The sequence below is a fragment of the Streptomyces sp. NBC_00259 genome, from assembly GCF_036181745.1.
Lineage (GTDB): Bacteria > Actinomycetota > Actinomycetes > Streptomycetales > Streptomycetaceae > Streptomyces > Streptomyces pratisoli.
Genome location: NZ_CP108080.1, coordinates 57672 through 169935 on the forward strand (window position 1 = coordinate 57672; position 112264 = coordinate 169935).

The 112264-nt window shown below is 68.9% G+C and carries 108 protein-coding genes and 14 pseudogenes (1 of these 122 running past the window's edge); 55 read left to right on the forward strand and 67 right to left on the reverse strand.

Translation table 11 applies throughout. The features are described from left to right. The first annotated feature begins 518 nt into the window (after positions 1-518). The 4 genes from OG766_RS00285 (at position 519) to OG766_RS00300 (ending at position 8867) form a co-directional block, all read left to right on the forward strand. Positions 519-1325, forward strand: coding sequence for a helicase associated domain-containing protein (locus OG766_RS00285; protein WP_443045434.1), 807 nt, complete (start codon positions 519-521; stop codon positions 1323-1325). 1227 nt (positions 1326-2552) lie between these two features. Then, positions 2553-5138, forward strand: a complete 2586-nt coding sequence (locus tag OG766_RS00290) for a Pls/PosA family non-ribosomal peptide synthetase (RefSeq protein WP_443045435.1) — start codon at positions 2553-2555, stop codon at positions 5136-5138. Between the two features lie 23 nt (positions 5139-5161). Further along, a complete protein-coding gene (locus tag OG766_RS00295) occupies positions 5162-7711 on the forward strand; it encodes a non-ribosomal peptide synthetase (RefSeq protein WP_328724220.1) in 2550 nt (849 codons plus the stop codon). Continuing rightward, complete coding sequence (locus OG766_RS00300; protein ID WP_328724221.1) at positions 7704-8867, forward strand: pyridoxal-phosphate dependent enzyme; 1164 nt, start codon at positions 7704-7706, stop codon at positions 8865-8867. Before OG766_RS00295 ends, OG766_RS00300 begins: the two co-directional genes overlap by 8 nt. 85 nt (positions 8868-8952) lie before the next feature. On the opposite strand, the gene OG766_RS00305 is transcribed toward OG766_RS00300, so the two are convergent. Beyond that, positions 8953-9228 carry a hypothetical protein gene (locus OG766_RS00305; RefSeq protein ID WP_328724222.1) on the reverse strand — a complete coding sequence of 92 codons (276 nt, stop codon included), beginning with the start codon at positions 9226-9228 and terminating at the stop codon, positions 8953-8955. A gap of 48 nt (positions 9229-9276) precedes the next feature. On the opposite strand from OG766_RS00305, the gene OG766_RS00310 reads away from it, so the two are divergent. The 3 genes from OG766_RS00310 (at position 9277) to OG766_RS00320 (ending at position 10601) form a co-directional block, all read left to right on the forward strand. Further along, positions 9277-9636 (forward strand): hypothetical protein, encoded by a 360-nt coding sequence (locus tag OG766_RS00310; protein WP_328724223.1) that lies wholly within the window; start codon positions 9277-9279, stop codon positions 9634-9636. Positions 9637-9818: 182 nt separating this feature from the next. After that, on the forward strand, positions 9819-10382 hold the full coding sequence (locus OG766_RS00315; RefSeq protein WP_266389849.1) for a hypothetical protein: 564 nt from the start codon (positions 9819-9821) through the stop codon (positions 10380-10382). Between the two features lie 63 nt (positions 10383-10445). Continuing rightward, positions 10446-10601 (forward strand): hypothetical protein, encoded by a 156-nt coding sequence (locus tag OG766_RS00320; protein ID WP_266389847.1) that lies wholly within the window; start codon positions 10446-10448, stop codon positions 10599-10601. A 10-nt stretch (positions 10602-10611) separates the two neighbouring features. On the opposite strand, the gene OG766_RS00325 is transcribed toward OG766_RS00320, so the two are convergent. Both OG766_RS00325 and OG766_RS00330 read right to left on the reverse strand, forming a co-directional pair. Further along, on the reverse strand, positions 10612-10749 hold the full coding sequence (locus OG766_RS00325; RefSeq protein ID WP_266389845.1) for a hypothetical protein: 138 nt from the start codon (positions 10747-10749) through the stop codon (positions 10612-10614). Then, the gene (locus tag OG766_RS00330) at positions 10746-11447 is read right to left on the reverse strand and encodes a VOC family protein (protein WP_266389842.1); all 702 of its coding nucleotides are present in this window, start codon (positions 11445-11447) and stop codon (positions 10746-10748) included. The genes OG766_RS00325 and OG766_RS00330 overlap by 4 nt, the downstream gene beginning before the upstream one ends. A gap of 945 nt (positions 11448-12392) precedes the next feature. On the opposite strand from OG766_RS00330, the pseudogene OG766_RS00335 reads away from it, so the two are divergent. Both OG766_RS00335 and OG766_RS00340 read left to right on the forward strand, forming a co-directional pair. Beyond that, a pseudogene (locus OG766_RS00335) lies at positions 12393-12491 on the forward strand (IS3 family transposase); the annotation flags it as partial. 52 nt (positions 12492-12543) lie between these two features. After that, positions 12544-13059, forward strand: coding sequence for a dihydrofolate reductase family protein (locus tag OG766_RS00340; RefSeq protein WP_328727406.1), 516 nt, complete (start codon positions 12544-12546; stop codon positions 13057-13059). Positions 13060-13104: 45 nt separating this feature from the next. Here OG766_RS00340 and OG766_RS00345 read toward each other — a convergent pair whose 3' ends face one another. Both OG766_RS00345 and OG766_RS00350 read right to left on the reverse strand, forming a co-directional pair. After that, positions 13105-14013, reverse strand: a complete 909-nt coding sequence (locus OG766_RS00345) for a hypothetical protein (protein ID WP_266389836.1) — start codon at positions 14011-14013, stop codon at positions 13105-13107. 64 nt (positions 14014-14077) lie between these two features. Next, complete coding sequence (locus OG766_RS00350; protein WP_266389832.1) at positions 14078-14503, reverse strand: hypothetical protein; 426 nt, start codon at positions 14501-14503, stop codon at positions 14078-14080. Positions 14504-15082: 579 nt separating this feature from the next. Here OG766_RS00350 and OG766_RS00355 point away from each other — a divergent pair. The 3 genes and pseudogenes from OG766_RS00355 to OG766_RS00365 form a co-directional block, all read left to right on the forward strand. Further along, a complete protein-coding gene (locus OG766_RS00355; protein WP_328724224.1) occupies positions 15083-19171 on the forward strand; it encodes an nSTAND1 domain-containing NTPase in 4089 nt (1362 codons plus the stop codon). Positions 19172-19705: 534 nt separating this feature from the next. Further along, positions 19706-19966, forward strand: a pseudogene (locus OG766_RS00360) (M23 family metallopeptidase); the annotation flags it as partial. 141 nt (positions 19967-20107) lie between these two features. After that, positions 20108-20575, forward strand: a pseudogene (locus OG766_RS00365) (peptidoglycan-binding domain-containing protein); the annotation flags it as partial. Here the strand turns inward: OG766_RS00365 and OG766_RS00370 are convergent. Continuing rightward, the gene (locus OG766_RS00370) at positions 20497-21141 is read right to left on the reverse strand and encodes a transposase (protein WP_266389826.1); all 645 of its coding nucleotides are present in this window, start codon (positions 21139-21141) and stop codon (positions 20497-20499) included. The pseudogene OG766_RS00365 and the gene OG766_RS00370 overlap by 79 nt on opposite strands. Positions 21142-21817: 676 nt before the next feature. Between OG766_RS00370 and OG766_RS00375 the strand changes: the two are divergent. Together OG766_RS00375 and OG766_RS00380 are read left to right on the forward strand one after the other, a co-directional pair. Further along, positions 21818-22846 (forward strand): annotated as a pseudogene (locus OG766_RS00375) (IS4 family transposase); the annotation flags it as partial. Positions 22847-23217: 371 nt separating this feature from the next. After that, positions 23218-23856, forward strand: a complete 639-nt coding sequence (locus OG766_RS00380) for an IS5 family transposase (RefSeq protein WP_266389823.1) — start codon at positions 23218-23220, stop codon at positions 23854-23856. Here OG766_RS00380 and OG766_RS00385 read toward each other — a convergent pair. From OG766_RS00385 to OG766_RS00415, 7 genes and pseudogenes are all read right to left on the reverse strand, one after another. Continuing rightward, positions 23813-24358, reverse strand: coding sequence for a hypothetical protein (locus OG766_RS00385; RefSeq protein WP_328724225.1), 546 nt, complete (start codon positions 24356-24358; stop codon positions 23813-23815). The two genes, OG766_RS00380 and OG766_RS00385, sit on opposite strands and share 44 nt — an antisense overlap. A gap of 123 nt (positions 24359-24481) precedes the next feature. Continuing rightward, positions 24482-24949: an Lsr2 family DNA-binding protein gene (locus OG766_RS00390; protein ID WP_328727407.1), complete on the reverse strand. Its 468-nt coding sequence runs from the start codon at positions 24947-24949 to the stop codon at positions 24482-24484. After that, positions 24938-25792, reverse strand: a pseudogene (locus OG766_RS00395) (transposase family protein); the annotation flags it as partial. The gene OG766_RS00390 and the pseudogene OG766_RS00395, both read right to left, overlap by 12 nt. A 415-nt stretch (positions 25793-26207) precedes the next feature. Beyond that, on the reverse strand, positions 26208-26657 hold the full coding sequence (locus OG766_RS00400; protein WP_328724226.1) for a hypothetical protein: 450 nt from the start codon (positions 26655-26657) through the stop codon (positions 26208-26210). Further along, complete coding sequence (locus OG766_RS00405) at positions 26654-27733, reverse strand: amidase domain-containing protein (RefSeq protein ID WP_328724227.1); 1080 nt, start codon at positions 27731-27733, stop codon at positions 26654-26656. Before OG766_RS00405 ends, OG766_RS00400 begins: the two co-directional genes overlap by 4 nt. A 104-nt stretch (positions 27734-27837) precedes the next feature. Then, positions 27838-28008: pseudogene (locus OG766_RS36655) on the reverse strand (transcriptional repressor LexA); the annotation flags it as partial. Between the two features lie 23 nt (positions 28009-28031). After that, the gene (locus OG766_RS00415; protein WP_328724228.1) at positions 28032-28490 is read right to left on the reverse strand and encodes a hypothetical protein; all 459 of its coding nucleotides are present in this window, start codon (positions 28488-28490) and stop codon (positions 28032-28034) included. A gap of 528 nt (positions 28491-29018) precedes the next feature. Between OG766_RS00415 and OG766_RS00420 the strand changes: the two genes are divergently transcribed. The 3 genes from OG766_RS00420 to OG766_RS00430 all read left to right on the forward strand — a co-directional run bounded on the left by OG766_RS00420 (position 29019) and on the right by OG766_RS00430 (position 31240). Continuing rightward, positions 29019-30776: a lysyl oxidase family protein gene (locus OG766_RS00420; protein ID WP_328724229.1), complete on the forward strand. Its 1758-nt coding sequence runs from the start codon at positions 29019-29021 to the stop codon at positions 30774-30776. A gap of 132 nt (positions 30777-30908) precedes the next feature. Beyond that, on the forward strand, positions 30909-31046 hold the full coding sequence (locus OG766_RS00425; RefSeq protein ID WP_266389810.1) for a hypothetical protein: 138 nt from the start codon (positions 30909-30911) through the stop codon (positions 31044-31046). Between the two features lie 2 nt (positions 31047-31048). Further along, positions 31049-31240: a GNAT family N-acetyltransferase gene (locus OG766_RS00430; protein ID WP_266389936.1), complete on the forward strand. Its 192-nt coding sequence runs from the start codon at positions 31049-31051 to the stop codon at positions 31238-31240. A gap of 212 nt (positions 31241-31452) precedes the next feature. Here OG766_RS00430 and OG766_RS00435 read toward each other — a convergent pair whose 3' ends face one another. The 4 genes from OG766_RS00435 to OG766_RS00450 form a co-directional block, all read right to left on the reverse strand. Then, the gene (locus OG766_RS00435; protein WP_328724230.1) at positions 31453-31707 is read right to left on the reverse strand and encodes a 2-phosphosulfolactate phosphatase; all 255 of its coding nucleotides are present in this window, start codon (positions 31705-31707) and stop codon (positions 31453-31455) included. Positions 31708-31755: 48 nt separating this feature from the next. Then, positions 31756-32043: a hypothetical protein gene (locus tag OG766_RS00440; RefSeq protein WP_266389805.1), complete on the reverse strand. Its 288-nt coding sequence runs from the start codon at positions 32041-32043 to the stop codon at positions 31756-31758. A gap of 118 nt (positions 32044-32161) precedes the next feature. After that, entirely contained in the window at positions 32162-32338 is a 177-nt protein-coding gene (locus OG766_RS00445) for a hypothetical protein (RefSeq protein ID WP_266389802.1), read from the reverse strand. A 17-nt stretch (positions 32339-32355) separates the two neighbouring features. Continuing rightward, entirely contained in the window at positions 32356-32796 is a 441-nt protein-coding gene (locus OG766_RS00450) for a transposase family protein (RefSeq protein ID WP_266389799.1), read from the reverse strand. A gap of 354 nt (positions 32797-33150) precedes the next feature. Between OG766_RS00450 and OG766_RS00455 the strand changes: the two genes are divergently transcribed. Next, entirely contained in the window at positions 33151-34248 is a 1098-nt protein-coding gene (locus OG766_RS00455) for a MerR family transcriptional regulator (protein WP_266389934.1), read from the forward strand. A 90-nt stretch (positions 34249-34338) separates the two neighbouring features. Here OG766_RS00455 and OG766_RS00460 read toward each other — a convergent pair. Both OG766_RS00460 and OG766_RS00465 read right to left on the reverse strand, forming a co-directional pair. Continuing rightward, a pseudogene (locus tag OG766_RS00460) lies at positions 34339-34446 on the reverse strand (IS21-like element helper ATPase IstB); the annotation flags it as partial. A 106-nt stretch (positions 34447-34552) separates the two neighbouring features. Then, positions 34553-34828, reverse strand: coding sequence for a hypothetical protein (locus OG766_RS00465; RefSeq protein ID WP_328724231.1), 276 nt, complete (start codon positions 34826-34828; stop codon positions 34553-34555). A gap of 701 nt (positions 34829-35529) precedes the next feature. On the opposite strand from OG766_RS00465, the gene OG766_RS00470 reads away from it, so the two are divergent. Continuing rightward, positions 35530-36204 (forward strand): hypothetical protein, encoded by a 675-nt coding sequence (locus OG766_RS00470; RefSeq protein ID WP_328724232.1) that lies wholly within the window; start codon positions 35530-35532, stop codon positions 36202-36204. Between the two features lie 92 nt (positions 36205-36296). Here OG766_RS00470 and OG766_RS00475 read toward each other — a convergent pair whose 3' ends face one another. The 5 genes and pseudogenes from OG766_RS00475 to OG766_RS00495 form a co-directional block, all read right to left on the reverse strand. Then, positions 36297-37034 carry a translation initiation factor IF-2 gene (locus tag OG766_RS00475; RefSeq protein WP_328724233.1) on the reverse strand — a complete coding sequence of 246 codons (738 nt, stop codon included), beginning with the start codon at positions 37032-37034 and terminating at the stop codon, positions 36297-36299. A gap of 400 nt (positions 37035-37434) precedes the next feature. Then, positions 37435-37593: a hypothetical protein gene (locus OG766_RS00480; protein ID WP_266389788.1), complete on the reverse strand. Its 159-nt coding sequence runs from the start codon at positions 37591-37593 to the stop codon at positions 37435-37437. Positions 37594-37780: 187 nt separating this feature from the next. After that, positions 37781-38245 carry a GNAT family N-acetyltransferase gene (locus tag OG766_RS00485; RefSeq protein WP_328724234.1) on the reverse strand — a complete coding sequence of 155 codons (465 nt, stop codon included), beginning with the start codon at positions 38243-38245 and terminating at the stop codon, positions 37781-37783. A gap of 22 nt (positions 38246-38267) precedes the next feature. Further along, positions 38268-39063 (reverse strand): annotated as a pseudogene (locus OG766_RS00490) (IS5 family transposase). Positions 39064-39118: 55 nt separating this feature from the next. Further along, positions 39119-39703, reverse strand: a complete 585-nt coding sequence (locus OG766_RS00495) for a DinB family protein (protein ID WP_328724235.1) — start codon at positions 39701-39703, stop codon at positions 39119-39121. A 5-nt stretch (positions 39704-39708) separates the two neighbouring features. Between OG766_RS00495 and OG766_RS00500 the strand changes: the two genes are divergently transcribed. Together OG766_RS00500 and OG766_RS00505 are read left to right on the forward strand one after the other, a co-directional pair. Then, entirely contained in the window at positions 39709-39837 is a 129-nt protein-coding gene (locus tag OG766_RS00500; protein ID WP_266389783.1) for a hypothetical protein, read from the forward strand. Positions 39838-39887: 50 nt separating this feature from the next. Further along, positions 39888-40704, forward strand: a pseudogene (locus OG766_RS00505) (IS5 family transposase). Between the two features lie 118 nt (positions 40705-40822). Here the strand turns inward: OG766_RS00505 and OG766_RS00510 are convergent. After that, positions 40823-41106, reverse strand: a pseudogene (locus OG766_RS00510) (transposase); the annotation flags it as partial. A gap of 202 nt (positions 41107-41308) precedes the next feature. Between OG766_RS00510 and OG766_RS00515 the strand changes: the two are divergent. Continuing rightward, positions 41309-41800 (forward strand): SRPBCC family protein, encoded by a 492-nt coding sequence (locus OG766_RS00515; protein ID WP_328724236.1) that lies wholly within the window; start codon positions 41309-41311, stop codon positions 41798-41800. Between the two features lie 200 nt (positions 41801-42000). On the opposite strand, the pseudogene OG766_RS00520 reads toward OG766_RS00515, so the two are convergent. From OG766_RS00520 to OG766_RS00540, 5 genes and pseudogenes are all read right to left on the reverse strand, one after another. Further along, positions 42001-42174 (reverse strand): annotated as a pseudogene (locus OG766_RS00520) (helix-turn-helix domain-containing protein); the annotation flags it as partial. Between the two features lie 420 nt (positions 42175-42594). Further along, positions 42595-42723 (reverse strand): annotated as a pseudogene (locus OG766_RS00525) (IS3 family transposase); the annotation flags it as partial. A 103-nt stretch (positions 42724-42826) separates the two neighbouring features. Beyond that, positions 42827-43711 (reverse strand): helix-turn-helix transcriptional regulator, encoded by an 885-nt coding sequence (locus tag OG766_RS00530; protein ID WP_328724237.1) that lies wholly within the window; start codon positions 43709-43711, stop codon positions 42827-42829. Positions 43712-43814: 103 nt separating this feature from the next. After that, positions 43815-44642, reverse strand: coding sequence for a helix-turn-helix transcriptional regulator (locus OG766_RS00535; RefSeq protein WP_328724238.1), 828 nt, complete (start codon positions 44640-44642; stop codon positions 43815-43817). 460 nt (positions 44643-45102) lie between these two features. Beyond that, the gene (locus OG766_RS00540) at positions 45103-45978 is read right to left on the reverse strand and encodes a helix-turn-helix transcriptional regulator (RefSeq protein WP_328724239.1); all 876 of its coding nucleotides are present in this window, start codon (positions 45976-45978) and stop codon (positions 45103-45105) included. A gap of 628 nt (positions 45979-46606) precedes the next feature. On the opposite strand from OG766_RS00540, the gene OG766_RS00545 reads away from it, so the two are divergent. The 4 genes from OG766_RS00545 (at position 46607) to OG766_RS00560 (ending at position 49704) form a co-directional block, all read left to right on the forward strand. Beyond that, a complete protein-coding gene (locus OG766_RS00545; protein ID WP_266377940.1) occupies positions 46607-47446 on the forward strand; it encodes an SDR family NAD(P)-dependent oxidoreductase in 840 nt (279 codons plus the stop codon). A gap of 172 nt (positions 47447-47618) precedes the next feature. Beyond that, complete coding sequence (locus OG766_RS00550; protein ID WP_266377937.1) at positions 47619-48395, forward strand: SDR family oxidoreductase; 777 nt, start codon at positions 47619-47621, stop codon at positions 48393-48395. Between the two features lie 193 nt (positions 48396-48588). Further along, positions 48589-48849 carry an Atu4866 domain-containing protein gene (locus OG766_RS00555; RefSeq protein ID WP_328724240.1) on the forward strand — a complete coding sequence of 87 codons (261 nt, stop codon included), beginning with the start codon at positions 48589-48591 and terminating at the stop codon, positions 48847-48849. A 114-nt stretch (positions 48850-48963) separates the two neighbouring features. Beyond that, entirely contained in the window at positions 48964-49704 is a 741-nt protein-coding gene (locus tag OG766_RS00560; RefSeq protein WP_266377931.1) for an SDR family oxidoreductase, read from the forward strand. Positions 49705-50070: 366 nt separating this feature from the next. On the opposite strand, the gene OG766_RS00565 is transcribed toward OG766_RS00560, so the two are convergent. Further along, positions 50071-50493: a hypothetical protein gene (locus OG766_RS00565; protein WP_266377929.1), complete on the reverse strand. Its 423-nt coding sequence runs from the start codon at positions 50491-50493 to the stop codon at positions 50071-50073. Positions 50494-50815: 322 nt separating this feature from the next. On the opposite strand from OG766_RS00565, the gene OG766_RS00570 reads away from it, so the two are divergent. Then, positions 50816-51553: a calcium-binding protein gene (locus OG766_RS00570; protein ID WP_266377926.1), complete on the forward strand. Its 738-nt coding sequence runs from the start codon at positions 50816-50818 to the stop codon at positions 51551-51553. A gap of 731 nt (positions 51554-52284) precedes the next feature. Here the strand turns inward: OG766_RS00570 and OG766_RS00575 are convergent. Further along, entirely contained in the window at positions 52285-53640 is a 1356-nt protein-coding gene (locus OG766_RS00575; RefSeq protein ID WP_328724241.1) for a cytochrome P450, read from the reverse strand. A 334-nt stretch (positions 53641-53974) separates the two neighbouring features. On the opposite strand from OG766_RS00575, the gene OG766_RS00580 reads away from it, so the two are divergent. Both OG766_RS00580 and OG766_RS00585 read left to right on the forward strand, forming a co-directional pair. Then, positions 53975-55339 carry a cytochrome P450 gene (locus tag OG766_RS00580; RefSeq protein ID WP_328724242.1) on the forward strand — a complete coding sequence of 455 codons (1365 nt, stop codon included), beginning with the start codon at positions 53975-53977 and terminating at the stop codon, positions 55337-55339. A 246-nt stretch (positions 55340-55585) separates the two neighbouring features. Then, positions 55586-56179, forward strand: a complete 594-nt coding sequence (locus OG766_RS00585; protein ID WP_266377918.1) for a hypothetical protein — start codon at positions 55586-55588, stop codon at positions 56177-56179. A 344-nt stretch (positions 56180-56523) separates the two neighbouring features. Here the strand turns inward: OG766_RS00585 and OG766_RS00590 are convergent, their stop codons facing one another. Both OG766_RS00590 and OG766_RS00595 read right to left on the reverse strand, forming a co-directional pair. Continuing rightward, the gene (locus OG766_RS00590; protein ID WP_328724243.1) at positions 56524-57639 is read right to left on the reverse strand and encodes a selina-4(15),7(11)-diene synthase; all 1116 of its coding nucleotides are present in this window, start codon (positions 57637-57639) and stop codon (positions 56524-56526) included. Between the two features lie 633 nt (positions 57640-58272). Next, entirely contained in the window at positions 58273-58941 is a 669-nt protein-coding gene (locus OG766_RS00595) for a class I SAM-dependent methyltransferase (protein ID WP_328724244.1), read from the reverse strand. Between the two features lie 363 nt (positions 58942-59304). Between OG766_RS00595 and OG766_RS00600 the strand changes: the two genes are divergently transcribed. Beyond that, positions 59305-60171: a GNAT family N-acetyltransferase gene (locus OG766_RS00600; RefSeq protein ID WP_328724245.1), complete on the forward strand. Its 867-nt coding sequence runs from the start codon at positions 59305-59307 to the stop codon at positions 60169-60171. 107 nt (positions 60172-60278) lie between these two features. Here the strand turns inward: OG766_RS00600 and OG766_RS00605 are convergent. Next, positions 60279-60869 (reverse strand): annotated as a pseudogene (locus OG766_RS00605) (IS5 family transposase); the annotation flags it as partial. Positions 60870-60963: 94 nt separating this feature from the next. On the opposite strand from OG766_RS00605, the gene OG766_RS00610 reads away from it, so the two are divergent. Continuing rightward, positions 60964-61299: an ankyrin repeat domain-containing protein gene (locus OG766_RS00610; protein WP_328724246.1), complete on the forward strand. Its 336-nt coding sequence runs from the start codon at positions 60964-60966 to the stop codon at positions 61297-61299. Here OG766_RS00610 and OG766_RS00615 read toward each other — a convergent pair. Next, a protein-coding gene (locus OG766_RS00615) for an IS5 family transposase (protein ID WP_328727408.1) occupies positions 61271-62070 on the reverse strand; the annotation gives its coding sequence in 2 pieces (ribosomal slippage) (positions 61271-61731 and positions 61731-62070; 801 coding nt in all). The genes OG766_RS00610 and OG766_RS00615 overlap by 29 nt on opposite strands. 131 nt (positions 62071-62201) lie before the next feature. After that, positions 62202-62777: a CGNR zinc finger domain-containing protein gene (locus tag OG766_RS00620; RefSeq protein WP_328724247.1), complete on the reverse strand. Its 576-nt coding sequence runs from the start codon at positions 62775-62777 to the stop codon at positions 62202-62204. 102 nt (positions 62778-62879) lie between these two features. Between OG766_RS00620 and OG766_RS00625 the strand changes: the two genes are divergently transcribed. Continuing rightward, complete coding sequence (locus OG766_RS00625) at positions 62880-64052, forward strand: epoxide hydrolase family protein (RefSeq protein ID WP_328724248.1); 1173 nt, start codon at positions 62880-62882, stop codon at positions 64050-64052. Positions 64053-64534: 482 nt separating this feature from the next. Here the strand turns inward: OG766_RS00625 and OG766_RS00630 are convergent, their stop codons facing one another. From OG766_RS00630 to OG766_RS00645, 4 genes are read right to left on the reverse strand one after another with little or no spacing between them, the layout of a single operon-like run. Then, entirely contained in the window at positions 64535-65386 is an 852-nt protein-coding gene (locus OG766_RS00630; protein ID WP_328727409.1) for an ABC transporter permease, read from the reverse strand. 11 nt (positions 65387-65397) lie between these two features. Continuing rightward, positions 65398-66321: an ABC transporter ATP-binding protein gene (locus OG766_RS00635; RefSeq protein ID WP_328724249.1), complete on the reverse strand. Its 924-nt coding sequence runs from the start codon at positions 66319-66321 to the stop codon at positions 65398-65400. Beyond that, a complete protein-coding gene (locus tag OG766_RS00640) occupies positions 66318-66671 on the reverse strand; it encodes a transcriptional regulator (protein ID WP_328724250.1) in 354 nt (117 codons plus the stop codon). The genes OG766_RS00635 and OG766_RS00640 overlap by 4 nt, the downstream gene beginning before the upstream one ends. Further along, positions 66668-67183, reverse strand: coding sequence for a hypothetical protein (locus tag OG766_RS00645; protein WP_328724251.1), 516 nt, complete (start codon positions 67181-67183; stop codon positions 66668-66670). Before OG766_RS00645 ends, OG766_RS00640 begins: the two co-directional genes overlap by 4 nt. A gap of 262 nt (positions 67184-67445) precedes the next feature. Between OG766_RS00645 and OG766_RS00650 the strand changes: the two genes are divergently transcribed. Then, positions 67446-67925 carry a GNAT family N-acetyltransferase gene (locus OG766_RS00650; RefSeq protein ID WP_266377899.1) on the forward strand — a complete coding sequence of 160 codons (480 nt, stop codon included), beginning with the start codon at positions 67446-67448 and terminating at the stop codon, positions 67923-67925. A gap of 352 nt (positions 67926-68277) precedes the next feature. Here the strand turns inward: OG766_RS00650 and OG766_RS00655 are convergent, their stop codons facing one another. After that, positions 68278-68994, reverse strand: coding sequence for a 2-phosphosulfolactate phosphatase (locus OG766_RS00655; protein WP_328724252.1), 717 nt, complete (start codon positions 68992-68994; stop codon positions 68278-68280). A 248-nt stretch (positions 68995-69242) separates the two neighbouring features. On the opposite strand from OG766_RS00655, the gene OG766_RS00660 reads away from it, so the two are divergent. After that, positions 69243-69626, forward strand: coding sequence for a VOC family protein (locus OG766_RS00660; RefSeq protein WP_328724253.1), 384 nt, complete (start codon positions 69243-69245; stop codon positions 69624-69626). Positions 69627-69656: 30 nt separating this feature from the next. Here OG766_RS00660 and OG766_RS00665 read toward each other — a convergent pair. Beyond that, a pseudogene (locus OG766_RS00665) lies at positions 69657-70247 on the reverse strand (ABC transporter ATP-binding protein); the annotation flags it as partial. A 108-nt stretch (positions 70248-70355) separates the two neighbouring features. Here OG766_RS00665 and OG766_RS00670 point away from each other — a divergent pair. From OG766_RS00670 to OG766_RS00680, 3 genes are all read left to right on the forward strand, one after another. Then, positions 70356-71576 carry a sensor histidine kinase gene (locus OG766_RS00670; RefSeq protein ID WP_328724254.1) on the forward strand — a complete coding sequence of 407 codons (1221 nt, stop codon included), beginning with the start codon at positions 70356-70358 and terminating at the stop codon, positions 71574-71576. Continuing rightward, positions 71561-72208 carry a response regulator transcription factor gene (locus OG766_RS00675; RefSeq protein ID WP_328724255.1) on the forward strand — a complete coding sequence of 216 codons (648 nt, stop codon included), beginning with the start codon at positions 71561-71563 and terminating at the stop codon, positions 72206-72208. The genes OG766_RS00670 and OG766_RS00675 overlap by 16 nt, the downstream gene beginning before the upstream one ends. A 202-nt stretch (positions 72209-72410) precedes the next feature. After that, entirely contained in the window at positions 72411-72881 is a 471-nt protein-coding gene (locus OG766_RS00680; protein ID WP_328724256.1) for a GNAT family N-acetyltransferase, read from the forward strand. A gap of 151 nt (positions 72882-73032) precedes the next feature. On the opposite strand, the gene OG766_RS00685 is transcribed toward OG766_RS00680, so the two are convergent. Then, on the reverse strand, positions 73033-73725 hold the full coding sequence (locus tag OG766_RS00685; RefSeq protein WP_266377885.1) for an NAD(P)-dependent oxidoreductase: 693 nt from the start codon (positions 73723-73725) through the stop codon (positions 73033-73035). 76 nt (positions 73726-73801) lie between these two features. On the opposite strand from OG766_RS00685, the gene OG766_RS00690 reads away from it, so the two are divergent. After that, a complete protein-coding gene (locus OG766_RS00690) occupies positions 73802-74422 on the forward strand; it encodes a TetR/AcrR family transcriptional regulator (RefSeq protein WP_328724257.1) in 621 nt (206 codons plus the stop codon). A gap of 214 nt (positions 74423-74636) precedes the next feature. Next, positions 74637-75725 (forward strand): hypothetical protein, encoded by a 1089-nt coding sequence (locus OG766_RS00695; RefSeq protein WP_328724258.1) that lies wholly within the window; start codon positions 74637-74639, stop codon positions 75723-75725. A 121-nt stretch (positions 75726-75846) separates the two neighbouring features. Here OG766_RS00695 and OG766_RS00700 read toward each other — a convergent pair whose 3' ends face one another. Beyond that, entirely contained in the window at positions 75847-76674 is an 828-nt protein-coding gene (locus tag OG766_RS00700; RefSeq protein ID WP_328724259.1) for an endonuclease I family protein, read from the reverse strand. A 660-nt stretch (positions 76675-77334) separates the two neighbouring features. On the opposite strand from OG766_RS00700, the gene OG766_RS00705 reads away from it, so the two are divergent. After that, a complete protein-coding gene (locus OG766_RS00705; RefSeq protein ID WP_328724260.1) occupies positions 77335-79434 on the forward strand; it encodes a discoidin domain-containing protein in 2100 nt (699 codons plus the stop codon). A 277-nt stretch (positions 79435-79711) separates the two neighbouring features. Here the strand turns inward: OG766_RS00705 and OG766_RS00710 are convergent, their stop codons facing one another. From OG766_RS00710 to OG766_RS00720, 3 genes are all read right to left on the reverse strand, one after another. Next, positions 79712-80155, reverse strand: a complete 444-nt coding sequence (locus OG766_RS00710) for a VOC family protein (protein ID WP_266377874.1) — start codon at positions 80153-80155, stop codon at positions 79712-79714. Positions 80156-80555: 400 nt separating this feature from the next. After that, positions 80556-80903 (reverse strand): carboxymuconolactone decarboxylase family protein, encoded by a 348-nt coding sequence (locus OG766_RS00715; protein ID WP_328724261.1) that lies wholly within the window; start codon positions 80901-80903, stop codon positions 80556-80558. Between the two features lie 93 nt (positions 80904-80996). Continuing rightward, positions 80997-81785 (reverse strand): SDR family NAD(P)-dependent oxidoreductase, encoded by a 789-nt coding sequence (locus tag OG766_RS00720; protein WP_328724262.1) that lies wholly within the window; start codon positions 81783-81785, stop codon positions 80997-80999. Positions 81786-82271: 486 nt separating this feature from the next. On the opposite strand from OG766_RS00720, the gene OG766_RS00725 reads away from it, so the two are divergent. From OG766_RS00725 to OG766_RS00740, 4 genes are all read left to right on the forward strand, one after another. Next, complete coding sequence (locus OG766_RS00725; RefSeq protein ID WP_328724263.1) at positions 82272-83204, forward strand: LysR family transcriptional regulator; 933 nt, start codon at positions 82272-82274, stop codon at positions 83202-83204. 292 nt (positions 83205-83496) lie between these two features. After that, positions 83497-84450 (forward strand): LysR family transcriptional regulator, encoded by a 954-nt coding sequence (locus tag OG766_RS00730; RefSeq protein ID WP_266377863.1) that lies wholly within the window; start codon positions 83497-83499, stop codon positions 84448-84450. A gap of 178 nt (positions 84451-84628) precedes the next feature. Beyond that, positions 84629-85645 (forward strand): DMT family transporter, encoded by a 1017-nt coding sequence (locus tag OG766_RS00735; RefSeq protein ID WP_266377861.1) that lies wholly within the window; start codon positions 84629-84631, stop codon positions 85643-85645. Positions 85646-85807: 162 nt separating this feature from the next. Then, complete coding sequence (locus tag OG766_RS00740; RefSeq protein ID WP_328724264.1) at positions 85808-86029, forward strand: DUF5999 family protein; 222 nt, start codon at positions 85808-85810, stop codon at positions 86027-86029. Between the two features lie 85 nt (positions 86030-86114). Here OG766_RS00740 and OG766_RS00745 read toward each other — a convergent pair whose 3' ends face one another. From OG766_RS00745 to OG766_RS00755, 3 genes are read right to left on the reverse strand one after another with little or no spacing between them, the layout of a single operon-like run. Continuing rightward, complete coding sequence (locus OG766_RS00745) at positions 86115-86849, reverse strand: NADPH-dependent F420 reductase (protein WP_266377856.1); 735 nt, start codon at positions 86847-86849, stop codon at positions 86115-86117. A gap of 19 nt (positions 86850-86868) precedes the next feature. Continuing rightward, positions 86869-87900 carry an LLM class flavin-dependent oxidoreductase gene (locus OG766_RS00750; protein WP_266377853.1) on the reverse strand — a complete coding sequence of 344 codons (1032 nt, stop codon included), beginning with the start codon at positions 87898-87900 and terminating at the stop codon, positions 86869-86871. Beyond that, complete coding sequence (locus tag OG766_RS00755) at positions 87893-88942, reverse strand: LLM class flavin-dependent oxidoreductase (protein ID WP_328724265.1); 1050 nt, start codon at positions 88940-88942, stop codon at positions 87893-87895. The genes OG766_RS00750 and OG766_RS00755 overlap by 8 nt, the downstream gene beginning before the upstream one ends. Before the next feature lie 229 nt (positions 88943-89171). Here OG766_RS00755 and OG766_RS00760 point away from each other — a divergent pair, with 229 nt between their 5' ends. After that, the gene (locus OG766_RS00760; protein WP_266377845.1) at positions 89172-89315 is read left to right on the forward strand and encodes a hypothetical protein; all 144 of its coding nucleotides are present in this window, start codon (positions 89172-89174) and stop codon (positions 89313-89315) included. 25 nt (positions 89316-89340) lie between these two features. On the opposite strand, the gene OG766_RS00765 is transcribed toward OG766_RS00760, so the two are convergent. The 5 genes from OG766_RS00765 to OG766_RS00785 form a co-directional block, all read right to left on the reverse strand. Then, the gene (locus tag OG766_RS00765; protein WP_266377842.1) at positions 89341-89472 is read right to left on the reverse strand and encodes a hypothetical protein; all 132 of its coding nucleotides are present in this window, start codon (positions 89470-89472) and stop codon (positions 89341-89343) included. After that, a complete protein-coding gene (locus OG766_RS00770; RefSeq protein ID WP_266377840.1) occupies positions 89469-89945 on the reverse strand; it encodes a MarR family winged helix-turn-helix transcriptional regulator in 477 nt (158 codons plus the stop codon). Before OG766_RS00770 ends, OG766_RS00765 begins: the two co-directional genes overlap by 4 nt. Before the next feature lie 243 nt (positions 89946-90188). Continuing rightward, positions 90189-90743 (reverse strand): hypothetical protein, encoded by a 555-nt coding sequence (locus OG766_RS00775; RefSeq protein ID WP_328724266.1) that lies wholly within the window; start codon positions 90741-90743, stop codon positions 90189-90191. A gap of 113 nt (positions 90744-90856) precedes the next feature. Continuing rightward, entirely contained in the window at positions 90857-91408 is a 552-nt protein-coding gene (locus OG766_RS00780) for a hypothetical protein (RefSeq protein ID WP_266377836.1), read from the reverse strand. An 89-nt stretch (positions 91409-91497) separates the two neighbouring features. After that, on the reverse strand, positions 91498-91839 hold the full coding sequence (locus OG766_RS00785; protein ID WP_328724267.1) for a hypothetical protein: 342 nt from the start codon (positions 91837-91839) through the stop codon (positions 91498-91500). Between the two features lie 432 nt (positions 91840-92271). On the opposite strand from OG766_RS00785, the gene OG766_RS00790 reads away from it, so the two are divergent. Together OG766_RS00790 and OG766_RS00795 are read left to right on the forward strand one after the other, a co-directional pair. After that, positions 92272-93699 (forward strand): DEAD/DEAH box helicase, encoded by a 1428-nt coding sequence (locus OG766_RS00790; RefSeq protein WP_266377834.1) that lies wholly within the window; start codon positions 92272-92274, stop codon positions 93697-93699. A 118-nt stretch (positions 93700-93817) separates the two neighbouring features. Further along, positions 93818-94408: a hypothetical protein gene (locus OG766_RS00795; protein WP_328724268.1), complete on the forward strand. Its 591-nt coding sequence runs from the start codon at positions 93818-93820 to the stop codon at positions 94406-94408. 246 nt (positions 94409-94654) lie between these two features. Here the strand turns inward: OG766_RS00795 and OG766_RS00800 are convergent, their stop codons facing one another. The 4 genes from OG766_RS00800 to OG766_RS00815 all read right to left on the reverse strand — a co-directional run bounded on the left by OG766_RS00800 (position 94655) and on the right by OG766_RS00815 (position 98256). Further along, the gene (locus OG766_RS00800; RefSeq protein ID WP_328724269.1) at positions 94655-95266 is read right to left on the reverse strand and encodes a MarR family winged helix-turn-helix transcriptional regulator; all 612 of its coding nucleotides are present in this window, start codon (positions 95264-95266) and stop codon (positions 94655-94657) included. Beyond that, positions 95263-95940: a carboxypeptidase-like regulatory domain-containing protein gene (locus OG766_RS36660; RefSeq protein ID WP_443045634.1), complete on the reverse strand. Its 678-nt coding sequence runs from the start codon at positions 95938-95940 to the stop codon at positions 95263-95265. The genes OG766_RS00800 and OG766_RS36660 overlap by 4 nt, the downstream gene beginning before the upstream one ends. Before the next feature lie 269 nt (positions 95941-96209). Continuing rightward, positions 96210-97727, reverse strand: a complete 1518-nt coding sequence (locus OG766_RS00810; protein ID WP_423246992.1) for an MFS transporter — start codon at positions 97725-97727, stop codon at positions 96210-96212. A 247-nt stretch (positions 97728-97974) separates the two neighbouring features. Next, entirely contained in the window at positions 97975-98256 is a 282-nt protein-coding gene (locus OG766_RS00815) for a hypothetical protein (protein WP_443045436.1), read from the reverse strand. Positions 98257-98697: 441 nt separating this feature from the next. Here OG766_RS00815 and OG766_RS00820 point away from each other — a divergent pair, with 441 nt between their 5' ends. Together OG766_RS00820 and OG766_RS00825 are read left to right on the forward strand one after the other, a co-directional pair. Next, on the forward strand, positions 98698-99123 hold the full coding sequence (locus OG766_RS00820) for an ester cyclase (protein WP_266377822.1): 426 nt from the start codon (positions 98698-98700) through the stop codon (positions 99121-99123). 293 nt (positions 99124-99416) lie between these two features. Continuing rightward, a complete protein-coding gene (locus OG766_RS00825; protein WP_266377820.1) occupies positions 99417-99680 on the forward strand; it encodes a hypothetical protein in 264 nt (87 codons plus the stop codon). A 166-nt stretch (positions 99681-99846) separates the two neighbouring features. Here the strand turns inward: OG766_RS00825 and OG766_RS00830 are convergent, their stop codons facing one another. Further along, the gene (locus OG766_RS00830; RefSeq protein WP_266377817.1) at positions 99847-100197 is read right to left on the reverse strand and encodes a hypothetical protein; all 351 of its coding nucleotides are present in this window, start codon (positions 100195-100197) and stop codon (positions 99847-99849) included. 299 nt (positions 100198-100496) lie between these two features. Continuing rightward, positions 100497-100928: a hypothetical protein gene (locus OG766_RS00835; protein ID WP_266377814.1), complete on the reverse strand. Its 432-nt coding sequence runs from the start codon at positions 100926-100928 to the stop codon at positions 100497-100499. A gap of 345 nt (positions 100929-101273) precedes the next feature. Here OG766_RS00835 and OG766_RS00840 point away from each other — a divergent pair, with 345 nt between their 5' ends. The 4 genes from OG766_RS00840 (at position 101274) to OG766_RS00855 (ending at position 105367) form a co-directional block, all read left to right on the forward strand. Continuing rightward, positions 101274-101666 (forward strand): VOC family protein, encoded by a 393-nt coding sequence (locus OG766_RS00840; RefSeq protein WP_266377811.1) that lies wholly within the window; start codon positions 101274-101276, stop codon positions 101664-101666. Positions 101667-101931: 265 nt separating this feature from the next. Next, positions 101932-103083 carry a tetratricopeptide repeat protein gene (locus tag OG766_RS00845; RefSeq protein ID WP_328724270.1) on the forward strand — a complete coding sequence of 384 codons (1152 nt, stop codon included), beginning with the start codon at positions 101932-101934 and terminating at the stop codon, positions 103081-103083. 59 nt (positions 103084-103142) lie between these two features. Beyond that, positions 103143-104189: a polyprenyl synthetase family protein gene (locus OG766_RS00850; protein WP_266377805.1), complete on the forward strand. Its 1047-nt coding sequence runs from the start codon at positions 103143-103145 to the stop codon at positions 104187-104189. 425 nt (positions 104190-104614) lie between these two features. Further along, complete coding sequence (locus OG766_RS00855) at positions 104615-105367, forward strand: SDR family NAD(P)-dependent oxidoreductase (protein WP_266377802.1); 753 nt, start codon at positions 104615-104617, stop codon at positions 105365-105367. A gap of 30 nt (positions 105368-105397) precedes the next feature. Here the strand turns inward: OG766_RS00855 and OG766_RS00860 are convergent, their stop codons facing one another. From OG766_RS00860 to OG766_RS00870, 3 genes are all read right to left on the reverse strand, one after another. Further along, positions 105398-105802 (reverse strand): nuclear transport factor 2 family protein, encoded by a 405-nt coding sequence (locus OG766_RS00860; protein WP_328724271.1) that lies wholly within the window; start codon positions 105800-105802, stop codon positions 105398-105400. Between the two features lie 79 nt (positions 105803-105881). After that, complete coding sequence (locus OG766_RS00865) at positions 105882-106367, reverse strand: DoxX family protein (RefSeq protein WP_328724272.1); 486 nt, start codon at positions 106365-106367, stop codon at positions 105882-105884. 160 nt (positions 106368-106527) lie between these two features. Next, entirely contained in the window at positions 106528-106917 is a 390-nt protein-coding gene (locus OG766_RS00870) for a VOC family protein (protein ID WP_328724273.1), read from the reverse strand. 104 nt (positions 106918-107021) lie between these two features. Here OG766_RS00870 and OG766_RS00875 point away from each other — a divergent pair, with 104 nt between their 5' ends. After that, a complete protein-coding gene (locus tag OG766_RS00875; RefSeq protein WP_328724274.1) occupies positions 107022-108089 on the forward strand; it encodes an Lrp/AsnC family transcriptional regulator in 1068 nt (355 codons plus the stop codon). Between the two features lie 139 nt (positions 108090-108228). On the opposite strand, the gene OG766_RS00880 is transcribed toward OG766_RS00875, so the two are convergent. Both OG766_RS00880 and OG766_RS00885 read right to left on the reverse strand, forming a co-directional pair. After that, positions 108229-110019, reverse strand: coding sequence for an ATP-binding cassette domain-containing protein (locus tag OG766_RS00880; protein ID WP_423247158.1), 1791 nt, complete (start codon positions 110017-110019; stop codon positions 108229-108231). 170 nt (positions 110020-110189) lie between these two features. Continuing rightward, the gene (locus OG766_RS00885) at positions 110190-111083 is read right to left on the reverse strand and encodes a phosphotransferase enzyme family protein (RefSeq protein WP_328724276.1); all 894 of its coding nucleotides are present in this window, start codon (positions 111081-111083) and stop codon (positions 110190-110192) included. Positions 111084-112000: 917 nt separating this feature from the next. Here OG766_RS00885 and OG766_RS00890 point away from each other — a divergent pair. After that, a protein-coding gene (locus OG766_RS00890; protein ID WP_328724277.1) for an aminoglycoside phosphotransferase family protein crosses the window boundary here: on the forward strand, positions 112001-112264 show its 5' end (the start). It continues 654 nt past the right edge of the window; 264 of the gene's 918 nt are visible here — the first part of the coding sequence; its start codon is at positions 112001-112003; its stop codon lies off the right edge, out of view.

Genomic DNA, 112264 nt, shown 5'->3' on the forward strand with positions numbered 1-112264 from the left:
GGTCGTCGGAGCCCAGAACATCGAACGCCTGCCGGGTGAGCCAGGTGTTGCGGGCGGACATCGTCCCGTCGTGCAATGCCTTGCGCCGACCGGCCGGCCGGGAGGCGTGCGCGTTCTCGATCGGGCCGTTGCGCCACACAGACCGGACGAGCCCATAGGCCGCTGCCCACGGTGTTCCTGCCCATCTGCGCTGCAGCGCCCGCAGGAAGAGTCAGATCGTACGCAGCACCACCGACACCTCCGTACCACCTTCCGCGACGGCCGCGGCACCCGCCAGACCGCTCTGACCAGCACAGACCCATCCACCTGAACCACGCAGCAATAAGGAAATCCCGCGACGATCACTACATTCCGAAACGATCACTGAACGCGCACCTCAGAGCTTCTCCGGCTTCCGGACCTCCGCAGGAAACCCCAGCTCAGGTCCGCACGAAATGACGGCACGAAATCCTGAAACGATCACCAGATCCGGCAGGTCAGAAAATTGCCCATCCAGTGATCTCTGCCGGATTTGTCACATGGACGCCGATCGCATCGCTCAGTTTGAGAAGCTCGGCATGATCTGGTCCCACTACGACATCGCCTGGGAAGAGGGCCTGTCCGCCGCCCGCGGGTGGGCCGCTGAACACGGGCACCTCCTCGCGCCCCTGGACGCCACCCACCAGGGAGCGAAGGTGGGCATCTGGCTCAAGAACGCGCGGGCCGCCGCGCGAAAGGCGGCGGAGAGCGAGCAGCGGCGTACCGAAGGCCTGCCCGTTCAGTCGTCGGCCGGCGCGCTGTCAGAGGAGCGGCGCGAACAGCTGGAGGAGATCGACCCCTCTTGGTGCCCCATCTGGCCCGTGGAGTGGCAGAGGGCCTTCCACCTCACCCGGCAGCACCTGAATGAAGGCGGCGCGCTGCCGACCGAGCCGGGCGGGGCCGTACGCCAGGGCGAAGACCTCGGACGCTGGGTAAAGGCGGTCCGCCTCGGATGGGACCAGCTCACGACCGTGCAGCGGTGGATGTGCCAACACATCCTCGGCATCGAACCCGCGACCGAGGACGAGAAGCCCAGATCGCGGACCAGCCAGGCGCAGAAGTGGGCCATCCACTACGCCGCCGCCCGGCAGTTCCACGAACGCGAGGGACACCTGACAGTCCCCCGCAAGCACATCGAGACAATCACTGTAGATGGGGTTGGCGGAGCCAGCGGGGATAGCGGCGAGAACCAGGAGCAGCGGGAGCTGAAGCTGGGGGCATGGGTCAGCAACCAACGCAGCAGGGCCGCAACACTCACCCCGGAACGGATCGGGCAACTCTCCGCCATCGGCATGCGCTGGACATAGAGAACGTGCGACGAGAGCGAAGGCACCGACGTAGCGGGCCCTGACGCTGGGCGTGCCGTTCCTCGGAGGGCGATGAACCGAGGGTCACGGTGGCGAAGGTGGGGCGGTGGGATACGGGGCGAGTTCGGCTTCAAGATCTGCGATGCGTTTGTTCAGGAAGCGGTTGTTCTGGCGGGCGCTGGCCAAGCGCTCTTGAATCTGCTGGTTCTCCTGGGTCAGCTGTCGTACTTGCTGCTTTCGGGGTGGTGGTGTTCTCGGTGACGATGCGCTGAAGGGAGCTTTCGGGGAGATCGTGTTCGAGGTCGCGGATCTTGCCGAGAGCTCTGCGATGCGGGTGCGCTGGGTGCTGCTCTCACGCTGGGACTGGGCGAGGGCGTCTTCGGCGTTGAGGGCGTGTTCTCTTCAGGCTGGCTGTGTGCGGCTGCGGCCGCTGGCAGAGGTTTCGGGATGAGATCTGCTTGCGCGGGTGGCCTGCTCGACAGGGGTTCTGGCCTGCTGGTTTTGGTAGAGGAAGGTGCGTGGGACGCGGGCGGTCGGGCAAGGGCTGCGACGGTGACAGGCGTATGGTCGCGCGTCATGGCGGCCAGGGCGGTCTGGCGGCGTTCGAGCATCTCTTGGGTGGGTCGGCGGCGCGCTCGGACGGCCGCGTCGGTGCGGGACGTGTTCGGTCGGCCGGCTCGGGCGAGCACCGGCGTGTCAGTGCCCCGGCTCGACGTCCCTGTCATCTGTTCTCAGTGGCATGCCGTCTCGGTGTGCCCGTAGGCGTCTTTGCAGCTCATGCCACGTGCTCCCGCTCCGGAACCTAACGGCGTCCGCGGAAGTCGGGCTCGTAGGCGGTATCCGAGGGGCGTGCGCGATGACACCGAATGCCGGGGCTCGGCGAACGGCAACCACAGCAGGTGGTGGCTGCTTGTGATGCCCGGCTGCGTGCCTGGCGGACGCGCATGGAACGCGTGGTAGCGCTGGGTAGCGTGACGCGTACCGACCGCAACTGGCGGGGGTGGATGGTGAGGCGGAGGACCAACTGGCCACCTCAGATCCTCGCCCGGGATTGCGCTGTGCCGGCGAAACCGCCCGGCCTCCACAGAGGGCCTGACCTGTCAAGTTCCGAGTTCTAGTGGCGTGACGGGGTCTCTCCCACCCGGCGTACTGGAGGAGGCGTAGCCGCTCACCGGGTGCCGGCCGTAGAGGGCCGACGCCGGCCGAAAACGTTCTCAGGGAGTTCGCATGACGGGAAAGTCCGGGGGAGTTCGCACACCAGAGGGATCTGCCGGGGTCGTCACGGCCGATCCGGCGGAAGCCTCCGCCATCCGGGGCGGCGCGTGTGCAGGCCCGGTGGCCGATACCGCCGCGCTGCTGGCTGAGGTGCTGGCCGGCGTCGTGGGGGTGGAGCAGGTCGAGGTCGAGAGCCACTTCTTCCATGACCTGGGTGCCGACTCGATGGTGATGGCGCGGTTCTGCGCCCGGGTGAGGAAGCGGGCGGAGCTGCCGTCGGTGTCCATGAAGGACATCTACCGGAACCCGACGATCGCGAGCCTGGCGGCGGCACTCACGGATGCCGCGCCGGCCGTGGTCGAGCCCTTGGTCCCGGTGCCGTCCGAGCCTGCCGCGCCGGCCCGGGCGGGCGCACTGGAGTACGTCCTGTGCGGGACGCTGCAGCTCCTGTTCTTCCTCGGGTCGTCCTTTGCCGCCGCGTTCGTCGCCGTGCGGGGTCTTGAGTGGATCTCCGCCGGCTCCGGTGTCGTCGAGACCTATCTGAGGTCGGTCCTGTTCGGCGGCGCGGCGTTCCTCGGTGCATGCGTGCTGCCGATCCTGGCGAAGTGGCTGCTGATCGGCCGGTGGAAGCCCCAGCAGATCCGCATCTGGAGCCTGGCCTATGTCCGGTTCTGGGTCGTCAAGACGCTGGTGCGGTCCAGCCCGCTGGCGCTGTTCGCCGGTTCACCTCTGTACGTGCTGTATCTGAGGGCGCTGGGTGCGAAGGTCGGGCGAGGTGTGGTGATCTTCTCCCAGCACGTGCCGGTTGCCACCGACCTGCTCACCATCGGTGACGGCGCGGTCATCCGTAAGGACTCGTACTTCACCTGCTACCGGGCCCACTCCGGGTGGATCCAGACCGGTGCGGTCGTCCTGGGCCGGGATGTGTACGTCGGCGAGCAGACGGTGCTCGACATCGAGACCTCGATGGGTGATGGGTCCCAGCTGGGCCACGTCTCCTCTTTGCACGCGGGGCAGGCTGTGCCCGCCGGCCAGGGCTGGCACGGGTCGGTGGCCCGGCCCACCGACGTGGACTACCGGATGGTTGCGCCTGCCGCCTGCGGCACCCTGCGAAGTGCCGTCTACTCCGTCGTGCAGGTGCTGACGATGCTGGCCCTGTACCTGCCGTTGGTGATCTGCGTTCTCGACATCCTCGTGGGGTCTCGGGTGGAAGCGCTTCTGGGCGCATCCTCTTTGGACTTCACCAACGTGGTGTTCTACCTCGAGGCGCTGGCCATTTCCTTCGTGGTCTTCTTCGGCTCCCTGCTTCTGAGCATTGTCTTCGTGGTCACTGTCCCTCGCGTGCTCAGCCTGGCCGTCAAGCCGGACACGGTCTATCCCTTGTACGGCGTGCGCTACTTGTGCCACCGGGCGATCACGCGCGTGGCGAACTCGAAGTTCCTGATAGGCCTCTTCGGGGACAGCTCCTTCATCGTCCCCTTTCTGCGCGGTCTCGGGTACGACCTTTCCTCCCCGGTTGTGCAGACCGGGTCGAACTTCGGCGACCATCTCAGGCACGACACCCCGTACTTGGTCTCCGTCGGCCCCGGAACGGTGTGTGCCAGTGAGCTGTCGATCGTCAATGCCGACTATTCCAGTACGTCTTTCCGTGTATCGCGGGCGTCGATCGGCGCCCACAGCTTCCTCGGGAACATGATCGTCTATCCCTCGCAGAGCAAGGTCGGCGACAACTGCCTGCTGGCGACGAAGGTCATGGTTCCGGTCGACGGGGAGGTGCGGGAGGGAGTCGGGCTGCTGGGCTCGCCCAGCTTCGAGATCCCGCGCACGGTCGATCGTGACAACAGGTTCAACGACCTGACGAGCGGGGACGAGCTGCGCCGCCGCCTCGCCGCCAAGAACAGGCACAATGCCCTGACCATAGGGTTCTTCCTGCTGGCGCGGTGGTTCTACACCTTCGTGGCCGTCGTGACCGGTCTGTGCGCTGCGAGTCTGTACCCCTCCCTGGGTGTGTCGGCGCTCGCGCTGGCCATGGTCCTCCTCCTTCTGTTCAGCGTCGTCTACGGCGTGCTCGTCGAACGTGCCTCCACGGGATTCCGTCCTTTGCCGCCGAAGTACTGCTCGATCTACGACATCGACTTCTGGCGGACGGAACGCTTCTTCAAGCTGGAGTCCGGGGTGGGCGCGGTGTTCAACGGCACCCCGTTCAAGAGCGCGATCTGGCGGCTGCAGGGCGTCCGGCTCGGCAAGAGGCTCTTCGACGACGGTTGCCAGATGGCCGAGAAGAACCTGGTGACGATCGGGGACGACGTCACCCTCAACGCCGGCGGGTGGATTCAGTGCCACTCGCAGGAGGACTACGTCTTCAAGTGCGACCGGATCACGATCGGTGCCGGCTGCACCCTCGGAGTCGGTTCGTTCGTCCTGTACGGCACGACGATGGGCGACGGCGCAGTACTCGCCCCCGACTCCTTCCTCATGAAGGGCGAGGAAATCCCGCCGCACGCCCGATGGGGCGGAAACCCGGCCAGGGAGCTGCGGACCGGCCACGGAATCCACAACCGCGACGTCGCCCACTTCGGCGCCAAGTGGCATCAGTGATCAGGAAAAGGGATGTGACGACCATGGAACAGACCAAGACCGGGCACGAGTTCTGGCGCGGTGTGCTCACCGCCGGCGGGCTCACGCCGATCCCGCGGTGGACCCTTGATCCGGTGCCGGGCATCGCCGAGCACGACGCGACGATCTCCGACGGCGACGTGGCGGCGCTGCGGCGACTGGCCGGCGAGCTGACGGTGCCGCTCTCTTCGGTGCTCCTCGCCGCGCACGCCAAGGTTCTCGCCGCGCTGTCCGGCGAGCGCGACGTCGTGACCGGTTACGTCGCCGAGAGCGGCTCGCCGCTGCCCTGCCGGCTGACGACCGCGGCCGACTCCTGGCGGGCCCTGCTGCTGGACACACGTCGCTCCGAGGCGGAAATGCTGTCGCACCGGGACTTCCCCCTCGACGGCCTCAGGCGCGAACTGGGCCTGACCGAGCCGTCCTTCGAGACCGTCTTCGACCCCACGGGCGGCGACGGTGAGCTCGCCGAGGACACCGTGCTGCGGGTGGGGATCTTCCAGCACGGCGGCCGGCTCGGCCTGCGGCTGCGGTACCGGACCGATGTGATCGACTCGGCCTGCGCCGCACGGATCGCGGGCTACCACCTCACCGCGCTCGCGCTGATCACCGCCGATCCGGACGCCGGGCACGGGCGGTGCAGCCTGCTCTCGGCCGAGGAGTTCCGGTTCCAGCTCGAAGGGCTGTCCGGGCCACGCCGACAGCTGCCGGACCGCCGGGTCCACGAGCTGTTCGAACAGCGGGTGCGCGAGCACCCGGACGCCGTCGCTGCCGTGTTCGGCGACCGGCAGTGGACCTACCGGGAGCTCAACTCCCGCGCCAACCGGCTGGGCCGGGCCCTGCTGGCGCGAGGGCTGCGTCGCGAAGACGTCGTCGCGGTGGTGACGGAGCGGAACCTGGACTGGATGGCCGCCGTCCTCGCGATCTTCAAGGCCGGTGGCGTGTATCTGCCCATCGAGCCGCATTTCCCCACCGACCGCATCGCGGCCGCACTCTCCCGGGCCGAGTGCGGGTTCGTCCTCACCGAGCGTGGCAGCACCGCCACGCTCGACCAGGCCCTGGGCGCGCTGCCCGGAGTCCGGACGCTCTTCGTCGACACGGCCTGGGAGGAGAACCACGCCGACGGTGATCTCGGCATCCAGGTCGCGCCGGACCAGCTCGCCTACATCCTGTTCACCTCCGGCTCCACCGGGGAACCCAAGGGGGCGATGTGCGAGCACGCGGGCATGCTCAACCACATCTACGCCAAGCTCGACGACCTCGAGGTCGCCGAGGGCGAGGTGATCCCCCAGACCGGACCCCAGTGCTTCGACATCTCGGTGTGGCAACTGCTCGCCGCGCTCCTCGTCGGCGGCCGGACCCTGCTGGTCGACCAGGAGGTGATCCTGGACGTCGAGCGGTTCGTCGACACGATCGTCGACGGCCGGGCCGCCGTGCTCCAGGTCGTGCCGTCCTACCTCGACGTCTTCCTGTCCTTCCTGGAGCAGAACCCCCGTGAACTGCCGGACCTGCACACCGTGTCGCCCACCGGCGACTTCCTGAAGAAGGAACTGGTGCAGCGCTGGTTCGCCACCCAGCCCAAGATCAAGATGGTCAACACCTACGGGCTGACCGAAACCTCGGACGATGCCGTCCACGAGGTCATGGACCGGGTACCGGACCGGGACCGGGTCCCGCTCGGCCGCCCCATCGGCAATGTGCACATCTACGTCGTCGACGAGCACCTGACACCGGTGCCGCTGGGCGCCCCCGGTGTGATCGTCTTCGCCGGTGTCTGCGTCGGCCGCGGGTACGTCAACGACCCCGAGCGGACCCGAGGGGTCTTCATGGCCGATCCGCACCGCAAGGGCGAGCCTCTCCCGCCCCGGACATCCCCCCGGACGGAGCCCGGACAAGGCCGAGAAGAGAGGAAAGCGAGGATCTGCCGCAGCGGCGACTACGGCCGCTGGCAGCCGGAGGGCAAGCTCGAGTTCCTCGGCCGCCGGGACAACCAGGTCAAGATACGCGGCTTCCGGATCGAGATCGGCGAGATCGAGAACGCGCTCCTGCGCATCGACGGCGTCCGCGACGGCGCCGCGGTGGTCGCCGAACGGGACGGCGGGAGCAAACACCTGGTGGCCTTCTACTCCGGCCGGCGCCCGCTGCCGGCCACAGTCCTGCGGGACAAGCTGGGCGAGTCGCTGCCCCAGTACATGGTCCCCTCGGCCTTCCACTGGGACAAGAACCTGCCCCTGACCCCCAACGGAAAGATCGACCGGCGGACGCTCACGGCACTCGCCGGCGAACTCGACACCGAGAAGGACGACCACCACGTGCCCAGCACGCCGACCGAACAGCGCCTGGCGGCCGCCTGGGCGAAGGTGCTCGGCGTCCCGCCGGACCGCATCGGCCCGCGCGACCACTTCTTCGACAGGGGCGGCACGTCACTGTCGGCGGTGAAACTGGCGGTCGCCCTTAACCGCGCGGTGTCCCTCAAGGACGTCACCCACCACCCCGTCCTCGCCGATCTGGCCGCCCTGGTAGACGGCAGGCACACCAGCGAGGTACGCCATGGGTAACGTGACCAGATCGCTCGACCGCTCGGGCTGTGAATGGCTGCAGTACGACTACCGATCCGCGCTGATGACACCGGACCGGCCGGGATCGTTCAGCATGTGGCGATACCGCAAACTCCTGCCGGTCGCCGGTGGCCCGGTGCGGTATCCGCTGCCGATCGGCGGCACGCCGCTGCTGCCGGCCCCGGCACTCAGAAAGACACTGGGAACACCGCGCCTGTGGATCAAAGACGAGACACGCAACCCCACCGCGTCCAACAAGGACCGCGCCACCGCACTCGTGATCGAAGACGGACTGCGACGCGGAATGGACACCATCACGACCGCCTCCACCGGAAACGCCGCCGTGGCCACGGCCTTCGGCGCCGCGGCAGCGGGAATGCGGGCCGTCATCTTCGTGTCCGCCGACTGCCGGCCCGAAAAGCTCGCGCTCATGGCACAGGCCGGCGCAGGGGTCTTCCAGGTACGCGACGGCTACGCGGCCGCAGTCGACCTCTCCCGCGCAGCAGCCCGCTCCTTCGGATGGCTCGACCGCAACACAGGCGCCAACCCCCTCACCATCGAAGCGAAGAAAACCGTCGCGTTCGAGGTATGGGAACAACTCGGCCGCCGCCTCCCCGACCTCATGATCCTGCCCGTCGGCGACGGCCCCACACTCGTGGCACTCGACAAAGGCTTCACCGAACTCGTCAACTGCGGCCTCACCACCCGCAAACCACGCCTCATCGGCATACAGGCCGAGCACTGCCAGCCACTGGTACGGGCCTGGCAGGACACACCCGCCAAACCGGCGGACCTGGACCCCACCGCCACCGTCGCCGACGGCATCGCAGTACTGCGCCCCGCCATCGGCGAAGCCGCACTCACCGTCACGCGCCAAAGCGGCGGAGCAATGATGGCCGTCACCGACACCGCCCTGCTCAGCGCAGTATCCACACTCGCCGACACAGCAGGCGTGAACGCCGAACCCGCCGGAGCAGCAGCCCTGGCAGGACTGAACAGCGCCATCGCACACGGCCTGGCAGACCCATCGGAAAGCGTGGTCCTCCTGGTCACCGGCCGGGAAACCAAAGCGAGCGGAGAACCGGCCGAACAAGGCCGAATCACACTCATCGACACACTCGACCAAGTCGAACACGCCCTGACAGAAAGCCACTGACAAGACCCGCGACCCACACGGCCCACACGGCCCCCATGGCCCCCAAACACCAACAGCCCCACCACACCCCTACCACCCCGCCACGCTACCCGACCACCAGTTCACCCCCGACGCGCACACAGAGGCCCAGGGCCCACTCCCATACCCGTACGCGCTGGACGGTCAGCCAGGCTGCGGCGAGGTCCTCCAAGGGCGCTCTGCCGATCAGGCCGCGCAGGAAGTCACGGGCATCGCCCACAGGACCGAGAGCCAGAGCCGCGAGGCGGAGCCGACAGCAGGGGGTCATCCACGCCCAGTCGGTGAAGGCCACCGCGTCAATGCCCTCCGCCTCACGCGACCACGACGGCGGCAAGTCGATCATCAGCAGGAACCGGCACGTCGTGACCGACTCCTGGGGCTGCTGCCGGTCGTGGCCGTGACCACCGCGAACATGGGCCACCACGAAACGGCCACCAGCCTGCGGACCCGGCTCCGCGAACTGCACCAGGACATCTACCTGGCCCGGACAGACGGCCGCCACACCGGACCCCTCATCAACCAGGCCCGCGAGAAACTCGCCCTGACCGCGGAAGTCGTCAAACGCACCGACGACACCAAGGGGTTCGTGGTGCCGCCGAGACCGGAGGTGGCCGAGCGCACCCTGAGCCGGCTGACGCACCCGAGGCATGTGCGCCGGTACTACGAGACACCGCCCACGACCCGCCAGGCGATGATCCCGTCCTCGATGATCACGCGAACAGGCCACCCCCTCACCACCTGGTGTGACTGAGCGCTGTAATTTGCCCTACCAGCCAAGTACGCGCTCATCGGCTGCCCGAGGCGCACACTCTCGGCGTCCGAAGCTCTTCACGCCGGCGAGCCGGCACCTGGGGCCGGAGCCGATGCGGATCTTCGCCTGCCCTGCCGACCCCGCCCACGGGCACCGGCCGAGGCTTCCGTAGCGTCTGTTCCGTGACCGCCCTCGACGCTCTCGTCCACCTCTGCCCGCCGCCCGTCGATCCGCCGCCCGCGGTGGACTGGGCGCAGGCCGAGCGCGTCCTCGGTACGGCTCTGCCCGCCGACTACAAGCAACTCGTCGAGACATACGGCGACGGCATCTTCGACGAGACGATCTGGCTGCTCGTCCCCGACTCCGCCCACGACGACTGCGACCTGCACGCGCAGACGACGGAACGGGACGAGGTCCTGGCCGACCTGTGGGAGTTCGAGGCGAAGCCCACCGGCCTGCTGGAGGCGGGAGCGCGGGTCCTGCCGTGGGCATTCGAGGAAGGCACGGGAGCATTCCTGTACTGGCTGGCGCGGCCCGGTCAGCACCCCGACGAATGGACCGTCCTCTACAACGAGGGCCGCGGCCCCCTGTGGGAGCACCACGACATGGGGTGCCTCGCCTTCCTGCTGACGGTGCTCGAAGGAACGGCGGAAACAGAGCACTTCGGCCATCTCTACCAAGTGCTGAAGCCAACGGAGCACCACTTCGAGACGGCCGACCAGACCCTCGGAACGTCCCGACGGTGACGCCGTCAACAGCCTGTCCTTGTTGACGCGGACTTCGCGGGGTACGCAGGCAATGAGCTGAAGGTGGTGCTGCGGGAGTTCGACAGCACAAGTTGGGACCTCTGCACCGCGGATGCCTCGGTAGTCCGGGAGATCCGCCAGCACTTCCCGGACGCGGTACCGACTCCTGAGGACGTTCTCCAGGAGATCCCCTGGCCGACCAACCGGCGAGAGATCTGATCCAACGCTCTCACTGATCGTTTCTGGGCGTTGAACTGTGGGTCTTGCGCTCGGCGATCTTGGTTTGCAGGGTGTCCGGGTGCGCACTGATCTTGTTCCGGACCTCGTACTCAACCAGCGACATGGTCTCGTCGGGCAGGGCTTTCACGGGCGACCAGCGTCTGGGGCAATCCAGCCCGCCACGCCGACACACGCCTCGTTCCCCTCGAGGTCGGCCAGCACCCAGTTCGACGGCGCGTCGGCGCCGTTCACCAAGCGGCCCCCAGCAGCGAGTGCCGCAGCTATCCGCGCCTCGGCCTGGTCGTATGGCACCCAGACGTCAACGTGGACCCGGTTGCGCTGCGGGCGCGGTGCGTCCATCTGCTGGAAGTAGAACGGTGCCCCGCGGCGGTGCGGGTCGATCAGGTCCTCGCCGCTGTTCGCACGGTCCTGGTAGCCGAGCAGGGCACGCCAGAAGGGCACCACCCCGGAACCGGCGAGGGCGTCGACAGTGACCTGGACGGTCTGCACGGCGGACGGGTCGGCTGGAATGTCCAGCCTGCGCGCCACTGCCGAGATCTGCCGGGCCAGCTCGATGTGCCGCTCGGTCAACCCGTAGTAGTCGTCCGTGACCGTGATCAGCCGTACGGTCACAGCCTCGTGCCGCAGGTCGACGTCCGGGTGCCCGTCGTCCCCCGCGCCCGGCAACTCGCTGATCGCCTGCACGAGGCGGGCGCCGGCCGTGAACGACTCGGTGCGGAAGTACGCGCACGCCCCTTCGCCCAGGACACGCCAGTCCTCCAGCCCGACGGTCTCGTGGAACTGATGCGGCCTGATGCGCTCGATCTTGCCCTCTACGAAGGTCATGCGGCTCAACGTAGCGTGCAGGTCTGACAACTTCCTTCGACCAATCGGTACTTCGGAACTACTCGTGCTCTCCGGATCGCCTGATCCTGTGCCTCAACTGGCATCCTCGGAGCATGACCGAAGAACCCAAGCGCATCGCCATGCTGCGAGAGAAGCCCCAGGCGTCCCAGGCTCAGGCGAGGGGCGGGGCCGCGCGACGCACGAGCGGTCCGGCGCCTGATGGACGGACTCGCCTCGACGGTCATCCTCCTTGCAACCATGGCCTGGGTCCTGGGCTCCGTGGTGCGCAGGGAGTGGGGCCCCGCTATCGCCAGGTTCTCCGCCGGCATGCTGGCGTCCTTCGTCGTCTCGAACCTTGACGAGCTGAGAGGCTGGCTCGGCGACACGGGCCGCCACTCCTCGGAACCGGCCGACGCCCAGCATCAGGCCAGTAACGAGCCGACCCTCTGGCTTCCCCTCGCCCTGGGGGCCGGCGGGCTCGCCGTGTGCTTCGGGCTCTACCGCCTGCGGAACCTCCTCCAGCGGCGACATGGCCGAACATCCGCCCAGCGCGCGGCCGACGCCGCCTTGCAGACACGCCGACACGCCATCGAAGCCGAACACGACGATGTGCGCGACGCGTACGCCGCCTACCTCTGCGACGTCCTTGCCATCCTCGACCGCCCGGCCCTCGACGACGTCACCGTCCCCCAGACCGCGGCCCTCCTGCACGCCATGGACACCGCCGCTGACGCCCACCGGGGCAGTGACCTCGACGCCTACCGGCAGACCATCACCGCACTGAAGACCGCATGGCGAGCCGCCGACGACCACGCTCGCAGAACCAGCGCCCGGTACCTGCCCGCCCAGGATCGGGGCGCGATCGCCAACGCCCGCAGACTGTTCGCGAAGGCCCTCGACGAACGCGGCAGCCAGCACAAACGGATGGCCGCCGGTGGCACCGCGATCTTCGATTTCATCGAGGGCTGGTACAACTTGCACCGACTGCACAGCAGCCTCGGCTACCTCAGCCCCGCCGAGTACGAGACCGCACTCGCAGCCTGACCACCACACCAATGGTGTCCGTCAAAACGGAACAAGCTCACTGGACGGCTACATCGCCGACGCGGACGGCAATTTCGACTGGGCGGTACCGGACGAGGAGTACTACTCCTTCATCAACGACGTGCTGCGGCCGGTCGGGACCTACCTGTACGGGCGCCAGCTGTACGACATGATGGCTGTCTGGGAGACCGACCCGTCCATCGCGGGCCAGTCGCCCGGGGCGCGGGAGTTCGCGGAGATCTGGCAGGCGGCCGACAAGGTCGTGTACTCCAGGACGCTGGAGTCGGCCTGCACCACCCGGACCCGGATCGAACGGGACTTCGACCTCGAGGCGGTTCGGCGGCTGAAGGCATCTTCCGAACGTGACCTCACCGTCGGCGGGGCCGCCCTCGCCGCCCACGCGATCGCCGCAGGGCTGGTGGACGAGTACCACCTGTTCGTCGGCCCCGCCGTGCTGGGCGGCGGCAAGCCCTTCCTCCCCGACGGGGCCCGGCTCCGCTTCGAGCTCCTGGACGAACGCCGGCTCACCAGCGGCGTGGTCTACCTCCGCTACCACACCCAGCCGTGAGACCCGGTGCCGCCGGGCCGGGGCAGATCGGGTGCGCCGGGGTGCTCAGCCGGTCTGCCCCTGGAGGACCTGGCGGGTGATTCTCAGCTGCCTGTCCCGCAGCGCGGTGCGGTCCTTGAGCACGTCGGGGTGATCGTCGAGCCAGCGCTGCTGCATCACGGCGAGTCTGGCGTAGGCGGTGCGCAGGTATCCGGTGTCCTGCTTGCAGTGGACGTCCGCCTTGGTTGCGGGGTGGGTGCGGATGTCCGCGTCGGGCGGCAAGGCTCTGATCAGGTCGAGGGGGTCTTTGGCCTGGACGCGGTTGGTGAGCATGCACTGCCGCCAGCTCTCGTTCGCCTTGCGGAAGAGGGAGTCGTGCTTGAGCCACTTGAACGCTGTCTGCTCCCCTTCGTTGAGCTGCATCCGCAGTTCCGTCCACCGCACCCGGCCGTCGCCCAGCATGTGCTTCTCCGCCTCGGCCTGGCAGCCGCTCGCCGGCATGGTCACCTTGAGCAGCTTGCCCTTGACGGAGATCTCGTTTCCGGGTTTGCCGTAGAGGGCGCGGTTGAAGGCCTCTCCTTGCGGCTGCTCCGGTGGCGCTTGCGTCTGGCTGTCCGCCCCGATTTCTTCGAGGCTCTCGAGACCGAACGGAGTCGGGCGGGACACCGCCGCGTCACCCGCCTTCGCCACGGGAGCGGGCTTGAGCGTGAATCCGCGCTCGGCCATGCAGGCGACGAGGACCTGTTGCTGGGCGGTCGCGATCTGTTCGCCGCTCTGGGTCCAGGCGTAGAGCTGGGTGTAGATCGGCGGACGCAAGCCTTGTTCGGCCAGTGCGGCCGGGGACAGCGGACGATGGGGCCGGGGTTCGGGGTTTTGGGCCCTCGCGTCGGCCAACGCCCAGATCGTTGCGCCCACAGTGGCGGTCAGGACGCAGGCGGCGATGTGCCGGCGAGTGCCGTGGAAGCTCAGTGCCATGTGAATCCTGTCGAGGTCCGGAACGTGCGGGCCCGGATTGCGCCGGGCCCGCCGTTCACCGAGGTCAGAAGCAGTCGGTCGACGTCCGGCCCGGGAGCGTCAGCCGGCTGGCCCGGTCCCGGAGGCCGGAGGGCAGCGGATCGCCGCTCTGCGTGCCCGCCTGGTCGACGGTGGAGGCGGAGTTGACGTAGTGACCGGGGTTCAGGCAGAACAGGAAGCCCGTTCCGTTGGTGTTGTCCCAGTAGTGGCTCTCGTAGTTCCCGGTGCTTGAATTGCTGGCCGAGTAGACGTTGTTGTTGACCGGGCTGTTGTAACCGGTCCCGCTCACGTTGTATTCGTCGAAGGTGTCGTTGGAGAAGTCCGGATCGGAGTTGAAGAAGGACTGCCGTGCGGAGCTGATGTCGGTGTAGAAGACGCAGTGGTAGCCGGAGGCGCAGTTGGGGCCGGCGGCCGAGGGGGACGCGCCGACCAGTCCGAGCGTGGCGGTCATGGCGGCCACTCCTGCGACTGCCGCGAGCCTTGTACGCATGTGCTGTCCTGCCTTCCCAGTGGTCCGCTGATGGGTGTTCTGATCGCTTCCCGAGCTGAACCCGAGCTTCACGCTGTGTCCTTTCGCGTTCTCTACGACTCCGACGTCATCTCCACGGCGGGGGGTGCCTGTTGGACTGGTCGGCGTCGTTCTGGATGGGCGCACCCGTTCCTTCCTTGATCGGAGGGCCCAGGAGCCGGTGGGCCCGGTACGGGAAGCGATCGTTGTGAGGCGCGGTATAGGACCCGTATAAGTCCTGATGGGGATGCGTGCGGCAGGTGATCGGGCGTGGCTTCGGCCGGCTGCGCATCGCGGATCTTTGGGGCATGCGGCCAGGGGGTGCCGGCCCGGGAGGCCGCACCAGGCGGCAGTCCGCTGATCCACGTCAGTGCGGCGTCATGCGTGGGTCGGGCGGGCCGGCGCGGGTCTGCGTCGGAGGGCTGGTGTACCTTCGGGCCGCCAGCGTTGATCCGTGCAGCCTTGGGGGGCGGCCGAGTGGAGTTGGGGATTCTGGGGGATCTGGCGGTCCGTCGCGGGGGCTTGCCGGTCGACATCGGATCGCCCAAGGTGCGTCTGCTGCTCGCGGTCCTGCTGAGCAGGCCCGACCGGCTCGTGCCTTCGGAGCTCCTGATGACCGCACTGTGGGGCGAGCGACCGCCGCGCTCGGCGCGTAAGAACCTGCAGCTGTACGTCCATCTACTGCGCAAGGCCCTGGGCCCGGAGCGCATCGAACGGCAGGGCGACGGCTATCGCGTGGTGGCGGGTGATGCGCTGGACGCCACGCGGTTCGAACGGCTGGCCCTCCAGGCGGAGGAGGCCCTGCGACAGGGTGAGACAGCGGGCGCGCAGGAGTTGCACGGTGAGGCGCTGCGGTGCTGGAACGGGCCTGCGTTCGCGGAGTTCCTGGATACCGAAGCCGTCGCGACCCGGGCGGCCCGGCTGGAGGAGCTGCGTCTTGCCGTGCATGAGCGGTGGGCCGATTGCGGTCTGGCCCTCGGCAGGCATGCCGAGGTGGTCGTGGAGCTGACGGAGCTGCTGCCCCGGCATCCCTTTCGGGAGTCGCTCCGCGGCCAGCTCATGACGGCCCTGTATCGCTCGGGCAGGCAGGCCGAGGCGTTCGAGCTCTACCGGCAGACCCATGCGCTGTACGGGACCGAACTGGGCGTCGAGCCCGGCCCGGGTCTGCAGCGCCTGCACCAGGCGATGCTCCGCGGCGATGAGGGCCTCATGCCCTCTCCGGTCCCCGTCGCGGCACTGGTGCCGGTCGGGGCCAACCCCTACCGGGGCCTGCCGGCGTTCACCTCCTCGGATCACGACCGGTTCTTCGGCCGCGACCGGCTGTGCGGGCTGCTGTGGGAGCGCGTGGAACGCTTCCCCGTGGTCGTCGTGTTCGGCGCGTCGGGATCGGGGAAGACCTCGCTGCTGGCGGCGGGCCTACTGGGCCGGATCCGGCGGGATACGACCGCTCGGTGGCAGCCGGTCATGATGACGCCGACCGACCAGCCGGTGAAACAGCTGGCGGCCGCGCTCGCCGAGCACGACCGGCCCGCCGGTCAGGTGCTGCTGGTGGTCGATCAGTTCGAGGAATTGTTCACCGTGTGCTCCGATCCCACGGTACGGGAGGAATTCGTCGCCGGGCTGTTAGCGGCGTCCCATGCCGGAACGAAGGTCGTGCTCAGTGTCCGTGCGGACTTCTTCGTCCAGATGACCGGGCTGAGCGAGCTGGCGCCGGCGCTGATGAGCGAGGCGCAGCTGCTGGTCGGTCCGCCGTCGGCCGCGGAACTGCGAGAGCTGATCGTCCGGCCGGCGGATCTTGAGGGCTGCTCGGTCGACGCCGATCTGCTGGCCACCGTGGTGGCGGAGGCCTCCGGCGCTGCCGCCGCACTCCCGTTGGTGTCCCACGCGCTGCGGGAGACCTGGCGCAACCGGGCCGGCCGCACCCTGACTCTCGCGGCGTACCAGGCAGGGGGCGGGATGCACGGTGCGATCGCCCAGACCGCCGAGCACGTCTACGCCGAGCTCGAACCCGCCGAGCAGGACCTGGTGCGCCGGCTCATGCAGCGGTTGATCAGCCTGGACGAGGACGGGGTGCGGGACAGTCGGCGGCGGGTCCCGCAAACCGAACTCGACGGGATGGGCCCGGTCGCGGCGGTCGCGGATGTGGTCGACGAGCTGGTGGCGGCGCGCCTGGTGGTCGTGGACGAGGATCGGGTGGAGATCGCCCATGAGGCGCTCATCGTGGCGTGGCCCAGGCTGCGGGCCTGGCTGAGCGAGGACCGCCGGCGCCTGGTCGTACGGCAGCGGCTCACCGCCGCGGCCCGAGTCTGGCAGCAGTCGGGGCGGGACGCCGGAGGGCTCTATCGGGGCTCCGGGCTGGCCGAGGCGCGCCCGCACCGCTCGGAGCTGAACCTTCTGGAGCGTGAGTTCCTCGACGCCAGCGAGGAGCTGGCCGAGTCCGAACTCGCTGCGGCGCGGCGCCGGGTCCGCCGGCTGAGGGTCCTGGCGATGGTGCTGGCGGTGCTGCTGGCGGCGACCGTGACCGGGGGCGGTGCCGCCTGGCAGCAGCGGCAGGTGGCACAGCGCGAGCACCTGACCGTCCTGGCCCATCAGGCCGCGCTCACGTCGCGCTCGCTGGTCGCCACCGACCCGGACGTCGCCCGGTCCCTCGCCCTGGCCGCCTATCGGCTGCATCCCGACGCCGACACCCTGGGCGCGGTGATCAGTACGTCGGCGTCCGCGCAGCCCAGCGTCGTACTCAACACGAACGGGCCCGCGTCGTTCGGCCTGGCCCTGTCCCCTCACGGCTCGTTGGTGGCCGCGGCCACCAGCGACGGCACCGTGGAGCTGTGGGATCCGAACCGACGCAGGAGGCTGGCCTCCTTCACCGAGCATGTCGTCAAGCCGCTCCCCCAGGGGTTCTTCGCGCTGAGGGTGGCCTTCAACGCTGACGGTACCCGGCTGGCGTCCCTGGCCCGGTTGAACAATCCGAAGCAGCCGACCGGAGGCTCGGTCGTCGTGCGGGAGGTCCGGTCGAGGAAGGTGCTGTTCAAGCAGGTCGTGTCCGGCGACCTCAGCAACGGTCTGGCCTTCAGCGCCGACGGCACGGTCGTGGCCTACGGCACGGGCGAGGGCACACGGGTGTCCACGCTGGGCGTTGGCAAGGCCGTGTTCCTGCCCACCGGTATGCCCGCGGCACTCAGCCTGGCCGGCGATCAGCGCTCGCTCGCCGTCACCCGTACCGATGGGACGGTGGCTGTCTGGGACATCGAAACCGGTCGCCGTCGCTTCGAGCTGAACACCGAAGGCGCCCAGGTGGCCCGGTTCGGCTCCACATCCGATGTCCTGGCCACGGCCTCCGAAGAACACGGCATCAGGTTCTGGCGGCTGACCGGCCGCTCGGCCCGCCAGTTCGCCGACCTCCCGGTGCAGACGGCCTTCCCCTGGATGATCTCCGCGCCGGTCGGTGATCGGATCGCGATCGCCGACGAAGAGGGCATGATCTCGATCTGGGACTACCGGCGCCGCGAGCAGATCGCCCGCCACGCCGACCGCTACCGCTCGGAGACCATGGCTCTGGACCTGGCACCGGATGCGAGCACGGTGGTCTCGGGCGGCCTGGGACGCACCATCGTGGTGCGCCGGACGGCCCTTCCCTTCAGCGGTCACGGCGGCGCCGTGAACGACGTGGACGTCAGCCCCGACGGCCGGCTCGTCGCCTCCGCCGGCGACGACAGGTCCGTACGGATCTGGAATGCCTCCGGTGCTGCCGAACGGCTGCTGGGCGGACACTCCGACCATGTCAAGGCAGTCGCGTTCAACCCGGACGCCACGGTGCTGGCGGCCGTGACGCGCGACCACACCCTGACTCTGTGGAACCCGTCGACCGGGCGGCGCTACACCACCATCGCCTTCACCGGTATAGGCACCGGCACGGACGTCGCCTTCAGCCCGGACGGCAGCACGGTCACCGTGATGTCCCTGGGAGGAACGTTCCGCTGGAGGGTCAGCGACCCGGCACACCCCCGTCCACTGCCGGCGCCGGCCGGCCCGCGCACCTCGACCGCCATGGCCTACCCCGCTCGGGGCGGCCTCCTCGTCGCGAGCACACCGGCCGGCGGCATCGCCGTGTGGAGCACCGCCGACGACCGGCTGGTGAAGGCCTTCCCGGCCACGCAGGGGTCCACGCAGGACATCGCGGCCACTCCGGCGGGCGATCTGATCGCCACCGCCGGCTCGGACCACACGGTGCGCCTGTGGTCGACACAGACATGGAAAAGCCGGGGCACCCTGACCGGCCACACCGCAGCGGTCGGCACGCTCGCCTTCAGCAGGGACGGACGCCTCCTCGCCTCGGCAGGTGAGGATCACACCATCGTCGTCTGGGATGTACGAACCCACCGGCGCATCGCCACCCTCACCGGCCACTCGGCAGACGTGCAGGGCTTGGCGTTCACCCCAGACGGAACCCTGCTGTCCGCGGGAGCCGACCAGCGCATCATCCACTGGCCGCTGACCGCGACCGAAGCCATCCGGCGCATCTGCCGAGCCACCGCCCCAACGCCCACCGCGGCGCAACTCGACCGCCACCTCCCCGGCCAGGACACCGGCGCGCTCTGCCCGCAGCCCTGACCCGGGCACGCCGCCGGCGCGGCGTGCTCCCCTGTAAGCGGTCCGTGCCTGGCACCACCCCCCAGGGCGGCCGGGTGACCTTCGGAAATACCCGGGCTATACCGACGCAGGGCACGCTCAGCGCACCGGTCGCTCCCCCGCCGGCGAGCTCACGACGAGGGCCGTACATGGCTGCCCCCACCTCGGCCCTCATCGCGACCGCCATGCGGGCGACACACCGCGACCGAACGCGGCCGTCCCGCAGCGCCCAGCCACAGCGGAAGGGCACCTGCCGTCCCATCGCCGCCCGCACACCCCGCCCCAGACACGCATGAACTTGGCACCAAAGAAGGAGACACGTTGCTATCCCTCATCCGCACGCTCAGCCCAGGGCTGCTCGGCAGACTACTCGTGGCTGTTGCCGCCCTCGTCGTCCTGCCCTGGCAGGCCGCGGCGCCGGCCGCCGCGGCGGCCCCGCCCATCGCCTTCCAACTGCCCTTCACCTGCGGCCAGCAGTGGCGACTCGACAGCTGGGCACACGCACCCGCGCTCGACATGGTCCGCGAGCCCAACCAGGTCGGCACCGAAGGAGCACCGCTGCTGGCTCCGGCCTCCGGCACGGTCCGGCAGTCCTTCTACCACTCCAACGCCGGCAACGTGATCCAGATCAACCACGGGCAGCGCTACTTCACCACATACCTGCACCTGCAGAGCCGCGATGTCAGCGTCGGCCAGACGGTGCAGCGCGGCCAGCTGATCGGCCGGGTCGGCAGGACGGGGCCTACCTCGAACAACCACCCGCACCTGCACTTCGAGCTCGCCTACGACGCCGACAACAACGGATCCGCCTCCTGGGGCAACTCCACCTCCGAACGGATCCGCCCCTGGTTCAACGGCGTCGAGTACGGCCAGGCCAACGGCCAGACCTGGCGGAACGTCACCAGCAACAACTGCGGCGGCACACCAGCGCCCACCTGCAGCGGCGTCAACCTCGACTTCACTGCGTACCCCCTCATCCAGCAGGGATCCACCGGCAGTCTGGTCAAGGCGGCGCAATGCCGGCTGATCGCCGCCGGACACAATCCGGGAGAACCGGACGGCGACTTCGGGCCCAACACCGAAACGGCGACGAAGGCCTTCCAGTCCGCCCGGGGCCTCACGGCCGACGGTGAGATCGGCCCCAGGACCTGGACGGCCCTGCTGTCGTACGGCTCGACACCGGCGCTGCAGAACGGGTCGACCGGCGCGGACGTCAGCCGACTGCAGCGAGCACTGACCGCGGCACTCGGCCGCACCGTGGGCATCGACGGCGACTTCGGCCCCAACACCGAACAAGCCGTGCGCGACTACCAGACCACCCGCAGCCTCGGCGTCGACGGCGACGTCGGCCCGCAGACCTGGGCAGCCTTGCAGGCCGGACGATAACCACCCTCGTGGGCGGGGAAGCACGGCAACTCCGCCCACGACCGGCGTCGGATCGGCCGCGAGGACATCCGGTGCTTCAGAGAATCGAGGCCGGCGTCGCGGTGGTCCTGGAGGGGATCTTGCACGAGGCCATGCCGCAGAACCAAAGCCGAGGCGATCGTGCGGGCGCCGCGTCGCGCGGGGACGGTGGTCGGGACCTGCCGCATATCGGAGTGGGTGGAGTCGGTGCGCTGGGTGGTGCGCTCGTGCACCAGGCCGGCCTCCTTGAGGCGGGCCAGCGCGAGGTCGAGGAGGCGGTCAGCACGGTCGCCTTCGGCGAGACGATCGCGGAAATCGGCCAGCACGCTGTGGTGGAACCCGGGGTCATCCAGCTCCATGGCCATCGCGTACTTGAAGTCGATGCGGCAGCGGACCGCCTCGGCGGCCTGCCGGTCCGACAGACCGAGCAGGAACTGCAGCACACAGACGGTAGCCAGTTGAGCAGGCGAGAGACCCGGACGCCCGTCGCGCGGGTACCAGTCGGCGAAGTCCTCGTCGTGCCACAGCCCGTCGAGGCGGTCTCTCACCCATATCGCCGTCGTGCCGCCCGGGTTGCTCGCCAGCGCGACCTGCGCAGTCAGAGGCGGGACCTGCTCACCGGAACGTGGGCGAAGGGACAACGGGCACCTCGACAGCTGCATCGGTCATCGGAACCACCCGAGCATGCCCGTTGACCATGCTGCCGCACCGCGAAACTCCAAGATCCCCGACAGAGTCAAGCTTAGTAGCCGTTGTCGTTCCGATCTTGAGGGGTGGGTGTCGAACGGGAGTCTCGATCGGGTGATCGCAGCTGGTCGCGGGCATGAAGGCAGGGCCTCTTGGTAGCTCGGGGTTGCGAAGCCAACCGAGATCCAGGAGACCCTGTTGCCGCAGTTGTACGTGCTCGCGCCGGTGGAGTTCAACTCGGCTGCACCGAGGTGTGATTGTGTCGCTCACCGGTTCGGAAACGCGGCCGATCACCCGGAACGTGTTCGGCGGTATCCCTCGGACATGACGGACGCGGAGTGGGCCGTGGTCCGGCCGCTGCTGCCGGTGCCCGGCTGGTTGCGTGGCCGGGGTGGGCAGCCGGAAGCGTACCGCCACCGGGCGATGCCGGACGCGATCGGCCATCTCGTGGACAACGGCCAATGCCGTTGCTTGAGAGGTGCAAGTAGTTGCTCTCCCGGCTCGGTGACCGCCGGGGTGCTGGTTCGTTGACCGGACATGCATCCATGGATCGGGTTATCCGATGAAGTCCGACTCGGGTTGCTCACCGAGTGGGTCGTTCCTGAGCTGGTGGACGAGGTGCTGGCCGCGTGTGGTCGGCGGGATACCAAGCCCCGTCCCCTGTCGAGCCGGTTCATGGTCTACTTCGTGCTCGCTCTGGCGCTGTTCCAGCAGGACTCCTACGACGATGTGGCGGAGAACCTGGTCGGGGCCCTGGGCGAGATGGGCCAATCGGTCCCGAACAAGTCGTCGTTCACAAGGGCCCGCCAGCAGCTCGGGGCCGCGCCATTGGAAGGAGTGTTCCGCCGTGTGGCGGGGGCGATCGCTCCGCCCACGCTCGAGGCGGCGTTCTGGCGCGGGATGAGAGTTGCCGCGGTCGACGGGTTCTTGCTGGACGTTCCGGAGAACGATGCGACACGTGCCGCTTTTGGTGGGCAGGTGGACAGTGCCGGTCGGCCCGTCGGGGTCCCGCAGGCCAGGGTGGTGACGCTGACCGAGACCAGTACGCACGCGACGATCGACGCACGGATAGGCAGCTTCAGGAGTGGCGGTGGCGAGCCCGCGCTGGCGGCGGAGATGGCCGGCAGCGCCGCCGGCATGCTGGTGATCATGAACCGGGCCTTTCCCGGCGTCGCGCTGTGGAAGGCATACACGCAGGCCGGGGCACACCTGCTGATCAGGGCCCGCACCTTCGTCGCCGCGAAACCTCTGGAGGTCTTGTCTGACGGGACGTATCTGACGCGGATGAATCTCGCCGGGCAGCGTCGCTCCCATCCGGGCGGGGTGACAGTGAGGGTGATCGACTACCAGGTGGACGGCGGCGAGACGGTCAGGCTGCTGACTGACCTGCTCGATCCCGGCGACTGGCCCGCCGCGGAGCTGGCAGCCTTGTATCACGAGCGTTGGGAGGTGGAATCCGCATACCGGCAGCTGAAGACCTTTCAGCGAGGAAAGGCCGAGGTGCTGCGGTCGGTGTCGCCGGAACTGGTGCGGCAGGAGATCTGGGCCCACCTGACCCTCCATCACTGTTTGAACCGGATCATCCTGCGGCTGGCTGACGGCGAGGGACTGGACCCCGACCGAATCTCGTTCGTCAAGGTCCTCAAGCACACACGACGCAGCGTCGTCCTCCAGGCAGGCCGGTCCGCCCGCCTGCTGCGGCAGTTCGTGAAGCGGATGGCCACGAAAGTCATACGCAAGCTCGACACAACGGTCTCCGGCGGCTACGCGAAGCGGACCGCTACACCCGCCATCCGGTCTCGCAGTACATCGTGCGCAAGAAAGACCAGGTCAGGCGAGGCACGCGCCGGGTTCCCGAGAAGGTCATCACCCTGGCGCCCGCGATACTTCAGTAGCTCAAGCAACGGCATTGGGACAACGGCATCAAGTGGCGGGCGATGCCGGCCGACTTCCCGCCGTGGGACCGGGTCTATGCGTTCTTCCGCCGCTGGCGCGACCACGCCCTGGGCAAGGAGTTCCACGACCGGCTGCGATCGAGGATCCGCGAGAGGGAGGGGCGTGCGGAGCCGACGGCCGGCGTGATCGACTCGCAGTCCGTCAAAGCGGATGCCGTCGTCGGCTCCGACAGCCGTGGCTTCGACGGCGGCAAGCTGGTCAACGGGCGTAAGCGGCACGTCGTGGTCGACACGCTCGGCCTGCTGCTGGGCGTGATGGTCACCGCCGCGGACACCGGCGACCGCGCCGCCGCCCAGGTCCTGCTCGGGCAGGTCGCCGACGCACACCACCGGCTGGAACTGGTCTGGGCCGACGGCGGCTACACCGGCCCCCTCGTCGAGTACTGTCTCACCACGTTCGCCCTGGTCCTGGCGATCGTCAAACGCAGCGACGACATGCGCGGCTTCATGGTCCTACCCAAACGGTGGATCGTCGAGCGCCTCTTCGCCCACCTCATGCGCACCCGCCGCCTGGCACGCGACTACGAACGCCGCACCACCAGCGCCGAGGCGATGATCTACTGGTCGATGATCCTGCTCATGACCCGCCGCCTGGCCCGCTCACGCCCGCAGCCAGCGTGAACCGGCCCGGCGCAGGCTCGGCCAGCCAGCCGCGCGCGACCAGGCGTTTCGCCTTCGACCTCAGCGCCTCCACCCGCGCCGACACCACCTCCATGCCGAACGTGGTGGCCAACTCCTGGCAGGTCATCAAGGGCCCTTGACCGAGCCGGACCCGATCGGCGAGGGCCTGCACGATGCGCTGATAGTCGACCGACAGCGCCACCCCGGCCAGCCCCTGGCGCCATACCGGCACCTGCGATTTCGGCTTGGCCGCGGCCGTCGGCGGCGCCTCGGCTCTGGTCCCGGCGTCGCCCGGCTCCCTGGCGGCCACCGCGTCGGCCGAGCCGTCACCCAGCGCGGACAGCAGCACACCGACCCGCTGACGGGCGATCGTCCACTCCTGCCATTCCTGCTCCGCCACGACGAGTTCGGCCTCGATACGGTCCGCTTCCCCGCGCAACGTCTCCACCCGACGACGAGCGGCGAGCTCGTGCTGTTCCAACAGTCCGACCACCGACGGCATCCGGGTCCTCCACGGGAGCGATGACGCAACAAGCCACCACTCCCACGCTGCCCCCACCACTACTCCTGACCAGCGAAAACGCAGCCCTCAAGCTCGGAAAGACAACAGCTTCTAAGAACGAGCTCAGCGAGGGTTCGCCTGTTCCCAGGCTTGAATGATCTCGATTGGGATACGTCCACGCTCAGGAAGGTCGTAGCCGTTAGCCCTGGCCCATTCTCGGATCACGTGGGTGCTGACGGATGTCCGCGAGGCAGTGGCCGTTGCGGTGCTGCGGAGTTGCGACGGCGTGAAAGTGACGCCGCCGTCGAGAAGGTCTGAGGGGAACATCGGGACACGCACGTTTGCGCTCAGCACGTCGACGAGGAACTCGGTCACGGTTCCGTTGTAGGTGAACCAGGGCGCACGCAGCGCCTCGTTGACGGCGATGGTCCATTCGTCCGGGACGCCGGAAGGCTGGGTTGCCCAGAACAGGTAGTCGCCGTTGCCGGTGACGCCCATGGCAAGGAGGTCCTCAGGGGGGTGCGGCAGCGGCCAGGGCCGACGGGCGGCCTGCCGGACTTCTTCAATCTGCGCACGCAGCCGCTCTGGCATGGGGCCGGTGAGATCAGCCCACTCGCTGGGGGCGTGTGTCCAGCGAGTCAGTTGCTTCCAGCGTTTGTGATCAGCGAGGGCGTGTTCGACGGTGATGCGGTCGGACGAGTGACGTGTCGGTCGCGTCCCCACTGCTGGACTCTGCCGGGGAGTGCTCCAGGCCGTGGTTTTCTGGGTGGTGTGATCGCTTGCCCGGGATGGTCGCGGCTCAGGCCGAGGTAGCCGTCGTCGAGGAGGACTTCGACGTCGGGGAAGTGCTGGAAGCACATGGCGATGCCTTCGTTGCGGACGGCCGTGGCGTCGTGCATACGTCCAGGTCGCAGGGCATCGGTCCATAACGTGCGGCCCTGCCAGTCGGCGATGACGGTGGCCTTCATGGTGTTCTGCTTCTTCTTGCCGGCGACGAACGCACGCCGGCCGCCGCGGCTGGCCGGTGGCCGGCGAACCTGGATCTCGGTGGCGTCCAAGCGCAGCTCGACGCCTTCGGCCTGGCCATAGGCGAACACATCTGGCAGCGTCCGAAGCCGCAGGCCAGGGCCGTCGGGGACCGCGCACCCCCGCTCCGCCAGAAGCGCGCGCACCTCTCCGATCGCGCGGGTGACGGTGGAGGTCGACGCCGACCGCGTGCGGCAGATCGTGCCGCAGATGGATCAGCGTGGCCACCAGCCGGTCGACGAACACCAGTTGGTGGCGGGCGCCCGCACCAGCGGCTCGCTTCCTCACCCCGCCCCGCGCAGCATGCCGTCGGCCCTCGAGGCCAGCCTGCCATGGCACCGCCAACTCCTCGACCAGACAGGCGAGATGGCGCCGCGAGATCCCTGGAAACAGCCGGTGCGCCAACATCCTTCGATTGCCATGATCGCCACAGTCGGATCACGCCACCGGCCCGGCGCGAAGTCTCCCCCGCTATCACGCACCAACTCGTAAGCGCCGTCGGCAGCGCGTTCACCTTCGACGAGAGGCCTCCCCCGCACAACGCAGCGTCACAACCGGCTTTGGTGACGTTCACCCATCGCAACGGCATCACACAGGGCATCCGCCACCAGCGGCGGAGTCGTACGACCCGCGGCTCGTACGACGCCCCGGCGACAGACCGGTTCGGCAACGGAGGACGGGGAGAGGTGCCGGATGCAGAACGCCCGGCCGGGGATGGCCCGGCCGGGCGTGTGCGCTGAGGACGTATCTGCTGCAACGGCAGCAGACGGCGGTGCTCGGCTCCCGCGATCAGCGGTGGCCACGGGAGCCGTCGACCGCTGCTTCACCTGTCCTTGCGCAGAAGGAGCGTGAACGTGTCGTCGTAGGGAGTGTCCTCGTGCTTCGGTGTCAGCTGCAGCGACAGCATGGTGCGCTCGCCGGTGAAGCGAACGTCGACGGAAGCCTCGCGCTCGCCCAGGTGGAAGTCCGCCGCGGCCGGTCGCTGGGCAGCATCACCCCAACGGGCGATCCAACGCTCGGCGTCGACCTTCGTGCCACCGTCGTCCCTGGCAAGCTCGGCCAGGCCGTCGGCGTCGCGGGCCTTGAGGCGGGCGAGGACGTGCTCAGCGGTGGCGAGGCTGCCGGGGGTGGGACGGCCGGTGACGGTCAGTTCGAGCTCGGCTGTGCCGTCCTTGATGCGCCCGGGCGTCTTGTCGGTGGCGGTGACATCGCAGCCGCCGAGCAGCAGCACGAGTGCTCCGGCGAGCCAGACCGACGTGCGTGCGCGCCTCAACTGCGCTTCCCCGGACGGATGATGCTGATGGCACTGAGGTGTTTGTTGCCCTTGAACCACTGGTTGAGAGTGGTGTGGGACGTGCGGCCGTGCTGCGTGATGCTGATGTTTCCTCCCTTGGCAGCGGTGACGACACCGGTGTGATTCCACTTCTTGGAGGACCTGTAGTAGCCGAAGATCACGTCGCCCGGCCGGGCATCATAGCGTGAGATCTCGCGACCGCCCCGGTAGCTCTTCAGGTGCTGGCGCAGATTCGCCGCCGCGGCCCAGGTGTAGCTGTCCAGGCGGATCCATCCGATGTTGTTGCGGAACCAGCGCGAGGGGTTCTTGCGGCCGCCCTTGCGCTGCTGCATCTTGCCACCCCAGTGCAGAGCCTTGGAGACGAAGTTGGCGCAGTCGGTGTCGTAGTCCCACTTGATGCCTGCGTTGCGTTTGGCCCAGGTCGCCGTGCCGCTCGCGCTGGGCGCGGCGCGCAGCGCAGCCCCCTGCGGTGCGACGGCTGCCGGCTCGTCGACGAGCATGCCGTCGGCGTCCAGCTCGATCGGCAGGACATCTACGCCACCGGCGACGTCCTCGACACTCGCTTCCGCGGGCGGGGCCACACTGGCGTCCCGCGCGGCATCGTCCGTCGTGGGAAGAGTGGCCTCCACGGCGGCGTCGTCGGCCTCCACGCGCAGTGCGCCGTTCGCGAAGAGGAAGCGGCCCGGCAGCCCACCCTCGTCCGGTTCCTGTGAACCGTCCGTGTTGGTCAGCACGCTTCGTTCGGCAACGGTAGCGCGCACCACCACGGTGCCGTCCGGTCCGGGCCCGGTCAGCACGTCGCCGAACGAAGTGGTGATCTCGGTGAAGCTGCGCCCGTGGCGGGCGTACGCCTCGCGGCGATCGTTGAGCTCGGGCAGCTGCTGTGCGAGCAGTTCCCGGAACATGGCGCCGTGCGGGCTGCTCGCGACGGCCTCCTCGCTGGTGGTGTAGGTGCCCTTGAGGACGCCGGCGCGCGGCGAAGCAGTCGCGCACCGCAGCGGTATAGCGCTCCTGCCCTGCGACGGCGGCCGGTTCGAAGCTCGCTGCGGCTGCAAGCGCCTGACTGCTTCCGCCTCCGAGGAGGCCTACAGCACGCACTACGCACCAGCGACAGCAGCTGATGCGGCACCGACGAGGTGCTTCGCAGCTTCACCGCCTGGCCGATCTCCCGCATCGACGGCGGATACCTCGTGTCGCGCGACCGTCGCGTCGATGAACGCCAGGTCGCCGCCTGACGCGAGGCCAGCCCGTCCGCGACCCTCAGGCTCGCCCGCGGCCGACCCGACCTGACTACGCGGCCTCGCGAGTATCCACCGGAAGATCCTGGCACCGGAGGTGTGACGCCGACGAAGTTCAGTCACCGTCCCTGAGCTCGATCGGGGCACGCAGGACCTGTGTGTGGATACGGTGCCCGGTGCGGTAGGTGAACCGGCAGCCCTCAGCACTGCCGGCAACCGGGGAGGTGACCGCTTCGGCCCGCACGAAGTAGTAGATCGGGCTCTCCGCGCCGGGAGCGATGCGCACCGGCTCCTTCGAATAGTCCCGGGTCAGGTCGGGCTCCTTGACGAAGGACTCGTCGCTGGCCCCGAGCCAGAATCCCGCGTCGTCGGGACGTCTGGCCGCCCTGGCCTCGCCCGTCCTCCAGTGCGCCGGAGCACCCACGAGCTCCACCCCGAGCACATCGACCGGCAGATCGGAGATGTTCGTGAGAAGAGGGCAGGTGAACCAGTAGCCCTTGCCGGCCGTGGCGTGGTGGAAGGAGAAAACGCCTCCCCAGTCGTCCTCCAGCGCGTGCCAAAACCCACCGGACACCCTCTCAGGCCGAGCCCGGCCAGCGCCATCGACATGCCGCTCCGGCAGCCCTGGTCTCTGCCGCCATAGCTATGGCCATGGCGGCAGCGCCCCCTCACAGCCACTCCCCCGAACACGGGCCCGCAGCAAGTCCGGGACACTGCGAACCCACCCACCTGCCGGCGACACGACACCCGCGCCACGAGCGGGACGTGGGCCCGCTGGCCGGCCGCTCCCGACCAGCGTGGTCCAATCCGCCCGGAACGGTTCAAGCAGGGTCGTCGACCTCTGGTGTGAAGGGGTGCACGAGTTCCGCCGCACCCTTTATCAGAAGGTCTGCCCTCGACTCGAGGCATACCCGCAACAAAGGCCTGTTCTCCTCGGCACCGGTTCTATCCGGCCAACCTCGCGGTGTCTTCGACCTTGCGGACAACCGAGCCTCGGGTCCGTTCCTCTCAGCACCCGGGCAGGCGGTTGTCGTATGTCGCCGAGTCGCGTCGCCCGCTGTCTGCTTCCTTCCCACACAGCATCCCGGAGGACGAGGGAACGATGACCAGAACGCGTACCGCCCGGCTGCGGCGTCCGCTGCTCGCGGGCACCACGGCCATCGCCGTCATGGCCGTGACGGCCGGATTCGTGGCCACCACATCGGATTCGACGAAGGCCGCGACGGGGCCCAAGCTGAGCCTCATCGCAGCGAGCACCTCGATCACGCTCACCTCCTGGAAGGAGGAGCCGGGCGTCTATCTCGATCTCGGAACTTACCTCACCGCGGAGGGAACGCCGCTGGAGTTGAAGGTGACCCGGAAGTCCTACAAGGACCCGGTCGCCATCACCCAGACCGTGTACGAGGGCGGTAAGGCGAGGGCCAAAGCCCTGCCGAACGGGACCGTGAAGGACTTCTCCGGGTTGCCGAGGTTCGCGGAGATCACCGTCACCGACAAGGCGGGCAAGCAGGTCCTCAGCCGTGCAGAGAGCTTCTGCCCGAACAACGCCAGTGGCCGCGTACGGCCCGACGCACCCGCCACCTCGAAGTATCCGGAGAGCTGCCCGACCAACCCCTTCACCCTCGGTTCCGTGTGGGGCGTGGAGAAGGGCTGGGCCGCCAACACGTACGGGGGTTCCTACACCGAGCCGGTCAAGCTGGCCGCCGGTACCTACACCGCCAAGGTCTCGATCGCCAAGAAGTACCGCGACCTGTTCGGCATAGCCAACAAGCCCGCCACGGTGAAGGTGACCGTGGAGGAGCGCAGCTTCGAGGACGGCCGGGGCGCCGCGGCTCGGACGGCCAAGCCCGGTCAGCACGCGGGGCACGGCGCCGCCCACCAGGCACCGTCGGCAGCCGGCACCGCACACGCCGGCCACGGGCCTGGGCACGCCCCGACGCCCGCCCAGGCCGCCGCGCCGGTGACGAGCGGCGCGGGTCCCTCGTACAACGTCGGTCACGGGCCGCTGAAGGCCGCTCCCCCGGCTCTGCCGTGGGCACTGAAGAAGCAGCAGGCGGCACGTTCGATGGAGGCCGGCGACACCGCGGGCCGGACCGACGGCTCGCGCAAGGCGCCCGCCCTTAGGCCGCTGCCCAAGCGGCCTACCGGCAAGCCCTCCGTTCCGGACGTGCCCAAGCCCGACCTGAGGTCGCTGCCGGCCTACGGCATCACCATCAGCGACGGTGGAGAGGACATCCCCGGCAAGGACTACCTCGCCTTCAGCGCCAATGTGTGGAACGCCGGCCCGGCGCAGCTCGTGGTGGACGGATTCCGCTCGCCCGGCAAGGCCAAAATGGACGCGTACCAGTACTTCTACGACGCCAAGGGCAAGCAGGTCGGCTACACCCCGACCGGCACCATGGAATGGGACCCGCGGCCGGGCCACGTGCACTGGCACTTCACCGACTTCGCCAGCTACCGGTTGCTGAAGGCGGACAAGAAGGAGACCGTGCGCAGCGGCAAGGAAGCCTTCTGCCTGGCCAACACCGACGCGGTCGACTACACGGTGAAGAACGCCAACTGGCACCCGAACAACACCGATCTGGCCACCGCCTGCGGCCAGGAGAACTCGATCTCCGTCCGCGAGGTCCTGGACGTCGGCTCCGGTGACACCTACACCCAGGACCTGCCCGGCCAGTCCTTCGACATCACCGGACTGCCCAACGGCACGTACTACATCCAAGTACTGGCGAACCCGGAGAACCGCCTGAAGGAGACCGACACCGCCAACAACAGCGCCCTGCGGAAGGTCATACTCGGTGGCACGCCCGGCCAGCGGACGGTGACCGTCCCGGCGCACGACCTGGTGAACGCGAACTGACGGTACGTCCGCAGCATCACGGCCGCCGTGTCGTCACCCACAAGGATCCCACGACGGCCGTGATCCGCTGGGCGCCGATCGGCACCACCGCCCGTCATCAACGAGGCCTCGAACCTGACCGCCCACCTGCGCATGTCCCAGACCAGGACCGACGAGGCCCCCAACAGGCTGTTGCTCGTCGCCGACCGCGGCGGCGAGGATGTGGGGCATCTCGTGGGTGCCCTCGGGAATGCGTCTGCGATGAAGCCGGTGAAGGTCGCAACCTGGTGAGCATGTACGTTCAACCCGCTGTCCGCCGGTACCAGATCGGAGGGCCCCGAGTCGCTGAGTTCATCGCCTGGGCGAAGGAGGCAGAGGCCGAAGCCGCGGAGGCGACAGCGTACTCAGGCAACGCTGACGCCATCCGGTTCTATGAGCGCAACGGATTCGCGCCCCAATCGGTGACGTTGCAGATGTCTCTGTAGGTGTTGATCCTTGATGGTCGTCCAAACTCATCGCACAGGGGAGACCTGTGATCAACAACGATTCCGGTGCGTCTCGCCGTAAGTTTCGTCGGCTTACCGGGGCCACCGGCCTACTCGCTGCGGTTCCCGGCCTGGAGGTCTCTTCTGTGCCGGAGCCCAGAAGACCGAATGAGAACCAGGCTTCGGTCGTCGTCGACGTCGCAGGCACCGTTTCAAGCATCCGATGGGACTCCTCCGGGTACGGCCGTGCAGGCACCGTCGGTCAGGACAGGCACAACGGAGGTGGCGTCCAACTCGATCGCGATCGCGACGTCGTCGGCGAATCCTTGCTGGATGAGTTCCCGCCCCGAGGAGCAGTCGGCCACCGTTTCTGCCACGTCCGGTGTGCCGGTGAAGGAGGTACGTGCGGCGGCGGCTTCGGGTGACGCGGGGCCGGCGTCCTGTTTCTGCAGTTCGGCGATGATCACGCCGACGGTGTCGTTCGATGGCAGGGAAGGTCACGAGCCCGGGGCCCGTCAGCGTTCCCGCATTCTGGTCCACCACCAGCCGAACATCGCCAACTCGATGTAGTTGGGCTCCGGCAAGGTACGGCGCTCGAATTCCTCGTCGATGCGCGTGACCAGTCGGCCCAAGTCCCGTTTGGCTCCGTGAGGAAGGTGCAGCATCGCCCGCTCCAGGTCGTCACGGGCATCTTCCACCTCGATCCCGGGCGAATAGGCCTCGGAGGCGTTCAGGTGGCGTCCACGCTGCTTAAAAGCCCACTCGAAACGAGAGAGTGCAATAGCGACCGCGTTGGGCCCCATCTCCTGGTCCTCGACCCGGCGGATCGCTGCACGAGTCCGCGCGGAGACACCGTGGACCCTCAGGACCGGATACTGCAATCGTGGCCGCCACCGCTCTGCGCGGACGGCCTTGGGATGCCTACGCGGCATCGCCCTTTCGGATCAACATGAGGCCATCCTGCCACGGCCGGGCACCTGCATGGCGATGGTCTTCGATGCTGGTCAAGACGGTGGGGTAGGTCTGGCCACGACGGATCGCGAAGTCGTCCACACCCAGCACCCGCGGCGTGCTGAACCGCGGATCGGGCAGTGCCATGACCCTGCGTAACAAGCTCATTCTTCCCGCGCCGGAGCCCATCTGGGCGGCCAGCCGGGCGCGGCCTGCCCGGCCAGCGCGAGCCGCACTCGCTCCAAGGCGTGGTTGAGCCGCGTGGTGAACCGTGCGTGCGGGGCGGCCAGCCGGGAGAACGGCTCGGCGAACGTCCGGCGCGGGCAGCCCGCCGACCCGCAGATGAAGCGCCGGACCGTCAGCCGGATCACGAAGCCCTGCTCAGCGAGCGGAAGGTCCTTCAGCCTGCGCTGGTAACGGTCATGGACCCTGTCCGAGATGCGGCCGCAGTCCGGACACTCCGCCTCGGCCACCCAGCCTCTCGCCACCACCTCGACCGTGCCGAACGCGGCCGTAACCGCCTCGGCATCCACATCGTCGATCCCCTCGAACCCCAGCGAGTCCCAGAACGGTGCATCGGTCTGCATGACCAGCACCAGCACCATCGACAAGCGACCGCAGCAGCGGCCAGCGAGTACCTGAGGGAGCGTCAATTCCGGTCATCGGAGGACAAGGCGTACGCGGTCTCTCACGCGAACCCGACTCCTCGCAATCGAGCATGGTGGTAACTCTCCGCGACAACTCCCCAAGATCTGTGCCAGAAACGACTTTTGATGTCACTTAGGCTCTGCGGGGCCATTCCCTGCGGCTGCAGGCGCCTCTGAACCACACCATCGTTCTGGCTTGCAGGAGTCGCCTCGGGTCGCTGCCCCGCGTTCGGTTCTTGCTGCCGTGAGTGGGCTCTTGACCCTCACGCGGCGTGAGGCCGCATAGTCGGTGCCGTGGAGGATCACTGGACTGTGGGACGCGTGGCCGAGCTGGCCGGCGTGAGCGTCCGCACGCTGCATCACTATGACGAGATCGGGCTCGTTCCGCCGTCTGCGCGGACCGCGGCCGGGTACCGGGCCTACTCGGCGGACGACGTGGAACGGCTGCGGGAAGTGCTGGCCTATCGGCGGCTGGGCTTCGGGCTGCGGGAAGTTGCGGAACTGGTCGGCGACCCGTCCACCGACGCGGTCGCGCAACTGCGTCGGCTGCGCGGCCTGCTGCTGGAGCGACGTGATCGCGCTGACGCCATGGTGGCGGCCATCGACAGGGAGCTCGAGTCGCGAGCGAAGGGACTGAAGGTGACACCGGAAGAGCAACTGGAGATGCTCGGTGCACGGCTGTACGACGCGATCGGCGACGCCTACACCGCGACACGGCGTACCGAGCCGCGGATCGCCGCGCAGATCTGGGACGCGCTCGGGGACGCGCAGACGGTGCTGAACGTCGGGGCCGGCACCGGCTCCTACGAGCCTGCCGATCGCGACGTGACCGCGGTGGAGCCATCGGCGGTCATGCGGGGACAGCGGCCTGCCGGCTCGGCGCCGTGCGTGGCCGCCGCCGCGGAGAGCCTGCCGTTCGAGGACCACTCCTTCGACGTCGCGATGGCCGTCTCCACCGTTCACCACTGGGGGGACCCGATAGCGGGGCTGCGCGAGATGCGGCGCGTGGCCCGCCGCGTGGTGGTGCTCACATTCGACACAGACGAGCCCGGATGGCAGGACCGGTTCTGGCTCACCCGCGACTACCTGCCCGAGTTCGCCGCCGTCCTCGCAGAATTCCCCTCACTTGCCGGGATGGCCGACGCGATCGGCGCCCGCGCTGAGCCGGTACCCATCCCGTGGGACTGCGCTGACGGCCTGTTCGAGGCGTACTGGCGCCGACCGGGGGCGTATCTGGAGGATCACGTGCGCCGTGCATCGTCGGTGTGGACGAGGGTCGGGCCCCAGGCCGAGCAGCGGGCGGTGCGAAGCCTCTGCGACGACCTCGACTCCGGCCGGTGGACCGAGCGGAACAGCGACCTCGCCGACCTCGACGAGGCAGATCTCGGCCTCCGCCTGCTCATCGCGTGACCCGCGTCGCAGCCTCAGCGTCATGGCGGCTCCTGGACAGCCCGCTGGTTCGGGCTGGTTGTCAGGCGGCCCCTCCCATAGAGCGCCCGGTCACCTGGACTGGGCTTGTTCGGCTTGAGCCTTGGTGTGAGCGAGGCGGTAGGACTCGGTGCCGGTCTGGATGATGGCGCCGTTGAAGGTCAGCCGGTCGACGATAGCCGGGACTTGGTACCGCACGTGGCGAATCTCGCCCGATGCGGCACACGGTGTGGCGCCCTGGTTGACAACGCCATCGCGATACGAGCCCAGTCCAATCGGCAAGACATCACGGTCGAGTCTCGGCGCAGGTGCGGTCGCCGATGTCGCCGAGCGAGAAGGCGGCCTCGGACGTTGTGCCGTTGTGGTCCAGCCGCAGGTCGATACTGCCCGTCGTGTAGTCCGTGAACCACACGGCGTACAGCGTCCGGGCGCCGTGCGCGACAGTGCCTACCCTACGGACTTCCAGAGGCTTGCCGTCGCAGGCCGCGGATAGCACCTCTTGATGGTCGGCAGCGAACAGGCGCCCCCAGCCATTGGCAAACAGGGTGGCGATGTCACTCACTCCCCTGAGGGTCTGGAGAGGCGGATCAAGTCCGGAGACGAGGCTGGCGACGCCACGGAGGCGGATGCGCCGGAGGAGGGCGGCGCCGCAGAACTCTTGACATCTCCCGAGCAGCCCGTCAGGGCCGTGCTCAAGCGTACCGCCACACCAACGGCCGTACGAAGTCCGTGTCGCATGAGCGCCCCCCTCATATGCGCCCAGAGGCCGGGGCGCACCCAAAGGATCACAGCAGCTGCCCCGGATGACCACCCCGTCCGCCGACATCGGCGCTTGGATCTGCCAACTCCCGCACCCATCCGGCAAAACAGAGCTCTGAGCCACACACGTGTAACTGCACACGCGTGTGACTGACCGCTTCAGGTGGCGGGTGAGCGGCGCTACTTGGCGCAGCCTTGCGTTGTGGTTGGCGTGCTGGCTGACGGCACGCTGATGGGCGGTCGGCCTGCCGACTACCTGCCCCACGGCGGTTGCCCGGAATCGGCAACGTGGCGCCATGGTGCACTGCCCGCTCTCCGCGTTACCTGCCTGCTTCTGCTCGTGGATGCTGTGATCGTCGGAACGAGGGCGGAGCCCTTGCGCCGCGGGTGCTGCGCGATGGGCCTGGGCAGCTGTGAGTTCGGACAGCCCCAGAGAGTTCGGTAGGCGGAGGGGAAAGGGTGGCTGAGGCGGCGTGGAGGCCCGGGCTGCGGGCGGTGCTCTGGATGCTCATCGCCCTGCTGGTGGCCAGTCTCGGGGTGGCGATGGCCGTCGAGGTTCGCAACGCGCAGGAGCGGGAGCATGAGTTCCGGGCCGCGCCGGAGTGCGCTTCCGTGCCGGTCAAAGCATCGGCCTGTCTGTGGGAGCAGGATTTCACCGTCCGCAAGGCCGCATCGCACCGTGGCAAGAGGGGCAAGCCGCCAGAGGCGGAGCTGGTGCTGCCCAGTGGCAAGCCGTGGCACGTGACGTTCCGCAACGCCGGTCCGCTGGTGTCGGAAATGAAGCCGGACGACAAGGTCGCCGGACTGATCTGGTACGGGGATGTCGTCGAGGTCCGGGATGCTGGCGGGCGGCGGCAGCAGACGTCCGACGGGCCCGTGGGATGGCCGGCGGACCGGCTCGGCGGGGCGATCGGCTGCATATCGTTCGGTACGGTGGCATTCATCGGTGGCCTGTGGGGGCTGCTCGGCCGCCGGAGCCGACGTCAGGTGGTGGCAGCGGCCGCCGTGCGGTGGCACAGCCTCGGGATCGGTGCCGCCGCGATCGTGGCCCTGTGGATCCAGGCGGCCACCGGCTGGCCGACGTGGTCGATTCCCGTTGGCTGGGGCGTGCTGACGCTGCTCTTGCTGGGCTCCGCGGTTGGCTTCGTCGTCGCCGCACTCCGCGGCACTATCAAATAGCCGGAGGGAAGCGCCCGGCGTTCGGCCGCCGAGCACTCATCTCCACCTGCGTGTTCGCTAGGCCGAGCGCGCACAGTGGACGATTTCCCACGTCAGGTGTCCGTTGCGGCCGCCGCCCGCCCGGTTCCCGAGTACGCGGGGGCTGATATCGGGTCGAGCCCTTCCATCTCCTGCGGCTTCCCAACCTCAGCGACGCCGGGGCCCACGCGGGCAAGAAGGCAGTCCTGCGCGTCGAAGCCGTTGCCTTCTACCGATAGGAGAACGCCGACCCGGCCGCTGTCCGCCTTCACCTCGGTACGGATCGCCGGATCCAGATCCAGGGCGGCGAGCCTACGGCGCACCTCGGCATCGTCCACCCGGCCGCCCTCCGGCACCCGGGGAAGTTTCGCGCGGAGCTCCTCGTACGGCAGCCGGGGCGGTTCGGGTGGCGGGGCGAAGGTCAGCGGAGGGCCATCCGGGCAGTCCACGTCACGGGGAGCCTCACGCCACTCCGACTTGGGCGACACCCGCACCGCGAAACAGCGCCGCACGGCGACCTCCTCAGGGTCGAGCCATCCGTTGTACGCCGAAGCGGACGTGCGGACGACCACGTCGATGCCGTCCCCGTCATGTGTCGAGGTACCCGTCACCCGCAATACCTCCACCCCGTCGATGCCGGAGGCGGAGAGACCGACCTCCTCCGCCGTGCGCGGGCGCTGGCCGTAGAGCCGCTCGCCCGCCTTCCTGGCCACCTCCCGTGCGGCGTCCGTCGCCTCGTCCTCGGAGGAGGGCACCATCCCGCAGCCGGCGGTGAACAGCAACAGCGGGGCGAGCAGCAGCAGTCGGCGCATGTGTCCACTCTTCCGGCGCCCCGTGCGGCGGGCAACCGATCGCGTACTCAGACCGGCATAGGTGATCTTGCTCAGCCGTTGCAGCGATCAGACGGGGGCGCACCCCGTGAGGTTCAGCCGCGGGCGTACGCATCGATCTTGATCCGGAGGTCGGCGATGACGCAGACCACAGCTCGGCGACATCGAGGAAGGCGAGACGGTCATCATGCGCACGCGAGCGACCAAGAGCGGTTCCTCCTACTGCTCGCCCAGCTACAGCGGCATCGCCTGACCCTCTGTTCGACACCTGGTGGCATCCAAGAGTCGCTGTCCGCAAACCACACGGGTGGCTGCGCGCCGGGTGAGCCCGGCGCGACGACCCCGCCGCGCACCCGTCACGGCGAGGTCGTCGTGCGGCTGGTCACGGTGTGGTCCACTGCCGGGAGGCGCCCCTCTTGTTGTCGTCGGCGGTCGCCGCGTCCGTGCTCCAGGCGAGTCGTGTCGGCAGCTTCGACGTGTCCCCGATGAAGACGGAGCACAGGGTGCGCTTCTCCCCGGCGTCCCAGCCCACGTAGCTCACCGAGGATCTGGATGGAGTGGACGCTCGACAGTTCCTCCCCATACGCGTGCGGCTGACTCTCCGGACTTCCCAGGGTGCACCTAAGTAGGTGCTTTTGAACCGAGCCGCTGGTGCCCCCATCGACTGGGTTCTCGGTGGCCAGGAGATCGTCGCGCGTGGTCCGTGCACGTGCGGCAGAAACGCGGGTTCAGTTCAGTTCCAGCATGCCCACCGTTTGGTCTCCGCTGGTCTCTCCGGTTGGCTGGAAGCCGAGGGCCAGATAGAAGCCTGTTGGGCCATCCGCTCCGGGATGCCAGGGGGTCGTCAGTCGTGTGCCTCCTCGGCGTCGAATCTCGTCGGCAACGGACTGTACTGCGAAGCGTCCGTAGCCTCGGCCCTGTTTTCCATCTGCGATGTTGAGACGCCAGAGTCCGGAGCGGAAGTCGGTGCCGTCGCCGGTCCAGTCAATGTCGAAGAAAGCCATGAGGAACCCGACCACTTCGTCGTCATCGCAGATCAGCCGGGGCCATGCGATGCCGGGGTGTACGTATGCCTCGGCGAGCGACTTCACCACGGGTGCCACCAGGTGTTCCTGGTCAGGGCGGACGTTCAGGTTGATCGCGGCCTCGAAGTTGTCAGGGGTGATCTCTTGCAGGTGCAGCGAAATTGGCATGTCCGCACTCTAAGAGGTTGTCTCACGTGGCAAGTTTCGCGAGCTTCTTCCAGCAGGTCAGGGCGGCGGCCAGGGCGAGGAAGTGCGAGCCCTTTCGGACGGTGAGGCGGCGGTAGCCGAAGAGCCAGGCGATCGACCGTTCGATCTTCCAGCGGTGCCGACCGAGACGTTCGCCGGACTCGATGCCGGGCCGCGCGATGCGCGCGACGAGCCCGCGCGCGCAGCCGGGCCAGGTGTTCGGCGGAGAAGTACGCCTTGTCCGCGCGGAGTTTGACGGGGCGGCGCCGCCGTGGTCCCCGGCGGGACCCAACGGCAGGTATGTCGCGGATGAGCGCTTGAGGGCGAGGTCGTCGGGCATGTTCGCGCCGGACACGGCGACGGCGAGCGGGATGCCCTGGGCATTGGACAGCACGTGTAGCTTGCTGCCCTTCTTGCCGCGATCGAACGGGTTCGGCCCGGTCAGCGATCCCCCCTTTTGGCGCGAACGGAGGCCGCGTCGACGATTGCCGAGGTCCAGTCGACCTCGCCGCGGGCCCTGAGTTCGTCCAGCACCGCCGGTGCAGCCGACGCCACAGGCCGGCCTGGGTCCGTACCGGGAAGCGGCGATGCGCGGTGGCGGGCGACGTGCCGAACGTCGGCGGCAGTTGCCGCCGGTCGCAGCCGCTGGTCAGCGCGTACACCACTGCCGTGAACACGGCCCGCTCGTCACACGGAGCGGTCCCACCACCTTGCGGACGAGCAGCGAACGACGGCAGCAACGGGGCGGAATGCTCCCACAGTTCATCAGGAACCGGGCGCTTCGATAGATCAGCACCCACGACCGGCAGTATGCCGCACGAACGTCACGTCACGTCACGTCACGTGAGACAACCTCTAAGCCTTGACTGGTGCGGCCGACCTGGCGGCCTGCTCGATCTTCGCGCAGTAGGCTGCTCGGGCTTCCTCGTTGATCTGCTTCTCGTGTTCGGCGCGCACCCCGGTCCGGCCGTCGAGGCCCTCGCGCAGGATATCGGCGTGCCCGGCATGCCGGATGGACTCGCCGAGGACATGGACCATGATGGCGAACAGGTTCGTGTTCGGATAAGGCTCCGGCCACCACGGCACGTGGCCGGGGGCGTCGAGGGGAAGCTCGTTGATCGTCGCGTCCGAGTGTTCCCACGTGCGCCGGTAGAACCCGATGATCTGATCGCGGGTCTCGTCCTCGGTCGCCCACAGATCGCTGCCGTTGTAGTCCTGCCACCGGGGCAGCGGTTCCGAGGAAGAGCGGTCGAAGACCTCGCCGAAGTACCTGGCCTCGACGGTGGCCACGTGTTTGACCAGGCCGAGGAGATTGGTCCCGGTCGCTGTCAAAGGCCGGCGGGCGTCGTATTCGGACAGGCCGTCGAGTTTCCAGAGCAGCGCCTTGCGATCCCGCCGCAGTCTCCCGTGCAGGTTGTCTTTCGCGAATTCATCGATCATGCGGCATGAGCCTGCCATGGGCTGCTTGTGGTCTCAAGATCCCGTACGTGGTCCGCAACGACTGGCAGAGTCGAGGCCTGGCCATAGCCGCCGCCCTGACCTGCTACGAGAAGCTCGCGAAGCTTGCCACGTGAGACAACCTCTAAGACCGTGTCCCATGTGGTGACCGGTCGTTGGGATGTTCATGGGGCGGGGTACGTGGAGTTGGATTGTTCCGGATGGGCTGTGGGAGATCGCCGAGCCGCTGATCCCGCCGTCGAAGGTGCGGCCGCAGGGCGGCGGCACGCAGGACACGCCTGATGAGACGCTGTTCGCGGCCATCATCTACGTGCTGGTCAGCGGCTGCTCCTGGCGTGCGTTGCCGCCTTGCTTCGGGATATCGAAGTCCACCGCCCACCGCCGCTTTCTGATCTGGTCCAGAGCCGGGGTGTGGGGCCGGCTGCACGAGTCGACCCTGCACCGACTCGACGACGCGCAGCTCCTCGACCTCTCCCGAGCAGTCCTCGACTCCGCCCACGTCAGGGCGAAAAAGGGGGCGAGCTCACAGGTCCGAGCCCCGTGGACCGGGGCAAGCCGGGTTCCAAGATGCACGTCCTGTCGGACGCGAACGGGCTGCCCCTCATTGTCGGCGTCACCGCCGCCAACACCCACGACTGCGAAGCTCTGAAGCCCATGGTCGCGGTCACCAAACGAGACACGACCCGCACAACGGCCGCCACTTCAAGCCGCAGCGTCTGCATGCAGACAAGGCGTACGACGTGCCCCACCTGCGGAAATGGTTACGCGGGAAGCGCATCGGGGTGCGCATCGCCCGAAAAGGCATCGAGTCCGGCGAACGTCTTGGGCGCCGCAGGTGGGTGATCGAACGCACCATTTCCTGGCTGACTGGGTACCGCAGGCTCAACCACCGCTATGAGCGCAATCCACGCAACTACCTGGCCTTTCTCGGCCTCGCCGCAGCTCTGTGCTGCTACAAGCGACTCCTCCGCCTCACCACATAGGACACGGTCTAAGCAGGCACTGCAAGTGATCTTCGAAGCGTGTTACCCGTGGTCAGCCGACGGGCCGCTACCTCTTGGTCCAGTTGTCGGTGCGGGGGCTCTTTCGGGTGAAGTGTCAAGTCATCATGGTGATGAGTGCCCAGTTCAGGTGGCTTCGGAGTGCTGAGGCAGGCGCTCGTAGTCGCGTGCGTTGCGGCGGGCGTTCACGCACCAGCCGATCGTGCGTTCTACTTTCCAGCGGTGGGGCAGCACAACGAAGCCCTTGGTGCCTTTAGGCCGGCAGACCATGCGTAGGGTGAGCCAGAGGCGTTCGCGGGCCCAGTCCACGAGTTCGCCGGCGTAGCCGCGGTCGGCCCAGATCTGGGTGATCTGCGGCTGGGTGAGACGCAGGCGCCAGACCACGTCGCGGGCGGCGTCGCGGGCCTGGAGCAGGCCTTTCTCCAAGAGGGCCGACACTCCCTCGCCCGCAAGATCCCCAAGGATCCCCGAACTCCTTCTCGCATTACTGTCCGGAACCGGCCTCGAACTCACCCCACCAGCGTCAAGCCCGTAGTCAAAGATCAGTAGAGTTGCCCGTTCACTCAGGAACCTGGAGGGCTCCGCCATGAAGTACACCGCCTCTATCGAGATCGCCCTGCCGCGGGAGAGGGTGGTCCAGCTGCTCGCCGACCCGGCACACCTGCCGAAGTGGCTGCGGGGCCTGGTGCTGCACGAGCCACTGAGTGGGGTGCACGGGCAGGTCGGTACCACGTCGCGGGTCGTGATGCAGATGGGGCAGCGGAAGTTCGAGTGCACTGAGACAATCACGCGGCGGGAACCGGCAGACCTGCACGGGATCCCGAAAGGGAGCGTCGTTCACTTCGACCGCGAGATCGTCGGCGAGGGCATGTGGAGCGCCGTGCGCGACCAGCTGACCGAGGCCAGTCCGGAGACGACGCTCTGGGTGAGCGAGAACGAGTACCGATTCAGCGGCTTGCTGATGCGGCTGGTAGGGCTCCTGATGCCCGGCACCTTCCGCAAGCAGTCACAGCAGCACATGCAGGACTTCAAGGCGTTCGCCGAGCAGGGAAAGGACGTCCGCGAGGCTAAGGGCTGATCTGCTTGCGGACAGCGGCGTCGACAACGTCGCGACCGAGGACATCCGCACCGCGCACGCGACGGCCTGGCCTCTGATTCTGGAGAAATCAGACCAGCGCGTGACATAGCTGACCCATCTCGTGTGGTCGCTCTGCTCACCTGGTGACCTCGGTGTTCGGGGCGAGAGCCTCCCACCGCGCAGCCCAGTACTAGGCCGCTCTTCTCTATCTCGCGCAGGTGGTAGTTCAGCCGCTGACGACTCTCACCCAGCCTGGCCGCGAGAACGGTGACAGAAGCGGGCTCCCGCAGCTCCTCCAGCAGGCGACGCCGCAGCGGGGATAGCGTGCCCCGTAGTCGCACCCCCTGATGCGGCACATCCAGCTCTTCTCGCATGCCGACAATTCAATGCTCGCTCAAGAGACCTCCTACCTCATGAACCCTGAGTGTCGAGAAACGACCGATTCCTGATCGGCCTCCTGCCGCAGCGCGGCAGAACCTCCGCCATTCGCCAACTCGTCCCCTCCAGGCCCTGGCTCCCGTCATCGCGAAGGCGCTCGGTTAACACGACAAGACAGCCACCCGCCTGGTCACCGAAGCCGGAGGAACAGGGAGCCGATACGCCCCCGGCGACCACCAGCGATGAAGTGCGGTACTTACGCTGGGTCCGCTGAGCCTCGTTGGTCCTCAACGTGGACGACGTGAAGCTCGGTGCCGTCCCGATGGCGCTTGGAACGTCCGAACAGCCCGACAGCGATCTGCGACTGATCCTGAAGTGAGCTTGTTCCGCTTTGACGGACACCATTGGTGTGGTGGTCAGGCTGCGAGTGCGGTCTCGTACTCGGCGGGGCTGAGGTAGCCGAGGCTGCTGTGCAGTCGGTGCAAGTTGTACCAGCCCTCGATGAAATCGAAGATCGCGGTGCGGGCGGCGGCCCGGCTGGGCCAGGTGGAACCGCGCGGCAGGAGCAGATCATGTCCTGTGCGCGTGCCGGCGCGACGGCCAGGCGTTCTTTGACGAGGCAACGTGGCCGGTGGGCGGCCTGGCGCATTACGGCCGGCGTATCGATTCGGGAATCCATTCCGCTGCACGCTGTTCCTGCTCGCCGCCCTGGCTGTTTTCGATGCGTGAGCGGAGTTCGGTGAATGCGGCCGCAGTGGAGCTGGCAGGTTCGGCCTGATAGACGACCAGCTGCTGATGAGGGGCTTCATTGACCGTGAAGGCAGAGAACTGGATCTGCAGGTCGCCGACCTGGTCGTGCCTGAGGTTCTTCGTCTGTCGGGTCTTGCCCTTCACATTGTGCCGTGCCCACAGCTCGGCGAATTCCGGACTTTCGACGGAAAGGGTTTCCACCACTGCGACGATCCGTGCAGATTCCGGGTCGTACCCGTAGGCGGCGCGGATTTCGGCGACGCACGACTGGGCGGCCTTGTCCCAGTCCTGGTAGAAGTCGCGGCCCGCCGGGTCGACGAAGACCATGCGAGCGAGGTTGTCGAACCGCTGAAAGCCGCTGTGCAGTGCGGCCGCGAGGGCGTTGTGCGCCAAGATGTCCAACGCCGGGCCGACCACGAACGCGGGGGTGTCGGGCCAGCTGTCGAGCAGCTGCAGCAGCTGCGGGTTGACCTGGTCGTGGCGTGCGGGAAGGGTGCGGCGCTCCTGAGGTGCTCGGGTGAGTCTGCGCAGGTGGTCGATGGCTTCGTCATCGAGTCGGAGGGCGTCCGCGACGGCATCGACGACCTGGGGCGACGGGCTGGACTCGCGCCCCTGCTCCAGGCGCATGTAGTAGTCGGCGCTCACACCGGCCAGCATCGCGACTTCCTCACGGCGCAGGCCGGGCACCCGCCGGCGGCCGTGCTCGGGCAGGTCCACGTCCTGCGGCTTGAGGGCTTCGCGCCGTGCTCTGAGGAACTCTCCCAAGGGGGTGCTGTCGCTCATGATCCCAGGCTAGCCCTCCCGTTTCGGATGCGGCGGGTGCTGAACCGATCGCGATGTGCTTGGCCGGCGACTGCATTCGCCAGGCGGAGTGCGAGCGATGCGGTCAGGCGGCGGTGTCCGATTCGTTGGGTGCGGCGGTGCGGGCCTGGTCCGTGAGGGGTTCGGTCGACCATGTCGCCAGGAACCGCAGGGCAGATTCGGAGGGGGAGCCGGGCTCGGTGCTGTAGATGAACAGGGTCTGATTGCTGTCGCCGGGCAGGGCGAGAGCCTGGTAGGTGACGGTAAGGTCCCCGGCGACGGGATGGTGGTAGCTCTTGGTCCCCTCGGTTCGCTCGTGGACCCTGCGCTCAGCCCAGTGCGCGCGGAAGTGCTCGCTGCGCACCGCGAGTTCGCCGACCAGTTCGCCCAGCTGCGGGTCCTCGGGGTGGCGGCCGGCGTCCATGCGCAGCATGGCGGCGGTGTCTGCGGCGACGGTCTCCCAGTCCGCGTACAGCTCGCGGGCGGCGGGGTCGAGAAAGAGGAACCGGCTCTGGTTGCGCTCGTTCGCGGGCATGGCGTCGAAGTCGGCGATCAGCGCACGAGACAGCGGATTGGAGGCCACCACGTCGGTGCGCCGCCCCAGGACGAATGCGGGGCAGTAGGCGGCGTCCAGGGTGGCCAGCAATTGGTGGACGGCTGGGCTGACCCGCTCGGCCGGGGAGGGGGTGGACTGCCGCGGCTGGAGGGGGCGACGGTTCGCGAGATCGAACAAGTGTGCGCGTTCGGTGTCCTCCAGGCGCAGCGCTTTCGCCAGGGATTCGAGGATCTCCGGCGAGGCGCTACGGCTACGTCCCTGTTCCAGGCGCGTGTAGTAGTCGACGCTGACGCCTGCCAGCTGCGCGAGCTCCTCACGGCGCAGGCCCGGGACGCGACGCCGAGTGGTCTTCGGCATTCCCGCATCTGCGGGATTGAGTCGGCCCCGGCACGAACGGAGAAACCCTCCCAGCTCCACGATCTGGTTCATACCGTCATTCTGCGCGGCGCCCGCGCGCATCGGGAGGCGTAAGGGTGGCCGTAATACACCCAGGAAACGCAGGGCCGGTCTCGCGGCGGTAAACGCACATGATTCCCGACTTCCTTCACCCGCGAGCGTCGCCGCTCTGTAGAGGTCGAGGACGTTGACGGAACCGCTGCACGTACCGGAGAGCACTCCGCACGGCGCATCAGCAGGGTGCTGGCCTCTTCCCGCGGCAGTCACGCAGGCTCAGCAAAAGGATGCCGGCGTCGATCGGCCGGCATCACGTTTCACAGACGCGCATGTGTGAGCTCACCCGGAGCTTGCAGGCACGCCACCGCTGTACCGCGGCAGGTCTGCGATGCGGGCGTCCATCACATGGCTGCGGGGCTCGCCCTCAGTCCGGGCCGGCAAACGGGGCACGCTGGAGAGTCGGCACCGCGTTCAGGGAGCCGAGCAACGCCAGAGCGTCGGCCGAGGGGCTGCCGGCCTCGGCCAGGTAGATGATGACGTTCTGGCTGGGGGCGCTGTTGACCGTGAGGGCTTCGTAGTGCAGTTCCAGGTCGCCGACCTCGGCGTGGTGGAAGAGTTTGGCCTCGCAGGTCTTGCCCCGTACGTCGTGGCGGGCCCACAGGGCACGAAACTCGGTGCTTTTCATGGACAGTTCGCCGACGACTTCGATCAGCCGGGGGTCATCCGGATCGATACCGGCTGCCCGTCGCAGTGCGGCCACGCATGATTCGGCAGCACGGTCCCAGTCGCGGTAGAAGTGGCGCGCGGCCGGGTCCAGGAACGTCATGCGCAGCAAGTTGTCGCAGGACATGAAGCCGGCGAACAGAGCGGCCGCGAGCTGGTTGCGGGCCAGAATGTCCAGAGCGTTGCCCAGGACGAAGGCGGGCGTGGCGCTCCAGGTGTCCAGGAGCCGCCGCAGGTGCGGGCCGACCCGTTCGACGCGGTGCGCGCGACGTATGCGGCGTGCAGTGGGGGTGGCTACGCGGTACAGGTGCGCTACAGCGTGGTCGTCAAGACGCAGGGCCTTGGCCACGGCTTCGAGGACCTGCCGCGAGGGGTGGCGTTCGCGGCCCTGTTCCAGGCGCATGTAGTAGTCGGTGCTCACACCGGCCAGGGTGGCCACTTCCTCGCGGCGCAGACCGGGCACCCTGCGGCGGCCGGACGTGGGAAGCCCGGCATCCTCGGGACGCAGCTGAGCGCGTCGAGCACGGAGGAAACCTCCCAACGCATTCTCGGTCGCGGGGTGTTTGTCTGTGTCCATGCCGTCGAGGTTAGAGCGGCTCGGCGCCCTGTGGCGGCCCGAAAGGGGGGTGTGCTTTTCCCAGGAAATCCGGGCCCTCGCCGAGCCGAAGCGTGATCGCCCTGAATTGCCCGCGCCACGAAGCAAGGTGCACGGCTGCTCGTCCTCAGCCCTCACACCGTGCCTCGGGCCGGGTGGGCACCGCGGCCGCCTTCCCCGGATGTCCTGGCTCTGCCGGGCGGTGTGTCCCGCATGCCGCGGACGGGGATGCATCCGGTGCGGCTGTGCCGCCCGCTGACTGGCAGTCCTCCTGTCCTCCGGGCCTGCCTGGTCTCATCTCGGCGCTACCGCTCCGCCTGCGTTCCTGCAGTTGCCCACCGTGTGTCCTGTCTGATCGGCTGCCGCGTCCTCGGCACCGTCCATGCCTGTCCGGCATGGCCTTGCGTCCAGTTCGTCACCGCCGTAGTCGTGCAACGCGGCCTCCCGCAGCGGGCGCGGTGACGCCGGGAAGGGGGCTCCGCATCCTGGGGGTGTTTCTCCCAGGAAACTCCCGGCCTTCCTGCCTCTCGCCATGCCTCGCAGAATCGAATGCGTCGGAGGAGAACCCCGACAGACATGTGAACGAGAAGCAGAGAAAAGAGATCTCATCATGGCTACCTGGTTCGTTACCGGAGCGTCTCGCGGCATCGGTGCGGAGATTGCCCGCGCTGCGCTGGCAGAAGGCAACAATGTCGTGGTCGGCGTGCGGAACCCGGAGCGGGTGCCGGACGATCTGAAGAATTCCGACAGGGTGTTGGCGGTCGCGCTGGATGTGAGCGACAACGACAGCATTCCGCAGGCTGTCGAGGCGGCCGTGGACCGGTTCGGCGGCATCGACGTCCTGGTGAACAACGCCGGCCGCGGCCTGCTGGGCGCCCTGGAGGAGATCACCGACGCCGAGGCCCGTTCGCTCTTCGACCTCAATGTGTTCGGCCTGATCAACGTCACCCGCGCGGTGCTGCCCGTCATGCGCAAGCAGGGCTCCGGCAAGCTCGTGCACATCGGCTCCCGCTCAGGCTTCGAGGGCGAGCCCGGTGTCAGCCTGTACTCCGCCTCGAAGTTCGCGGTCGCCGGCGTCAGCGAGGCCCTGGCGGCCGAGATGGCGCCGTTCGGCATCCAGTCGATGGTCGTCGAACCCGGCGTGTTCCGCACCGACTTCCTCGACGCCAGCTCCCTGTCCGTCGCCGCGAACCGTATCGCCGACTACGACAACACTCCCGCCCACGTGACGCTGGACTGGATCGACAAGGCCAACCACGCCCAGCTCGGCGACCCTGTCAAGGGCGCCGCCCTCATCGTCGAGGTCACCTCCGGCGACAAGCTCCCCACCCACCTCTACCTCGGGCGCGACACCCTCGAGCGCATCGAGGCCAAGGTCCGGCAGATCAGCAACGACGTCTCCGCCTGGCGTGAGAAGTCCACGGCCACCGCGCACGACGACGCCGCCTGAGTCAACTGATCACCGGGGTACGCGCCTCGCCCATGTGCGCGGGCCTCACAACTGCCCGGCCGCGCCGGCTCCCCCCGCGGCCCGGCCGGGCCTCCCGGCCCACCAGCGGCACGTGTGCCGCTTCCGCGATCCGATTCACCATTTCCCTCACACACATTCGAAGGAACCTGTCATGTCTGTTCTTCTCAACGGATCCCCGCTCGCAGGCCGTGTCGGTGTTGTGTCCGGCGCTTCCAGCGGCATGGGCGCCGCCACCGCCGAACGCCTCGCCGAACTCGGCGCCACCGTGGTCGTCCTCGCCCGTCGCAAGGACAAGCTGGAGGACGTCGTCGAGCGCATCGAGGCCTCCGGCGGCACCGCGCTGGCGCTGGCGGTCGACGTCACCGACCGTGCCGCCGTCCAGAGGGCCGCCGATCAGGTCGCCGACCGCTTCGGCAACGCCGACCTGGTGTTCAACAACGCCGGCGTCCAGCTCATCTCCGGCATCGAGGAACTCAAGGTCGATGAGTGGCAGCGGCAGATCGACCTCAACATCACCGGCCTCATGAACGTCATCGGTGCCTTCCTGCCGCACCTGACGGAGTCCGCCGAAGAGGGCAAGCTCGCCGATCTGATCAACACCTCCTCCATCGCGGCCACGCGCATCCTGGAGAAGTTCTCGGTCTACTCCGGGACCAAGGCCTATATCAGCCACCTCACCAGGCTCCTGCGGGTCGAACTCGGCCCCAGGATGGTCCGCGTGGCCACCATCGAGCCCGGCATGGTCGACACCGAGCTGCCCGACCACGTCACCGACCCCGACGCCTCCAGGCTGATGGCCGACCTCATCCACGACATCGACTGCCTGCAGTCCGCCGACATCGCCGAGACCGTCGCCTTCATGGCCGCTGTCCCTCGCCACGTCAATCTCACCGAGATCACGATCATGCCCACCTCCCAGGCCATCTGAGCCACCTGGGCCGTCGGATCCGGTGGGGCTGCCACTTTCCAGGCCGCAGCCCCACCAGCAATCAGGTCGCCAACCGCAACGCCAGTCCAAGGATCGCCCGAGCGCGGCAGGTAGGTGTCCGGCTCCCAGGACCGCCCCACCCTGGGTGGACCGCGGCCTGGTTGCCTCGCTCCGGAGAACGGACCGTGGAGACATGACGACGAACCACACTTCCCCCGTCCCTTACCCGTACGTCGGGATGTGGGTGACCGCAGACGGCTTCATTCGTCAGGAGCTCCTGCCGAACGGACGCTACGACGAGGCCCGCGGCAGCCGAAAGAGCGCCTACACCGGCGGATACACCGTCACCGGCAATCACATCGACTACATCGACGACACCGGCTTCACCGCGACCGGGGACATCCGCGACGGTGTGCTCTACCGCGAAGGCGAACAGCCCGCCCCCTCGGCATAGCCCGGCGCCTGCCCAACCTCCATGCACACCCCATGACCCATGCCGGTGCGCTCGGATCCGTCCCACCGCACCGGCAGTGACCTTCCATTCGTTCCCAGCCAGGAGTGCACCGACATGTCTCTCTCCACCGATCGAAAGATCATCCTCATCACCGGCGCCAGCAGCGGGATAGGCGAAGCGACCGCCCGGCTCCTGGCCGCCCGCGGTCATCACGTCGCTCTCGGCGCCCGCCGCACAGAACGGCTCAAAGCCCTGGTCGAGGACATCCAGGAAACCGGCGGCAGCGCCGAGTACCACGGCCTCGACGTCACCGAGGCCGAGGACGTACGGGCCTTCGCCGATGCCGCACACAGCCGGCACGGCCGCATCGACGTGATGATCAACAACGCAGGCGTGATGCCCCTGTCGAAGCTCGAGGCCCTCAAGGTCGAAGAGTGGAACCGCATGATCGACGTCAACGTCCGCGGTCTGCTGCACGGCATCGCCGCGGTCCTGCCGCTCATGCAGGCCCAGCGTCACGGCCAGTTCGTCAACGTCGCCTCGATCGGCGCCCACGCCGTCTCCCCCACGGCCGCCGTGTACTGCGCCACGAAGTACGCCGCGTGGGCCATCTCCGAGGGATTGCGGCAGGAGGTCGGCGGCGACATTCGCGTCACCACGATCTCGCCGGGCGTCACCGAGTCGGAACTGGCAGATTCCATCTCCGACCCGGTGGGCCGCGAGGAGATGCGCACCTACCGCCAGGTGGCCATCCCCGCCTCCGCGGTCGCTGAGGCCATCGCCTACGCGGTCGGCCAACCGTCAGAGGTCGACGTCAGCGAGATCATCGTCAGGCCGACCGCAAGCGCGGGCTGAACCGACCTCGTAGAAGTAGAGCCCTCTGGGGACCAGTTCCCTGCGGCCTGGCACCGGCCTCCAGAGGCCCCGACCACTCTTGAGCGCCTTCGGCCTTCTGTACGCATCGGCGGTCCCACAAGCCGGTATGTCGGTGGCGCAGGAGACTCCGCCCGAATCATCGGTCAGCCACAGGAAGGTGACCTCAGCCCTGGCCATGAACAGTCGTGGCGCTGGTGCGTGAAAGCTCGACCCGGTGGTCCCACATACGCGGGCCGGGTCCGCACCGTCAGCTCCCGGGGGCTGGGGAGGCCTGGCCGCGGGCGGTGTTAAGAGCACGTACAGGAACGCACCTGCCCTGATCGCCGACCAGACGCCCCCGCGTCCCTACTGGGTGCCGAGGATCATCGTCATCGGAGCCCCGGCCGTGTACTCGTTGAACGCACCACTGCGGTGGAGGTACAGCCGCCCGTTCTTGAACAGTGCCGGGTCGGGGACCTCAGTGCTGATCATGTCGCGCTCGGGGGTGCCCGCCAACTGCGCCTCCGGCATTCTCAGCAGGGTTGTCTGCTTCCCGTCTGCCGGCGCGAGGTGCACAACGCGGCTGCCGGGCCTGCCACTGGGCAGCATGTAGGCGATGAGGCCGTCTCCCTGAGCCCTGATAGGGATGAAGGTGCCCACCCCGGGAGTCTTCGAGGCGGTGGTCATCCACTTCCGCTTCGCGGTCCGGATGTCGAATGCTGCGATGTGGTTGGGTTCCGAGCAGCTGTGCGGGTTGCTGGCGATGTACACGGTGTCCTTGGTCGTCACGGTCGCATCGCAGGTGCCGTCGTTGTCCGCACGACAAACCGCAATCAGGAGAGAGGCGCGCGAGACACATCAGCGTCCCTGCTGCTCAGTGAGGAGGGAAGGGTGGTGCCCCGCGCGTCGAGAAAGCGCAGATCGGCGGCTGACCGCGCCCGGAGCGACCCGTGCAGCCCCGTCCTCGCGCACGTGTCGGCGCGCCCAGCCCCGGGGCCATCGGGCGGGCGGGGCGCCCTTACACTCGCGGAATCATTCGTGCTCTCGCCGCTTGGGGGTGGCGGGACCATGCCCGATCCCGAGGGGGGATTCATTGCGTACTCATGTCATCGTGGGCGCCGTTTCCGCGGCTCTGGCCGTCGGGGTGCTCACCGCGCCGGCCGCACACGCGGTCCGGGGCGACCTGGCCATCACCAAGGTGGTCGTCAATGGCGGCAAGCCCATCGTGCTGGGCACCGGCACGAAAACGGTGTCGCTCTCCGTGACGGCGCGGACCGACTCGCCCATCAAGGACACGTTCCTGGAACTGTGGCACGGCACGGACAGCGAGTTGAACGCCTCGTACCACAAGAGGGGCACGTGCACAGCGCCGTCGGCGGGGCTCACGACGTGCTCCACGTCGTTCCAGCTCGATCCGAAGTCCGATCTGATCAGCAATTCCTTGGCGGGCGGGGGCTGGAAGGCGTATGCCCAGCTGGAGGCCAAGGACGGCGACTACGTCAGCGACAACTACCCGGCCGTGCGCGTGCAGCGTGCCGCGTCGCTGACGGTGAACGCGGCGCCCGAGCCGGTGGTGAAGGGCAAGCCCGTCACTGTGACCGGCAGGCTGCTGCTGGCCGACTGGAATGCCAACAAGTACCGGGGATACTCCGGCCAGTCGGTGAAGCTCCAGTACCGCAAGAGCGGCAGCTCCACCTACACCACGCTGAAGACGCTCAAGACCAACTCCTCGGGCGATCTGAGGACCACGGTCACTGCTTCGGCTGACGGGTACTGGCGCTGGACCTTCGCAGGCTGGACCACCGTCCCGGCGGTCACCACAGCGGGCGACTTCGTCGACGTCCGGTAGTCGCGGGGGCGCCGGGCCCTTCAGGTACGAGGCGGGTTCCACGTCTGCCTGAGCACGGTAGCGCCCCGGCCCTGGTCTGGGTCGGGGCGCTCGTGTGTCAGCTCTCCTTCGCGTGACCAACCGTCCCGCTCCGAAGCCGGATTCACTCTCCCGGCCCGCACTGCGGAAGCCGGTCGGCCACGGCACGCGCCAGAGCCAAGGAGGCGGCAACCGCACGTGGCGACGGCACGGTCAGAGCAGCTGGATTGCGCCACAGGTCGGACCCCTCCACGAGATCGGGCAGGAGCACGAGTCCCGAGGGGCGTGCGCGGTGAGAGCCGCAACGGTGTCATTGAACTGGCCGGCGTCGATGTCGTGCTGGGCCCGGGGCCAACACGCCGAGGACAGGCATCGACGGCAGCCCGTGCACATCGCCTGCCAGGGCCCGCCGAAGTCCCGGTTCGACCTGGCCCTGGCGGAGGCGGAGATCGCCCTCTCCCGGCTGTTCGGGACCGACCCCGACCTCACTCTGGCCTCCAGCAAGGTGGACCCGTTCGTGTCCACCGGCCTCCAGGGAGCCAAAGAGCTGCCCGTTCGCTTCGGGATCCGCCGGGAACTAGTCGGCGATGACGCGGGAGCTGCCGCTCTGGAGAACGAAGGATGGGGTGGAGCGCTCGTCGGGCTCCACCCCATCGTCATGCTGCACCGCTGTGGCGTCCGGACCGTGGTCGGGCCAGCCGTGCGGCCGGCGTCTACCGCCCCCGCAGAACCCCCAGGGCACGCCGGACCCTCTGCAGCCACGGCACGCGCGGCGCCGGCGCCGGCTCGGCTTGCCGCGCCGGCTCGGGCTGGGCTACCGCAGCCGGCAGTTCCGCCCCGATGGCGGGAGATGTCTCCGGCGCCTTCACGTCGCCCTCCACGCGGAGCGGGGTGAACCGTACGGGCAGTCGGGCCAGCCGCCGGCTGATCCAGTTGCCGACCACCTCGAGGTCGGTCTCGTGCCCAGCGAGTTCCATGTCGGGCAGGCGCCGCAGGAGTACGTCGATGCTGCTGTCGGCGATGGCGCGGCCGATGTCCTGGCCGGGGCACTCGTGGGGGCTGCCGGAGGCGAAGGCCACATGGGAGCGGTTGCCGTGTACCGGCGCGCTGAGGTCGGGCCGGATCTCGGGGTCCATGTTGCCTGCGGCCAGGCAGAGCATCACCATGTCCCCTTCCTTGATCTGCTGTTCGCCGAGGCGGGTGTCGCCGGTCGCCCAGCGGTTCGGCAGCACTGCGAGCGGCGGGTGGTCCCAGAGCACCTGCTCCAGCGCGTCCGGCAGGGTCATCGCGCCGCCGGAGAGGCTGCCGCGGAAGCGCCGGTCGGTGAGCACCATCCGCAGGGTGCTCGCAAGCAGATTGACGGTGTTCTCCAGTGCGGCGACGAGGGCGTGCCGTACGTGCTGCCACACCTCTTCGTCGGTCAGATCCGATTCGTGAGCGATCAGCCAGCTCGTGAAGTCCTCGCCGGGCTGTGCCTTCTTCTCCTCCACCAGCCGGCGAAGGACGTCGACCACGAACTCGTTGCTCTCCTGAGCGTTCGCGCTGCCGCTGACCATGTCGGCGACCGCGCGGCCGAGCGTGAGGGCATCGTCCTCACGGATGCCGAACAGGGCACAGATCACCAGTGCCGGCAGCTTCTCGGCGAAGTCCGTCACCAGGTCGGCCTGGCCGCTCGCGCCGAAGCCGTCGATGAGCTGGTTCGCGTAGCGCCTGACGTGACCGCGCATCCCTCGGCGGTTGAAGCGTTCAAGGCTTTCGGTAACGGCGCTGCGCAGGCGCCCGTGTGCCTCGCCGTCGGCGAAGCACACCAGGGGCTGGGGGTAGACCATGGGCAGCAGCGGGGAGTCGGCCGAGAGCCGGCCCTCGCTCATCACCGACCAGTGGGTGGAGTCGGACGAGAAGAGTTTCGGCGCGCGCAGGACTTCCTGAATCTCCCGGTGCCCGAGCACGAGCCAGACGGGGATGTCGCCGTGCACGGCGACGGGCGCCACGGCGCCGAACTCCTTGCGGAGCTGCTCGTACAGGGCGTAGGGCTCTGCCTCGGCTTCGGCCCCGTACAGCTTCCGCAAGCCGCTTTCCCCCTGGGCGTGGGCGGGACACCCCGGAGGCGGGGTCGTTGCAGTGCCTATCGAGTCGTGGTGCGGGGTGGTCACGAGGCCTCCGAAGCAGCGGCGTGGTGGGCAGCTCTCCGATCGTGCGGAGAGTGACTCGGGGTGAGCGACCCGCAGCATACTGACGCCCATTCGGATCCGTACGACGGGCCTCATCAACTCGGGTAGGGCCGACACTATTTGGGTACGGATGATCTTTGTTTGAGGTAGGGGCGGCGACCGCCGACCCGGCGCCGCCGTCGCCCCACCGGGTGCGGCTGTTGCAGGCAAGACCGCGTAGAGAGGAAGTTCCATGGCAGTTGGGCTGCAGTCGGCCGGCATCCAATCGGTTCCCCGCGCTCCTGGAGCCGTGCCGCTTCTCGGGCACGTCCTGAAGCTGTGGCGGGACCCGTTCGGTTTCCTGGTGTCGCTGCGCCGGCACGGAGACCTGGTCCGCGTGAATCTCGGCACGATGCCCATGTACGTGGCGACGTCGCCGGATGTCATCCACGAAGTGCTGGTCGCTCAATCCCGGGACTTCGAGAAGGGACGGTTCTTCGACCGGCTCCGCCCGCTCGCGGGCAACGGCCTGGCGAACTCCGACGGCGAGATCCACCGCAAGCACAGCCGCCTGATGCGGCCCATGTTCTCCAAGGACCGCATCGCCGGATACTCCGCGGTCATGACCCGCAATGCCCAGACGATCGCCGACTCATGGAGACCAGGTCAGCAGATCGACCTGGAACAGGACATGGCCACGTACACCGTCGAGACGCTGGCCGCGAACATGTTCTCCTCCGACATCGGCCTGCCGGCCGTGGAAGCCGTACGGCGGAACCTGCCGGTCCTGCTGAAGAACCTGCTCATACGCACGGCCTCGCCGCAGTTCCTGGACCGGCTGCCGATACCCGCCAACCGGGACTTCGACGCCGCGGCCGCCGAACTGCGCGAGGTCATCGACCAGGTGGTGGCGACTGCCCGCCAACGCGGTGACACCGGCCGGGACGACCTGCTGTCGCTCCTGCTGGCCGCCCAGGACGAAGAGAGCGGCGAAGGCCTTTCCGACCTTGAAGTCCGCGACCAGCTCAGCACCGTCCTGTTCGCCGGCTCGGAGACCACCGCGGCCGCCCTCACCTGGGTCTTCCACGAGCTCGCCACCCGCCCGGACATCGAAGAACAGATCGTCGCGGAGATCAGCAAGGTCGTCGGCGACCGTCCGGTCACCATCACCGACGTGCCGCAGCTGCAGACCATCCGGCGGGTACTGGACGAGGCGATGCGGCTCCACGGCGTCACTCTGCTGATGCGCCGCACCACCGCATCGGTCGAACTCGCCGGCGTCACCCTGCCGGCCGGCACAGAAGTAGCGTTCAGCCTCTACGCCCTCCACCGGGACCCGGACCGGTTCGAGAACCCCGACACCTTCGACCCCGACCGCTGGCTCCCCGAGCGCCAGCAGGCCGCCGGCATCGGCCGCAAGGAGTTCATCCCCTTCGGATCCGGCAGCCACAAGTGCATCGCGGACGCCTTCGTATGGGCAGAAGCAACCATCGCCATCGCCACGCTCCTCGCCAAGTGGCAACTGGTGCCCTTGCCAGGTCACACACCCAAGCAGGTGGTCTCGGCAGTCCCACGCCCCGACCGCGTCCCGATGACCGTCACCCCTCGCCGGACCTGACCGGGCATTCCCGCGGGTGCTGCGCCGGTCCCGGCTGAGCGGCCGCACACGTACGAGACCAGGGCCGCGTACGGCCCGAACACATGCCAGGCGACGGCTGTGACGTCGACTGATGCGTGTTGCGCCTGTCGGCAGCGAGCGATCGTTCGCTGCCGACAGGCGGTCCGCGCCTCGGCTCGCCGTGGTGGTTCTCCGGAGTTGACGGCCCGCTGTTCCGGAGGGGCCCGCGGTGGGACACTGCGCCCCGTGTCTGGGTTCGCGAGGGATACGAAGTACTACGGCGACCGGCTGGTGTACGAGCCACTGGAGAGCAAGTGGGCCGGCTACCACGCCCGTCACTGCGGATGCGGTCAGGACTGGATCACCGCGCACGTTGTCCCAGCCGGGTTCACAGTGATCCCGCGGGGAAAGTCCGGCTACTACGGACTCGTCGGGCCCGGCCTGACTGAGGGCGTCGATGAATCGGTGCTGACGACGAACGCGCTGTGGGAAGCGGTGACCGGCAAGCCGGGCACCCAGACGTGGTACGAGAGCGTGAACGTCACCTGCCGCAGCCCGGAGGCTGAGGCGGCGCGAAAGGCGGAGAACGAGCGGATCTACGGCCCGCGTCGTGAGCGGGCCGAGAAGGCGAAGAACGAGCTCGCCACGGCCGCACAGCTGAAGTACCTCGCCACCTTGGCGGAGAAGGTCGGCAAGGAGCGGTTCGACGCCGAGTTCGCCGAGGCGGTCAAAGGGACCGGTATCGAGCCTCGCGCACCTCGGGAGCGGACCGCGACCGCTTCGAAGCGGCTGACGAAGGCTGTGGCACGCAAGCTGATCAGCGCCCTGGTCGGAGCCTGACGCTCGGCCTCTCTCCGGGCGGTCGATGTGGTCCTGCCCAGACGGGCGGCGCGCTGTGCACCGTACCCCGACGAATTCTTGGACACGGCGAGTCCCGTGCACGTGCTGGGTCTGACCGATTCTTCAGTGATCGGTGGGAGTGGGAGGCGTAGAGGGGCCTGCGCCGCGGGAGCATGGCCGGCCACGATGGCCACGATGATCTCCTGTAAGGCTCGCAAGTCCCCTGTTCGGCCGTTCCTGTGCCGACTTCTTCGTCACGTGCTTCCAGGCAGGGACGGGCTCGTCCGCCCTGCCTGGCCTGATCGCCCGTGATCGTGATGCTGCGATCGGAGTCAGGGCGCTTCCTATCCCAGCACGGACTCCCGTGCCCGCGGAACCCGGGACTCGTCCAGGGCTGCGGAGGCAGGTATCAGGCTCCACCACCAGGAGATCGAGGGGATGTCCAACGGGTCCGAGCTGTCGTCGACCGGCTTGTCGGTGAACGCCGAAGGCAGGCAGGCCGGATCGTCAGGGGTGGTGTAGCGCAGGGAAGTGATGCTCCAGTCCTGGGTCGCCCGGATGAAGTGGGAGAGGTTGCCCAGGTACGTGCGTAGCTGAGGGCTGCCCTCGGCCTCCAGCCTTGCGCGCAGGCGCAGGAAGAGGGACATCACCCGGTCCCGCTGGGCTATGGCTATGGGCAGCGCCTCGTCGGGGCTGATGCCGTACGTATGCGTCAGCACCCGGATGACGTTGAGGTAGTACGCCGAGCTGCGGCTTTCCTTGTGGTACGAGCAGATGTCGTTGTCCCACGTGGTGATGAAGGACGTCATCTCGCCGGCAGCCCGTACCGCCTTGCTGTCGCGCTCGTGGGGCTGCAGTTCGAAGCCATTGCCCATCTCCAGGAAGGGCTGCACCACGGTGGTGGCGCCGTCGTAGATGCGCATGTGGGCGTAGTCGCTCAAGCCGGGAACCTCGTTCCTGGCGCGGAATTTCGCCTCCCAGACCACGCCGAAGAAGTACTCGCTCAAGGTGGCGACCCACCGCCCGGTCTGCAGGGCGGTGCCGTGGCGGGACACCCTCCGTGTCAGGTCCCGCAGGCCCTCGGCGAGCGGGTCGCCGATGAGCATGGGCACCTCGGGGTTCTGCGCGATACGCAGCAGCCGCAGCAGAGCCTCAGCCAGTTCCCCCGGCTTGTCCCCGAGGTCGCCTTCCTCGCAGTAGCCGTCGTCGACCCCGAAGAGCCACAGGCAGAAGTCGGAGAGGAGGGAGACGACCTCTTCATCTCCCTCGGGGAGGATCATCGAGGCGAACTTCCCGAGGTCCTGGCGGGTGAGACGACTGCGCCATTCCTTGGATCCGATGTCGAATTCGTCGGCCCACGCCGCGGTCCGTGCGTCGATGGCTGCGTGGCGTGGGTGCACGGCGGGTGGTATCGGAGCGTACAGCGGCGGAACTGCCAGTGCAGACCTCACTCTGGACATCCCTTCGATTGTCGGCGCGCACAAAACTCGGCGCGGGGTCGTATGGACGATGGCCGAAACCCCACGCCGAGTGATCAACTAGCGCATCGTACTGACCGGAATAGCGCGCTCCAAGACCGCCTTGATGGCGGGAAGTTGGCACTCCGAGGGACTGAACACGGGTTCCGGCAAGGGCCTGGCACCGGCCTCAGCCCTTTCCGGCCGGGGGCGGGGGACAACCAGTGCAGGTCAGCCGTGAGCCAGTAGGGTCTGTCAGGCCGTCAGCAGCGCGCCCTGGCCGGTGGCGGCAAGTTCATTCACTGCCTCCTTCGGGAGCAGAGATGAGTTCGGCCACGAACTTCCGCAGCGTCACTCGCCGACGGGTACTTGCGCCGGTAGGTCCCTCATCGTCCCGATACTGCAGTCAGGCATCGCAGCGAGGGCCGTGGCACGTGACTCCGAGTGTCCGTGGCTCACGGCCCCGGGAGGGAATCCGGCCGTCGGTAGGGACCGAGAGTGGTGCGAACCGCCGGACGTAGGCGGGGAAACGATCTTGGCCGCTGTCAGGCCCCTGGCATCCGAACGGAGAACAGCGGTAGGCGTCAGGTGATGGCTCCCGGAACGGGACCCCGTGCCGCCTCAGGTGCCTGGTCCTCAGCAAGGGCGCTTGGCCATGACCACCAGACTCGGCCCGCTGTACTCCTCCGGGGGAAGCCGGAGTTCGGCGACCGGGTGCAGGCCGGCCTGCTCGATCAGGTCCAGGAGCTGTTCCGGCTGCCATTTGTGTGTCGTCCAACGAACAGGTACGCCCCCGTAGGCCTCGGTACGCACCGCGTCTTCGTCACCGACGTGTGTCGCGGTGATGAAGTGCCCGCCCGGCTTCAACGCGCGCGCGAACAGGGCGAGAACCTGAGGAAGAACGTCACGAGGGAGGTTGAACAGTGACCACCACCCGAGCACGCCGCCAAGGGACGCTTCACCAAGGTCGAGGTCAGTGGCAGAGGCGACACTGAAGCGGCAGTGCGGATGAAGACGGCGCGCGTTCTCGATCATGCGGGGAGAGAGGTCCACCCCGGACACGTCGAGTCCGCGTTCGGCGAGGTAGGCGGTCACCGTTCCGGGGCCGCACCCGACGTCGAGGACAGGCCCAAGCTCCCTGACCGTGTCGGCGAAGGCGTCGATCGACGCTCTGAGCCATGGATGGCGACGGATGTCGCCGACACCCGTCGTCACCACCATGTCGGCGTAATTGTCGGCCACGCGGTCATAGGACTCACGAACCACGTCGAGATCGGCCGGGCGGTCAATAGGGTGTGCGCGCATCAGTCAACGATAGGGCTGCGCGACGGGCTTGGGACTGGCGAAGCGGTCAACGCCGAGCCGTGCATCACGGCCCGGCTGTCCTCGTGCGGGCGCTGATGCGGTTCTCGTACTCGCGGTGGGCCTTTCGCTGTGCCGGGACCGCCGGGACCTCCGGGACACCCTGGTCGCCGTCGAGAGGCTGGCAGCGAGTGCGGAGCCGGCGGTGCCCGGAGGCGACGGCGCTGACACGCAGTGTGTCCTGCCTGTCGGCAAACGATCCTTTGCCGACAACAGCCTGCGGCTGATAACGGGGCAGTACCGTCCCGTGACTGAAAGGCGCTGAGTACGTGCTCCCCGAGTCGAGGACATCCGGGATCATGAAGCATGCTCCCGGATGACTGGCACCTCACCCAAGACGTTGACGACTTCCTCGCCCAAGCTGGGGACTTCCTGTGCTCGCGTCCCGCCCTGCACAACACGCCGCTGACGGACATCGAGAAACTACGGATACGCGGGGCGGCCGAAGATGACGCCGAAGCCGCAGTTTTCGGCCGACTGGAGTCAGGAGGCGAGATCCGGGCCATCTTCTATCTCACTCCGCGCGGCCGCCTGGGCCTCACCCCCCTCTCTGTCGAGCAGACCGACACCCTCGCTGCTCACCTGGCGGCCCTGGGCCACTCGCCCTCCAACGTCATCGCGGACCACGACACTGCCGGTGCTTTCGCCGAGTCATGGCAGCGGCACACAAGCGCAGCACCGGTTCCTTTCTGGCGGACGCATCTGTACCGTCTCGGCACGCTCACCCCACCGCAGCCGCCCCCGGAGGGCCAGGGGCGCATCACGGGCGCGAAGGACCGTGAACAAGTCGTGTGCTGGTGCCGTGAGTTCTGTGTCGACGTCGGGGAGCAGTCCTCCATCGACTTGATTGACGCCGGCTGCTGGGACGACTCACGTTTCGGCGACAGGCACTTCACGTTCTGGGAGACCCCGGACGGCACCCCCGTCTCCATGGCGGCCGCGACCTCGATCGTCGGCGGCATGGTCCGGGTGGACCCCGTCTACACCCCGGTCCACCTCCGGGGCCACGGCTACGCGGGCGCCGTGACGGTCGAGGTGAGCCGGGCAGCACTGGCCGCGGGTGCGACGGACGTCGTCCTGTTCACGGACCCGGACAACCTCACCAGCAACGCCCTCTACCAGCGGATCGGGTACGTCCACGTCGCCGACTTCGCCGGGTACAGGTTCTCCTAAGACGTCACCTCAGTTGGTGGATGGTGTAGATAGTCGCTGGCAGGCGTGCTGCGGGGTCGGTTGCATGTCTTGGTGAGCGACTACTGGACACCGCGCACATGGTGCGTCGACGGTCCAGCGGTGGCGACACAGCCGCTGCGAGGTCTCGATCCCTTGCGGGCGATGCGGTGCTTGATGCCACGCACCCTCGTCACCATCTCCGCAGGTGAGAATAGTCGTAGCCCTTGTCCGCGGGGCGCTTGTTCGGCCCGCGTCGCCGTCGTCCGCGACGGGAACGCATCGGTGGTATGCCCTTCACCAGGGGGATCAGTGCCTGGCTGTCGTGCAGGTTCGCCCCCGAGATTCCGACGGACAGGGGCAGACCCGTCTGCTTGGTGATCAAGTGGATCTTCGATCCGCACTTGCCCTGGTCGACAGGATTCGGGCCCGTCAGATCCCCCCTTTCAGGGCCCGCATGTTCACCGAGTCGATCGCGCAGCGAAACCAGTCCAACGCCTCGCCGCGCGAGCCTTGCTCGTCGAGGACCAGGCGGTGGAGCTTGGCCCACACCCTGGCCTTCGTCCACTCGGCAGAACGGCGGTAAGCCGTCGCCCCGACGGACCGAACGACGCTGTCGGCAACGGCTGTCACGTACAACCCGAGGTGGCCACGAACACGATCGCGGCCAGCACCTCACGGTCGCCATGCCAGCGGCGGCCACATGAGATGACCTCTTAGACGTCATCTCAATTGGTGGTGCGGGCAGTGCGAAAGCTCGTTGGCGGACATGGGTGGGGCGGGTTGAATGGCCTCGTGAACGACTACTGGACGCAGGCCCATTTTGCGGTGGAGCACGAGGACGCCGAGACATTGGCGCGTCTGCTTGCCGCCGGTACTGATCCCAATGAGGTGCAGGGCAACTCGACGCTCTTGACGCACGCCATTGACGTCGAGGGAGACAGCACCTTGCAGAGCGGACGCCCGCTGACCGTGCACACCACGGCCATCCTGCTGGCCTTCGGCGCGGACCCGCAGCTCGCGGATCCCGATGGTCACACGCCCATGCACATGGCCGAGCAGTACGACCACACGCTGGCTATAGAGCTGTTGCGGCGACACATCAGCTGGCAAGACGGCGCAGGCATATGAATGTGCAGGCGATGGCCGTGAATGCCAGAAAGTGCTCGGCTTTGCGCTCGTAGCGTCGGTGCAGTCTGCGGCATCCGGCGAGCCAGGACATGGTGCGTTCGATGGTCCAGCGGTGTCGGCCCAGCCGCTGTGAGGACTCGACGCCCTTACGGGCGATGCGGTGGGTGATGCCCCGCTCGCGTAACCATCGCCGCAGGTGGGAGTAGTCGTAGCCCTTGTCGGCGTGCAGCTTGCCTGGTCTGCGTCGCCGGGGTCCCCGGCGGGAGCGGATCGGCGGTATGCCCTTCACCAGGGGGATCAGGGCCTGACTGTCATGCAGGTTCGCTGCCGAGATTCCGACGGACAGGGGCAGACCGGTCCGCTCAGTGATCAAGTGGATCTTCGACCCGTACTTACCCCGGTCGACAGGATTCGGACCCGTCAGGTCCCCCTTTTCAGGGCGCGCATGTTCACCGAGTCGATCGCGCACCGGGACCAGTCCAGCTCGCCGCGGGCGCCGAGCTCGTCGAGGACCAGGCGGTGGAGCTTGGCCCACACTCTGGCCTTCGTCCACTCGGAGAAGCGCCGGTGGGCCGTCGCTCCCGACGGCCCGAACGAAGCGGAAGGCAGCTGCTGCCACGTGCATCCTGACGTGGCCACGAACACGATCGCGGCCAGCACTTCCCGGTCGCCATGCCGGCGGCGACCGCCACCCTGCGGCCGCGACGGTGCCTCCGGCACCACACGCTGGAACAGATCCCACAACTCATCCGGCACCAGCCGCTCAACGATCCCCACCACAACCGACAGCCTACCGAGCCAACCAATTGAGATGACGTCTTAGTGGTGCCGTTGGGGTGCACCCAACGCGACGGACGTGTCGCAGGCGTGGGGCGCCCACCCGGATGTTCCGAGGGTAACGATCACTCCGCTGATCTGGGGGTTTTGCGCTGGTTGGCATTGAAGCGCGCTTTCTTCTGACGATTCCCGCACGTGTTCATGTCACACCATCTGCGGGTGCGACTCTGGCTGGTGTCGAAGAAGGCGGCTTGGCAGGTCGGTGAGGCACACAAGGCCAGTCTTCCGTCTCGTTCGCCTGCGATGATGCTGATCGCGTCGGCGGCGATCACGCTGAGGGCATCTTCCACGCAGGAAGCCGAGCTGAGCCGCCATCGACGCTCACCCTCGGGCGTCAGGATCGCCGTGGCCCGACCCTGAGCGCTGCAGTCATTGATCACTTGGACAGCAGACGCAGGGAGAGCGTCCTGGATCGCGGCCGCTGTCGCGGTGGCGTGAATCGACTCCCTCAGTTCCCGAGCGAGGTCGAGCTGGGCAGTGGTGCAGGAGTCCACGGCGAGGCCGTTCACTGCCAGCCAGTCGATGAGTCGGTGCGGCGTGGGAATGCGCTCCACAGCGTTGCCATGACGCTCCGACAGAGTCCCCGTGAAGCTGGTCGCCAGCACGTTACCGAGGCGGAAGTCAGGGAAGCCAGCACGCATGGAACCACCTTAGCTGGTTGCGGCGTGGCTCGGAGACTGCTAGAACCGCCTTAGCCGGTTCGTTATAGGTCGTAGCCGGTTCCACGATGGTCAGGAGGTCTCATGCCCCGTCCAAGCAGCGACGTGCAAGCACTTGAAGCCCACGCAACTGACGCTGACCTCGACGATCTGCGAGCGCGACTGGCCGCGGCGCGACTTCCGGAGGCTGAGACGGTCCATCGCGCCGCGCCCGACCCTCGCCGATGGGAGCAGGGCGTTCCTCTCGCCGATCTCATCGATGTCGTGAACTACTGGCGCACCGGGTACAACTGGCGGTCGTTCGAAGAGCGCCTTGACCGGATCGGCCAGTTCCGCACAACCATTGATGATCTGGGAATCCACTTCCTGCACCGCCGATCCGCGCGCGCAGATGCCACTCCTCTGATCTTGACGCACGGCTGGCCAGGCAGCATTGCCGAGTTCATCGATGTAGTAGACGAGCTGGCAGATCCGACAGATGCAGACGCGCCGGCGTTCCACGTCGTGGTCCCGTCGCTACCGGGCTTTGGTTACAGCGACAAGCCGTCCACCACCGGGTGGGGAACCGAGAAGATCGCGGCCGCATGGGTGGAACTGATGGGAAGGCTCGGCTACAGCAGGTTCGCAGCCCACGGCGGCGACTGGGGAGGGAATATCACCACGGTTCTCGGCGGCAGGTTCCCGGCGCACGTTCTCGGCATCCACACAACGTTCGCGGAGGCGCCGCCCGGGTTGACAACGGACGGGCTGACGGCGGCCGAGCGCAAATGGACCGAGGAAACCCGCGATTTCTGGCGCCACCGCGCGGCGTACGCGAAGCAGCAGGCGACCCGACCGCAGACCATCGGCTACTCGCTCGTCGACTCACCGGTCGGGCTTCTTGCCTGGATTCTTGACAAGTTCGCCGAGTGGACAGATACCGAAGATAGCCCGTTCGAGACGCTTTCCATAGACAGCGTTCTCGACGACGTCACCCTGTATTGGCTGACGCGGACCGGCGCATCGGCGGCCCGCATCTACTACGAAAGCCACAACTCGCTGGACCCCGAACTTCGGGTCGACGTTCCGTCAGCTATCACTATGTATCCCCGCGACATCGAGAAGTGTCCGCGCCCCTGGGCACAGGAGCGGTACCGACAGATCGTCCGATGGAGGTCGCCCGAGATCGGGGGGCACTTCCCGTCGCTGGAGGTTCCCGAGTATTTCGTCAAAGACCTGCAAGAGGGCCTCGCGGCAGTGCTGGCCGCTAGTCGGTGAACGCGGCTGGGTGCCGGCACTCGATCACCACCTGATCCGGCTCAAGGCGTGGCCCGACGGCTTCCAGACCGAGTTCAGCCGGCTGTTCGTGAACCGCTGGGGCGACACATCGGGCCCAGCGCTGGGTGCAGGCGGGCCCCAAAGGGCATACCCATGCTCGTGCTTCGACCAGTCCAGGCCGCGCTCGCGGGCCCGGGTCGGGTTTCACACCGAACGGCGGGAGGTCCGCCACCAGGTTGCGGCGATGCCCACTGTCGTCCAAGGCCAGGGTCGGCTCCAGGCCAGAATCAGCGCACGGTGTCCTGCCCGGAGGGCTCGATGGCGCACGGACCGAGAGTGGCCGCAGCGAGTCCGTACAGGGGTAGCCGTGGTACCGCCGGCGCATGGACGGATCCGCCGACCGAATTGATCTCGACCGCTGAGATTCGGGTGTCTTACGGCGGGCGCTGACCGCCGAGCACACGGCCACCACGCCCACACAGCTACGTGGGCAATGCACCGCTCTGTGCTGCCTTGCGGTGCCGCGCGGACAGGCGGGAACCGGACTCGCGGCGGGCGGCGCGGCGCAGGAGGGGCACCGCGAGGAGGAACCCGAGGATCGCCCAGGCGGTCAGGACGAGGGCGACCATGGGCAGTTCCCAGGAGCCGGCCACCTCGGCGGTCCGTGCCGTGTCGGGCAGCAGCGCCGAACGCAGGCCCTGCGCCATCCACTTGAGTGGGAAGACCGCGGCCACCTGCTGGACCGGCACGGGCAGAGAGGTGATCGGGAACACCGTCCCGGAGGTGACCAGAAGCCCCATCGTCGGGAGCATGATCAGCGCCAGCGCCTCGCGAGGGTTGGGCAGTACCGCTCCTATGGCGGCGCCCAGCGGTACGACGGCGAGCAGCCCGAGCGTGGTGACCCACAGCAGCGTCAGCCAGTCGGCCGGCCCGTGCGGCAGTGGCCCGTCCACCAACAGTGCTGCGGCAGCCAGGAGCAGGGCCACGCTGCCGACCGCCACGACGACCACCAGCACGCACTTGGCGACGAGGTAGGCCGGTATCCCGCCGGGCGTGGCACGCAGCCGCAGCAGGGCGCCCTCCTCCCGCTCGGTCACGAGCATCTGCGGGAGGTTGATCAGTCCGATCTGGAACAGCAGGTAGGCGGCGAAGCCCGCCAGCACCAGATGGGCCATCGGGGTCTGGGTGCCGGGCACGTCGTCGCTGAGGTAAGCGGCGACGAGCAGCGCGACGACCACGTTGGTCAGATGGCCGGACATCTCCTTGCCGTTGCGCAGGAGATGTCGCATCTCGATGCCCCCGCGCTGGAGCCCGGCACGCCAACTGTTCGTCATGGGTGTGCTTCTCATGCGGCTTGTGTCTCCTCGTCCGCGTCCTCGTCCGCGTCCTCGGCCGTTCCGTCGGCTTCCCGGTGCACCATGTGCAGGTATGTGTCCTCCAGCGTCGGGCGGCGGACCTCCAGGCCGGGGATCGGGCCGTCCGCGTGCCGGTGGAGCTCCCAGACCAGCCGTGAGGGGTCCTCAGTGCGTTCGCGGCGGGGTGTCCCGTCGTCGGCCGTCCAGCGGACCTCGGCGTGTGCAGCGGCCCGCCGGGCCAGTTCGGCGGGTGTGCCGCAGGCCCGGATCCGGCCGCCGACCAGCATGGCGATCCGGTCGGCGAGCCGCTCGGCCTCCGCGAGGTCGTGGGTGGTGAGCAGGACGGTGACGCCCTCGTCGCGGGCCAGCCGTTCGACCAGGACGTGGAACTCGTGCCGCGCTTCCGGGTCGAAGCCGGTGGTCGGCTCGTCCAGGAAGAGGAGTTCGGGGCGGCCGACGATGCCGAGCGCGACGTCCAGCCGCCGGCGCTGGCCGCCGGACAGCCGCTGCACCTGCCGGTCGGCATGGTCGGTGAGGCCGACCAAGGCCAGCAGCTCGGCCGGGTCGCGCGGGTCGGGGTAGTACGTGGCGAAGTGTGTCAGCAGCTCGGCCACCCGCCAGCGGCTGTGGTCGCGCCAGGACTGCAGGACCAGTCCGATCCGGCCGCGCCACGCGTCGTCGCTCCGCTCCGGGTCCGTACCGAGGACACTCACCTCCCCGGCGGAGCGCCGCCTGAAGCCCTCGAGGATTTCGACAGTCGTGGTCTTGCCGGCGCCGTTGGGTCCGAGCAGCGCGAAGACTTCGCCGCGGTGGATGTCCAGGTCGACGCCGTGGAGGACGACGATGTCGCCGTACGTCATCGTCACGTCGCGCGCGTGGACGACGGGCTGGGCGGATGTGTGCTTCTGCGTCATCGTCCTGTCCCCGAGTGGTGTGGCTGTCGTGGCGGTGTTTCGGTCGCCGCCGTGGAACCGGCGCCCTCGACGATCGCCCGGAGCGCCGCGACGTGCCCGTCGAAGGCGGTGCGGCCGCGCTCCGTCAGCCTGACCCTGGTGCGCCGCTTGCGGCCGCCGCCCTCCTTGTGGAGCTCCAGATAGCCGGCCTCCTCAAGGGTGTGCAGCTGTTTGGAGAGCGCGGAGTCGCTGAGCGAAAGGCTGTCGCGGACGAACGCGAAGTCCGCCCATTCGGTGGCGGCGAGCAGCGCGACCACCGACAGCCGGGTGGCGGGGTGGATCAGCTCGTCGAAGCCGGCGGGGATGCTCATCGGTCCACGCCCGCTGTTCCCGTCTCCGGTGCCTGTGTGCCCCGGCCCCGCACCGATCCGGCCGCCCAGCGGTTCGTCGGCCCGACGAAGAGCACGAACACCGCCGCCGAGACCGTGGCCTGGATCAGACTGCCGGACATCGGCTCCAGAGAATCGACCAGACGGCCGGACAGCAGGGTCGTCCCGCCGGTCACCACCGCCCCCGCGACGAAGGTGCCGAACATCCGCCGGGTGCACCGGGTGTGGTGCAGGCGCACCCGGCTCCGGCGGCTGTGGAGCACGCCCAGCACGCTCAGCAGCGCGATGTACGCGGCGAGGACCAGCCCCACACCCCACCCGGGCAGGTCCAGGCCCAGACCGGCCAGGAAGAGCCACATGAGCGCGGCCGTGGCCCAGGTGGTGCCCGAGCTGCCCGCGGCGGACCGCTCGACCTCGTCGTACACCCGCTCCTGCGGCACTCTGATGCGCTGCAGGTCTCTCCATGCCTGTTCGGCATCCACCGGCGTGCTCACGGCTGTTGCTCCCCTCCCCGCTCTACTTTCCCATGAGGAAAGTTACCTTTGGCTTTCCCGATAGGCAAGTCGGCGGTTCGCCGGTGCACGCACCGATGGGAACGGGAAGAAGACTCATGCAGAGAGGACTCATGCGGAAGGGCCGGCCCAGCGTCGAAGACCTGATGCTGCCGATGCTCGACGACTCGTCGGGGGCGATCGCGGAGGACCCAAGTGAAGGGGCGGATACATTTCGCGCACGGGAGAGCCATAACCTGCCTCCATGTCGATCAAGGTGGTCCGCCTGACGGACGCACACCGCGCGGAACTGTACGACCTCCTGCTCACCGAGAACTGGACCCAGCTGGCCAACGAGCTCGAACAGAACGGCCTGCACGTGTTCACCCAGTACGTGGCCCTGGCCAAGGGACACGTCGTGGGATGGCTCGAGGGCACACTGCGCTATGAGACCGACGCAGAGATTCCCGGCTACCCGACCCCGTGGGCCCAGGTCAACTACGTCCTCACCCACCCCTCCATGCGCCAGAAAGGAGTCGCGGGCAAGCTTCTGCGCCGCTTTGCTCGCGACGAGCACCGGGCGGGACGCCGCTTCATAGTGCTCTGGCCCGAGCGGCGCGGCGATCCGAGCGGACGGCTCGCGCTCTTCGCCTCATACGGCTTCCAGCCACTCCCCGGCACCGAACTCCTCGGCGCCAGCCTCCACCGGGTACTCACCGATCCGGCACGGCCGCCCTCCGAATGAACGCCGTACCGTGACAGGGCAGCCACCCTGTCACGGACACGGAGGGCCCGGTCCCACCTGGCGGACGTCTCAGCTCCATGGGGGAACAGATCGCTCACCCAGGACCGAGAACCCACGGAGCCGTCCGCGTTCCGCGCATAAGCATTCTCGGCGGTGCTCGATGAATCAGATCGAGCGGGTCGCGGTGCCGGCAACGTACGGCTCGGTGTGAGCGACGCTTATCCTCGGCCCTCGCGGATCACGTGGACGGGCAGTCGGACCACCAGGCCGGCGGCCAAGGCACCACCGGCGGCCGACCACGTCAGCCGGAGGCAGGGCTGAATGGCCCCCCGAGGCCGGAGCGGCTCATCAACTACCGCGCGCGTGCGCGGTGCATGTCGGACACCGCATCCGATTGAGTCCGGAGCGGCCGCAACACTGCCGTCCCCTCCTCGAGCCCGACCTTCATGGCGAAGTCGAACCGGTCGACCTCCACACACAACTCCACATCGGTGGGGTGAGCGCCCCGGCGTCGCCCGCTGCGCAGGTCGTCGGCGGCGGGCGAGGTGCGGGCGCGGTGCAGATAGGGGTCGGGGTGGGGACGATCCCCGTCCAGGAGCCGGTCCAGGTACTCGGCGCAGGCCAGATCCTCGGCGGCACGGCCGTCCTCGCCGGTGGCCACGAACGTCACCGAGTCGGCGCCCGCGTCCGCCAGGGCGCGGGCCGTTGCGCCGGCCACGACGAAGCCGGCGCACAGCGCCAGTTCAGCCTCGACGACCGCCAGGGCCCCAACCGTTCCCGCGGTCGTCTTCTGGATCACGGTACGGCCGGCCAGGTCCGCCTCCCGGAGCAGGCCTGGGGAGTTGACCAGGTCGAACCCGCTGACCGGCGCCCCGTCCTTGAGCGCAAGCCAGCCCGGGTGACAGGCCTTGATCGCCAGTGCCCCGCCCTCGTCGGCGGCGAGAACGATCTTGTCTGCCCCGCGGTGGAAAGCCCAGGCGGCGGTGGTGAACGCCCGCATCACGTCGATCACAACAGCTACCTGTTCGGTGCCGTCCACCTCGGGTATTCCGACTACTCGCGAGTCCATGCCGGCATGGTTGCAGCCCACAGAAGCGGCCCACAAGGCACGTTGACGATCGTTCGGCGACTCGGGATGTGCTGGGCGGCTGCCTCGCGGGTGCAGCAGCGGGCGCCCCACACGCCCACGTGTCGAGCGGTCCAGCGGGGAGGCCAGCGGCTCGTCGCCCACCCCCGTCATCTCGGCTCCGGTAATTGGCCGCGAGTGCGGCCATATTCCGGTGGCGAGCGGAGCGCCGCTCCGACAGGATCACGCGCATGCCTTCAACGGTGACGAACATTGCGATCGACTGTGCGAACGCCTACCAACTGGCGCGGTTCTGGAGCGAGGTGACCGGACACCCGCTGGATCCCGAGGACGAACCGGGTGACAACGAGACGGAGATCATTCTGCGCGGCGGCCCGGCTTTGCACTTCAACGAGGTCCCGGAGCCGAAGTCGGCCAAGAACAGGCTCCATCTGTGCCTGCGCCCGGACACTTCACGGGACGCAGAGGTTGAGCGGCTGCTGAAGCTGGGCGCCTCCCTGGTCGCCGATCGCCGCAAGCCCGACGGCTGGGGCTGGGTCGTTCTCGCCGACCCGGAGGGCAACGAGTTCTGCGTACTGCTGGCCGAATCCGAACGGGCAGCATTGCGCTCGTGACCTCAGCCCGGGCTCAACGAACAGCCCGATCACGGGCATCCGCATCGTCCGCAGCACCTCACGGGAAGTGGCGGTGTCCAGGGCCCCGGTCGGCTCGTCCGCGAAGAGGACGTCGGAGCGGGTGACAAGGGCCTGGGCGAGGGCCACGCGCTGCTGCTGACCGCCGGAGAGCTGGCTCGGGCGGTGCCCGGCGCGTTCGGCCAGACCGACCGCGGCGAGCGCGTTCCGGACCTGGTCGCGGCTGACCTTACGGCCGGCGAACCGCGACGGCAGTTCCACGTTCTGCGCGGCGGTGAGGGACTCGACCAGGTTGAATGCCTGGAAGACGAATCCGACGTGGTCGCGGCGGAGTTGGGTTCGCTCCTTCTCGCTCTGCCGGCCGATGTCCACGCCGGCGAGGACGACCCGGCCGTCGGTCGGCTGCTCCAGACCTGCCCCGCACTGCAGCAGGGTCGACTTCCCGGAACCGGAAGGGCCCATGATGGCGGTGAAGGTGCCGCGAGGAAAGCCGAGGGAGACGCCGTCCAGCGCGGTGACCCGATGGCCGCCGGTGCCGTGGACCTTGCGAACGCCGTGGAGTTCGACCGCGTCTTGTACGGGGGTTTGCCTCGTTGTCGTCATGTGCCGATTCCACTGCTCACGGGCGTGCGACGCACTGATCCACGCTCTACTTCGAAGGTAGAGCCAGCTCTACCGCGGCGCCCCGAACAGCCCGGCTACGGTGGCCCCATGCGTCCCACGACGGCCTGGCAGGCCATGGCTCAGCGTCCCTTGAGCTTCCTGACCTCCAGCTGGCCCTGGCGGTCGCTGGCCTATCTGACCGGAGGCGTCGTGGTCGGTGCCGCAGCCGTGCTGGTCTTCGCCCTGGGCCTGGCCGCAGGGGTCGCCCTGCTCATCGTGCTGATCGGCGTCGCGCCCCTGGTCGGCCTGGTGCTGGCCTCCACGGTGGTGGCCACGGTGGAGCGCCGCCGGCTGCGCCTGGTGGACCTCGACCGTCTGCCCGACCCGCACCGGGCCCCGGACGGCCCCGGCCTGCGCGCGTGGGCGGCCACCCGGCTCAGGGAGCGGACGACGTGGCGGGAGCTGATGTTCACGCTGCTGTCGGCGGCCGCACTGTGGTGGCTGGACCTGCTGGTGCTCGGGTTCTCCTTCGGCGTACCCGCCGTGACCTTCGCCTCGATCGACGGCAAGGCCTGGCCCTGGGCGGTGTTCGGGGCGATCGTGCTGCTCGCCTCCCCCTACACGGTGACCTCGTGGGCGGGTGCGCGGGCCGCGATGGCCCGCACCTTCCTCGCCCCACGCGACAGGGAGCTCGGAGAGGAGCTGCGCGAGGTGCGCGCCTCGCAGTCACGGCTGCTCGACTCGTTCGACGCCGAACGGGTACGCATCGAGCGCGATCTGCACGACGGCGCGCAGCAGCGGCTCGTATCGCTGGGGATGACCCTGGGTCTCATGCGTCTCGAGGTCGCCGAGGGCTCCCCGCAGGCCGAGTTGCCGACCCAGGCCGAGAAGCAACTCTCTTCCGCCCACCAGGAGTTGCGGGCCCTGAGCCGAGGGCTCAACCCACCGGTGCTGGCCGATCACGGACTGGTCGCGGCGATCGAGGACTACGCCGGCCGGTTCCCGATCCCCGTCACGGTGGACCTGCGGCTGCCCGAGCGGCTGCCCAGGAAGATCGAGAGCACGATGTACTACCTGATCAACGAGGCCATGACGAACATCGCCAAGCACAGCGGGGCCACCAGCGCCCAGGTGCACGGTCGCTACCATTCCGATCTGTTGATCCTCGACATCACGGACGACGGTCACGGCGGCGTCGAGCCCGAGGCGGGCAGCGGCGTGACCGGGCTCGCGGACCGGGTCACGGCGCTCGACGGCCGGATGCGGGTGTCGAGCCCGGTGGGTGGTCCCACCCTGCTGCATGTGGAGGTTCCGTGTCGCTTCGCCTGATCGTGGCCGAGGACGCCGTTCTGTTGCGCGAGGGCCTGGTCGGGCTGCTCGAGCGGGTCGGCCATGAGGTGGTGGCGGCGGTGGGGGACGCCGACGCGCTGGTCGAGGCGGTACGCGCCGAGCGGCCGGACCTGATCGTCACCGACGTACGGATGCCGCCGTCGCTCAGAGACGACGGGCTGCGGTCCGCGGTGAAGCTGCGCGAGGAGTTCCCCCGACTGCCCGTGCTCGTCCTCAGCCAGTACGTGGAGCGCTCCTACGCACTGCGCCTGCTGGACTCGGGCGGCGGGGCCGGGGTGGGCTACCTGCTGAAGGAACGGGTGGGTGCGGTGGCCGACTTCACGGCCGCGATCGAGCGGGTCGCCACCGGGGGGACGGTGGTGGACCCCGAAGTGGTCCACCAGCTGGTCCGGCTGCGCCAGGATCCGCTGGAGCGGCTGAGCGCCCGGGAGCGCGAGGTGCTCACGCTGATCGCGGAGGGCCGCTCCAACGCCAGCCTCGCGGCGCACCTGTTCATCAGCGAGGCGGCCGTCAACAAGCACATCGGCAACATCCTCAACAAGCTGGACCTGCCGGTGGACACCGATGGCCACCGGCGGGTGCTGGCGGTCCTCGCCTTCCTGCGGGCATGACGTGAAGCCCCGCCCTCCCGGTGACCGGGAGGGCGGGCCAGGTGGCGGGAGGGCGGGCCAGGTGGTCCCAGGTGCTGTGATCGCACAGGTTCACCGGGCTCGTTCTGGTCCGGGCATCGCGGAGAAGTCGGGTGCGCAGAAGTCGAATGCGCGCGTACAAGTCGGATGCGGCCGCATCGTGTGTCTGCGAGCATGCGTCGCTGTGGAGATCGACAACCTTGTCGTCCGCCGTGCGGTCGACTCCGATGCCGCCGCGGTGGCCGAGGTGTGGCTGCGTTCGTTCAAGGCGGCGCTTCCGGGCATACGCCGGGCTCATACGGACGATCAGGTCCGGTCGTGGTTCCGGGAGGTGGTCGTGCCCGGCCAGGAGACGTGGGTGGTGACGGTCGACGACTCTGTGGCCGGGATGATGGTGCTGGACGGCGAAGACCTGGACCAGCTCTATCTCGATCCGGCGTGGCAGGGCCAAGGCATCGGCGACCGTCTCGTGCACTTGGCGAAGCAGCGTCGTCCGGCCGGGTTGGCGCTGTGGACGTTCCAGGTCAACGAGTCGGCACGTCGCTTCTACGAGCGGCACGACTTCGTCGCTGCCGAGCGCACCGACGGTCACCGCAACGAAGAACGTGAGCCGGACATCCGGTACGTGTGGCGCCCTGGGAAGCAAGAGCCCTGAGGATGCTCGAGCCGACTGGGCGAGCGGTCGTCCGCCCCAGCGGCTGCCTTTCTCGCCGCGGACTCGGGCGCGTTCGCGTCCGCTGGGCGGCCGGCACGTCGGGGTGCCGGGAGTTGGAAGGTCGCGATGCTCAACATCCTCGTCGCGTGGCTCACTTCTTCTTCACGCCCTCGTTCCAGATCAGCTTGGCGATGTTCGGCTTCACGGCCGTGGTGATGACGCCCATGGCCGTACGGACGTACCGCCGCTCCGTCAATTCGCTCAGCATGCTCGCGGCGAGGTCGGCACGGGCGGTGAAGACACCGTCGGCGCTGCTCTCGGCGGTGTGGTAGTCCGTGACGACGGGGTGCTCGAAAAGACCGGAGGGCCGGATGAAGGTCCAGTCGAGGCCCGTTCGACGGATCACGGCCTCCATGCGGCGCATGTCCTCGTGGAGGGTGCGACCGAGACGTCGGTTCACCAGCGGGTCGAGCACATGGTTGAAGAAGTGCGCGCCAGTTGGGCGCCAGTTCGGGTCGGCGATGCTGGAGCTGACGGCGAGCAGCCGCTTGATGCCGTGGCGGGCCATGGCCTCGGTGATGACGGTGGCGCTCGCCGAGTACGTGGTGATGGTCTCCTTGCTGAAGCGCGCGCCCAGCGCGGAGAGGACGGCGTCCGTCCCGCCGATCGCGGCGTCGACAGCCGCCGGGTCGGTGGCGTCGGCTTCGGCCACGGAAAGGCCGGGCCGCGCGGGCAGGGAGCCGGGTCTGCGGGTCACGGCGACGACTTCGTGGCCGGCGGCCAGGGCCTGGTCGGTGAGGCGGCGGCCGGTCGGTCCGTTGGCGCCGAAGACTGCGATACGCATGATGTCGGGTCTTCCCTTCGTGTGGTTCCCGGAACGCCCTTGACTGTGCTGCTCACCGAACGCAGGCTCAATGCTGATGAATAACGCCGCTCCAGCCCCCGCCCGCACCCGAGGCCGCCCCCGCGGCAACCCGCCGACCCGCGAGTCGATCGTCTCGGCGGCCCGTTCGCTGTTCCTGGAGCACGGCTACCGGAGCACCACCCTGCGCGCGGTGGCCGGGGCCGCCGGGGTCGACCCGGCGCTGATCGCGTACCACTTCGGCTCGAAGAAGGGCCTGTTCGGGGACGTGATGCAGTTCCAGTGCGCCAATGCGCTGGCGGTGGACGACGTCCTCGGCGGCGACCCGGCCACCCTCCCCGACCGTCTGATCGACGCGGTGACCGGCCTGTGGGAGGACGCCGGATTCCAGCAGCTCACCACCCAGAGCGACGAGGCCATCGAGGTGATCCGCGAATACCTGGAACACGAGCTGCTGGCCCGGCTTGTTGAATTTCTCGGCGGTCGGGACGCGACCGCCCGCGCCACGGCCGTGGTGACGATCCTCGGCGGCCTCATCTACACCCGCTACCTCAACCCCCTCCCCACCCCCGCCGCTCTCACCCCGTCCGAGATCCGTCACATCCTCACCCCGGCGCTGCGCGCGGCACTGGCCCCGAGGCCGCGCACGGGAGCACCCTCAGCCCGTTCGACCGCGTAGGTGAGGGAAGAGCCGGCCCCTCGTGATGCCCGGCGTGGGCGGTGACGTGGCCCCGGTGCTTCCACCCCACCCGGCTGCACCTGGACGCCGACGGGACGCTCCCCACCGCGTTCGGCGACAGGGCTTCAGCTTCTCCCACAGCCTGCAGAACCCCGCCGGCAACGTCCGGACCGGCATATGTAGCCTCGGCGCCGAACAGCGTTGGAGGACTCACATGACCCGCACCACGCCACCGCGCCCTGTCGACATCGAGGCGGTCTTCCCTGCACTCGCCGCCCACCGGCGGACTGCGACACGGCTGCATCCGCGGCCTGGTGCGCCCAAGACCGGGGAGAGTTCGCTCGCCGGACCGCTGCTGTGGCCGGCCGACGAACCGTGGCCGGTCTGCACCGCGGTCCACGTCAAGGGCACGGGCCACCTCCTGTCCGACGTACACCTGCGGCGGCGCATCCAGGACGAGGCGCGAGGACGGGACCACACCGACCAGGAGCAACTGCTCCTGGCGGCAATGGCGTCCGGAGTCCACTTCCCCGATCTGGGCGATGCCGACCCGCTGCCGCTGCTGGCCGTGGCTCAGCTCCGCACACGGGACGTGCCGGACCTGAGGGGACCGGACGGATGCGACCTGCTCCAGGTGTTCTGGTGCCCCTTCGAGGTACACGGCCCGGATCGCACGATCGACGTGGTCCTCAAGTGGCGCCGGGCGGAGGATGTCGGCGCCGTGCTGACGCCGCAGCCCCAACCGCCGGTCGTGGGCCGCGAGGAGTGCGTGCCGTCCACGTGTGTCCTCCACCCGGAGCAGGTCGTGGAGCACGAGTATCTCGGCCTGCTGGGTGAGGACCTCCAGGAGGAGATCGCCGAGTGGGAGGAGGGCCTCCTGGACGAGGGGGACGCCGAGGACGGCGAGGACGCTTCCGACTCCTCGGCTCCGGCGAGTTACGCCACCTACGAGGAGTACGAAGCGGCGATGGCCGCCGCCCGCGCCGAGGAACCGGACGAGATCGACTACATGAGCGATCTGTCCGTCGCCCCCGGCTGGAAGGTCGGCGGCTACGCCTCCTGGCACCTGACCGGCCCCGCCCCCGTCGACTGCGCCCGGTGCGGGACGCCGATGCCTCCGCTGCTCACCGTCGACACATGGGAGTACGACGGCGCTTCACGAAGCTGGCTGCCCGTCGAGGACCGCGCCGACGAGGACCCGCGAGTCATCGATCCCGTCGGCGTCTATCTCGGCCGCGGCCAGATGCGCGTCCACACGTGCCCGACCGACCCGACCCACCCGCACCGTCTCAGCTTCCAGTGAGCCCCATCAAATCCGCGCGTCCGAGCCGGAGCCTGCTTCGAACGCGGTCGGCTCATCGAACACACCCAAGGCAGCCCCCGAGCCGATACGGCGCCGGGGGCCGGTCCTGAGTGCTGGGACGCTACTTCCAGATCTCGTTCGCCCATTCGGGGTGGTCGATGAATGGGTTGCGGTTCTTCTGGATGCTGAAGATCTTGTCGTTGCGGGTCTTCTCGAAGGCGTCCGGTGGGTCCTGGTCGTTCCACTGCTTGAGGACGGACAGGCGTCCCATGGCCGGCGCGGAGCCGTTGTCGACCTGGTCGTTGGGTTCGAGGTCGGGGAAGCCGTCGGCGCCTTCGTAGCGGACGGCCATGTAGAGGATCATGCGGGCGACGTCGCCCTTGACCTCGTCACGGGGCTCGAACGAGTCGCCGTCGGAGCGGCTGCCAGGGGCCTCGTCGACCGGGTCGCCGCCGTTGTCGAAGTCGAGGTTGCCGCGGGTGGAGTTGACCGTCACGTCCTCCGGCCGGAGGTGGTGGATGTCGGTCCCGGGGCCGGTCGCGGTGCCGAAGTCGCCGTGAGACTTGGCCCAGACGTGTTCGCGGTTCCAGTCGTCCGCGCCGCCGCCGTGGGCGTCTTTCGACTGCGACCGGCCGGAGTAGACGAGAATGACGTTGGACGCGTTGCCGGGGTCCTCGTCGGTGGTCTTCAGCGCGTCCCAGACCTCGTCGTAGGACAGCTTTGTCTGCTCGCTGATGATCGTGTTGAGTGCGGTCTTCAGCTCTTCGCCGGTCTTGCCGACGGCTCCCTCGTAGTAGGTGTCGTCCAGCGGTGCGGCTGCCGGGCGGAGTTCGGGTGGGGTGGAGGGGGTGCCGGTGGCGAAGGCCGCTGCGGGCAGGGCAACAGCGCCGACCGCTACAACGGCCAGGACGGGCCGGCGCCAGGGGCGGCGCTGACGGTGAGTGGACATGGTGTGGGGGGTGTCCTCTCGCTCGGAGCAGGCACGAGCACCCAAGGCACGGCTATCAGCCGGACGTTGAGGTGTGCCTGACAGACGGGTGATGACAGGGAGTTCAAGCCAAGGAGCTTGTCATGGCCTGGACACCCGCGAGTGGATCTCCCGGGCACATGGTGTGCCGACACCGTGAAGGGTCAGATCCGGGCGTGGCACGTGCTCGTACGGGCGGAGAGGAAGCGGGGCCTGCCTGGACTCCCCCGGCCTCCCCTGGACTCGCCTGGCTTCCCGCATGCGCAAGGGCTCGTCCCCCTGCTGCGCGGAGGCCCGGGCCGGCCGGCGAACCGACCGTCCACAGCCTTGAGTTCCCGTGCCTGCGGGCACATCATGACGTGCTGCCGAGTCCCGGCGGATCGCCAGCCGTGCCGTCCGCAGACCGGTCCCGGTGGTGGATCTCGATCTCGAGAAGCTCACCGTCGTTGGCAAGGAGCGCGTCCTGCTCGTCCGTCACGCACCATCAGGCACTTCTGCCACAGCCGGAGTCGCCTTTCTGTCAATCCTCGGCGCAGCGGCGGAATCCGGTGAAGAGACCCTGGCGGCCTGCACCCGGGACGGGCACCATTCCCTACCGCACCATCCCCCACAGGACGCGCCATGACAACGAAGGCATGAGTGATGACCATGATTCGGCACCCTCGCCGCAGAGGTAGGTCCACTGCGGTTCTGTCCCTGCTCCTCATCGTGTTGGCCGGTGTCCTCGGCACGGCACCCGGCTCGTCGGCGGAGCCCGGCTCGTCGGCGGAGCCCGGCTCGTCGGCGGAGCCCGGCTGGTGGACCCCGGCCGCGCGGCCCGCACCCGACTCCGAGATCAACGTCACGGGCGAGCCTTTCAAAGGGACCGGCCCCCAGGGACAGGTACGGGGCTTCGTCGACGCGCACAACCATCTGATGTCCAACGAGGCCTTCGGCGGCCGGCTCATCTGCGGCAAGCCGTTCTCCGAGAAGGGCATCGCCGACGCGCTCAAGGACTGTCCCGAGCACTACCCCGACGGCTCGCTCGCGATCTTCGACTTCATCACCAAGGGCGGCGACGGCAAGCACGACCCCAACGGGTGGCCGACGTTCAAGGACTGGCCGGCCCATGACTCGCTGACCCACCAGCAGAACTACTACGCATGGGTCGAGCGGGCCTGGCGCGGTGGTCAGCGGGTGCTCGTCAACGACCTCGTCACCAACGGCGTGATCTGCTCGGTCTACTTCTTCAAGGACCGCAGCTGCGACGAGATGACCTCCATCCGCCTGCAGGCGCAGAAGACGTACGACATGCAGGCCCACATCGACACGATGTACGGCGGCCCGGGCAAGGGCTGGTTCAGGATCGTCACCGATGCCGCGCAGGCCCGCCAGGTCATCCAGCAGGGCAAGCTGGCGGTCGTGCTCGGGGTCGAGACCTCCGAGCCGTTCGGCTGCAAGCAGATCCTGGACATCGCCCAGTGCGGGCAGGACGACATCGACCGCGGCCTGGACGAGCTGCACGCGCTGGGCGTGCGCAGCATGTTCCTGTGCCACAAGTTCGACAACGCCCTGTGCGGCGTCCGGTTCGACTCGGGCACTCTCGGCACGGCGATCAACGTCGGCCAGTTCCTGTCGACCGGCACCTTCTGGAAGACCGAGAAGTGCACGGGCCCGCAGCACGACAACCCCATCGGCAGCGCACAGGCGCCCGAGGCGGAGAAGAAACTCCCGCAGGGCGTCACGGTCCCGTCGTACGCCGCGGACGCCCAGTGCAACACCCGCGGTCTGAGCGCACTGGGCGAGTACGCCGTGCGCGGCATGATGAAGCGCGGCATGATGCTGGAGATCGACCACATGGGGGTCAAGGCCGCGGGCCGGGCTCTGGACATCCTGGAGTCCGAGGCGTACCCCGGGGTGATCTCCTCGCACAGCTGGATGGACCTCAACTGGACTGAGCGCGTCTACCGTCTCGGCGGCTTCATCGCCCAGTACATGCACGGCTCCGAGGGGTTCATCGACGAAGCGAAGCGTACGCAGGCGCTGCGCGAGAAGTACGACGTCGGCTACGGCTACGGCACCGACATGAACGGCGTCGGCGGCTGGCCCGGCCCCCGCGGCGCCACCACCCCGAACCCGGTGCGCTACCCCTTCCGAAGCGCCGACGGCAGCGCGGTCCTCGACAGGCAGACCACCGGTGAGCGCACCTGGGACCTCAACACCGACGGCGCCGCGCACTACGGTCTCGTCCCGGACTGGCTGGAGGACATACGCGTCGTCGGCGGCAAGGAGGTCGTGGACGACCTCATGCGTGGCGCCGAGTCCTACCTCCGCACCTGGAAGGCCTCCGAGGACCACCGGCCCGGGGTGAACCTCGCCGCAGGCGCCTCCGCCTCGGCCAGCTCCTCGGAGTGGAACCCGTTCACGAGCTACGCACCCGGCAGGGCCGTCGACGGCGACACGGCCACCCGCTGGGCCAGCGACTGGAGCGACGACCAGTCCCTCACCGTCGACCTCGGGTCCGCGAGAGTGGTCGGGCGCGTCACCCTCGACTGGGAACGCGCCTACGCGAAGGCGTACCGCATCGAGATCTCCGCCGACGGCACGAACTGGCAGTCCGTATGGTCCACGACCGCCGGTGACGGAGGACTGGACACGGCGCAGTTCAGCGCGACGTCGGCCCGCTACGTACGCGTCCACGGGCTGGAGCGCGGCACCAAGTGGGGCTATTCGCTCCGCGAGGTCGGAGTCCGCGGCAGCTGAGGCGCCAGGGGTGGGGGTGTCTGGATCGGCGCTGCTGATCCAGACACCCCCACCCAGGCCTCGCCGACCGAGGTGAAGGTGTGCGCCCTGCGAACCAGGCGGACCCATCCGCTACTTCAAGGTCGTCGCCCAGATCAAGGGTGACCTGGCCGCACCGGCAGACCCCCGGACACGACTCGCTCAGGCACAGCAGAGCCTGGTCGCCCAGGCCCGCCACCCCATGACCGAGGCGAACCACGGAACGAGGACTCGCGCTGAGGCGATTCCTCGCCCGCTGTCACCGGCCGGGGAATCGTTCCGTGATCTCCTGCAGCACCCAGCCGTTGCCGTCCGGGTCGGTGAAGGAAGCGAAGGACAGGTAACTGCGGCGTTCGGGGTCCGGACCGGGCACTCGGCCGGCGGTCCCGGCACGATCGAACACACCGCTCACGTCATGAAACACCTCACTCACCTCGGCGCCGCGGTCGCGGAGTTCAGTTCGGGCCGCATCGATGTCCGTCACGACGAGGTACAGGCCCTGGGCAGAGCCCGGCGCCGCCGAGGTGACACCGGTGCCGAAGATGACCGAGCACAAGGAACCGGGCGGGGTGAACTGCACCACGCGGAAGCCCTCATCGACGACGAAGTCGCCGTCCGGCCGCCACCCCAGCCCCGCGTAGAAGTTCTTGGCCCGGTCGACGTCCGCGACCGGGATCACGACGACCTCTAGTTTCATTTCCATGATCGCTTACTCCTTTGCCGTTCTGTCAGCAACCGTTGCTACTGCCACTGGCCACTGAAGTTCGGATCCGGGTGTCCACGGTGTCGAGCTGCACATCTGACACATCTGACACATCTGCGGAAACCGGGGGATCACCGGCAGGCACGGTAGGTCCCGCCACAGGCTCGAGCACGCATTTCGGCGACAACTCGCCGCCCGGGTCGCGCGAAGTGCCCGCAGGGCACGACCGCTGTCTGCACGGAGCACGAAACCGCGGAAGCGGATACGTGCGTTCACACCTCTTGAACGGTGCACCCATCATGACGAAAGGTTCATTTAGTTATTACTTGTTCATTTTTAAGAACCTCTGAAGGGAAAAGCGATCTGAGCACGGTCCGCCGAAGTCCGAGGGGACGTCTCGTCACTGGGTGTCGTTCTTCTCGGCCTGGTCGAAGAACTTCATGGCCATGAAGCCGTGGGCGTAGCCGCCGCCGGCACGCAGCGCCGCGGTGGTCATGACGGTCTCCGCCAGTTCCTGCTGGGTCGCGCCTGCGGAATGTGCGGCCTTGGTGTGAGCCTCGATGCAGTACGCGCACTGGGTGGTCAATGCCACGGCCACGGCCATGAGTTCGGTGTACTTGGGCGGGATGGCGTTGTCCCGGCCGCGCAGGACGTGGTTGTCCCAGGCCATGAACGCCTTGAAGGCCTCGGGGGCGCCGGCGCGGATGTGCTTGGCGTACTGGTGGTCGGTGTGCTCGTGGTAGGACACGGTGCGCTCCTGTGCTGTCGGCCGGGGTGGGGCGGGACGCAGTGGCGTCCCGCGGGCCGGCTGGGTGTCTGAGGAAGAGGGGGTGGCGGCCGGTCAGTACTGGTTGCGCCCGGCCCTGACGCCGCCGTCGACGTCCCAGGTGGCGCCGGTGACCCAGTCGGCCTGGCCGGACAGGAGGAAGGCGACGATGGGTGCGACGTCGTCGGGGGTTCCGATGCGGCCGAGGGGGTGGAAGGTGTTGAACGCGTCGAGGGCGGAGTCGATCTCGCCCTTCGGGATGAACGCCTCGTAGATGGGGGTCCGCACCACGGCGGGGGCCACGGTGTTGACCCGGATGCCGTGCGGGGCGAGTTCCATGGCCAGGTGCTGGGTGAGGGAGTGCAGGCCGGCCTTGGCCACGGAGTAGGCCGACGAGGGGGTGGCGGCCATGGCCTGGTGAGCCAGCATGCCGCCGATGTTGACGATGGCGCCCTTGTTGCCGCGGGCGATCATGTTGCCGGCGACGGTCTGGGTGACGAAGTAGAAGGCCCGGGTGATGGCCTGGTAGCGCTCGTAGTCCTCCTGGGTGTGCTCCAGGAAGGACTTCGGCTCGAAGATGCCGGCGGCGTTGACGAGCAGGGTGGCGTCGGCGTGCTGCTCGGTCAGAATGTCGCGCAGGCGGTCCACGGCAGCATGGTCGAAGAGGTCGGCGGCCAGACCGACGGCGTGTCCGGATCCGGTCAGGTCGGCCACCGCTTGGGAAGCGCTGGTCTCGGACCGGCCGGTGACGACGGCGCTGCCGCCGCCGTCGAGGACGCGGCGGGCGACGGCCAGCCCCATACCGCTGGTACCGCCGATCACGACGACCTTCTGCCCGGTGAAGTCGGGGGTGCTGTTGGGCATGACGTGTGCTCCTTGGTGCGTGTTCGATGGGGGATGGAGGGACCGAGGGGAGCCGTACCGGTTCTCGTACGGGCTCTCGCACGGCTCTCGTACGGCTCTCGTGATCTCGTACGGTGGCGTCCGGACAGCCCGTCGTTCCGGTGGGACTGCAATCAGGCACGGATGTACGGCTGCCTGCGCAGTTGAGGCATGTCAGCGTCCACAGATCCACGCGGGAGATGTGGTCGCCTCGCCGGCCTAAGGCATGTGCATGGCGAGGAGCCTGCGGAAGCCGCTGCGTGCGCTCACCTCACCGAGGATGTGCGACATGAAGCGAAAGGTCCAGTTAGTAATTGTTTGCCCATCATGAAGAGCAGCTGAGCTACCCTGGACCGGCGCGGCCGCTGACCGGGGACGCCTTCGACCGTAGAGTGCTCCGCTTGTCTGCGGTAGAGGATCATAAGGAATGCGGGCATAACGTCTGGCTATGGCTTGGAGGAGAGAATCGTGAACATCGAGGCGTTGCGCTACGCCCAGGCCGTCTCCCGGACGAAGTCCTTCAGTGACGCCGCACGCGCTTACGGGGTGACCCAGCCGGCCCTGTCGAACGGCGTCGCCCGGCTGGAGGCCGAGCTCGGCGTCAAGCTCTTCGACCGCTCACCACGCGGGGTCAGGCCCACCGCACACGGCGCACGGGCCCTGCCCTTGATCGACCACGTCCTCAGCGCCCTCGACCAACTCGTCGCGGAGACCAGGCGGCTGGCCCATCCGGTCACGGAAACGATCCGCATGGGCGTGTCACCGCTGATCGGGGCCGACCTCGTCGCCCGCGCCTTCGAAGCCGCCCGCGCCCTGGAGCGTCCGCGCGAACTGGTCCTGCGCGAGGCGGACCTCGAACCCCTGAGCGGCGACCTCGAGGCAGGCCGTCTGGACATCGTCCTCGTCCCCGCCGTGCCCGGCCTGCCCACCTTCCGGCACCGCGTGGTCGCTCGCGAACCCGTGGTCGTGATCGACCCCGACACCCCCGGAGACGACAGCCCCGCCGAGCTCCAGGCCGTGGCCGACGCCGCCTACATCCTCGGCCCCCGCACCTGCGGACTGACCACCTTCACGACCGAGCTCTTCCACAGCCACGACCTGACGCTGCACACCTACCCGGGCGAAGCCGCCAGCTTCCGGGCGGTGGACGAGTGGGCGGCGATCGGGCTGGGCGCGGCACTGCTGCCACGTTCCAAGGTCGCGCTCGAACACTCCAGTTGCCGCCCCCTCCTGGCGGCCGGGGCACCCGTCGAGATCGCCTACGAGGCCGTCTGGGATTCCGGCACGCCCTTGGGAGCCGACCTGGAGGAATTCGTCACGGCTCTCGCCGGGGGCAGGCAGGCGCCACTGACCGCGAGCGACATGGCGCCACGCAATGCGGAGCATAACCAGAGGTCATAGCCGTGCCGCTCCTGCCGCCCGCGCCGGGGCCCACGTCGCACGGTACGTACCGATGTCGTGGGCGGCCCGGCCACGAGGACGGCGTCGGGCGACTGTTCCTGCCGTCCGCGGCAGGGAGCAGCACCGGCCCGGGCACTCGGGCTGACGCTCCCGGCGAACACACGGCCCCACGACCTGGGGAGACCGGCGGGCTCTGGCAGTGACACGGCGCCGTGAGAGCCGCGCGACCGGACCGACGAACGCCGGAGAGGTTAGGCTTGATGGTCCAGGCGCTACGCATAAGGATGTCTTCATGCTTGACGTGCGACGACTGAGGATCCTGCAGTACCTCTCCACCTACGGTACGGTCGCGGCCGCAGCCCAGGCGCTGCATCTGACCGCGCCCGCCATCTCGCAGCAACTCGCGGCGCTGGAGCGGGAAGTGGGGCTGCCCGTCGTGGAGAAGCAGGGGCGTACCCTGCGCCTGACCGCGGTCGGTGAGCTGCTGGTGTCCCACGCCGAGATCGTGCTGAGTGATCTGGCGGCCGCCGAGTCCGACCTGGAGGCCATCCGCGGTGGCGGTCATGGCACCGTGCGCGTCGCCGCCTTCGCCTCCGCGGCCCGCACGCTGATCGCTCCGCTCTGGAAGCGCATCCTCGGCACGGGGGAGGAAGCCGACGTCTCGCTGACGCTGGAGCTCGTCGAGCAGGAGCCCGACGCCGCACTGGAGACGTTGCGCCGCCGGAACGTCGATCTGGCCGTCGTCCACGGGTACACGGTGCTGCCGCGGGACTTTCCCAGCGGATGCGAGCAGACCAAGCTTCTCGAGGAACCCGTCCTGCTCGCGCTCCACCCCGATCACGCCTCCCGCATGGGAATCGTGCCGGGTGAGCCCGTGGATCTCGCGCGCGTTTCCGGCATCCCCTGGCTCACACCGGGCCCGGAGACGTCCTGTTACGAGATGACCCAGCGGGCCTGCGGCGCAGCCGGATTCGTTCCGGCCATCCGGGCCCGCAGCGGCGACTTCTCCGTGCTGGCGGCGCTGGTCGCCGCAGGCGCGGGGGCGGCCCTGCTGCCCCGCATGACCCTCCCGGACGCCACACAAGGGCCGATCAGCCTGCACCGCCTGCAGCGCCCCGTCACCCGCAGCGTCTACACCGTCAGCCGCAGCGGCACATCCCGCCGCCCCGACATCCGCCACCTCGCGGAGCTCCTGCAGCAGGCAGCAGCCGAAACCACCACGACCCTCGAGGCGGAACACGGCTGAAGGCGCCGCATACCGAAGGGCCTGATGGCGGGGAGCAGGCCCTTGCCGCCGGCCTCCGCCAGGGCCCGCCGGTCGCCCTGAGTCACCACCTCGCACCTCTCTCAATTCAGGATCACTTTATGATCCAGCAAAAACAACTAACTGGACCTTCTGCTTTGTGAGGCGCACCGTAGGAGATGTGAACGCACACATCACCTCCCGCAGCTTCCTCGCACTCGTGGGCGTCGTCGTGCTCTGGGCCTCCGCATTCCCGGCCATCCGGGTCGGCGTGGACGGCCTGGGTGTGGCGGCGCTGTCCTTCCTGCGGCTGGCCATCGCCGCCGTGGCTCTGATGGTGGTCGCGCCGTTCCTCGGGGTCCGCCGCCCCCGGTCCCGGGACCTGCCGCTGATCGCACTCGCCGGCGCGACCGGCATGACCGCCTACCAAGTACTGCTGAACTGGGGCGAGGTCCATGTGTCCGCGGGCACCGCGAGCATGCTGATCTCCGTCGCTCCGGTCTTCAGCGTCCTGCTAGGCAGGACGTTCCTGTCCGAACCGGTGACGCGCCGTGTCGTCATCGGCAGCGGTGTCGCCATCGGCGGTTCCGTGATCGTCGCGTTCGCAGGAGGCTCCACGGGTTTCTCCGCCGGTGCGCTCGTGGTCCTCGCCGCCGCCGTCGTGCAGGGCGTGTACCACGTCGTCTCGAAGCCCCTCCTGCGCCGTTACAGCGGCGTGGAGGTCGCGACGTACGCGATGGTGGCGGGCACCGTCTTCGCCCTGCCGTTGCTCCCGGCGACACTGCGCGCCGTCGCCAGCGCCCCGACGGGGGCACTGATCTCGGTGGCCTACCTCGGCCTTCTGCCCTCGGCCCTGGGGTTCGTCATCTGGGGCTACGCCGTGGCCCGGCTGCCGCTGTCCGTCTCCACCGCGGCCCTGTACCTGGTACCGCCGGTCACCCTCGTCGTCTCCTTCGTCTGGCTGTCCGAAGTCCCCCACCTCCTCGAGGTGGCAGGCGGCGCCGTCATCATCATCGGCGTGCTGCTGATCAACCGCCGCTCCCCCGCCATCACCCCTGAACAGTCCGCCCCGCCCACCGCAGAGCATCACGTGGATTCCGCCACGGGATCCGCCGGAGCCCGGACGGCTGCGTCTCATGGCCGCGCAACGGCCTGCGACGCCCCGCAGTCGCCGTCCGTCCAAGGGCACACATCATGACCGGCCTTCGTCGTGACTCCTGCGGCCGCCCCACTCCCGCCACGTCCCATGGCGGGCAACCGGAAGAGGAACGGCACCACCGACGGCCGAAGGGGAGGCAGTCCACACGCGCCCATTCCTCACAACGACACCGCATCAGGCCAAAGTGACAAGGAGTCAGCCATGTGTGAACACCAGCCGCGGTGCCCGGGAGCGAAGTCGCCCCAGCGCGACGCCGCCCGGATCCTCGTACCTCACCCCGAGCAGGGTTGGTACCTGCTGTGCAACAAAGTCGTGCGCTTCGAGGACGGCGGCGAACTGCTGCCCGACGGCACCGCACTCCCGTCATACGTCCACGCGGGGCACGGAACGCCGACCAACGCCCAACGGGAGAAGGCGTCATGAACTCGCCGAGGACCAGCGCGCCGACATGGCCGGCCGCAGACGCCGACGGCCAAGCGCCGTATGGGCGCCAAGCACAGCTTGGCGGTCAGGCTGCCCGGCCGCTCGACGCCGAGGCGGCCGCCCTCGCGCTGGTCACGGCCCGTCCGCGCTCCGATTCCGTGAAGCGGACGAGCATCGCACGCAGCTCCCCGGCATCGACGTTCGCACCGAAAGGCTCGGTGCCCGGTTCGAGCCGTACTCCGTCGGCGAGGGGACCTGCCATGACGGGGTCGAAGCCGAAAGCGGTGACGAGGTCCGCGACGGTGGCCAGGTCGTCCGGGTCGTCACCGGCGATCGCGATCGCCTTGCGTCCCAGCGCCCCCACGGGCTGAGCGCCATCCTCGAGATCGTGGTAGCCCATGTGGTTGAACGCTTTGACCACCCGGGCTCCGGGCAGATACGCCTGCACGATCTCGCTCGAGGAGGTGAGCGGGTCGGTGAGGTCCTCGCGGATGCCGTCGACCTCCCACCAGTAGTTCATGGCGTCGATGACGAGCCTGCCCCGCAGCGCCTCCGCCGGCACGGTGCGGTACTTGCCGAGCGGCAGCGCCAGGATGACGACATCCGCCTCCGCCGCGGCCCTTGCCGCGGTGACCGGGACGGCGCCGGGCGTGAGCACTTCGACGGTGAGTGCGATCTTGGCCGGGTCGCCCGATCCGGCGACGAGTACGCGATAGCCGGCCGCCAGGGCCAGGCGTGCCAGCACGGTACCGACCTTCCCCGCACCCAGGATGCCGACCGTGCGCACCGCAGCGGTGGTGTCGGTGGTGGTCGTGTTCATGCGTGCTCCATTCATGGCGTCAGCCCGCGAGGATGTCGCGGACCATCGGAAGCACCTTGGTGCCGTACAGCTCGACCGTGCGCAGGCGGGCGCTGATCGGCTGTGCCCCCGTGGTGTAGATGAGGTCGAAACGGCCGACGCCGAGCGTCTTGATGGCACGGGCCATCTTGCGGGCGACCGTCTCTGGAGAGCCGATGTAGAGCGAGCCGTGCTCGATCTCGGCCTCGTACTCCTCCTTGCGGATCGGCGGCCAGCCCCGCAGCGCGCCGATGCGGTCACGGATGACCTTGTAGTGGGGCCAGTGCAGCTCCCGGGCCTCCTCGTCCGTGTCCGCGATGAAGCCGGGCGAGTGCATTCCGACCGGGTGAGCGGTCGTACCGAACGTGTCGGTGGCTCGCTGATAGAGGTCGATGTAGGGCGCGAAGCGCTCCGGGCTTCCTCCGATGATGGCGATCATGAGCGGGAAGCCGTAGCGCGCGGTGCGGATGACCGACTGGGGTGAACCACCGACACCGACCCAGGTGCTCAGGTGCCCGGACTCGGTCCTGGGGAAGACGTCGGCGTCCTTGAGCGGAGCCCGCGTGGTGCCGCTCCAGGTGACCGGCTTCTCCTCCAGCACCTTGGCGAAAAGCTCGATCTTCTCCTCGAACAGCACGTCGTAGTCGCTCAGGTCGTATCCGAAGAGGGGGAACGACTCGGTGAAGGAGCCGCGCCCGAGGATGACCTCGGCCCGGCCGTTCGAGAGCGCGTCCACGGTCGAGAACCGCTGGAACACGCGGACCGGATCGTCCGAACTCAGCACGGTCACGCCGGAGGAGAGGCGGATACGGCTGGTACGTGTGGCGATGCCGGCGAGCACGGTCTCCGGAGAGGAGATCGCGAACTCCGGGCGATGGTGTTCGCCGAGTGCGAGGACGTCGACGCCGGTCTCCTCCGCGAGAACGGCCTCGTCGAGGACCAGCCGGATGGCCCGCGCATCGGACACCGGGTGGCCCGAGTCGTCCGTCGGCACATCGCCGAACGTGTCCAGACCGAAGACGAGATCAGACATGGCTGGGCTCCTTCGTGAGCAGCTGCCTCACCCGCGGGGCGACTTCACGGCCCAGCAGCTCGATCGTGCGGGCCCGGGCTTCGCGGGGAAGGTTCATGACGTCGTACTTGAGGTCGAAGCGGCTGAGGTGCAGATCGCGGGCCATCGTGGCGATCTTGCGCGCGACCGTCTCGGGAGAGCCGACGAAAAGCGCGCCCTTGCCGACTTCCGCCAGGTAGCGCTCGCGGGTCGGCTTGTAGAACCCGCGCTCCTCCGCGAGGGCGGTGACGACCGGCTGCCAGTACCGCCACCAGGTCTCGATCGCCTCCTCGTCGCTCTCGGCGATGAGCCCCAGCGAATGCTGGGCGACGGGTTGCATGGCATGCCCGAACTGTTCGAGCGTCCGGTGGTAGAGCTCGACGTGGCCGGCGAAGCGCTGGGGGCGTCCACCGATGACGGCCAGCATGAGTGGCAGGCCGTAGCGGGCCGCGCGGACCACGGAGTTCGGGCTGCCGCCCACGCCGATCCAGGTGGGGATGCCACCGGGCGGCATCCGGGGACGCAGTCGCTGCTCGACGAGCGGCGGCCGGAACCGGCCCGACCAGGTCACCGTCTCCTCGCGCTGGAGGCGCATGAACAGGTCGAGCTTCTCCTCGAACAGCTCCTCGTAGTCGGCGAGGTCGTAGCCGAACAGCGGGAACGACTCCGTGGCCGAGGCCCGCCCCAGTACGAGCTGGGCGCGGCCGTTCGAGGCGGCGTCCAGCGTGGAGAACTCGTGGTAGAGCCGCACGGGGTCGTTGGTGCTGAGCACGGTCACCGAAGTGCCGAGCCGGATGCGTTCCGTCGCGGTGGCGATCGCGGCGAGCAGGACTGGGGTGGCGCTGTCGTTGTGACCTGCGCGGTAGTGCTCCCCGACGCTGAACGCGTCGATCCCCACCGCCTCGGCGAGCCGGGCCTCCTCGATCAGCAGGCGCACGGTCTCGGCATCGCTCAGCGGCCGGCCGCCGTCGGTGGCGACCTCCCCGAACGAGTTCAGCCCCAATTCGAACGCTGTGGCCGACATGGACTCCTCCTGCGAGCTCCCCGGGCGCCCGACGTCGACGGATCGCACGACGGGCAACCAATTGCTTGACGCATCAAATACTTGCCCAACGTAATTGAAGTGTCAACCAAAGGCCGCGGGCGGCGTCGCGGGAGGGCGACGCAAGGCGCCCCTCACGCCACCGAGGGCATGCGGATCTGGCGAGTCCGCAGCGAAGGATTACAGAACGGCAGATATTGGACATGAGGAGGTGGGCACGGTACTGCGCTGGTCCCCGACGGCCGAGGAGCTGCCGGGGTACACCGCCCCAGAAGTCCTGGGGACGGACGAGGGAAACCGTGCACTCTTCCTCATGGCCCGGCTCACCACCCGCTGGGTCTGCCGTTACGGGTAGACCTGTCGTCCTCGGAGCGGCACTCCTACGCGCCGGCGTACAGCCCTACGCCGCCGGCTTGGAGGACGATGGCGGGCAGCATCCGCCTGCGTGAACGGGCCTGATAGACCCAGCTGCCCGCGCGGGCGTGGCCGCGCCGGTCACGTACCCCGGTCACGTACCGACGCTGTTCAGGGCCACGGCGAGTTTCTTGAGGTCCAGGCCCGCCAGGTGGTCGAGGAAGTGGCGGCGGACGGCGGCCAAATGGTCCGGCCAGGCCTCCTCCAGGCGGACAAGACCCGCATCCGTGAGGATTGCGTTCCAGCCACGGGCGTCTTGATCCGACCTGGCCCGCTGGATGAGCCCTTGGCTCTCCAGCCGGCTCACCAGACGCGTCATACCGCTGAGCGACATCTCACAGGCGTCGGCGAGATCGCCCATGCGCAACTGACGGTCCGGAGCCTCGGACAGGTGCACCAGAGCCATGTACTCGATGAGGGAAAGCCTCTGCTCCCGGACCATGTCGGCGTCGATGGCGCGCGGCAGGGCGTGGATGAGGTGCGGAAGGGACCGTACGACGGCCTCTTCGTCCGGGGTGAGGGGTTGCAGCACTCGATCAGGGGCATCCGGCTGCCGTGCGGCGCGTGACATGGACCGCATATTACTTGCTCAGCGAAGGAACGGGCCAGGGACGACGTTCCTAGCCCAGTGGCGCATCAGGCAACGTTCGCCCTGTCGACGAGAACGCGAAGGTGCTGGTCGTCAGCATGGCCCTTTCGCCGGATGATGCAGCGCGGATCATGCTGCCCCGCTCCTGGTCGACGTGGTCGGTGCCGTCGAGGGTGAAGTGCCGCAGCGCTCACGCACTCGCACTTCCACAGGACAGGGTGGCCGTCACGCGCCGCCAGGTACCTCTTCTCCTGCCTCCTGCTCGGCAGCGGATGCCGCCCCCGCGACGGTCCATGTTGCCATGCCCCACAGGGAGAGCGCAGAAGCAAGGCCCACCACGAGGCGAACGGTCTCGTCCGGGCCGTTCGTGAGCCAGACGGTCATGCCTGCCGCCCCGGAAGCGATCAACAGGGCCGCCGGTATGCGCAGTCGGGGCTGCTCGAACACCGCCGCCAAAGGCAGGAAGTGGAGCCCGACGACAACCGCGATCAGTGGGGGAACGAGCACCGGAACGCCGACCCGACCGCAGACGACGACGATGGCGATGATCAGCAGCCACTGAAGCGCGTTGATCTGGTTGAACCGCCGACGTCGGTCAACGGGGAATGGGCCCCCTGCCGATGCGGGAAGGAAACGGCGCGCGGCGAGCATCAGCCCCACCGTGACGGCACAGCCAACGACGACCAGTACCTGCCGCATCAACCCGTCGAATGCGCTCGAGCCCAGCAGCCACCAGCCGAGCCCGAACAACGCGAGGAAGCCCACCCCTGACTTGAACATGATCGGGATCCTAGGCGGAAGAGCAGCCCGCCGGTCCAAGGTTTCTCAACTTGACGCGAGCCTCGGTGACCCATCAACGCGCTGCAGTTGGCCCGTCCGGTCAACTGCGCAGCTCAGCCCGCGCCACGCGTGGTGCGGCTCAGTACGCTGCGGAACCGCTCCCTGCCGGCGACGACGCTCGCGTCCCAAAGACCCGCGATGTCCCCGGTCACCGAGAGCGCCTGAAGCCGCTGTTCCTCGCGCAGGAAGTCGGCACCCGCGACGTTCTGGTCCAGCATCCACATCGCGGTCAATGCCGCGTGGCCGCAGGACACCGCTGTTCCGGAATCACCGGCGCCATTGGCCAGCAAGGCGTAGCGCAGGACGAGGACGGCGAAGAAGGCGTAGGTGTCGGCGGGATCGGTGATCCCCTCCTCGGTGGGCTCGAGTTCGGGGAACAGATCCAGCAGGCGTACGCGCTCGGCAGCATCGGCCAGCGGCCGGTCGGCAAACCAGAGGTCGCGTACGGACTCCACATAGAAGTGCACGTCGGCCTCCCGTCCCGCCGCCCCCGCCCGCATGCCGATGAACAGCGGTGCCATGCGCTCCGAGCACGCCGCGACGTACAGACGAATCATCTCGCTGCCGCCATCGCGCAGTGCCACGCCCACCGCACCGTCGACCATCGTTTCCATGCCCCACCCATCCCCTGCCTCGGCCCTGAAGGTCTGTTCCGGAGGCGGTCCCCCACCTTCCACACATGTATGAACGCACGTCAACAGACGAAGGGTTTCGGTGGAACACCGTCACGCGGACACGGGCGCGGGTTCTCCAGCGCGGTGACGACCATGACCAGGAGATCGGTGTCCTGCTGTACGACACCGGCGGTCAGGACCCGGCCATCCAGGAGCCACTTCCGCACCGCGATGAACTCGTCGCTATCCGCTGCCGTCTGCTCGGCCTCGGCGAGGTTGCAGGCGAGCAAGGATTCCTCGATCTCGAGGAGGAACTCGGCCAGCGCCCGCTCGCCCTGCTCGTAGACGGCGTCCAGGTCGTCGAAGTAGCCCGACTCGTCGACATCGAACTCGGAATCGGGTTGTACGGAGGCCTCTCCCACTCGCCGCGCTTGTCGCCGCCGGTCCGCTTCGCCTTGGTGACCCAGCCGTCCCGCGGGCCGCTGTCGACGGTTGGCCAGAGTTCGCCCCGACAGACTGCGTAGGCTGGATGGTCTCGATCGCGGACTCCGCGCCGCTCACCCTCCGAACCGTGGTGCGGCCGACGGTCTCCTTCGCTCAGGACAGCTCCCGCGCGCCGCGCCAGTGCCCGGAAACCGCGCAGCGCCTGAGTCGAAGGGCAGCGACGTTCGGATGCTGAGCGACACCGGAACTCCGAGCAGTCGTGCTCCGTCCTCCCGTGCCGGCGTCGGCCGGACCGGCAGGCTTCCGGGCGCTCGCTGGTAAAATGGGGGCACGCTTCGACACCGCCGGGCCCGTACCCATGGGTATGGGCCCTGGTGCGTTCCGGGCGCCCGACCCAGGAAGGTTCTCCCATGAACGCGCAGCCGTCGGCCCCCGGATTCTCCCGTGAGGGTAGGCCTCGGCCTGCGACAGCACCGGCACCGGCACCTCAGGGGGAGCTCTCGACACCCTCGACAGTGGTCCCGGGCCTGCCGCCGGCCGAGTCGTTCGAGGCACTCGGACTGCCGCCGGAGCTGATGAAGGCGATGACCGGCCTCGGGGTGAAGGAGCCCTTCCCCATCCAGGCGGCGACCCTCCCCAACGCGCTGGCGGGCCGTGACGTCCTCGGCCGCGCGCGGACCGGTTCCGGCAAGACACTCGCTTTTGGGCTTGCGCTGCTCGTACGGACAGCAGGTCTGCGAGCGGAGTCGAAGCGGCCGCTCGCACTGGTCCTGGTGCCGACCCGGGAACTCGCGCAGCAGGTGAGCGACTCGCTGGCGCCGTACGCCCAGGCGCTGAACGTGCGACTGGCGACGGTGGTCGGCGGGTTGTCGATCAACCGGCAGTCGGCGCTGCTGCGGACCGGCGCCGAGGTGGTCATCGCGACTCCGGGGCGGCTGACCGACCTGGTGTCGCGTCGCGACTGCCATCTCAACCAGGTGCGGATCACCGTGCTGGACGAGGCGGACCAGATGTGCGACCTGGGCTTCCTGCCTCAGGTTTCCGAAATCCTGGACCAGGTCCGCCCGGACGGGCAGCGCCTGCTGTTCTCGGCCACGCTGGACCGCAACGTCGACCAACTGGTGCGGGGCTACCTGCACGACCCGGTGCTCGCCTCGGTCGACAGGGTGGCGGCCTCGGTCACCACGATGGAGCACCATGTGCTCAACATCCACACCGCCGACAAGTACGCGACCGCGACCGAGATCGCCGCGCGCGACGGCCGGGTACTGATGTTCCTGGACACCAAGGTCGGCGTCGACCAGTTCACCCGTCACCTGCGGGCCAGCGGCGTACGGGCCGCCGCCTTGCACAGCGGGAAGTCGCAACCGCAGCGCACGCATACGCTCGCCCAGTTCAAGGACGGTGAGATCACCGTGCTGGTGGCCACCAACGTCGCGGCGCGGGGGATCCACATCGACGCGCTCGACCTCGTCGTCAACGTGGACCCGCCGGCCGACGCCAAGGACTACCTGCACCGTGGCGGGCGCACGGCACGCGCCGGCGAGTCCGGGAACGTGGTCACCCTGGTCACCCCCAACCAGCGGCGGGATGTGAACCGGATCATGTCCGACGCCGGGATCCGGCCCACTGTCACACAGGTGCGCTCCGGCGACGCGAAGCTGACCACCATCACCGGGGCGAAGCGCCCGCCGGCCGGGGGAAAGCCCAGCGGGAACGCCCCCTTCCGCGGCCTCGGCACCCGTCCGGGCCGCCCCGCGAAGGAGTCCCGCAAAGCGACCGAGGCCCGCAGGACCGCGGAAGCCCGCGCAGCGGCCCGGGTACGCAAGGGCCGCTGACGCGGAAGGGCACGGAGGTGCCGTGGTCGATGTCGGCCGCGTGCTGCTCGATGTGCACGCCCACCGTGGGGAAGCGCTTTATTGGACACTTAGCGAATGATCCGTAGGGTGGAGTTCCATGGCTACTGAGAACTCCAAGATCACCGAAGCCACCAACAGCAACCCCGAGAGCGAGCGCGAAGAGACCCCCGACCGGGTACCGCCTCGGGAGCCCCTCGACAAGGCCCCCGGAGAGGAAGAAGAGCACACCAGCGCGTCCGACGACGCGGACGACGACTTCCCGGACACCCCCGCCGACATCGCTTCCGCCGGCGGATTCGCGGCAGGAGCCGCCGCCGTCGTCAGCGCCGGGCTGGGCATCTGCTCCCTCACCGGCACCTCGCTCACCGACATGCTGCGCTCCCGCAAGGAGCTGATCGGCCAGATCGAAGCCAGCACCGGCGGTGGCGGCGACCAGATCAATGCCTTCTACAGTGCCCCCTGGCACACCGCGGCTCTCGTGAACGGCGTCTTCGCCCTGGCCGCCGTCGTCATCGGCGGTGTGCTGCTGGCCCTGCACGCTCAGCGGGCCGACACCCGGCCCTGGGTGAAGTCCGTAGCCCTGGGCGGCGTCATCGTCGGCGCGATCGGACTGTTCATAGCGGGCGGGATGTACCTCGATCTCTTCGCCAGCACACCCGAGCTGCCCACGTCCCGACCCACCGGCTGAGTACGGTCGCTCGCGGCTGACGAGCGTTGGGCTCCCCCACCCTGGCAGTAGGGCGTCGTCACGTCGGCGTTCCTCCGAGTTCGACCGGCCTGCTTGCGGCCGGCTCGGGTCAGGGCGCTGGGGCTCCGGGGTGCCGGGGTGCCGGCCGGGCTGGCGATGACTACGTCGTAGGTTCTGCGGCGCACCGCCGCCGGCGGGTGTCATGCCGTGGCGGAAGCGCCTCCGTGCGGATTCTCGGGCAGCGGATCAGTAGGGCCGGTAGGGCTTGTCACTCCCCTGTGCGGTGATGCCGTCGATCGGTTCCCGGCGGTCGTGGCGCTTTCGTGAGGGCTGCGGTTCGCCGGGGGTCAATTGCTGGGCGAGCCTGTCCAGTTGGGGCAGTGCCGCGGCGAGCGTGGCGAGCTGGTCCTCTGGAAGCATGGCGAGCTGGCCGGCCAGTGCCTGCGTGCTTTCGCGGCGGACGCTGTCCAGGACGGCTGTGCCGGTCGGGGTGAGTTCGAGGAGACAAGCGCGCTGGTCGTGCGGGTCGGAACGGCGGCTCACGAGGTCGGCGGCCACGAGGATGTCGACCAGTCGGGAGGCGCTCGGCATGGTGATACTCATGCCGCGGGCCAGGTCACCGATCCGTAGAGGACCGTGAGCGGACAGAACTCCCAGGGCGGTCAGCCGACTTGGGGTCAGGTCGTGCCGTTCCGCCGGTGCGCGCAGCCCATGGGACAGACGCAGGACTGCCGTCCGTAGCCGGGTCGCGACCTCGTCACGGTCTGAGGGCGGCACTGACGGGCCGGACGCTGCCGGACCGCGACCGTGCGGTCCTCCCCCGTGGGCGCCCGCTGGAGCGTGCCGAGGCGCGTTCATGACCGCGTACCGTTCACTGTGAGGTGCAAGGTGGCGCCCGGCCGGCCGTGCGGGTCCGGCGGGGCTTCGGCTCTGGTTGCCGTGAAGTGGTCATCGGGCAGGCCGGGCAGCAGGAACCGGCCGTCGTGGCCGGTGGTGGCGTGCGCCAGCACCACGCCGTACGAATCGACGGCTCGTAGCACCGCTCCGGCCAGCGGGCTGTCCGGGTCCGGCCCGCGCACCACGCCGGTGATCTGCCCGTTTGCCCGGGAGGTTGCGTTCGCAGCGGCGGGTGGCCACGCGGGGCGGCTGTCCCCGCTGGTCGTCATCGCGTACGTGGCGGGCCGGTAGCCCTGTGCCGTGACGATCAGCGTGAACGCATGGGAGGTTGCGTCCCCGGCGGGGTGGGGGCGGGATCCGTGCCGCCGACGGTGATCGGCTGGTCGGTGTGCACATACTTGCCGCCGCGCAGCCAGGAGGCCACGGCGGCCACGAGGCAGGCGACGATGGCGAACGCGAACGCGGTGGCGAGGCCTTTCGCGAACGGCCCGGAGATCAAGGCGGGGAAGAAGCCACGGCTTCCCCGGCTGCAGAGGGTCGATCCGGATGCCGCGGAAGATGTCGGGCAGCGCGATGAGCATGATCGACGCGTTGATCGTGGCCATCAGAACACCCAGCGTGGTGTTGGACAGCACGATCCATTTGTCATGCGGGCGGGACGTGTCAGCGGCGGCTCGGGCCCGCTTCCGCGCCGCGCGGGACACCGCGGACGTCGCAGTCATGGGGCACCTCCGCGAGGAGGGCTGAACTAGTCGGCTGAACCAGTTGGCTGAATGAGTGGCGGAATTAGTTGCTTATCCCAAAGCAACTCTCCTGCGCCGCATCCCCAACTTCGCGGCTTCCCAACTTCGTCGCGGCCGCGAATGGAGCGCGCAGCACGGCCATGGCCAGACCGAGACAGATCTCAGCCTTGGGCCGCGTGGGTGTGACTGTGCGCGGTCTCCGGCGGACAGGGCGCGATCGCGACGGCGGAACGGGCGTCACGGCGCCAGTCCATCGCGGCAATGGCGAGCGACGCCGCGATGGCGACCAATGCGACCGCGATGGCTGCCGCCACCGCGGCCCGGAAGTCGTGGCTGGTGGAGTTCAGGACCAGGTAATAGACGCCGGGCAAGGCCGCCGTACCCACGGCCCCTCCCAGCCGTTGTCCCGTCTGCAGAACGCCACCGGCCGCCCCGGCCATGTGCACGGGGACGCATCGCAGCGTCATCGTCACGTTGGGTGAGATGACGAAGCCGCTGCCGATCCCTCCCACCAGGAGGGCCGGCGCAGCCGCCCATGCCGCGATCTCAGTGGGGGCGAAGCGCAGGAGCAACGCTGCCGCGCCCAGTCCGACGATCACCGCGATCAGGCCGCACACCGTCAGCACCCGCCCCAGGCGGTCCACGAGACGTCCCGCCACGACGGCCGCTCCCGCCGACCCGACCGCGAACGGGGTCACCGCCAGGCCCGACTGCAGGGGCGTGAAGCCCAGGCCGACCTGGAAGAACAACGCGAACACCAGCCATACGCCGCTGAAGCCGATGAAGTACAAGGTGGCCACCGCGGCGCCGGTGGCGTACCCACGGGTCCGGGTGAAGAGCGACGGGTCGAGCAAGGGCTCCGACCCTCGGCCGACGACACGCCGCTCCCAGACCGCGAACCCGGCCAGTACGACCGCCCCGACCGGGAACAGCCACCAGAGGCGAGCGATGCCGCCGGAGGCCGCCTGCACCAGCGGAAACATGACGGCCAGCATGCCGGCGCCGAGCAGCAGCACGCCGGGCACGTCGAGGTGTCCCCTGCGGCCGGGGCGCACGCGCGGCAGCAGACGGCGGCCGAGGAGCACGGCGGCCACCCCGATGGGCAGGTTGACGTAGAAGATCCACCGCCATCCCTGCGGCCCGGTGGCCAGGGCCAGGATCAGACCACCGGTGATGGGGCCGACCGCGCTCGAAATCCCGACGGTGGCGCCGAAGAACCCGAACGCGCGGCCGCGCTCCGCCCCGGTGAACAGCTGCTGGATCAGCGCGGAGTTCTGGGGCGCCAGGCAGCCCGCCGCCAGCCCTTGGGCGAGGCGGGCCACCGCGAGCAGCATGACGGTCGGAGCCGCCCCTGCTGCGGCGCTGCAGATCACGAAGCCGCTGAGCGCCAGGAGGAAGACGCGGCGCCGCCCGATCGCGTCGCCGAGCCGCCCGGCCAGCACGAGTGCCAGCGCGAATGTCAGGGCGTAGCCGGAGACCACCCACTGCACCTCGGCGGGCGAGGCGTGCAGGTCACGCTGCATCGAGGGCAGGGCGACAGCCACGATGGTCACGTCCAGCAGGATCATGAACCCTGCCACGAGGGTGACCCATAGAGCCTGCCACCTACGAGGGTCCGCCTCTCCCGAGCGTGCGTCCGTGGCCGGCGTGCGTCCGCCCGGCCGCGAGGACGAAGTCACGAGTGGCTCCTTTCGGCGGTACGTACTCAGTGTGAGCGAGTACCGCCTGCCTCACATCGCCTCACCATGGGCATCGAGCGCCTTATGTCCCTCGTCGCCGATCCCTGGAGGCTCGGTCAAAGGTCCGGGCGACTGCGTTCGGGACGGGCTGCCCCGGCGTCGGTCATTCCCTTCAGCTGTCGAGCGCCGCCGGCGCCGGCGTGGTCGGCTCGGCCGTAGAGCGCCGCCGGCGCCACCGTCGTCGTCTTCAGCCGTAGAGCGCCGCCAGGGCCATCGTCGCCGCCGCGATCCGCTCCCGCAGCTCAGGCGGGCTCACCACCTCCACCTGCGCGCCCAGGCGCAGCAGCTCGCCCTCCGCATGCGTGAGGCTCTCGATCAGCATGAGGGCGCGGCGCCAGCCACCGGGATGCTCCTCCTCCCCCGCCTCGACGGCGTCGATCACCGCCGGTACCCCGATCTCCCGCAGCCGCTTGGTGCCTGCCGGGGAGATCCGGATCCCCGCGCGCCCCTGCCAGAGCGATTCCTGCAACTGCGCCCTGTGCGCTCGCCAGCACGTTGTCGGGTCGAAGTCCGCGGGCGGCACGAACTCCTCGTCGAGCGGCCGCAGGTGAGGGTCCGCTGCGTCTGGTCGGAGATCACGGAGACCGCCGCCACTGGGAGCAGGCGTTCTCCGTGGACGAGGGGCGCACCTGGCTCACCGGAGGAAGCGTCCGCCTCGGACCGCACCCGCTTCTGGCCCGGGGAAGCCGGCGCCTGCCAGTAGGCCCCACGAGGGTTCCCAGCATGGACCGCGCTGTTCTGCTGCCGCTGCTTGACCTTGCCGCGACGGCAGGGTTTCTACTGAGGCATGCGATCCCGAGCAGGCATCGCGTCGCCGGGCTCACCCGCAGGGTGGCTCGCCGCTGTCGGTGCGATGCCCTGCTCTCGTTGGCCGTTCACCGCTCGATCTCCCGAGGAGAAGGACCCCTCCATGAACATGACCCCTGAGAAGAACCTGGCTCTGATGCACGCCGCGTACAAGACGCTGCAGAGCGGCGATCTCGACGCGACCGCGGAGTTGGTGACGGAGGAGTTCATCGCCAACGTCCCCGGAATTCCGGACGCACTGCACGGGCGGGAGGTGTGGAGGCTGGGGGCGCAGGCCATGCTCGAGGCCTTCCCTGACCTGCAGATCCAGGTCGAGGACATGTTCAGCGTCGACGACAAGGTGGCGGTGCGCGTCCACTTCCAGGGCACACACCAGGGCACCTTCCAGGGGATCCAGGCGACGCAGCGGCCTGTGAGCTTCCGCAGCATCGAGCTCTACCGCCTGGAAGGCGACAAGATCGCCGAGGAGTGGGTTGCTCCGGACATGACGAGCCTCATGCAGCAGATCTCACCCGACTCGGGCCACTGAGCGCCTGGGCCTCCCGTCGAGGAGCCGGAATCGGAGCCAGAGCCGGAGCCGGAGTCGGCTACCTCGCGGGAGGCTGGGGCGGGAAGCCGGGCAAGGCGCGCCGAGCCCGGGCAGGTGATCGTTCGGATCGCAGCGCGCAAACTATCCTCCACCAGGATTGAGGACGGCGGGTGAGCCGTGGACCTGGAGCGCATCGAACGGGAGCTGTACGGGCTGCCGCCTGAGGAGTTCATCGACGCCCGACCAGTACGTGGTACTCCCAGCCCTCCGCGCGCTGCTACAGGAGGCTCACCATGAAGCCCGAACAAGAACTGCCCTCCACCGGCCATGCCGAGGTACGTGTCGTCGCCGCAACACCCGAGGTCGCCCGCCGCGTGGCGGAGGTGCTTCGCCGCTGCTTCGCCGCGACCGAACAGCGCAGTTACCCTGCCGGCACCGAGGGCGGGACCCGTCTCGATCTCACGGTGGACACCACACAACCCGCGGGACCAGCGCGGTCCTGGCTGGCAACGAGTGGCCCGTCCTTCGACGAGCACCCCCAGTCGGACGACGCCTGAGCACGTCGCCGGTCAGCGGCCTGGATGCCCATGGCCTCCTCTTCCGTGGGCAGCTGCGGGAACAGGTGTGGAGTCTGTGACTGAATCTGCCCCCGGTGTGATGGGTCGTCGAGCGCCCTGGTCACTCGGGTGGACCGGCTGCGGCACGGCGAGCTGCGCCCCGCGCCTACTGCATGAACTCCGGTTGCTCGTAAGGCATCCACCAGCTGTTCAGCCCCCACACCCCGAGCGCGACCGCCGCGACCGCTGCCACCGCCGCGAGCCAGGGGCGCCGCAACCACCGTACGGTGAGCGCCCAGACGACGAGCGGGACCAGCGCACCGCCGAGGGGGACGAGCGGGAGATCGATGTAGAGGACGCTCAGGTCCCGGTGCCGGCCCTCGAAGCCGCCGTGGATGCTGGACCGTGCCAACGGGGCCCACGTAAGCGCCGCGGTTACGGCGCCCGCGAGCGCGAGGCAGCAGCCGGCGCATCCGATGGTGTCCCGGCCCGGCCCACCCTTGATCTCGTCGCTCATGCCCAAGGGGGACGCCTCGCCTCGACCCCCGGTTCCGCTGCCGCACCGACCTGGCTCGTACAGCCACAGCGCGGCGCTCGCGGACTGGGCGTGGAAGGGGCGTGACGTAGTACTCGGCCGGTCGTTGAACCACACGGTCAAGCGAAGTACACAGACCCCGGGCCGCCATCGCCCGGGGTCTCGTGCTGTCTTGACGGCCCAGACCCAGAGGTGATGTGAGGCAGCATCCCTGCCTCATTGCTTCAACTCCCGAGTGCTCAGGGCTGGCTCAGGCTGGTGGATGCGCAGGCCGTCCCGCCTCAGGTGCCGCTCGCTGCGGAGACCGCGCCACCTCGCTTGCGCACCAAGGCCCCCCTCACGTTCCATGCTCCGACGAGGAGGCAGACCAGACCGGTGGCTCCCGGGTAGAGCCAAACACCGGCCTCGTTGTCAACGGCCACGGTCGCCGACGGCCCGTCGACCGTGACGGGCACCGGTCCGGCCGGCTTCGCGTCGAAGGTGGTCTCGACGTCCAGCCTCTCGATCCGGAAGGAGCGGTCGTCGGCCTCGAAGGATCCCGCGCACAGCACACCGTCGTCGCCGCGCTTCGACTCCGAGACCTCGCACCGCTCGGCACGGAACTGGCCGGGCACCCCCGTGATCCGGGTCTCCAGTCGCAACAGACCGGCACCGAGCAGAAAGACTCCGGCGCCCAGAGCCACCACCGTGGTCAGCACCCGTCTCACACCCATTGCAGCCATTCTCATCCCCCCATATTCCCCACTTTGCGATCATCGAACGGCGCAGCATAGCGCCCCCTACCGGGCTCGCCGGCGGGCACCCCGCCTTCGAAGGACCGGCACCGACGGCAGAGTCACCCTGCTCCTCCCCCGCACCTGTCGGTGGACGACAAGTCGGCCGCGCGCACTGAGAGTTGTTTCTCAACCTCGATCCTCGGGATTGCGCGTCTCCGGGTCCTGAGCGAACGCGCAGGTTGCACACTGACCGCGTCGCGCGAACGTGAGCCCTCGCCGTCGAACACTGCGATTAGTGTGTGGCCCTTGGCGCACCCGCCAACGTGACCGGGAGGTCCTGCCATGAGCAGTAAGTTCACCGAGCTTGCGATCGACTGTGCCGATCCCATCCGTCTCGCCCGGTTCTGGTGCTCGGTCCTTGACTACGAGGTGCAGGACGAGGACGAGGACGACGGAGTTGTCTCGATCGGCCCCCCTGCGGGGTCTGAAGGCAAGGACCGCCTCGGCCCGGTGCCACCGACGTTGACCTTCGCGCGCGTGCCCGAGGGCAAGACCGTCAAGAACAGGCTCCACCTCGACGTCAACCCGACCGACAGGGAGCAGGACGAAGAGGTCCGTCGCCTGCTCGACCTGGGTGCTCGCCGCATCGACGTCGGCCAAGGAGACGAGAGCTGGGTCGTCCTTGCCGACCCGGAGGGAAACGAGTTCTGCGTCCTTGCGGCCCGCCGCCCCTGACCGGAGGACGCACACCGCGCCAGATCGGCCTGTCCAACCAACTACTCGAGTACCTGACTACCTGACTACCTGCGGGCGCCTGCCTTCGGGCACACACGCCTGCCCGGAACCCCGGCCGCCGTACGCCTCGTTGACGACTCTCGCGCGGTGGCCGTAGCACTCGAGGATGACCCGGCACCCGTACGGAGACGGATATCACGGCTCATACGGAACCTCCGCGTCCCGTCGGCATCTTGATCACCAAGTCGACCGGAGGAGAGTTTTGATGGCCAGTCAGGTGAGCGAGGCGAAGCGGGCGAAGGCTTCCGCGCCGGAGTACCAGGGGGCTCTCGGCTCGCTGTCGGTGAATGCCTCCCTGCCCGAGGTGCTCGCCCGGGGCGTCGAGGAGCTGCAGGCTGCGGAACAGGCCGGTGACCGGCGGGAGATGGCGCGCTGCGGGCTGGCCGTGGCGGAGGCGTACCGGAGGCTGGGGCGGATCGAGGAGGCCGACCGGGCGTGGAAGGCGAGCTACCGGGCGGCGCGTTCCGACGGCCACGAGGGCGCGATGGCGTGGGCCCTGTGGAGCGGGGGGACGCTGGCCCGGCAGCGGGGGGCGTTCGCTCTGGCCTACCGCTTGCTGGGGCTGGCGGCCGAGATGGGCGAGCGGGGAGGTGACGTCGTCGTCCGGGGCTATTCGCTGGCGGGGCTCGCCGAGACGGGGCGGATACAGGGCGACTACGAGGCCGTGGGGAGACTGCACGAGCAGCTGCTGGCCGAGGCCCGCCGGCGTGGTGAGGCGCGGCACACGGTGTGGGCGCTGGAGGGCATCGCGCAGATGCACCGCAACACCGGTGCCTATGACGAGGCGCTGGCACTGTTCGAGGAGGCGGCGGAGACGGCGCTGCGCGCCGATGACCGGCGCGGGTGGGCCTGGGCGCTGCGGGGCATCGCGGATGTGGTGTCCGTACGCGACGGGCAGGTGGAGCGTGCTCTGTCGCTGCTGTCGCAGGCCGAGGAGGCCTGCCGGGAGATGCGGTTGTCGAGCGCGCTCGCCTACAACCACAAGATGCGGGGCAACGTGCTGTACCGGGCGGGTCGGTACGCAGAGGCCCGGGAGCTGTATGCGCGGGCGCTGGAGGAGTTCCGCGAGATGGAGGAGCCGCGGGGGACGGCGCTGTCGCGGCTCGGGCTGGCCAAGGCGCGTGCCCGGCTGGGCCGGGAGGCCGCTCGCAGCGCGGCCGAGCTGGCGGAGCTGCGCTCGATCCTGGACGGCATCGGGCTGCGGCACGCCCGGGAGATGGTGGACAAGGCCGCGGCCGAGCTGGGTGTGGGGCCGCTGCCGGACGGGGGCGGGGACGTGCCGGGAGGCGGGGGGCCTGTGCTGCCTGCGAGCGGGGCGCAGGCGCTGCGGGCGGCCCGTGTGGAGGGGCTGCGGTGAATTCCTCTCTGTCGTGGGTGTGCTCCCCCGTCCGGTCGGCGGACGCTGGTGCGGCGAGTGTGCCGTACGGTCACGGCGTCGCGGTGGGCGGTGTGCTGAAGCGCTCGCGTGAACTCGTGCGCCCGGCCCTGGTCGAGGCGGTGGGGCGGCTGCATCCCTGGACCGGTGAGATGGCCGCGTACGCGCTGGGCTGGAGCGACGCAAGCGGGACACCGGGCCGGGGCGGCTCCGAGGGCAAGGGTGTGCGGCAGGCGCTCGCCGTGCTGGGGGCCGAGGCGGTGGGCGCGGACGGCGGCGTGGCCGTAGCTGGAGCGGTGGCGGTGGAGCTGGTGCACACGTTCTCCCTGATGCACGACGACATCATGGACGGTGACGGTCTGCGGCGGCAGCGCCCGGCGGTGTGGAAGGCCTACGGGACGGGTCCGGCCGTCCTGGCCGGGGACGCGATCCACGCCCTCGCCGTGCAGTGTCTGGCCGAGGCACCGGGGCCGTTCACGGGCGACGCGGTCCGGCGGTTGTGCGGGACATTGAACGCGCTCGTGTCCGGGCAGGCGGAGGACCTGCGGTTCGAGCGGCATCCGTGGAGCGGGACCGGCGCGGTGGGGCCGGATCAGTACCGGTCGATGGCGGAAGACAAGACCGGGGCCCTGCTGGGCTGCGCGATCGCGCTCGGTGCGACGCTGGGCGGTGCGCCGTCCGCAACCGTGGCGGTGCTGGAGCGGGCCGGGCGGCAACTGGGCGTGGCCTTCCAGGTGGTGGACGACCTGCTGGGCATCTGGGGTGATCCGGCGGTGACCGGCAAGCCCGTCCACGGCGATCTGCGGCTGCGCAAGAAGACCTACCCGGTGCTTGCGGCGCTCGCCGGGACCGGGGCCGCTGCGCGGGAGCTGGCGGTACTGCTGGACTCGCCCGAGCCGTTCGACAGCGCGACGGCCACGCGTGCCGCCGCACTGGTGGAGGAGGCGGGCGGGCGGGCCGCGACCCGTGAAGAGGCGCGTCGGCATCTGGACGCCGCACGCCACGGTCTGCGGGAGGTGCCGCTCGCGCCGGGTGCGGCCGCTGATCTGGACGCGTTGTTCGCCTACCTGCTCGACCGAAGTTGGTGAAGCAGTCCTGCCGGCCGGGCGTCGGGGTACGTACTGCGGGCCGATGACCGGGTCGGCCCGGGTCATCCTCACGCGCCCGGCGCCCCGGGCCGCCACGCAGCCGGACGGCCGGCCGCGCGGTGATCCCATCGGTCTGGAACCCGCCTGCGTACGCGTGGCGCCGGACCTGGTACGCCGGCGTCCTGCAAGCCGTGCGGGACCAGCCGGCGGGGCGGCGGCCGTCGCCGACGGGGTGGTTCGTCCGAGGCGCCGGGCCCCGTGTACGGCGAGCCGGGCGCCAGGGCGGCTGCCGCCGTCGCAGGCGTATCGGAGCAAGCCCTTTCCGCGGAAAGCAGACGGAACGGCTGCCCAGAGCCGCGCCTGGCGGCCATGCGTCCTCGTCGTGGCCGCCGGATAATTGTCGTGGGCCGAGCGCGGAGGTGGGCATGGGACAGCTCGACGGAAAGACGGCAGTGGTTACGGGCGCGACCAGCGGGATCGGGCGGGCCTCTGCAGTACGTCTCGCGGCCGAGGGAGCCCATGTGTTCGTCACCGGCCGCCGGGAGGCGGAGCTGGACGACGTGGTGGCGGAGATCGGCGAGGCACAGGCGACAGGGGTGCGCGGCGATGTCGCCGTGCTCGCCGACCTTGACCGGTTGTTCGACGCGGTGAGAGAGCAGCAGCGCCGTGTCGACATTCTGTTCGCCAATGCCGGAGGGGGCGGGTTCGCGCGCCTGGAGGACGTCACGGAGGAGCACTTCGACGGCACGTTCGGCGCGAACGTGAAGGGCCTGCTCTTCACGGTGCAGAAGGCACTGCCTCTGCTCAACGACGGTGCTTCGGTCATTCTGACGGGTTCGACGGCCGGCAGCGGCGGTGGCGAGGCATTCGGCGTCTACAGCGCCTCCAAGGCCGCTGTGCGCTCCCTTGCCCGGACCTGGGCCAATGAGCTCAAGAGACGCGGGATCCGCGTGAACACCCTGAGTCCGGGGCCGATCGACACCCCTGGACTGACCGGTCTTGCCCCGGACGAGGAGCGGGCGCGGGGCCTCAAGGACTCGCTCGTCGCCGGTGTGCCGCTCGGTCGGATGGGGCGACCCGAGGAGGTCGCGGACGCGGTCCTCTTCCTCGCGTCCGACCAGAGTTCCTTCATCACCGGGGTCGAACTCTTCGTCGACGGCGGCCAGATGCAGGTGTGACCGGACCGGCCACGCGGTGTACGAGGCTCCTCATGCCTGGTCCAAGGTTCGAGGTCCCGGAACCCTCCCGGAACCCTGCTCCACACCGAGAGGTGCCGAGTCCGAGGGCATCGCGCGCGGACCGGACTCCGCCGGGCGGCGGAGGGCGGTTCCCAGCCCGCGCGTCCATGTGGCCGTATGCCTGTCAGGTCCGCCCTTGAACGCCTGTTGCGCCAGCAGGGTGTGCTCGAAGAGGTGCATCCTCACGAGCTTGTCTCCGCCGACCCGCAGATGCATGGCCACCGGCATGGTGAACGTCCGGCCGGTGCTCCTCACCCGGCGGAAGAACGAGCCGAGCACGACCGCGTCCGGGCCGTCGAACACCACCTGCTCGACATCGTCGACGTTGTCCTCGACGACGATGTGTGCCCACAGACCGCGCAGGTACTGGACCACCTCGGTGCCCTTGGTGCGCCGGTCCGTTTCACCGGTCGTCGAGTCATCCGCCTTGTCACGGCTACGGTCACGGCGACGGTCACGGCGGCGGGGAGCTGAGCGAGGGTTCCGCAGACGTCCCCGCAACCGCCCGGCCATGGCGGACCAGCACGGTGACGGTGGCGGCGAGGAAGACGGCCTGCGTGGCCGTCCGGGGGCCGAGCTCGTCCCACCAGGGCACGTCGCCGCCGGCGGCGTACACGTTGGCGGGGAACATCACGACCAGCATCGCGCTGAGCACGGCGGCCGAGCCCCGGGCGGTCCGCGACCACAGCAGCCCGAGCGCGCAGGCGAGTTCGGCGATGCCGGTCAGTGTGACGAGCAGGCCCGGGGCCGGCAGGGCCGGCGGCACCATGGCGACGAGTTCCTCGCGCATCCCGACGAAGTGCGCTCCCCCGGTGAGTGTGAACATGGCCGCCAGGCCGCCCCGCAGGGCGGCGGTCGGCCGACGGAGCCGTACTGCCCCGAACGCCCCGGCGAGCAGCAGCAGGCCTGTGACGGCGACGAGTGTGACAAGCGGTTCCATGTCGGGACCTTCCTGTCGTGACGGATGCCGTCACGGTTCTCTCGGGAATGCGGGGGTGGCCGACCGGCAGCTCCCCTGCGGCTGCCGGTCGACAGATGCCGTCACACATCTCGTGGGAATGCGGGGGCCGGCCGACCGGCCGCTCCCCGATGCGTGCCGGTCAGGCGGAGTCGCCGGCCACGGCCGCGGCCGATCTGCGGACGATGTCCGGGTCGATGCACTGGATCTGCACGACGACCCCGTCCGGGTCGGTGACGCGGATGCTGCGGCCGAAGTTCTCCTCGACGAGCTCGTACGGGTAGCCGTTGTGTTCGAGCCGCTGCGCGACCTCCTCGAGAGGCTCGTCCGTCGCGAAGCCCAGTTCGGTCGCGCCGGGTGGGCGACCCTGCGAGACGGCGGCGGCGTGGACGCCGACGGCGCCCGCGGCGGCGGTCAGCCGGACCCAGACGGCCGCGCCGGGCTCCTGCAGGACGGCGAGCCCCAGCCCTGCGTAGAAGTCGCGGGACGCCTCGACGTCGGCCACATACCTGATGGGAAGCACGGTCAACATGGTCTGCCTTTCTGCGGTGGTCGCCGCCAGCGTCCTGCCCGGTGCTCCCCTGCGCGCGATAGAGTCGCCGGGATGGACGCGATCAGACGTTCGGAGGGGATCCGGTGACGCAATCCGTCACGCTCGACGCGCTGGACCGTCGTCTGATCCATGCCCTCCAGATCGACGGGCGCGCCTCGTTCAGCAGGATCGCCACCGTGCTCGGCGCCCCGGAGCGCACCGTCGCACGCCGCTACCACCGACTGCGGTCGGCCCTGGTGATCCGGGTGGTCGGGCTCGTCGACAGCCGGCGGATCGGCATGCTCGACTGGTTCGTCCGTATCGACTGCACGCCGGATGCCACCGACGCGCTGACCACCGCCCTCGCACAGCGGGACGACACGTCGTGGATCGCCCCGCTCGCCGGGGGAACGCGGCTGACCTGCATGGTCCGCACCCCGGGCGCGGGGGCGGACGGCGGACGACCGCTCTTCGACCACCTGCTCAGGACCCCGGGAGTACGAGACGTCGAGGCGGGCTGCGTCCTGCGCCCGGTCGCCGGGGTCGGCGGCTGGGCAGGCCGGACGAGCGCGCTGGACGCGTCCGAGCAGGCGGCCCTCCTCGGCCCCACGCCGGAGTCACCGGACGGCCCGGAAGTCCTCGCCGAGGCGCCTGGATGGGGCGAGGCGGAGGCGCGACTGACGGGCGAACTGGCCCTGGACGGCCGGGCGGACGTGGCAGAGCTTGCCGCCGTCACCGGGTGGTCGGCCTCGACCGTACGCCGCCACATCGCCGGGCTGCGAGCCGCCGGGGTGCTGCACTTCGAGGTGGACGTGAGCCCGTCCCACTTCGGCTTCCCGGTGGAGGCGCTGCTGTGGCTGGAGGTGTCGCCGGCCGCGCTGGGCGGTGTGACGGAGGCGCTGTCACAGCACGCCGCAGTCGCCTTCGCCGCCGTCACGACAGGCCGGACATCGGTCTTCGCGATGGTCCAGTGCCGTGACACCGACGCACTGTACGACTACCTGGCCGGCGAGTTGGCCGCACTGCCGGGCATCGGCCGGATGGAGACCGCCCTTGTCCAGCGCCGCGCCAAGCGGGCGGGGCCGCTCCTCCTGCCGTCGGCGGCGGAGCGCGCTCAACGATTCCCACCACGACCGACCGCCTACCGAGTCAGCCGCATGAGGACGTCCTGATCCCGTGGCTCTGACTCGGTCCGCACCCCGGCGCGAGCGGGGGGAGAACGACAGCGGCGGGGCGGCGGCTGGGCGCGGCCCCGCCGCTGTCGGGTGGTCGAGGTCGGTCAGGCGGTCGTGGTCACTCGGGTGGTCGAGGTCAGCGGTCCTGGGCCAGCGCGTAGAGCTCGGCGAGGAGACTGCCTTCGGTCTGGACGAGGGAGTCGAAGGTGCCTTCCTCGCGGATGCGCCCTTGGTCGAGGACGATGACGCGGTCGGCCATGCGGACGTTGTCCAGGCGGTGGGTCACCACGACGGTGATCCGGTCCGGGGCCATCGTGTGCAGTTCGCGGAAGATCTGGTGCTCTCCGCGGGCGTCCATCTCGCTCGTGGGTTCGTCCAGGACGAGGACGGCCGGTCGGCGGTACATCGCGCGAGCGCAGGCGAGCCTCTGCCACTGCCCGCCGGACAGTTCCTGGCCGCCCCATACCGAGCGGGCGAGCAACGTGTCGAGGCCGTCGGGGAGTTCGCGCAGATGGTCCGCCATGCCCACGCGACCGGCCGCGTCCCAGACAGGTGCGTCCTCATGGCTGTGGGGCTGGCCGAGGGTGATGTTCTCCCGGGCGGCCAGGGGCCAGTGTCCGTTCTTCTGCGGGACGAGGCCGACGTGCTGCCAGACCGCCTCGGCGTCCGCAGTGGCGAGGTCGGTGTCGTCCCAGTACACGGCGCCCTCCGTCGGGAGCGTCAGCCCGGTGAGCATGCGGATCAGGGTGGACTTGCCGGCGCCGTTCTCCCCCACCAGGGCAACGACCTCCCCACGGCTGAAGGTGAGCGAGACCGGATGCAGTGCCGGTGTGTCCTTGCCGGCGTAGGTGAACCCGGCTGCCTCGAAGCGAATCTGCTTCGGGGTCCTTGGCCGCGCGCTCCCGCGCGAGGCGGTCATCGAGCCGACCTCCGCGATGAAGTCGAAGTAGTCACTGAGATACAGGCCGTGGTGGAACATGACGGCGCCGTACCGGACGATGGAGTTCAGGGCGCGGCCGGCGGTCTGGGAGGCGACGATCGCGGTGCCGGCGATCGCTGTGGTCATGGTGCCGGCCAGGACGAGCGCGGCCAGGGACGCCCACATACCCAAGGTGAACAGGCCTGCGAGGGATGCTGCCAGAAGGGTCACCCAGAGGTAGGGGCGGGCGCCCTCGAGCTCGCGGCCTTCGACGCGGTCACACATCGTCCGGTACCAGAAGTGGAGGTATCCGCGCATGGTGTTGGCGCGCAGCTCGTCGGCGAGTTCCGCGGTGGTCAGCCACCAGCGCATCATGCCGCGCACATTGCGTGCGGAGATGGTGCGGTCGTGGACCCGGTAGTCGATCCGCGCGGCGACCACACCGCCCAATCCGCGGGGGACGACCGACAGCAGCAGCACCCCCAGCAGGAGCGGATGCAGTGACGTGAGCACCGTCGCGGCGGAGACCAGCTGGACGAACCCGTTGGTCAGGGTCTTCGCGTCGTCGGCGAGGTCGACCGCGCGCATCGCCCCGATCTCGGCTGCCTGGCTGCGGTCGGTGAAGCCGGGTGTGTCGTACGCGGACAGCTCGGCGCGCATGTGGAGGTCGACGAGGGCGAGGTCCGCCGTGGAGGCGATCTTCGGGTTCAGCCGACGGGTGGCCCAGTCCGCGAGGATCCACGTGCCGGAGCCGGCGGCAAGGGCGACGACGGCGACGGCGAGTGCCGGCCACGCCTGGGCAAGTCCCGCTCGGGGATCGTGTGTTGTCAGCAGCGGCAGCGCCTCGGCGACCGCGGTGAGCATCACGGCGGTGCCGAGGCCGGAGAGCAGTTGGCACACCAGGATGGTGATCGCCATGCGCCGGTCCACGGACCAGGCCAGCCGCGCCGTCTGCGCGAGTGCCCGCGGGATCCTCCGAGCCATCTCCGCCAGCGAGGCGTTGTCCATGGCCCTGCGGTGCTTGCGCCCGTTGTAGTCGAGCTCGGGCGGGGCGGTCGGCTGCGGCTGAGGTTGCGGTTGCGGTAGCGGCTGCCCTGTCCGTGCGGCGGGGACGGACGGCCTCTCGCCGAGGCCGTGCGCCGCGTCCACGACGGGCGCGGTCTTGTCGTGCGGCGACGTCATGCGAGCACCCCCGCCATGAGCCGGTCCAGGGTGCGGCGTCCGCGCGACGCCGTGACATCGGGGTCGTCGTGCGCCTGGCCCGGGACCAGAGCGCTCACGGCGTCGAGCGCCGCCAGAGCTTTCAGCGCGCACTGCTCCTCGGGGACAAGGTCGCGGCCGTAACCCTGGAGGCACGCGGCCCGCAGGTCGGGGCGATCCGGCCATACGTCGCAGCTCATCCGGACGAAGTCGTGCGCCACGGTTGCGAAGCGGGCCCGCTCGAAGTCGATCCACCCGGCCTGCGCCAGGGGCTGGGACCATAGGAGGTTCCGCGGCCGGGCGTCCCCGTGGATGAACGCGAGCGGCAGTGGCGGAAGGCTGTGCAGCTGCTCGGCCAGGTCGCGGACCAGCCTGCGCTCCTCGGGCGTCAGCCGGTCGCCGGCCAGCCGCAGGTGCCTGTCGGCGCCGTCGGCCCCGGCCCGCAGCGCCCGTTCGGCCTCGGTACGACGGACGCCCGACAGGTCACCGGCGGCGTGGAGCCGGGCCAGCAGCACACCGCCTTGTCGGTGCGCACGGGCTTCCTCGGCCGGCGTCACCGTCGCCTCTCGCAGCGGGCGGCCCGGAACGGCGGTGAGCAGCAGGGCCAGGTGCTCGGCGCTCGAGGCCCGCAGCTGCGGCGCGCGGTCGGCTCCGAGCGCGGGAACCGCGTGGCGCAGGGCGAAGGTCTCCCGTTCGTACATCAGCGGCTGCGGCGAGACCTTGAGGTAGAAGCGGGCACCGCCGGGGCGGACGAGCTCCCAGACACGGGAGTTCCGGCGGGCGTGCGAGACGTCCCTGATGGACGGGCGGGCGCCGAGCTCCTTGCAGACCCAGGCGAGCAGCGCCGGTGCGGCCACGGTCGAGTCGGTCATGCGCCCCACCTCGATGACGGTCGTGATGCGGAGGCGAACAGGGCACGACGGGCGTCAACCGGACGCCGGAACGCGGTGGGCGCAGTGGCCTGCGCAGGAGGATTCTCGAACGCAGGGCGAAGGCTGGTGAGTACGCACACGGGATTCACGGAAATCTCCTCTGTGATGGGGAACCGCTGGAGCACCCCGGACAACGTCCCTGATCACGGGACCGATACGGGCCGTACCGGGCGACGGCTCGAATCGAAGTTCGACGCCGAGCGGGTGGGGCAAGTGCTGTCGGCCTGAGCGCTCGGCACCTGCCCGTTCGATTCACTCGTCAAGGGGACAGCGGTGAGGTCGTAGCCCCAACGGGGGATTGCGCAACTGTGTCGACTGCACCGGTCTCCTTCGCGGAAGTGTGGACGTGGACTGCGGACGGCACCCTCCTGCACGCCACTGACAATCAGCGGGGCTCGGGGCTGTGATCCGGACAATCCGAGTGCGCAGTGCGGCGGCGGGCAAACTCCGGTACGGCGGCCCTCACAGCCTGGGCGGCAGTCGGAAGAAAGGTTTCTTGAACCGCGCTGCGGAACCCCGGAGTTGGGCGCCGGTTGAGCGCTGAGAGAGATGGCTTGAACTGGTCAGAACCACTGTCCGACTGGCCGCCGAACGGGGTGGCGAGGCCGTGGACGGGCACGTCGGCGGCTAGCATCACCACCTTCGTCGCCGGGCTGCCGTGCGGGTGGCCGGGCTCCCGTGCGGGTGTTGCCGCGCGATCCGTGCCGTACCGCGGCACCGCGGTCACCTCTGACACGTTCCGGGCCCCGAGGAGGAGGCCCTGCTCAAGCCGCTCTCGGACCGCACCCGAGCCGGGGAAGGACCGAGGAAGGAACAGGAAAGAACCGGCGGGGCGTGCCTGACTACCGTTGCTCCGCATGACCGACACCGAGTTCGAGATCACCGCAGAGCTGGTCCAGGACCTGCTGCGCGACCAGCACCCCGACCTGGCCGATCGGCCTGTGAGACTCGGCGCGCGGGGCTGGGACAACCAGATGTGGCGGCTCGGCGACGATCTCGCCGTCCGGCTGCCCTGGGCGACACAGGCCGCGGACGCACTGCTGCGCAAGGAGCACGCCTGGCTGCCTGTTCTCGCCCCGCGTCTTCCCCTTCAGGTCCCCGTCCCGCAGCGCCTCGGCGAT

Coding starts and splice junctions, on each gene's coding strand:
- OG766_RS00475 (WP_328724233.1), bottom strand. CDS start 37,034: ATGCGCCGACTGCTGCTGCTCGCCCCGCTGTTGCTGTTCACCGCCGGC.
- OG766_RS00700 (WP_328724259.1), bottom strand. CDS start 76,674: ATGTCCACTCACCGTCAGCGCCGCCCCTGGCGCCGGCCCGTCCTGGCC.
- OG766_RS00305 (WP_328724222.1), bottom strand. CDS start 9,228: ATGATCGACTTGCCGCCGTCGTGGTCGCGTGAGGCGGAGGGCATTGAC.
- OG766_RS00620 (WP_328724247.1), bottom strand. CDS start 62,777: ATGCGTGCTGGCTTCCCTGACTTCCGCCTCGGTAACGTGCTGGCGACC.
- OG766_RS00870 (WP_328724273.1), bottom strand. CDS start 106,917: ATGTTGACCGTGCTTCCCATCAGGTATGTGGCCGACGTCGAGGCGTCC.
- OG766_RS00730 (WP_266377863.1), top strand. CDS start 83,497: ATGCTTGACGTGCGACGACTGAGGATCCTGCAGTACCTCTCCACCTAC.
- OG766_RS00500 (WP_266389783.1), top strand. CDS start 39,709: ATGAGCCTGCCATGGGCTGCTTGTGGTCTCAAGATCCCGTACGTGGTC.
- OG766_RS00425 (WP_266389810.1), top strand. CDS start 30,909: ATGTCCCAGACCAGGACCGACGAGGCCCCCAACAGGCTGTTGCTCGTC.
- OG766_RS00345 (WP_266389836.1), bottom strand. CDS start 14,013: ATGGCACTGAGCTTCCACGGCACTCGCCGGCACATCGCCGCCTGCGTC.
- OG766_RS00445 (WP_266389802.1), bottom strand. CDS start 32,338: ATGGCACTGCCCGATCCGCGGTTCAGCACGCCGCGGGTGCTGGGTGTG.
- OG766_RS00550 (WP_266377937.1), top strand. CDS start 47,619: ATGTCTGTTCTTCTCAACGGATCCCCGCTCGCAGGCCGTGTCGGTGTT.
- OG766_RS00630 (WP_328727409.1), bottom strand. CDS start 65,386: ATGACGAACAGTTGGCGTGCCGGGCTCCAGCGCGGGGGCATCGAGATG.
- OG766_RS00380 (WP_266389823.1), top strand. CDS start 23,218: ATGCCGGCCGACTTCCCGCCGTGGGACCGGGTCTATGCGTTCTTCCGC.
- OG766_RS00625 (WP_328724248.1), top strand. CDS start 62,880: ATGCCCCGTCCAAGCAGCGACGTGCAAGCACTTGAAGCCCACGCAACT.
- OG766_RS00710 (WP_266377874.1), bottom strand. CDS start 80,155: ATGGAAATGAAACTAGAGGTCGTCGTGATCCCGGTCGCGGACGTCGAC.
- OG766_RS00745 (WP_266377856.1), bottom strand. CDS start 86,849: ATGAACACGACCACCACCGACACCACCGCTGCGGTGCGCACGGTCGGC.
- OG766_RS00755 (WP_328724265.1), bottom strand. CDS start 88,942: ATGTCGGCCACAGCGTTCGAATTGGGGCTGAACTCGTTCGGGGAGGTC.
- OG766_RS00590 (WP_328724243.1), bottom strand. CDS start 57,639: ATGTCCAGAGTGAGGTCTGCACTGGCAGTTCCGCCGCTGTACGCTCCG.
- OG766_RS00885 (WP_328724276.1), bottom strand. CDS start 111,083: ATGACCGACTCGACCGTGGCCGCACCGGCGCTGCTCGCCTGGGTCTGC.
- OG766_RS00290 (WP_443045435.1), top strand. CDS start 2,553: ATGACGGGAAAGTCCGGGGGAGTTCGCACACCAGAGGGATCTGCCGGG.
- OG766_RS00720 (WP_328724262.1), bottom strand. CDS start 81,785: ATGCCCAACAGCACCCCCGACTTCACCGGGCAGAAGGTCGTCGTGATC.
- OG766_RS00830 (WP_266377817.1), bottom strand. CDS start 100,197: ATGAGCGACGAGATCAAGGGTGGGCCGGGCCGGGACACCATCGGATGC.
- OG766_RS00385 (WP_328724225.1), bottom strand. CDS start 24,358: ATGCCGTCGGTGGTCGGACTGTTGGAACAGCACGAGCTCGCCGCTCGT.
- OG766_RS00855 (WP_266377802.1), top strand. CDS start 104,615: ATGGGACAGCTCGACGGAAAGACGGCAGTGGTTACGGGCGCGACCAGC.
- OG766_RS00430 (WP_266389936.1), top strand. CDS start 31,049: ATGTACGTTCAACCCGCTGTCCGCCGGTACCAGATCGGAGGGCCCCGA.
- OG766_RS00580 (WP_328724242.1), top strand. CDS start 53,975: ATGGCAGTTGGGCTGCAGTCGGCCGGCATCCAATCGGTTCCCCGCGCT.
- OG766_RS00515 (WP_328724236.1), top strand. CDS start 41,309: ATGAAGTACACCGCCTCTATCGAGATCGCCCTGCCGCGGGAGAGGGTG.
- OG766_RS00880 (WP_423247158.1), bottom strand. CDS start 110,019: ATGGACAACGCCTCGCTGGCGGAGATGGCTCGGAGGATCCCGCGGGCA.
- OG766_RS00845 (WP_328724270.1), top strand. CDS start 101,932: ATGGCCAGTCAGGTGAGCGAGGCGAAGCGGGCGAAGGCTTCCGCGCCG.
- OG766_RS00470 (WP_328724232.1), top strand. CDS start 35,530: ATGCTCATCGCCCTGCTGGTGGCCAGTCTCGGGGTGGCGATGGCCGTC.
- OG766_RS00820 (WP_266377822.1), top strand. CDS start 98,698: ATGAACATGACCCCTGAGAAGAACCTGGCTCTGATGCACGCCGCGTAC.
- OG766_RS00350 (WP_266389832.1), bottom strand. CDS start 14,503: ATGACCGCCACGCTCGGACTGGTCGGCGCGTCCCCCTCGGCCGCCGGC.
- OG766_RS00420 (WP_328724229.1), top strand. CDS start 29,019: ATGACCAGAACGCGTACCGCCCGGCTGCGGCGTCCGCTGCTCGCGGGC.
- OG766_RS00865 (WP_328724272.1), bottom strand. CDS start 106,367: ATGGAACCGCTTGTCACACTCGTCGCCGTCACAGGCCTGCTGCTGCTC.
- OG766_RS00750 (WP_266377853.1), bottom strand. CDS start 87,900: ATGTCTGATCTCGTCTTCGGTCTGGACACGTTCGGCGATGTGCCGACG.
- OG766_RS00775 (WP_328724266.1), bottom strand. CDS start 90,743: ATGTTCAAGTCAGGGGTGGGCTTCCTCGCGTTGTTCGGGCTCGGCTGG.
- OG766_RS00545 (WP_266377940.1), top strand. CDS start 46,607: ATGGCTACCTGGTTCGTTACCGGAGCGTCTCGCGGCATCGGTGCGGAG.
- OG766_RS00790 (WP_266377834.1), top strand. CDS start 92,272: ATGAACGCGCAGCCGTCGGCCCCCGGATTCTCCCGTGAGGGTAGGCCT.
- OG766_RS00330 (WP_266389842.1), bottom strand. CDS start 11,447: ATGACCTTCGTAGAGGGCAAGATCGAGCGCATCAGGCCGCATCAGTTC.
- OG766_RS00295 (WP_328724220.1), top strand. CDS start 5,162: ATGGAACAGACCAAGACCGGGCACGAGTTCTGGCGCGGTGTGCTCACC.
- OG766_RS00800 (WP_328724269.1), bottom strand. CDS start 95,266: ATGAACGCGCCTCGGCACGCTCCAGCGGGCGCCCACGGGGGAGGACCG.
- OG766_RS00640 (WP_328724250.1), bottom strand. CDS start 66,671: ATGAGCATCCCCGCCGGCTTCGACGAGCTGATCCACCCCGCCACCCGG.
- OG766_RS00690 (WP_328724257.1), top strand. CDS start 73,802: ATGAATAACGCCGCTCCAGCCCCCGCCCGCACCCGAGGCCGCCCCCGC.
- OG766_RS00705 (WP_328724260.1), top strand. CDS start 77,335: ATGACCATGATTCGGCACCCTCGCCGCAGAGGTAGGTCCACTGCGGTT.
- OG766_RS00795 (WP_328724268.1), top strand. CDS start 93,818: ATGGCTACTGAGAACTCCAAGATCACCGAAGCCACCAACAGCAACCCC.
- OG766_RS00660 (WP_328724253.1), top strand. CDS start 69,243: ATGCCTTCAACGGTGACGAACATTGCGATCGACTGTGCGAACGCCTAC.
- OG766_RS00300 (WP_328724221.1), top strand. CDS start 7,704: ATGGGTAACGTGACCAGATCGCTCGACCGCTCGGGCTGTGAATGGCTG.
- OG766_RS00740 (WP_328724264.1), top strand. CDS start 85,808: ATGTGTGAACACCAGCCGCGGTGCCCGGGAGCGAAGTCGCCCCAGCGC.
- OG766_RS00555 (WP_328724240.1), top strand. CDS start 48,589: ATGACGACGAACCACACTTCCCCCGTCCCTTACCCGTACGTCGGGATG.
- OG766_RS00840 (WP_266377811.1), top strand. CDS start 101,274: ATGAGCAGTAAGTTCACCGAGCTTGCGATCGACTGTGCCGATCCCATC.
- OG766_RS00440 (WP_266389805.1), bottom strand. CDS start 32,043: ATGGGGCCCAACGCGGTCGCTATTGCACTCTCTCGTTTCGAGTGGGCT.
- OG766_RS00390 (WP_328727407.1), bottom strand. CDS start 24,949: ATGCCAGAGCGGCTGCGTGCGCAGATTGAAGAAGTCCGGCAGGCCGCC.
- OG766_RS00825 (WP_266377820.1), top strand. CDS start 99,417: ATGAAGCCCGAACAAGAACTGCCCTCCACCGGCCATGCCGAGGTACGT.
- OG766_RS00650 (WP_266377899.1), top strand. CDS start 67,446: ATGTCGATCAAGGTGGTCCGCCTGACGGACGCACACCGCGCGGAACTG.
- OG766_RS00780 (WP_266377836.1), bottom strand. CDS start 91,408: ATGGTCGACGGTGCGGTGGGCGTGGCACTGCGCGATGGCGGCAGCGAG.
- OG766_RS00670 (WP_328724254.1), top strand. CDS start 70,356: ATGCGTCCCACGACGGCCTGGCAGGCCATGGCTCAGCGTCCCTTGAGC.
- OG766_RS00635 (WP_328724249.1), bottom strand. CDS start 66,321: ATGACGCAGAAGCACACATCCGCCCAGCCCGTCGTCCACGCGCGCGAC.
- OG766_RS00485 (WP_328724234.1), bottom strand. CDS start 38,245: ATGCCAATTTCGCTGCACCTGCAAGAGATCACCCCTGACAACTTCGAG.
- OG766_RS00770 (WP_266377840.1), bottom strand. CDS start 89,945: ATGTCACGCGCCGCACGGCAGCCGGATGCCCCTGATCGAGTGCTGCAA.
- OG766_RS00285 (WP_443045434.1), top strand. CDS start 519: ATGGACGCCGATCGCATCGCTCAGTTTGAGAAGCTCGGCATGATCTGG.
- OG766_RS00560 (WP_266377931.1), top strand. CDS start 48,964: ATGTCTCTCTCCACCGATCGAAAGATCATCCTCATCACCGGCGCCAGC.
- OG766_RS00685 (WP_266377885.1), bottom strand. CDS start 73,725: ATGCGTATCGCAGTCTTCGGCGCCAACGGACCGACCGGCCGCCGCCTC.
- OG766_RS00655 (WP_328724252.1), bottom strand. CDS start 68,994: ATGGACTCGCGAGTAGTCGGAATACCCGAGGTGGACGGCACCGAACAG.
- OG766_RS00835 (WP_266377814.1), bottom strand. CDS start 100,928: ATGGGTGTGAGACGGGTGCTGACCACGGTGGTGGCTCTGGGCGCCGGA.
- OG766_RS00450 (WP_266389799.1), bottom strand. CDS start 32,796: ATGGTGCTGGTGCTGGTCATGCAGACCGATGCACCGTTCTGGGACTCG.
- OG766_RS00540 (WP_328724239.1), bottom strand. CDS start 45,978: ATGGACACAGACAAACACCCCGCGACCGAGAATGCGTTGGGAGGTTTC.
- OG766_RS00695 (WP_328724258.1), top strand. CDS start 74,637: ATGACCCGCACCACGCCACCGCGCCCTGTCGACATCGAGGCGGTCTTC.
- OG766_RS00535 (WP_328724238.1), bottom strand. CDS start 44,642: ATGCCGAAGACCACTCGGCGTCGCGTCCCGGGCCTGCGCCGTGAGGAG.
- OG766_RS00530 (WP_328724237.1), bottom strand. CDS start 43,711: ATGAGCGACAGCACCCCCTTGGGAGAGTTCCTCAGAGCACGGCGCGAA.
- OG766_RS00600 (WP_328724245.1), top strand. CDS start 59,305: ATGCTCCCGGATGACTGGCACCTCACCCAAGACGTTGACGACTTCCTC.
- OG766_RS00495 (WP_328724235.1), bottom strand. CDS start 39,703: ATGATCGATGAATTCGCGAAAGACAACCTGCACGGGAGACTGCGGCGG.
- OG766_RS00595 (WP_328724244.1), bottom strand. CDS start 58,941: ATGCGCGCACACCCTATTGACCGCCCGGCCGATCTCGACGTGGTTCGT.